At 60.7% G+C, this 115,343-nt stretch carries 103 protein-coding genes (2 of these 103 only partly in view); 53 read left to right on the forward strand and 50 right to left on the reverse strand.

Features of this window, described 5'->3' with window-relative positions; genetic code table 11:
- From tssH to AU074_RS01425, 10 genes are all read left to right on the forward strand, one after another.
- Positions 1-708: the final stretch of a type VI secretion system ATPase TssH gene (tssH, locus tag AU074_RS01385; RefSeq protein ID WP_076013179.1), read on the forward strand. The gene continues 1,971 nt to the left of window position 1, outside the view; the window shows 708 of its 2,679 coding nt (coding positions 1,972-2,679); its start codon lies off the left edge, out of view; it ends in the stop codon at positions 706-708.
- 157 nt (positions 709-865) lie between these two features.
- Entirely contained in the window at positions 866-2,812 is a 1,947-nt protein-coding gene (locus AU074_RS01390; RefSeq protein WP_076013180.1) for a type VI secretion system Vgr family protein, read from the forward strand.
- 15 nt (positions 2,813-2,827) lie between these two features.
- The gene (locus AU074_RS01395; protein WP_076013181.1) at positions 2,828-3,262 is read left to right on the forward strand and encodes a DcrB-related protein; all 435 of its coding nucleotides are present in this window, start codon (positions 2,828-2,830) and stop codon (positions 3,260-3,262) included.
- A gap of 14 nt (positions 3,263-3,276) precedes the next feature.
- Positions 3,277-7,590 carry an RHS repeat-associated core domain-containing protein gene (locus AU074_RS01400; protein ID WP_256576774.1) on the forward strand — a complete coding sequence of 1,438 codons (4,314 nt, stop codon included), beginning with the start codon at positions 3,277-3,279 and terminating at the stop codon, positions 7,588-7,590.
- A complete protein-coding gene (locus tag AU074_RS01405) occupies positions 7,590-8,153 on the forward strand; it encodes a hypothetical protein (RefSeq protein ID WP_076013182.1) in 564 nt (187 codons plus the stop codon). The genes AU074_RS01400 and AU074_RS01405 overlap by 1 nt, the downstream gene beginning before the upstream one ends.
- A gap of 81 nt (positions 8,154-8,234) precedes the next feature.
- Complete coding sequence (locus AU074_RS34245; RefSeq protein ID WP_218191614.1) at positions 8,235-8,642, forward strand: hypothetical protein; 408 nt, start codon at positions 8,235-8,237, stop codon at positions 8,640-8,642.
- 347 nt (positions 8,643-8,989) lie between these two features.
- Entirely contained in the window at positions 8,990-9,421 is a 432-nt protein-coding gene (locus AU074_RS34310; protein WP_256576775.1) for a hypothetical protein, read from the forward strand.
- A gap of 226 nt (positions 9,422-9,647) precedes the next feature.
- Positions 9,648-9,806 carry a hypothetical protein gene (locus tag AU074_RS34000; protein ID WP_159442620.1) on the forward strand — a complete coding sequence of 53 codons (159 nt, stop codon included), beginning with the start codon at positions 9,648-9,650 and terminating at the stop codon, positions 9,804-9,806.
- Positions 9,807-9,817: 11 nt separating this feature from the next.
- Entirely contained in the window at positions 9,818-10,579 is a 762-nt protein-coding gene (locus AU074_RS01420) for a pentapeptide repeat-containing protein (protein WP_173860302.1), read from the forward strand.
- Positions 10,580-10,667: 88 nt separating this feature from the next.
- Positions 10,668-10,988 carry a hypothetical protein gene (locus tag AU074_RS01425; protein ID WP_076013183.1) on the forward strand — a complete coding sequence of 107 codons (321 nt, stop codon included), beginning with the start codon at positions 10,668-10,670 and terminating at the stop codon, positions 10,986-10,988.
- Positions 10,989-11,111: 123 nt separating this feature from the next.
- Here AU074_RS01425 and AU074_RS01430 read toward each other — a convergent pair whose 3' ends face one another.
- The 3 genes from AU074_RS01430 to AU074_RS01440 all read right to left on the reverse strand — a co-directional run bounded on the left by AU074_RS01430 (position 11,112) and on the right by AU074_RS01440 (position 12,936).
- Entirely contained in the window at positions 11,112-11,387 is a 276-nt protein-coding gene (locus tag AU074_RS01430) for an HU family DNA-binding protein (RefSeq protein ID WP_003213368.1), read from the reverse strand.
- 191 nt (positions 11,388-11,578) lie between these two features.
- On the reverse strand, positions 11,579-12,727 hold the full coding sequence (locus tag AU074_RS01435; protein WP_076013184.1) for an NAD(P)/FAD-dependent oxidoreductase: 1,149 nt from the start codon (positions 12,725-12,727) through the stop codon (positions 11,579-11,581).
- A 41-nt stretch (positions 12,728-12,768) separates the two neighbouring features.
- The gene (locus AU074_RS01440) at positions 12,769-12,936 is read right to left on the reverse strand and encodes a rubredoxin (protein ID WP_032856748.1); all 168 of its coding nucleotides are present in this window, start codon (positions 12,934-12,936) and stop codon (positions 12,769-12,771) included.
- Between the two features lie 196 nt (positions 12,937-13,132).
- On the opposite strand from AU074_RS01440, the gene AU074_RS01445 reads away from it, so the two are divergent.
- Complete coding sequence (locus AU074_RS01445) at positions 13,133-13,696, forward strand: chorismate lyase (RefSeq protein ID WP_076013185.1); 564 nt, start codon at positions 13,133-13,135, stop codon at positions 13,694-13,696.
- The gene (gene ubiA / locus AU074_RS01450) at positions 13,696-14,586 is read left to right on the forward strand and encodes a 4-hydroxybenzoate octaprenyltransferase (protein ID WP_076013186.1); all 891 of its coding nucleotides are present in this window, start codon (positions 13,696-13,698) and stop codon (positions 14,584-14,586) included. Before AU074_RS01445 ends, ubiA begins: the two co-directional genes overlap by 1 nt.
- 32 nt (positions 14,587-14,618) lie before the next feature.
- On the opposite strand, the gene AU074_RS01455 is transcribed toward ubiA, so the two are convergent.
- Positions 14,619-14,999 (reverse strand): hypothetical protein, encoded by a 381-nt coding sequence (locus tag AU074_RS01455; protein WP_076013187.1) that lies wholly within the window; start codon positions 14,997-14,999, stop codon positions 14,619-14,621.
- Between the two features lie 152 nt (positions 15,000-15,151).
- Here AU074_RS01455 and phoB point away from each other — a divergent pair, with 152 nt between their 5' ends.
- From phoB to AU074_RS01470, 3 genes are all read left to right on the forward strand, one after another.
- Positions 15,152-15,841 (forward strand): phosphate regulon transcriptional regulator PhoB, encoded by a 690-nt coding sequence (gene phoB / locus AU074_RS01460; protein WP_003195617.1) that lies wholly within the window; start codon positions 15,152-15,154, stop codon positions 15,839-15,841.
- Between the two features lie 43 nt (positions 15,842-15,884).
- Positions 15,885-17,207, forward strand: coding sequence for a phosphate regulon sensor histidine kinase PhoR (gene phoR, locus AU074_RS01465; RefSeq protein ID WP_076013188.1), 1,323 nt, complete (start codon positions 15,885-15,887; stop codon positions 17,205-17,207).
- Between the two features lie 124 nt (positions 17,208-17,331).
- Positions 17,332-18,672: a hemolysin family protein gene (locus tag AU074_RS01470; protein ID WP_076013189.1), complete on the forward strand. Its 1,341-nt coding sequence runs from the start codon at positions 17,332-17,334 to the stop codon at positions 18,670-18,672.
- A 113-nt stretch (positions 18,673-18,785) separates the two neighbouring features.
- Here AU074_RS01470 and AU074_RS01475 read toward each other — a convergent pair whose 3' ends face one another.
- The 10 genes from AU074_RS01475 to AU074_RS01520 form a co-directional block, all read right to left on the reverse strand.
- Entirely contained in the window at positions 18,786-19,436 is a 651-nt protein-coding gene (locus AU074_RS01475) for a M23 family metallopeptidase (RefSeq protein ID WP_076013190.1), read from the reverse strand.
- A gap of 66 nt (positions 19,437-19,502) precedes the next feature.
- Positions 19,503-19,802 (reverse strand): helix-turn-helix domain-containing protein, encoded by a 300-nt coding sequence (locus AU074_RS01480; RefSeq protein ID WP_076013191.1) that lies wholly within the window; start codon positions 19,800-19,802, stop codon positions 19,503-19,505.
- A gap of 4 nt (positions 19,803-19,806) precedes the next feature.
- Positions 19,807-20,130 (reverse strand): type II toxin-antitoxin system RelE/ParE family toxin, encoded by a 324-nt coding sequence (locus AU074_RS01485; protein ID WP_076013192.1) that lies wholly within the window; start codon positions 20,128-20,130, stop codon positions 19,807-19,809.
- A gap of 190 nt (positions 20,131-20,320) precedes the next feature.
- Complete coding sequence (locus AU074_RS01490) at positions 20,321-21,220, reverse strand: response regulator (protein WP_076013193.1); 900 nt, start codon at positions 21,218-21,220, stop codon at positions 20,321-20,323.
- 167 nt (positions 21,221-21,387) lie between these two features.
- Complete coding sequence (phoU, locus tag AU074_RS01495) at positions 21,388-22,149, reverse strand: phosphate signaling complex protein PhoU (protein ID WP_076013194.1); 762 nt, start codon at positions 22,147-22,149, stop codon at positions 21,388-21,390.
- A 72-nt stretch (positions 22,150-22,221) separates the two neighbouring features.
- Entirely contained in the window at positions 22,222-23,055 is an 834-nt protein-coding gene (gene pstB, locus AU074_RS01500) for a phosphate ABC transporter ATP-binding protein PstB (RefSeq protein ID WP_076013195.1), read from the reverse strand.
- A 139-nt stretch (positions 23,056-23,194) separates the two neighbouring features.
- Positions 23,195-24,865 (reverse strand): phosphate ABC transporter permease PstA, encoded by a 1,671-nt coding sequence (gene pstA / locus AU074_RS01505; RefSeq protein ID WP_076013196.1) that lies wholly within the window; start codon positions 24,863-24,865, stop codon positions 23,195-23,197.
- A gap of 15 nt (positions 24,866-24,880) precedes the next feature.
- Complete coding sequence (locus tag AU074_RS01510) at positions 24,881-26,914, reverse strand: ABC transporter permease subunit (protein WP_173860312.1); 2,034 nt, start codon at positions 26,912-26,914, stop codon at positions 24,881-24,883.
- A gap of 430 nt (positions 26,915-27,344) precedes the next feature.
- On the reverse strand, positions 27,345-28,334 hold the full coding sequence (locus tag AU074_RS01515) for a phosphate ABC transporter substrate-binding protein PstS (RefSeq protein ID WP_076013198.1): 990 nt from the start codon (positions 28,332-28,334) through the stop codon (positions 27,345-27,347).
- A 330-nt stretch (positions 28,335-28,664) separates the two neighbouring features.
- Positions 28,665-29,954 (reverse strand): MFS transporter, encoded by a 1,290-nt coding sequence (locus tag AU074_RS01520; RefSeq protein ID WP_076013199.1) that lies wholly within the window; start codon positions 29,952-29,954, stop codon positions 28,665-28,667.
- 456 nt (positions 29,955-30,410) lie between these two features.
- On the opposite strand from AU074_RS01520, the gene AU074_RS01525 reads away from it, so the two are divergent.
- Together AU074_RS01525 and AU074_RS01530 are read left to right on the forward strand one after the other, a co-directional pair.
- Entirely contained in the window at positions 30,411-30,815 is a 405-nt protein-coding gene (locus AU074_RS01525) for an acyl-CoA thioesterase (protein ID WP_003176975.1), read from the forward strand.
- A gap of 58 nt (positions 30,816-30,873) precedes the next feature.
- A complete protein-coding gene (locus AU074_RS01530) occupies positions 30,874-31,773 on the forward strand; it encodes a D-hexose-6-phosphate mutarotase (protein WP_076013200.1) in 900 nt (299 codons plus the stop codon).
- 120 nt (positions 31,774-31,893) lie between these two features.
- Here AU074_RS01530 and AU074_RS01535 read toward each other — a convergent pair whose 3' ends face one another.
- From AU074_RS01535 to AU074_RS01565, 7 genes are all read right to left on the reverse strand, one after another.
- Entirely contained in the window at positions 31,894-32,427 is a 534-nt protein-coding gene (locus tag AU074_RS01535) for a DUF3299 domain-containing protein (RefSeq protein ID WP_023659290.1), read from the reverse strand.
- Positions 32,428-32,505: 78 nt separating this feature from the next.
- Entirely contained in the window at positions 32,506-32,751 is a 246-nt protein-coding gene (locus AU074_RS01540) for a GlsB/YeaQ/YmgE family stress response membrane protein (protein ID WP_003213408.1), read from the reverse strand.
- 104 nt (positions 32,752-32,855) lie between these two features.
- Positions 32,856-33,941, reverse strand: a complete 1,086-nt coding sequence (locus AU074_RS01545) for a 5-(carboxyamino)imidazole ribonucleotide synthase (protein ID WP_017476761.1) — start codon at positions 33,939-33,941, stop codon at positions 32,856-32,858.
- An 11-nt stretch (positions 33,942-33,952) separates the two neighbouring features.
- The gene (purE, locus tag AU074_RS01550) at positions 33,953-34,444 is read right to left on the reverse strand and encodes a 5-(carboxyamino)imidazole ribonucleotide mutase (RefSeq protein WP_003195648.1); all 492 of its coding nucleotides are present in this window, start codon (positions 34,442-34,444) and stop codon (positions 33,953-33,955) included.
- 196 nt (positions 34,445-34,640) lie between these two features.
- The gene (locus tag AU074_RS01555; RefSeq protein ID WP_083676614.1) at positions 34,641-35,945 is read right to left on the reverse strand and encodes a type II toxin-antitoxin system HipA family toxin; all 1,305 of its coding nucleotides are present in this window, start codon (positions 35,943-35,945) and stop codon (positions 34,641-34,643) included.
- Positions 35,942-36,307, reverse strand: coding sequence for a helix-turn-helix domain-containing protein (locus AU074_RS01560; RefSeq protein WP_256576777.1), 366 nt, complete (start codon positions 36,305-36,307; stop codon positions 35,942-35,944). Before AU074_RS01560 ends, AU074_RS01555 begins: the two co-directional genes overlap by 4 nt.
- A 186-nt stretch (positions 36,308-36,493) precedes the next feature.
- The gene (locus tag AU074_RS01565; RefSeq protein WP_076013203.1) at positions 36,494-37,423 is read right to left on the reverse strand and encodes a LysR substrate-binding domain-containing protein; all 930 of its coding nucleotides are present in this window, start codon (positions 37,421-37,423) and stop codon (positions 36,494-36,496) included.
- Between the two features lie 181 nt (positions 37,424-37,604).
- On the opposite strand from AU074_RS01565, the gene aspA reads away from it, so the two are divergent.
- The 6 genes from aspA to AU074_RS01595 all read left to right on the forward strand — a co-directional run bounded on the left by aspA (position 37,605) and on the right by AU074_RS01595 (position 45,273).
- Complete coding sequence (aspA, locus tag AU074_RS01570) at positions 37,605-39,029, forward strand: aspartate ammonia-lyase (RefSeq protein ID WP_003213415.1); 1,425 nt, start codon at positions 37,605-37,607, stop codon at positions 39,027-39,029.
- A 416-nt stretch (positions 39,030-39,445) separates the two neighbouring features.
- The gene (locus tag AU074_RS01575; protein ID WP_076013204.1) at positions 39,446-40,897 is read left to right on the forward strand and encodes a sodium:alanine symporter family protein; all 1,452 of its coding nucleotides are present in this window, start codon (positions 39,446-39,448) and stop codon (positions 40,895-40,897) included.
- Positions 40,898-40,974: 77 nt separating this feature from the next.
- Positions 40,975-41,952 carry an asparaginase gene (locus tag AU074_RS01580; protein WP_076013205.1) on the forward strand — a complete coding sequence of 326 codons (978 nt, stop codon included), beginning with the start codon at positions 40,975-40,977 and terminating at the stop codon, positions 41,950-41,952.
- Positions 41,953-42,002: 50 nt separating this feature from the next.
- Entirely contained in the window at positions 42,003-42,995 is a 993-nt protein-coding gene (locus AU074_RS01585; protein ID WP_076013206.1) for an AraC family transcriptional regulator, read from the forward strand.
- Between the two features lie 155 nt (positions 42,996-43,150).
- Positions 43,151-44,185, forward strand: coding sequence for a histone deacetylase family protein (locus AU074_RS01590; protein ID WP_076013207.1), 1,035 nt, complete (start codon positions 43,151-43,153; stop codon positions 44,183-44,185).
- The gene (locus AU074_RS01595) at positions 44,182-45,273 is read left to right on the forward strand and encodes a polyamine ABC transporter substrate-binding protein (protein WP_076013208.1); all 1,092 of its coding nucleotides are present in this window, start codon (positions 44,182-44,184) and stop codon (positions 45,271-45,273) included. Before AU074_RS01590 ends, AU074_RS01595 begins: the two co-directional genes overlap by 4 nt.
- Positions 45,274-45,294: 21 nt before the next feature.
- Here the strand turns inward: AU074_RS01595 and AU074_RS01600 are convergent, their stop codons facing one another.
- Positions 45,295-46,857 carry a PLP-dependent aminotransferase family protein gene (locus tag AU074_RS01600; protein ID WP_076013209.1) on the reverse strand — a complete coding sequence of 521 codons (1,563 nt, stop codon included), beginning with the start codon at positions 46,855-46,857 and terminating at the stop codon, positions 45,295-45,297.
- 90 nt (positions 46,858-46,947) lie between these two features.
- Between AU074_RS01600 and AU074_RS01605 the strand changes: the two genes are divergently transcribed.
- From AU074_RS01605 to AU074_RS01615, 3 genes are read left to right on the forward strand one after another with little or no spacing between them, the layout of a single operon-like run.
- Entirely contained in the window at positions 46,948-47,583 is a 636-nt protein-coding gene (locus tag AU074_RS01605; protein ID WP_076013210.1) for an FMN-binding negative transcriptional regulator, read from the forward strand.
- Positions 47,580-48,026, forward strand: coding sequence for a GNAT family N-acetyltransferase (locus AU074_RS01610; protein WP_003213433.1), 447 nt, complete (start codon positions 47,580-47,582; stop codon positions 48,024-48,026). Before AU074_RS01605 ends, AU074_RS01610 begins: the two co-directional genes overlap by 4 nt.
- Before the next feature lie 13 nt (positions 48,027-48,039).
- Positions 48,040-48,711 carry a GNAT family N-acetyltransferase gene (locus tag AU074_RS01615; protein ID WP_076013211.1) on the forward strand — a complete coding sequence of 224 codons (672 nt, stop codon included), beginning with the start codon at positions 48,040-48,042 and terminating at the stop codon, positions 48,709-48,711.
- A 144-nt stretch (positions 48,712-48,855) separates the two neighbouring features.
- Here AU074_RS01615 and AU074_RS01620 read toward each other — a convergent pair whose 3' ends face one another.
- The gene (locus AU074_RS01620; protein ID WP_076013212.1) at positions 48,856-49,122 is read right to left on the reverse strand and encodes a hypothetical protein; all 267 of its coding nucleotides are present in this window, start codon (positions 49,120-49,122) and stop codon (positions 48,856-48,858) included.
- A 355-nt stretch (positions 49,123-49,477) separates the two neighbouring features.
- On the opposite strand from AU074_RS01620, the gene AU074_RS01625 reads away from it, so the two are divergent.
- The 3 genes from AU074_RS01625 (at position 49,478) to AU074_RS01635 (ending at position 55,075) form a co-directional block, all read left to right on the forward strand.
- Positions 49,478-52,450: an autotransporter domain-containing protein gene (locus AU074_RS01625; protein ID WP_076013213.1), complete on the forward strand. Its 2,973-nt coding sequence runs from the start codon at positions 49,478-49,480 to the stop codon at positions 52,448-52,450.
- Positions 52,451-52,561: 111 nt separating this feature from the next.
- Positions 52,562-53,890: an autotransporter domain-containing protein gene (locus AU074_RS01630; RefSeq protein WP_076013214.1), complete on the forward strand. Its 1,329-nt coding sequence runs from the start codon at positions 52,562-52,564 to the stop codon at positions 53,888-53,890.
- A 111-nt stretch (positions 53,891-54,001) separates the two neighbouring features.
- Entirely contained in the window at positions 54,002-55,075 is a 1,074-nt protein-coding gene (locus AU074_RS01635) for a hypothetical protein (protein WP_143503519.1), read from the forward strand.
- Between the two features lie 74 nt (positions 55,076-55,149).
- On the opposite strand, the gene oadA is transcribed toward AU074_RS01635, so the two are convergent.
- Together oadA and AU074_RS01645 are read right to left on the reverse strand one after the other, a co-directional pair.
- Positions 55,150-56,958, reverse strand: coding sequence for a sodium-extruding oxaloacetate decarboxylase subunit alpha (oadA, locus tag AU074_RS01640; protein WP_076013216.1), 1,809 nt, complete (start codon positions 56,956-56,958; stop codon positions 55,150-55,152).
- 11 nt (positions 56,959-56,969) lie between these two features.
- Complete coding sequence (locus tag AU074_RS01645) at positions 56,970-58,385, reverse strand: acetyl-CoA carboxylase biotin carboxylase subunit (RefSeq protein WP_003213442.1); 1,416 nt, start codon at positions 58,383-58,385, stop codon at positions 56,970-56,972.
- Between the two features lie 196 nt (positions 58,386-58,581).
- On the opposite strand from AU074_RS01645, the gene AU074_RS01650 reads away from it, so the two are divergent.
- On the forward strand, positions 58,582-59,556 hold the full coding sequence (locus AU074_RS01650) for a LysR family transcriptional regulator (protein WP_076013217.1): 975 nt from the start codon (positions 58,582-58,584) through the stop codon (positions 59,554-59,556).
- On the opposite strand, the gene AU074_RS34320 is transcribed toward AU074_RS01650, so the two are convergent.
- The 3 genes from AU074_RS34320 to AU074_RS01665 form a co-directional block, all read right to left on the reverse strand.
- On the reverse strand, positions 59,486-59,683 hold the full coding sequence (locus AU074_RS34320) for a PA3496 family putative envelope integrity protein (RefSeq protein ID WP_076013218.1): 198 nt from the start codon (positions 59,681-59,683) through the stop codon (positions 59,486-59,488). The two genes, AU074_RS01650 and AU074_RS34320, sit on opposite strands and share 71 nt — an antisense overlap.
- A gap of 222 nt (positions 59,684-59,905) precedes the next feature.
- Positions 59,906-60,772 (reverse strand): transcriptional regulator HexR, encoded by an 867-nt coding sequence (gene hexR / locus AU074_RS01660; protein ID WP_010168370.1) that lies wholly within the window; start codon positions 60,770-60,772, stop codon positions 59,906-59,908.
- A 162-nt stretch (positions 60,773-60,934) separates the two neighbouring features.
- Positions 60,935-63,808 carry an EAL domain-containing protein gene (locus tag AU074_RS01665; protein WP_076013219.1) on the reverse strand — a complete coding sequence of 958 codons (2,874 nt, stop codon included), beginning with the start codon at positions 63,806-63,808 and terminating at the stop codon, positions 60,935-60,937.
- Positions 63,809-64,087: 279 nt separating this feature from the next.
- Here AU074_RS01665 and uvrD point away from each other — a divergent pair, with 279 nt between their 5' ends.
- The 3 genes from uvrD (at position 64,088) to AU074_RS01680 (ending at position 67,870) form a co-directional block, all read left to right on the forward strand.
- Positions 64,088-66,271, forward strand: a complete 2,184-nt coding sequence (uvrD, locus tag AU074_RS01670; protein WP_076013220.1) for a DNA helicase II — start codon at positions 64,088-64,090, stop codon at positions 66,269-66,271.
- Between the two features lie 191 nt (positions 66,272-66,462).
- Entirely contained in the window at positions 66,463-67,326 is an 864-nt protein-coding gene (locus tag AU074_RS01675; protein ID WP_076013221.1) for a Tim44 domain-containing protein, read from the forward strand.
- 136 nt (positions 67,327-67,462) lie between these two features.
- The gene (locus AU074_RS01680; protein ID WP_003213456.1) at positions 67,463-67,870 is read left to right on the forward strand and encodes an SMI1/KNR4 family protein; all 408 of its coding nucleotides are present in this window, start codon (positions 67,463-67,465) and stop codon (positions 67,868-67,870) included.
- A 101-nt stretch (positions 67,871-67,971) separates the two neighbouring features.
- Here AU074_RS01680 and AU074_RS01685 read toward each other — a convergent pair whose 3' ends face one another.
- Positions 67,972-69,729: a cation:proton antiporter gene (locus tag AU074_RS01685; protein WP_076013222.1), complete on the reverse strand. Its 1,758-nt coding sequence runs from the start codon at positions 69,727-69,729 to the stop codon at positions 67,972-67,974.
- 295 nt (positions 69,730-70,024) lie between these two features.
- On the opposite strand from AU074_RS01685, the gene AU074_RS01690 reads away from it, so the two are divergent.
- The gene (locus tag AU074_RS01690; RefSeq protein WP_076013223.1) at positions 70,025-70,510 is read left to right on the forward strand and encodes an acyl-CoA thioesterase; all 486 of its coding nucleotides are present in this window, start codon (positions 70,025-70,027) and stop codon (positions 70,508-70,510) included.
- Here the strand turns inward: AU074_RS01690 and pdxY are convergent.
- Entirely contained in the window at positions 70,507-71,379 is an 873-nt protein-coding gene (gene pdxY / locus AU074_RS01695; RefSeq protein ID WP_076013224.1) for a pyridoxal kinase PdxY, read from the reverse strand. The two genes, AU074_RS01690 and pdxY, sit on opposite strands and share 4 nt — an antisense overlap.
- Positions 71,380-71,496: 117 nt before the next feature.
- On the opposite strand from pdxY, the gene AU074_RS01700 reads away from it, so the two are divergent.
- Positions 71,497-71,895, forward strand: coding sequence for a DUF3301 domain-containing protein (locus AU074_RS01700; protein ID WP_017476780.1), 399 nt, complete (start codon positions 71,497-71,499; stop codon positions 71,893-71,895).
- On the opposite strand, the gene AU074_RS01705 is transcribed toward AU074_RS01700, so the two are convergent.
- Genes AU074_RS01705 through dksA form a run of 4 tightly spaced genes read right to left on the reverse strand, consistent with a single transcriptional unit; the run spans position 71,889 to position 75,178 of the window.
- A complete protein-coding gene (locus AU074_RS01705; RefSeq protein ID WP_076013225.1) occupies positions 71,889-72,851 on the reverse strand; it encodes a GTP-binding protein in 963 nt (320 codons plus the stop codon). The two genes, AU074_RS01700 and AU074_RS01705, sit on opposite strands and share 7 nt — an antisense overlap.
- A 45-nt stretch (positions 72,852-72,896) precedes the next feature.
- Entirely contained in the window at positions 72,897-73,541 is a 645-nt protein-coding gene (locus AU074_RS01710; RefSeq protein ID WP_076013226.1) for a DUF1826 domain-containing protein, read from the reverse strand.
- Positions 73,541-74,746, reverse strand: a complete 1,206-nt coding sequence (gene zigA / locus AU074_RS01715; RefSeq protein WP_076013227.1) for a zinc metallochaperone GTPase ZigA — start codon at positions 74,744-74,746, stop codon at positions 73,541-73,543. The genes AU074_RS01710 and zigA overlap by 1 nt, the downstream gene beginning before the upstream one ends.
- Before the next feature lie 27 nt (positions 74,747-74,773).
- Positions 74,774-75,178: an RNA polymerase-binding protein DksA gene (dksA, locus tag AU074_RS01720; RefSeq protein ID WP_076013228.1), complete on the reverse strand. Its 405-nt coding sequence runs from the start codon at positions 75,176-75,178 to the stop codon at positions 74,774-74,776.
- A 126-nt stretch (positions 75,179-75,304) separates the two neighbouring features.
- On the opposite strand from dksA, the gene AU074_RS01725 reads away from it, so the two are divergent.
- On the forward strand, positions 75,305-75,673 hold the full coding sequence (locus tag AU074_RS01725; RefSeq protein WP_076013229.1) for a glutamine synthetase: 369 nt from the start codon (positions 75,305-75,307) through the stop codon (positions 75,671-75,673).
- Here AU074_RS01725 and AU074_RS01730 read toward each other — a convergent pair.
- Positions 75,670-76,881: an N-acetylmuramoyl-L-alanine amidase gene (locus AU074_RS01730; RefSeq protein ID WP_076013230.1), complete on the reverse strand. Its 1,212-nt coding sequence runs from the start codon at positions 76,879-76,881 to the stop codon at positions 75,670-75,672. The two genes, AU074_RS01725 and AU074_RS01730, sit on opposite strands and share 4 nt — an antisense overlap.
- Before the next feature lie 127 nt (positions 76,882-77,008).
- Here AU074_RS01730 and folE2 point away from each other — a divergent pair, with 127 nt between their 5' ends.
- Genes folE2 through AU074_RS01765 form a run of 7 tightly spaced genes read left to right on the forward strand, consistent with a single transcriptional unit; the run spans position 77,009 to position 82,651 of the window.
- Positions 77,009-77,905 (forward strand): GTP cyclohydrolase FolE2, encoded by an 897-nt coding sequence (folE2, locus tag AU074_RS01735; protein ID WP_076013231.1) that lies wholly within the window; start codon positions 77,009-77,011, stop codon positions 77,903-77,905.
- Positions 77,902-78,570 carry a metal ABC transporter ATP-binding protein gene (locus tag AU074_RS01740; protein WP_076013232.1) on the forward strand — a complete coding sequence of 223 codons (669 nt, stop codon included), beginning with the start codon at positions 77,902-77,904 and terminating at the stop codon, positions 78,568-78,570. Before folE2 ends, AU074_RS01740 begins: the two co-directional genes overlap by 4 nt.
- Entirely contained in the window at positions 78,570-79,436 is an 867-nt protein-coding gene (locus AU074_RS01745; RefSeq protein ID WP_063033778.1) for a metal ABC transporter permease, read from the forward strand. The genes AU074_RS01740 and AU074_RS01745 overlap by 1 nt, the downstream gene beginning before the upstream one ends.
- Before the next feature lie 11 nt (positions 79,437-79,447).
- Positions 79,448-80,332 carry a metal ABC transporter substrate-binding protein gene (locus AU074_RS01750; protein ID WP_076013233.1) on the forward strand — a complete coding sequence of 295 codons (885 nt, stop codon included), beginning with the start codon at positions 79,448-79,450 and terminating at the stop codon, positions 80,330-80,332.
- Complete coding sequence (gene hisI, locus AU074_RS01755) at positions 80,329-80,754, forward strand: phosphoribosyl-AMP cyclohydrolase (RefSeq protein WP_076013234.1); 426 nt, start codon at positions 80,329-80,331, stop codon at positions 80,752-80,754. Before AU074_RS01750 ends, hisI begins: the two co-directional genes overlap by 4 nt.
- Positions 80,751-81,311: a DapH/DapD/GlmU-related protein gene (locus AU074_RS01760; protein WP_076013235.1), complete on the forward strand. Its 561-nt coding sequence runs from the start codon at positions 80,751-80,753 to the stop codon at positions 81,309-81,311. Before hisI ends, AU074_RS01760 begins: the two co-directional genes overlap by 4 nt.
- A gap of 2 nt (positions 81,312-81,313) precedes the next feature.
- Positions 81,314-82,651, forward strand: coding sequence for a dihydroorotase (locus AU074_RS01765; RefSeq protein ID WP_076013236.1), 1,338 nt, complete (start codon positions 81,314-81,316; stop codon positions 82,649-82,651).
- Between the two features lie 143 nt (positions 82,652-82,794).
- Here AU074_RS01765 and AU074_RS01770 read toward each other — a convergent pair whose 3' ends face one another.
- Positions 82,795-83,316, reverse strand: a complete 522-nt coding sequence (locus AU074_RS01770) for a DUF3617 domain-containing protein (protein WP_076013237.1) — start codon at positions 83,314-83,316, stop codon at positions 82,795-82,797.
- A 130-nt stretch (positions 83,317-83,446) separates the two neighbouring features.
- Between AU074_RS01770 and cls the strand changes: the two genes are divergently transcribed.
- Positions 83,447-84,886, forward strand: a complete 1,440-nt coding sequence (gene cls, locus AU074_RS01775; protein ID WP_076013238.1) for a cardiolipin synthase — start codon at positions 83,447-83,449, stop codon at positions 84,884-84,886.
- Positions 84,887-84,992: 106 nt separating this feature from the next.
- Here the strand turns inward: cls and cfaB are convergent, their stop codons facing one another.
- The 8 genes from cfaB to hflK (AU074_RS01815) all read right to left on the reverse strand — a co-directional run bounded on the left by cfaB (position 84,993) and on the right by hflK (AU074_RS01815) (position 94,172).
- On the reverse strand, positions 84,993-86,177 hold the full coding sequence (cfaB, locus tag AU074_RS01780; RefSeq protein WP_076013239.1) for a C17 cyclopropane fatty acid synthase CfaB: 1,185 nt from the start codon (positions 86,175-86,177) through the stop codon (positions 84,993-84,995).
- An 87-nt stretch (positions 86,178-86,264) separates the two neighbouring features.
- Positions 86,265-87,050 carry a DNA-binding domain-containing protein gene (locus AU074_RS01785; protein ID WP_076013240.1) on the reverse strand — a complete coding sequence of 262 codons (786 nt, stop codon included), beginning with the start codon at positions 87,048-87,050 and terminating at the stop codon, positions 86,265-86,267.
- Positions 87,041-87,886 (reverse strand): DUF692 domain-containing protein, encoded by an 846-nt coding sequence (locus AU074_RS01790; protein WP_076013241.1) that lies wholly within the window; start codon positions 87,884-87,886, stop codon positions 87,041-87,043. Before AU074_RS01790 ends, AU074_RS01785 begins: the two co-directional genes overlap by 10 nt.
- 64 nt (positions 87,887-87,950) lie before the next feature.
- Positions 87,951-88,202 (reverse strand): hypothetical protein, encoded by a 252-nt coding sequence (locus AU074_RS01795; RefSeq protein WP_003213503.1) that lies wholly within the window; start codon positions 88,200-88,202, stop codon positions 87,951-87,953.
- 107 nt (positions 88,203-88,309) lie between these two features.
- Positions 88,310-90,205, reverse strand: coding sequence for a cation-translocating P-type ATPase (locus AU074_RS01800; RefSeq protein ID WP_076013242.1), 1,896 nt, complete (start codon positions 90,203-90,205; stop codon positions 88,310-88,312).
- Positions 90,202-91,236 (reverse strand): protease modulator HflK, encoded by a 1,035-nt coding sequence (gene hflK, locus AU074_RS01805; protein WP_063033768.1) that lies wholly within the window; start codon positions 91,234-91,236, stop codon positions 90,202-90,204. The genes AU074_RS01800 and hflK (AU074_RS01805) overlap by 4 nt, the downstream gene beginning before the upstream one ends.
- A complete protein-coding gene (hflC, locus tag AU074_RS01810) occupies positions 91,233-92,231 on the reverse strand; it encodes a protease modulator HflC (RefSeq protein WP_173860313.1) in 999 nt (332 codons plus the stop codon). The genes hflK (AU074_RS01805) and hflC overlap by 4 nt, the downstream gene beginning before the upstream one ends.
- A gap of 9 nt (positions 92,232-92,240) precedes the next feature.
- A complete protein-coding gene (hflK, locus tag AU074_RS01815; RefSeq protein ID WP_076013244.1) occupies positions 92,241-94,172 on the reverse strand; it encodes a protease modulator HflK in 1,932 nt (643 codons plus the stop codon).
- A 184-nt stretch (positions 94,173-94,356) separates the two neighbouring features.
- On the opposite strand from hflK (AU074_RS01815), the gene AU074_RS01820 reads away from it, so the two are divergent.
- Genes AU074_RS01820 through AU074_RS01845 form a run of 6 tightly spaced genes read left to right on the forward strand, consistent with a single transcriptional unit; the run spans position 94,357 to position 100,041 of the window.
- Entirely contained in the window at positions 94,357-94,977 is a 621-nt protein-coding gene (locus AU074_RS01820; RefSeq protein WP_076013245.1) for a CDP-alcohol phosphatidyltransferase family protein, read from the forward strand.
- Between the two features lie 10 nt (positions 94,978-94,987).
- Positions 94,988-96,742 carry a bifunctional alpha/beta hydrolase/class I SAM-dependent methyltransferase gene (locus tag AU074_RS01825; RefSeq protein ID WP_076013246.1) on the forward strand — a complete coding sequence of 585 codons (1,755 nt, stop codon included), beginning with the start codon at positions 94,988-94,990 and terminating at the stop codon, positions 96,740-96,742.
- A gap of 3 nt (positions 96,743-96,745) precedes the next feature.
- Positions 96,746-98,044, forward strand: coding sequence for a phosphatase PAP2/dual specificity phosphatase family protein (locus AU074_RS01830; protein ID WP_076013247.1), 1,299 nt, complete (start codon positions 96,746-96,748; stop codon positions 98,042-98,044).
- Positions 98,034-98,477 carry a hypothetical protein gene (locus tag AU074_RS01835; RefSeq protein WP_076013248.1) on the forward strand — a complete coding sequence of 148 codons (444 nt, stop codon included), beginning with the start codon at positions 98,034-98,036 and terminating at the stop codon, positions 98,475-98,477. Before AU074_RS01830 ends, AU074_RS01835 begins: the two co-directional genes overlap by 11 nt.
- A gap of 9 nt (positions 98,478-98,486) precedes the next feature.
- On the forward strand, positions 98,487-99,107 hold the full coding sequence (locus AU074_RS01840; RefSeq protein WP_076013249.1) for a 1-acyl-sn-glycerol-3-phosphate acyltransferase: 621 nt from the start codon (positions 98,487-98,489) through the stop codon (positions 99,105-99,107).
- 1 nt (position 99,108) lies between these two features.
- Positions 99,109-100,041 (forward strand): phosphatidate cytidylyltransferase, encoded by a 933-nt coding sequence (locus tag AU074_RS01845; protein ID WP_076013250.1) that lies wholly within the window; start codon positions 99,109-99,111, stop codon positions 100,039-100,041.
- A gap of 254 nt (positions 100,042-100,295) precedes the next feature.
- Here AU074_RS01845 and AU074_RS01850 read toward each other — a convergent pair whose 3' ends face one another.
- The gene (locus AU074_RS01850; RefSeq protein ID WP_017477877.1) at positions 100,296-100,778 is read right to left on the reverse strand and encodes an Lrp/AsnC family transcriptional regulator; all 483 of its coding nucleotides are present in this window, start codon (positions 100,776-100,778) and stop codon (positions 100,296-100,298) included.
- 136 nt (positions 100,779-100,914) lie between these two features.
- On the opposite strand from AU074_RS01850, the gene AU074_RS01855 reads away from it, so the two are divergent.
- The 3 genes from AU074_RS01855 (at position 100,915) to pbpC (ending at position 109,746) form a co-directional block, all read left to right on the forward strand.
- Positions 100,915-101,544, forward strand: a complete 630-nt coding sequence (locus AU074_RS01855) for a LysE family translocator (RefSeq protein WP_076013251.1) — start codon at positions 100,915-100,917, stop codon at positions 101,542-101,544.
- Between the two features lie 80 nt (positions 101,545-101,624).
- A complete protein-coding gene (locus tag AU074_RS01860) occupies positions 101,625-107,468 on the forward strand; it encodes an alpha-2-macroglobulin (protein WP_076013358.1) in 5,844 nt (1,947 codons plus the stop codon).
- Positions 107,449-109,746 (forward strand): penicillin-binding protein 1C, encoded by a 2,298-nt coding sequence (pbpC, locus tag AU074_RS01865; protein WP_076013252.1) that lies wholly within the window; start codon positions 107,449-107,451, stop codon positions 109,744-109,746. Before AU074_RS01860 ends, pbpC begins: the two co-directional genes overlap by 20 nt.
- Here the strand turns inward: pbpC and AU074_RS01870 are convergent, their stop codons facing one another.
- The 5 genes from AU074_RS01870 to glmU form a co-directional block, all read right to left on the reverse strand.
- Complete coding sequence (locus AU074_RS01870; protein WP_076013253.1) at positions 109,747-110,913, reverse strand: hypothetical protein; 1,167 nt, start codon at positions 110,911-110,913, stop codon at positions 109,747-109,749.
- Positions 110,910-111,491, reverse strand: a complete 582-nt coding sequence (locus AU074_RS01875; protein WP_076013254.1) for a LemA family protein — start codon at positions 111,489-111,491, stop codon at positions 110,910-110,912. The genes AU074_RS01870 and AU074_RS01875 overlap by 4 nt, the downstream gene beginning before the upstream one ends.
- A 161-nt stretch (positions 111,492-111,652) precedes the next feature.
- Entirely contained in the window at positions 111,653-113,485 is a 1,833-nt protein-coding gene (gene glmS / locus AU074_RS01880) for a glutamine--fructose-6-phosphate transaminase (isomerizing) (RefSeq protein ID WP_076013255.1), read from the reverse strand.
- Between the two features lie 10 nt (positions 113,486-113,495).
- Positions 113,496-114,263: a DeoR/GlpR family DNA-binding transcription regulator gene (locus AU074_RS01885; RefSeq protein WP_076013256.1), complete on the reverse strand. Its 768-nt coding sequence runs from the start codon at positions 114,261-114,263 to the stop codon at positions 113,496-113,498.
- Positions 114,264-114,491: 228 nt separating this feature from the next.
- Positions 114,492-115,343, reverse strand: the 3' portion of a protein-coding gene (glmU, locus tag AU074_RS01890; protein WP_076013257.1) for a bifunctional UDP-N-acetylglucosamine diphosphorylase/glucosamine-1-phosphate N-acetyltransferase GlmU. It continues 516 nt past the right edge of the window; only the last 852 of its 1,368 coding nucleotides appear in the window; its start codon lies off the right edge, out of view — the gene reads right to left on this strand; the stop codon is at positions 114,492-114,494.

The raw sequence follows: 115,343 nt of genomic DNA on the forward strand, positions 1-115,343 counted from the left end.
AACATGAGCGAGTTCCAGGAAGCCCACACCGTGTCGACCCTCAAGGGCGCGCCACCGGGCTACATCGGCTATGGCGAAGGCGGGGTGCTGACCGAAGCCGTGCGGCGCAAACCCTACAGCGTGGTGCTGCTGGACGAGGTGGAAAAAGCCCACCCGGACGTGCACGAGATCTTCTTCCAGGTATTCGACAAGGGCGTGATGGAGGACGGCGAAGGCCGGGTGATCGACTTCAAGAACACCTTGATCCTGCTGACCACCAACGCCGGTACCGAGCTGATTTCCCGGGTCTGCAAAGACCCGGCGAACATCCCAGAGCCCGAGGAAATCGCCAAGGCCCTGCGCCAACCGTTGCTGGAGATTTTCCCGCCGGCGCTGCTCGGCCGCCTGGTGACCATTCCGTACTACCCGCTGAGCGACGAGATGCTGAAAGCGATCACCCGCCTGCAACTCAACCGCATCAAGAAGCGCGTGGAGAACACCCACAAAGTCGCCTTCGATTACGACGACGAAGTCGTCGACCTGATCGTGTCCCGCTGCACCGAAACCGAAAGCGGCGGGCGGATGATCGACACCATCCTGACCAACAGCCTGCTGCCGGACATGAGCCGCGAATTCCTCACCCGCATGCTCGAAGGCAAGGCGCTGGCGGGAGTGCGGATCAGCACGCGGGATAACGAATTGCACTACGACTTCAGCGACGCGGATTGAACTGACGAAATGCAATCCAAATGTGGGAGCGGGCTTGCTCGCGAATGCGGTGGATCAGTTGATGCATCCGGTGACTGATTCACCGCGTTCGCGAGCAAGCCCGCTCCCACAGTTGGAGCCGGTTCCTACAGTTATTACGCAATTTACGGGTTAACCGATGTTATTCAACCAATCGTCACGCCTGGCCAAGATCACCAGTCCCCTGGGGCCGGATGTGCTGCTGCTCAATGAAATGGGCGGCGGTGAAGAGTTGGGTCGGCTGTTCAATTTTGAACTGCAGTTGACCTCGCTGGACGCCAACATCGACCTCAACCAGTTGCTGGGCAAGCCGATGAGCCTGAACCTGCAACTGGCGGACGGTGGCGAGCGGCACTTCCACGGCATCGTCGCCCGCTGCAGCCAGAACATCGACCAGGGCCAGTTCGCCAGCTATCAGGTGACTTTGCGCCCGTGGCTGTGGCTGCTGAGCCGCACCTCCGACTGCCGGATTTTCCAGAACCTGAGCATCCCGCAGATCATCAAGCAGGTGTTCCGCGACCTGGGTTTTTCCGACTTCGAAGACGCCTTGAGCCGGCCGTACCGCGAGTGGGAATACTGCGTGCAGTACCGCGAGACCAGCTTCGATTTCGTCAGCCGCTTGATGGAACAGGAAGGCATCTACTACTTCTTCCGCCACGAGCAGGACCGCCACGTGCTGGTGCTGGCCGATGCCTACGGTGCCCACGCCAACGTGCCCGGCTACGCCTCGGTGCCTTACTACCCCAAGGACGAGCAGCAGCGCGAACGCGACCATATGCACAACTGGCACTTGGCGCAGGAAGTGCAGCCCGGCTCCCTTGAGCTCAACGACTACGACTTCCAGCGCCCCAGCGCCAGCATCGACGTACGCTCGGCCATGCCGCGCCCGCACACCGCCGGCGATTACCCGCTGTACGACTACCCCGGCACCTACGTCAAAAGCGAAGACGGCGAACACTACGCACGCACCCGCATCGAAGCCCTGCAAACCCTGCACGAACAAGTGGAGTTCAGCGGCAACGCACGGGGCCTGGGTTCCGGCCACCTGTTCAGCCTCACCGGCTTCAGCCGCCGCGACCAGAACCGCGAATACCTGATCGTCGGCGCCCGCTACTACATCTCCCAGGAAAGCCTCGAAAGCGGCGGTGGCGCAGCCTCGGCCCAGTTCGAAAGCACCCTGACCTGCATCGACGCGCAACAGAGTTTCCGCCCGCTGGCCAACACCTACCGGCCCATCGTCAAAGGCCCGCAAACGGCGCTGGTGGTGGGCCCCAAAGGCGAAGAAATCTGGACCGACCAATATGGCCGGGTCAAGGTGCATTTCTATTGGGACCGTCACGACCAGTCCAACGAAAACAGCTCGTGCTGGATTCGTGTATCGCAGTCATGGGCCGGGAAAAACTGGGGCTCCATGCAGATTCCACGGATTGGTCAGGAAGTGATTGTGAGCTTTCTCGAGGGTGATCCGGACCGGCCGATCATTACCGGCCGCGTGTACAACGCCGAGCAGACGGTGCCTTACGACTTGCCGGAAAACGCCACCCAAAGCGGGATGAAGAGCCGCTCCAGCAAAGGCGGCACGCCGGCCAACTTCAATGAAATCCGCATGGAGGACAAGAAGGGGTTGGAGCAGTTGTACATCCATGCCGAGCGTAACCAGGACATCGTGGTTGAGGTGGATGAAAGTCATTCGGTGGGGCATGACCGGAACAAGAGTATTGGGCATAACGAGACGGTGACGATTGGCAGTAACCGCCTGCGGGTTGTGCGCAACAACGACACCGTGATTGTGGGCGGTGCCAAGTCTGACAGTGCCGCCACGACCTACACCATCGAGGCGGGCGACAGTATTCGCCTGGTGTGCGGCGCCAGTGTGATTGAGCTCAAGGCCGGTGGAGACATCAACCTGACCTGTGGCTCGTTCAACCTGTTTTCCACCGGCAGCAGCAAAATCCAGACGAAGGGCAAACTGGATATCAACGTGGGCAGTGACAAGGGCACGGTGCCCGGTGCCCAAGGCGTGCAAAGCACGATCAAGTCCGCCGTCGAATCAAAATTCCCTGGCAAGCCCGGCGCTGGTCAATAACGAGATTTCTCCACCATGAATTACCTGATCAACGAAGCCCAATTCACCCTGCCCGATGCAGAGGTGCAGGACACCTCGATCAACATTCTCAAGTTCGCCAAGCTGGGCACCACGCTGGTGGTCAGCCGCAGCCCGTTGGCAGATGGCGAGACCTTACACAGCAACTTCGAGGGCCAGCTTAAAAAACTTGAGCAGCAAGTCAAAGACCTTCGTTATTCGCCGGCGCAAGCCGTCAAGGTGGGGCCAGCGCAGGACATCGACGCCTTTGAGGTGCAGAACCGTTTCAACAAAGGCAGTGACAATATTTACCAATATCAGCTGGCGATGCAGATACCCGGCACACGCCGCTTGATTGCCCTGAGCTACGTTAAGACCCAGCCCCTGGGGCCTGCCGAAGCGGCACATTGGGCAACGCTCAAGAACACGCTTAACTTCGTCGCCACGCCCTGAGTAGAGTCTGAACAATGAGTGAAGACCTCTGGGCTGCCCGCGAAGGCGACGCGCTGCTGCACACCTCGGTGATGGCCGATATTCTCGGCGGCGTGCTGGAAGTGGCGGCCTATGCCGCACTCACTACCGTGGGCTGCCTGGCCGTTGCAGGGGCGGTTTTCCTCGCGACCGGTGCGACCATCGCCACAGGCGGCGTTGCATTGGTTTTGGTAGTGGGGGCAGTCGTTGGGATCACCGCAGGGCTCACAGGGGCCGACCTGAAAATATCCAGTTGGTGCGAGTCCGCCGCCAACTGGGTTTTCCCGCCGGTGATCGATGCCTTCATCACCAGCGGTTCGGACAACGTCTTCATCAATGGCAAAAAAGCTGCCCGCGCCGCTGGCAAGATGACTGCTGTTCCGGTCGCACCCAGCGAACCGCCAGCCCCCAGCTTCCTGGACATGGCCGGGGAGTTTTTCTCACAGATGTGGCGCCCGACCGTCGCCTCCCCCGCCCCTGGCACCGAGCCTTGCCCGCTGGACACTGTGGCGTGCAACAAGCACCCGCCCATGCCCCTGCAATTCATTGCCGAGGGGTCCAGCTCGGTGTTCATCAACGGGCAGCCTGCGGCACGCAGTGGCGATCGCAGTACGTGCGACGCCAAGATTGGTACAGCCCCGGGCCTGATCTCGCCGGATGTGCGCATCGGTGGCGGGACCATCGTGGTGCAAGAGATTCGTAGCGGCAAGACGCCGGGCGTGGGTTTGGCGATTGCGGTGGTGATGGCGTTGCGGGGCAACCTGAAATGTTTCTGGACCAAGCTGCCGTGCCTGGTTGGTGGCTTGGTGGTGGGCGGTGCCATTTCTTATGCAACCAGCAAGGTTACCTCTGCGCTCAAGAGCGCCATGAATGGCTCGCCCAATCCGGTTCACAGCGCGACCGGGGCCAAGGTCCTGGGTGGGGACGAGGAGCTGGATTTCGTGCTGCCGGGTTTGCTCCCGATAGATTGGCAGCGTTTCTACAGCAGCCTCGACACACGCCAGGACGGTCTCTTCGGCGCGGGCTGGAGCGTTGCGTATGAAGTGTCGATCGAGATAGATGCAGACGAAAACCTGCTCTACATCGATGAGCAAGGGCGCCGCCTGGAGATCGGCTACATCCCCTTGTCCGGCGGAGCATTCGACCCGGGCGAAGGCCTTGCGGTCAGGCGCAGTGCCGACGGCGCGGTATTGATCGAGAGCATCGACGGCCTGTATCGCCTGTTCGAGCCCGACCCACTGAACAGCGCGCGGATGCGTCTGCAGCTGCTGGGTGATCGCAATGAAGGGCGGATCGTTCTCGACTACGACACTCAGGGGCGGCTGTATCGCCTGCGCGACACCCATGACTTGATGCACGTCGAGCTGAGCTACTCGACCGAATATCCACGGCGCGTGAGCCACATCGAACGGCGTTACCTGCGCCAGGACCATTTCGATGCGCGCAGCGACGTGCTCGTCAGCTACCGCTATGACAGCAACGGCGACCTGGCTGAAGTGTTGGACGTGCAAGGTACCACCCTTCGACGCTTTGCTTATGACAATGGCCGGCGAATGGTCGAACACCAGTTGCCGAGTGGCCTGCGCTGCTTCTATCAATGGAGTGCAGTGACCGGACCCCACGGTGACGAGTGGCGCGTGAGCCGCCACTGGACAGATGCAGGCGATGAATACACCTTCGACTACGATCTCGACGCAGGCATTACCCGCGTGACCGATGGCCTGATGCGCGTCAGCACACGAGAGTGGAACCCGCAGTACCAGATCACTCGCTACGTCGACAACCTGGGCCATACGTGGCAGTTCGAGTGGAGCGAAGATCGCCAGCTGCTCGGCGCGATTGACCCGCAAAACGGTCAGTGGCGCTTCAATTACGATGAGTCCGGCAACCTGAGCGCGGTGATCGACCCGCTGTCCAGAACCAGCGGCACGCAGTGGCTCGCGCACTGGGCATTGCCCCAAGTAGAGACCGACCTTGCGGGCAACAGTTGGCATTACCGCTACGATCAGCGAGGCAACTGCATCGAGGAAATCGACCCGCTGGGCAATAGCACGCGCTATGTCTACGACGGGTTCGGTCAACCGGTGCGCATCATCGATGCCACGGAAAAAACCAAAACGCTGCATTGGAACGAATGGAGCCAACTGGTCGAAGCGGTGGATTGCTCGGGTTATCCCACCCGTTATCAATACGACGCCTTCGGCAATCTGGTGGTGCAGACCAATGCGGAAGGTGAGTCGGTTCGCTACCGGTACGGTCCTCAGGGGCTATTGCTGGAATGCCAGCTCCCGGATGGCCGCGTGGAACAGTTCCAACGCAGCGCCAGCGGTTACCTGACGGCCCATGTCGACCCGGCCGGCAGCACCACGCGCTATGCCTATGACCTGCGTGGCCTGGTCAAACAACGCTGGGATGCGCACAACCGCACGGTCATGTTCGACCATGACGCCTATGGCCGATTGCGCAGGCTGACCAATGAGAACGGCGAAAGCTATCGCTTTGAGTGGGATGCATGCGACCGCATGGTGCGGCAGCAAGACCTCGACCAGAGTCAGCGCTGCTACACCTATGATCCGCTGGATGATGTTGTCGCCGTGGACTTCCTGCCGGGGACGGAAGGCGAGCCGGTAGCGCCGTTGTCACACCAATTTCAGCGAGATCCGGTTGGACGTCTGGTGAGCAAAGTGACAGCGGACGGTTCCACCGTTTATGAACATGATCTGAACGACCAACTGGTCGGCGTCACGTTCACCGCGCTTGACGGTCAGCAGCAGCGACTGGGTTTCAGCTACGACGCGCTGGGGCAACTGCTGCAGGAGCAAAGCACAGCGGGCTCCTTGCAGCATCACTACGACGAATTGGGGAACCTGATTCAGACCCAGTTGCCCGACGGTCGATGGCTGAACCGCCTCTACTACGGCAGCGGTCACCTGCATCAGTTGAATCTCGATGGGAAGGTCATCAGCGACTTTGAGCGTGATCGTCTGCATCGCGAAGTGCAGCGCACTCAAGGTCAACTCAGAACGAACACCGCGTATGACCGCAGTGGCAGGGTTCGCTCGCGCCAGCGTCGCAGTATTGACCAACCGTGGCAGTTGCCGCCGTTGGTTGAAACTGACTACAGCTACGATCCCAGCGATAACCTGATCGGGCGTCGGCGTGTTGACCGTGTTCATGATCGTCAAGAGCAGTTCGGTTACGACAGTACCGAACGTATTCTCGCAAGCCACCAGGTAGGCCAGACCGAGACCTTTGCTTATGACGCGGCAGCCAACCTGCTCGACGGCCCACGACAGGGTGGCTTGGTAAGGCATAACAGGCTGCTCACCTACCAAGATAAACGCTATAAATACGATGCTTTTGGTCGAATGATTGAAAAGCGTAGTGCTGCTCGAGGGTTGCAGCGGTTTGCCTACGACGCAGAAAACCGACTGGTTGAAGTGCACAACGAAAACGGCAATGTGGTCAGGATGACCTACGACCCATTGGGCCGTCGCACTGAAAAAACAGAGCATGACAACGATGGCTATCCACTGGGCGTAACGCGCTTCACCTGGGACGGATTACGCCTGCTGCAGGAACATAAACACAGTCAAACCAGCCTCTATATTTATGAGGAAGAGGGTTACGAACCCCTTGCGCGGGTCGACGGTATCGGGCCGCTGCAAAAAATCCGCTACTACCACAACGACCTCAGTGGCTTGCCGGAGCAGCTAACCGACGGCGATGGCCATGATGTTTGGCGCGCGACTTATCGGGTGTGGGGTAACACGCTGAGGGAAGAGCGCGAGCCTTCCTATATCGAAGACCAGAATTTGCGGTTTCAGGGGCAATACCTAGATCGGGAGATCGGGCTGCACTACAACACGTTTCGGTTTTATGACCCTGACATAGGTCGCTTTACGACACCCGACCCGATTGATTTGAAAGGTGGGCTCAACCTTTATCAGTACGCCCCCAACCCATTCACCTGGATCGATCCTTTTGGCTGGGCATGTGGTCACCATGGGCATCACTCCGATCCCAAATTCATGGGTGGTAAACATAACCAAAAACTGACTAGGCTCACCGACTCTGATCACAAACAGCTTCACCGTGACATGAATGATTTCTTGGTCGGGAAAACAAAAATTATCAATGGGAGTCCTGTACATATGCGGCCCCAACGAGGTAACAGCGGAGCCAAAATTCAAGCAAACTTCACCAGGACTGAAAGGCTCCAAGCGCTTGCTGACTTCTACAAAGGAAAAGGGGCACAATACAAAGATGCTGTTATCGACTTCTTCACACAACACCCGGGACTAAAGTAGTGACTAAATTCCTAACCATTGCCTACGACTTAAGTGCCATAAATAATCATGCCTATTTTTTTGAGGGGGCACCTGAAAATATATTTTGTAAAACCTGCGGTTGCTGTATCGACCCCGGCTACCTCCCTGCTGAGCTTAAAACATCTAACAAAGCTGATATTGGCGCAACGTATGATCGACGCTTCATCGCGTCACTGCGATTCAAGGAATATATTGAAAGCTTAAAGCTGGATGTTGACTTCTCATTGATCAATGAAAAAAAACAGCTCTTTCTCATCCAGCCAAAACATGTCATCAGCTATAGTGCTCAACAGCAGGAAAACCTCTGCAGTACCTGTCATCAGTACTTTGACTGTGTGGCCCCTCTCCCAATCTTTTATCAGGAAACTGGCAAACCACTTGAGTATGGGATGTTTTTCACAAGTATTGGCTTTGGTAGCGGCAAGGAAAAGAGCCCTTCCATTATTCTCGGTATCGAAACGGCACTTGAGATTAAAAGCGCGATAAAATCATTAAAATTGAGAGGAGCCGACATCAGTAAAATTATTTCGCCTCAAAATTAATGATTATAACGGTATAGGTTTATTTAGATTAACGGCCATAAGATAAATTAGCCTCCTTACTCGCCCGAAGCGAACACTGCAATGAGTCTGAATATACTTATCCTACAAGAAAGTGACGAGGCTACCCTGAATGAGGGCATTCGTATCCGCCATCTGGGCCACCACATCACGCAGATATTCATGACACTGTCGCTCAAGGTAAACATTAACGGCAGTAGTAAAATCGTTGTTTCTTTAGGCCCCCGCGGCGACGAAGACTTGTTTGATAATGTGCTGGGCGTGACAAACATATTCATAGAAGACTTCGACTTTAAACATTTTTTATCCTTAGATCGTCTCAGCCAAGACAAAAAAATGTTAGAGACATTACGAAGTGCGCTCATTGATATTGCCACAAAAAAAGGAAACAACGAGACCACTGTTGAAATCATAAACTCTACTGCTGACGGCGTCCTAGACGCGCATTTTCAGCTGGAAACCCCCTATTAAAAAATTAGCAAAAAAACAGTAAAGACAAAAAGCACAGAATCACTATTTTCAGGCTCTTGAACGCAGAAATCGGAGAAAGCTGGTATTGCGATGTACAGGGGCCAACAAAAAACAAAACTTGGATGCATGAGATTCCAAGTTTCATTGATCGAAGTGATTTTTTCAAAAATGCAGAACTTCATGAAAACAGTTACAAGGTCAAAAATCGTTTAGGCAATGTCGCTTTTGAGCTGACGATTTGATTATGAATTACAAAGCAGAGTTAATAAAGCGGAGCTCGCAGAGCTTAAAAAGGAAGTGCTAGACCCCACATCCGCTCTTAACAAAATTTTGAGGATGGTTGATTAATGAACTATTTCAAGCTCAATCCAAATGTCAGCAGTGAGAAATGGGATGGTTACGTCAATCTTGGAGAGCTCATTTACAAGGGCGAAGAGGTCGATGACATAGCGCTTTCCAATAGCCGAGCACCGTGCAATTTGAAACCGTTGCATTATGAAATTCTTGTCGACGGTATAACCGCCCCGGTCAACACAATCGGAGCCGACTTCTTCGTATTCGATGAGTCTATTAAAGGGCTGGATAACCTGGCGACCGAGCGTGTGCAATATTTGCGCATCACCCACGAAAGCCAAAAAGTACGTTACCGACTCTTGCATGCCTACAATTATGTCGACTGCGTCGATTGGGCCTTATCCAAATACGAAGCTTGGCCCGAAGATCACGTGGCCAAGGAATGGCAAAATCCAAGAGGACGTTTTTTTTCGAACCGGTACTGATCGCCGAAAAAATCCCTGAGAGTGCTGAGGTCTTTCGTTTGGTGGGCTGGGGAGGAGCGTTCAATATCATCATTGGAGAAGCGTACAAAGAGAAATTGCTAGAGTTAGATTTCGATCACTCTTTTTTGGAGTTCCATCCCATCATCCTCATGTAATTGGAGAATTATCATAGGATCTAAGGCGAGGGTTCAAGCGCAATGTCCAAGCACGCTCTAAGAGATCGGACATGAACCAGCTGACTGACTGTCACGTTTTCCGGGGCGCGGAGATGGCTGTTGCTGAAAAGAAATCCGCCTCGATTGAGGCTGACGGCGCGGAGGATTTCGCCCGCCAGCTTTACGAAGACGAAGACCATTTACCCTTAGGATTGGGGCAATGGTTATGAGGAATATTATGGTGAGTGACAAAATTCCATCAAAAGTACTGTCCGGCGTTTCGCAGGAAGGACTCGTTTTGCCTAAAAAAACGCGTTTTGAAAACGAGCTTATCAGTGGTTGCAAATTAAAAAACGCAAAACTCTGCGATCCGATTTTTGACCAATGCATTTTGGAAAATTGCGACTTTGAGAAAGCTGACTTTTCCGGCTCGCGATTCTTCAATAAAACATCCTTGACCGATTGCTCGTTCAAAACTACAAGTTTTCAAGGATCAGGTTTCAGCAATAGCAAATTTGAGAACTGCACGTTTGTGAAGTGCGACTTTCGAGAAGCGTCCTTGAAGGATTGCACTTTTGCCAACTGCACATTCTCTCAGTGCAAAATTATTGATAATTCATTTAATGTAAAAAATATATCCACCATTAAATTCGCTGGAAAACTCCAGGAAGTTAATTTCATATCAGATCAACCCAGCACGCCACTTTCTGCTGACTTTGAACTTTGCAAACTTGATTATGTAACCTTTGAAAACTGCAACCTGGAAAATATAATCCCACCCGCCGAGGCCAAACACATTTTCTTCAAAGATGTGGCAGTTCGTGCGAAAAAAGCACTCACTATCATATCTGCAGAACCTGAAAGCCAGATCAATAAGATATTGAAGCGACGACTATTAAAACTTACAACTCAACGCGGAGCTGTCTTCAATATTGAAAACCTCGAAGATTATGAGGGCGAGGAATTCACCTCACGATTTATTTCACTTCTTCAAGATGCTTAAATTATAAAAGGGAAAGATTTGTTTAGATTAAATGACCATTAGATAAATTGAATAATCCGCCCCCTTAACCCTGATATGAGGAAGCGATATGAAATTGGTCTCAATTCGTGATGTTCTTTCTTCACCAGAGAACAATCCGCAAGGATGGTTCTATTTACCTCCAGATGCCGCGCAGTGGAGCGCTGAGACCTTAGGTGTATTTTCACTCGATAGTTCGGATTTCCCGCCTGACTCCGACGACTATTTGCCGAAACAGGCGAAAGAGGACGGTTGGATTGCAACGCTGGAAACCTCAGCAATCGAGGACGTAGTCGACAATGCAAAAGATCAGCTGCCAACAGTAAGTGTTGCAGACCTATTCAAAGCGTTTGTTTTCTATTTCGAGAATGACGCGTTTATCGAGTACTAAGCCGGTCTCATTAACCGGACGCAACGTTCAAAAAGCCACAAAAAATGGGCACCCGACCCAGTCGGCGTGCCCATTTTTTATCCCGCGCTCACACTCGCATGTGCGTAGCGCAGGCTTCTTTACTTACGGATTGACGCTGTCTTTAAGCGACTTGCCTGGCTTGAACGCAACGGTGTTGCTCGCCTTGATTTTCACCGGCTCGCCGGTTTGCGGGTTTTTGCCGGTGCGGGCGCCGCGGTGGCGCTGCAGGAAGGTGCCGAAGCCGACCAGGGTGACGCTGTCCTTGCGATGCAGCGCGCCGGTGATTTCTTCGAGTACGGCGTTGAGTACGCGGTTGGCCTGTTCTTTGGTCAGGTCTGCTTTTTCAGCAATAGCGGCTGCGAGTTCTGGTTTACGCATAAGTGAAGCCTCTTTGACGGTTTTTTGTTGTTATGTCCGTGCTGCTCTCTTTCGGAGCAGCGCCCAAGGCGCCGCAGGCTCTACTCTGCGGCAGACGGGAGTGAGGATGGCATGCCATCGGGGCCTGCGCCAGTCTCACGGCGACCTTTCTGTGGGCAAAATGATGCTTATTCCGACAGAACGACCAGCATTTACGCCAGCAGCGGCGGAAGTTCTTTGTTAAGGGCCAGTTTTTCCATCACGGCTGTGCCGGTCAGGGCGTAACCCAGCAGGCGGCCACTGGCGTCGCGGCACAGGGCCTTGATGTCGCCGCCCTGCCCTTCGACGCTCCACACACCTTCGGTGCCCCGTGGCGGTGGCGAGACGACCAGCGGGCAGATCGGGGTTTTTACTGTGACGGGCATCGGGCCGTAGCTGACAGCGGTCGCGTTGCCCGCCAGCGTCTGCGCCAGGGCGCGGGCGCAACTCATCAGGGGCATTACGTACAGCAGGTTCAGGCCATCTACCTCGGCGCAGTCGCCCAGGGCGTAGATGTTGGCGTGGGAGGTCTTGAGGTGGCGGTCGACCATGATCCCACGGTTGATCTGCAAGCCGGCGGCGGCGGCCAGATCGACACGGGGGCGCAGGCCGATGGCAGACACCACCAGGTCGCACTGGATCACTTCGCCATCAGACAGGTGGGCTTCCAGGCCGTCAGCGTTGCGCTGCAGGCGATTGAGCACCGGGCCCAGGTGGAAACGCGCCCCCAGGCCTTCGAGGCCGGCCTGCACCGCTGCGGCGGCTGCCGGGTGCAGCAGGGTCGGCATGACTTGCTCGCACGGCGCCACCAGGTCGATCTCGTAGCCGCCAAGGATCAAGTCGTTGGCGAACTCGCAACCGATCAGCCCGGCGCCCAGCAGCAGCACCCGACGTTTACCGGCCGCCGCCGCACGGAAGCGCGCGTAATCTTCGAGGTCGTTGATCGGGAAAATCAGGTCAGCGGCGTCACCCTGTACCGGCACCCGCACGGTTTCTGCGCCCCAGGCCAGGATCAGGTCGCGGTAGATCACCGCTTCCTCGCCGATCCACAAACGCTTGTGACCCGGGTCGATGCCGCTGATGCGGGTGTGGGTGCGCACTTCGGCCTTGAGTTGCTCGGCCATGGCGCCCGGTTCAGCCATGCTCAGGCCGTCGGCTTCCTTGTTCTTGCCAAAGCCGGTGGAGAGCATGGGCTTGGAGTAAGAGCGCCCGTCATCTGCGGTGATCAGCAACAGCGGGGTTTCGCTATCGAGCTTGCGAAACTCCCGAGCCAGGTTGTAACCGGCCAAACCCGTGCCGACGATCACGACAGGTGCGTTCATTCCTTTCTCCTTGTAGTACGTTTCTTGGATTGCTTCTTAAGTCAGCCGATTTCGATCATTTCGAAATCCATTTTGCCCACGCCGCAGTCCGGGCACAGCCAGTCTTCGGGGACGTCCTGCCACAGGGTGCCCGGCGCGATACCGTCATCCGGCCATCCGTCTGCTTCGTTGTAAATCAGGCCACAGACGACACATTGCCACTTCTTCATTACTTGCTTCCTCAGGGTCCAGGCGTGTTGGCCGACAGTCGATAGATGAAACCTTGCCGTGCGGCTCAGGGCGTTTTGTACTGATCAGCAGGCGCAGATGCAAGCATGATCGACGCATGGGCCTGGCGCGTCCCGGCAAAAGTCCAGGGCACCATGGTAAGCTCGCCGTCTCATTAACTGCCAATAATGACCCTCCGTGCCGCATTCAAACGCCCTCCCCGATGCTTGCCGATGGCTGACCCAGAGCCTTCTGAGCCCACTGCCCGCGCCGCTGACACTCAACTGGCTGTTCGATGAAGGTTCCCTGACCCGGCGCCTTACATGTCTGTCCAGCGACGGCTTCAGCGTGACGCCGCTGTTCGAAGGCTGGCAACCACTGCGAGACGACGAATGCGCCGCCCTGGACCTGCCCGCCGCCAGCATCGGCTGGGTGCGCGAGGTGTATTTGCGTGGCCATGGCCAGCCGTGGGTGTTTGCCCGCAGCGTGGCGGCCCGCAGCGCCTTGCAAGGCGACGGTTTGCACATGGATGAGTTGGGCAGCCGGTCGCTGGGGGAGTTGTTGTTTTGTGACCACGCCTTCACGCGCCAGGCCATCGAGGTATGCCGCTACCCACGGAAATGGCTGCCCGTGGCGGACCAGGCCGATCACCTGTGGGCCCGCCGCTCGCGTTTTGATCGCGGGCCGCTGAGCGTGCTGGTGGCCGAGATCTTCCTGCCGACCTTGTGGCAAGCCGTGCACGACCACCCGGAGAACTGCTGATGTATCAGCGCCTGCTCAAATCCCTGAATCACTTGAACCCAAGGGCCTGGGACTTCATCCAGTTGACCCGCATGGACAAGCCCATCGGCATTTATCTGCTGCTGTGGCCCACGCTGTGGGCGCTGTGGATTGCCGGCAAGGGTTCGCCATCGCTGCTCAATATCCTGATCTTTGTGCTTGGCGTGGTACTCACCCGGGCCGGCGGTTGCGTGATTAATGACTGGGCCGACCGCAAGGTCGACGGTCACGTGAAACGCACCGAACAGCGGCCGCTGGTGAGCGGCAAGATCAGCTCGAAAGAGGCGCTGGTGTTCTTCGCGGTGCTGATGTTCATCAGTTTCCTGCTGGTGCTGCTGACCAATTCCATGACGATCTGGCTGTCCCTGGGCGGCCTCGCGCTGGCGGCCAGCTATCCATTCATGAAGCGTTACACCTACTACCCGCAGGTGGTATTGGGCGCGGCGTTCTCGTGGGGCATGCCGATGGCGTTCACCGCGGAAACAGGCAGCCTGCCAGCCGCGGCATGGCTGTTGTACATCGCCAACCTGTTGTGGACGGTGGGTTACGACACCTATTACGCCATGACCGATCGCGACGATGACCTGAAAATCGGGGTCAAATCCACCGCCATTCTGTTTGGCGAAGCCGACCGGGTGATCATCCTGAGCTTGCAGGGTCTGGCGCTGGCTTGCCTGTGGCTGGCGGGGATGCGCTTTGAGTTGGGTGGCTGGTTTCACCTGGGCTTACTGGCGGCGGCCGGGTGTTTTGCCTGGGAGTTCTGGTACACCCGGGACAAGGACCGCCTCAAATGCTTCAAGGCGTTTTTGCACAACCACTGGGCCGGGTTGGCGATTTTTGTCGGGATTGTGGCGGACTACGGGTTTCGGTGAAGGGCCACGCCCCTCACCGCTAGCAGGTTGACTCAGGGCTTGGCGACCTTCCAGGCCCCGTCCATTTTGCCGTCACCGGTCATATCGCCGGCCTTCTTGTCCATAATGAAGGTGTAGAGGGGCTTGCCGCTGTAGGCCCATTGGCTTTTCTGGTCGTCACGGGTGATGACGGTCCACTTGCCCATGGGCTTGTCGGTGGATTCGGCCATCAACGGCGGCCAGTTGGTGGCGCACTTGTCATTGCACATGGATTTGCCATCAGCATCCTTGGCAAAGGTGTAGAGGGTCATGCCTTTGTGGTCCACCAGCATCCCGTCCTTGGTCATCGCCGGGTCTGCCGCAAACGCCAGTGTCGGCAGCGTTAACGCGGCCGTTACCAGCAGGGTTTTCCAGGAAAAAGTACTGTGAGTCATGGGAACCTTCCTTTTGTGGTTGTCAGGATTCGGACCCCAAGCGTAGTCCAGAGAGGCGCCGAATGCCCAAGCGACTAAATTACTGTCACACGACTGCAATAATTCCGTTATCTAATGCGGCGCAAGACAGTTAAATGACAAGAGGATTTAGCATGGTTGGCAGGAGCATTCTGATCGTTGACGACGAAGCGCCCATTCGCGAGATGATCGCCGTTGCGTTGGAAATGGCCGGCTATGACTGCCTGGAGGCGGAGAACTCCCAGCAGGCCCATGCCATTATCGTCGACCGCAAGCCGGACCTGATCCTGCTGGACTGGATGCTGCCCGGCACCTCCGGCATCGAATTGGCACGCCGCCTGAAGCGTGACGAGCTGACCGGGGATATCCCGATCATCATGCTCACCGCCAAGGGCGAAGAGGACAACAAGATCCAGGGCCTGGAAGTCGGCGCCGATGACTACATCACCAAGCCCTTTTCCCCACGAGAACTGGTCGCCCGTCTGAAAGCCGTTCTGCGCCGTGCCGGCCCAACCGATGGCGAAGCGCCTATCGAAGTAGACGGCCTGATTCTGGACCCTATCAGCCACCGCGTGACCATCGACGGCAAACCCGCCGAGATGGGCCCCACCGAATACCGCCTGCTGCAATTCTTCATGACCCATCAGGAGCGCGCCTACACCCGCGGCCAACTGCTGGACCAGGTCTGGGGCGGCAATGTGTATGTGGAAGAGCGCACCGTCGACGTGCATATCCGCCGCCTGCGCAAAGCCTTGGGCGACGCTTACGAGAATCTGGTACAAACCGTGCGCGGCACTGGCTACCGGTTTTCCACCAAAGGCTGAGCCAGCCCGAACTGCCCAGACAGCTGAAAGGACGCGTGTTTAAGTGAACCAAAACTGGCATGGCACCCTGATCCGCCACATGCTCCTGCTGATCACCGGCTGCCTGCTGGTGGGCCTGGTCAGCGGCTTTTACGGCTGGAGCCTGGCCGTCGGCATCGGCCTCTATCTTGGCTGGACCCTCAAGCAATTGCTGCGCCTGCACGAGTGGCTGCGCCAGCACAAACCTGATGAAGCACCGCCCGATGGCTACGGCCTGTGGGGCGAGGTGTTCGACAGCATCTACCACCTGCAACGCCGCGACCAACGTGTACGCGGGCGGCTGCAGGCGGTAATTGACCGGGTCCAGGAGTCCACCGCCGCGCTGAAAGACGCCGTGATCATGCTCGACAGCGACGGCAACCTGGAATGGTGGAACCGCGCCGCAGAAACCCTGCTGGGCCTCAAGACGCCCCAGGACAGCGGCCAGCCGGTGACCAACCTGGTGCGCCACCCGCGTTTCAAGGAGTACTTCGAGCAGGACAACTTCGAAGAAGCCCTGGAAATTCCGTCGCCTACCAACGACCGCGTGCGCATCCAGCTGTACCTGACGCGCTACGGCAATAACGAACATTTGATGCTGGTGCGCGATGTCACGCGCATCCATCAGCTGGAACAGATGCGCAAGGACTTCGTCGCCAACGTCTCCCACGAACTGCGCACGCCGCTGACGGTGATTTGCGGTTATCTGGAGACGCTCCTCGATAACGTTGAGGACGTGAACCCGCGCTGGACCCGTGCCCTGCAACAGATGCAGCAGCAAGGCGGGCGCATGCAAACCCTGCTCAATGACCTGCTGTTGCTGGCCAAGCTGGAAGCCACCGATTACCCCTCTGACAACCATCCGGTGCCGGTGCAAAGCCTGCTGCAGACCATCAAGAGCGACGCCCAGGCATTGTCCGGGCAGCGTGAACAGCAGATTACCCTCGAAGCCGACCCGTCGATCCTGCTCAAGGGCAGCGAGGGCGAGTTGCGCAGCGCGTTTTCCAACCTGGTGTTCAACGCCGTCAAATACACCCAGGACAAGGGCAATATCCGCATCCGCTGGTGGGCCGATGACCAGGGCGCACACCTCAGCGTGCAGGACTCCGGAATGGGCATCGACGCCAAACACTTGCCGCGCCTCACCGAACGCTTCTACCGCGTCGACTCCAGCCGCAACTCCAACACCGGCGGCACCGGGCTCGGCCTGGCCATCGTCAAGCATGTGCTGCTGCGCCATCGCGCGCGGCTGGAAATCAGCAGCGTGCTCGGCCATGGCAGTACCTTTACCTGCCATTTCCCGCCGGCCCAGATGACACGCTCACGGGTCATTCATCAGGACGAGTGACCCTCCACCCGGCAGCCGCCACTAGGCAAGCGCCCCGTCAGCCGCTACATTGGCGGACTTGCGCCTGCCTTTCAGGCCCACCTGCTCACCCTTTTTGATTAGACGGAACCCGCAAAACCCCATCATGGACCCTTCCCCTGGCATCACCCTCGCGACACTCTTCGCCGACTTCGGCATGATTCTTTTTGCACTGATCCTGGTACTGCTCAACGGCTTTTTCGTTGCGGCGGAATTTGCCATGGTCAAACTGCGCTCGACCCGGGTCGAGGCCATTGCCCACAAAAACGGCTGGCGCGGGCAGATCCTGCGCACCGTACACAGTCAGCTCGACGCGTATCTGTCGGCCTGCCAGTTGGGTATCACCCTCGCCTCCCTGGGCCTGGGCTGGGTCGGTGAGCCGGCCTTCGCGCACATCCTCGAGCCGTTGCTGGGCGCGATCGGTGTGCAATCGCCGGAAGTGATCAAGGGCGTGTCGTTCTTTGCCGCCTTCTTCGTGATCTCGTACCTGCACATCGTGGTCGGTGAGCTGGCGCCCAAGTCCTGGGCCATTCGCAAGCCTGAGTTGCTGTCGCTGTGGACCGCCGTGCCGCTGTACCTGTTCTACTGGGCCATGTACCCGGCGATCTACCTGCTCAACGCCAGCGCCAACGCCATCCTGCGCATCGCCGGCCAAGGCGAGCCTGGCCCGCACCACGAGCACCATTACAGCCGTGAAGAACTGAAACTGATCCTGCACTCCAGCCGTGGCCAGGACCCGAGCGACCAAGGCATGCGTGTATTGGCTTCCGCCGTGGAAATGGGCGAGCTGGAAGTGGTCGACTGGGCCAACTCCCGGGAAGACCTGGTGACCCTGGACTTCAACGCCCCGCTCAAGGAAATCCTGGCGCTGTTCCGTCGCCACAAGTTCAGCCGTTATCCGGTGTACGACGCGGTGCGCAACGAGTTTGTCGGCTTGCTGCACATCAAGGACCTGCTGCTGGAACTGGCGGCCCTGGACCACATTCCCGAATCGTTCAACCTCGCCGAGCTGACCCGCCCGCTGGAGCGCGTATCGCGCCATATGCCGCTGTCGCAGTTGCTTGAGCAGTTCCGCAAAGGCGGCGCGCACTTCGCCCTGGTGGAAGAAGCCGACGGCAAGATCATCGGCTACCTGACCATGGAAGACGTGCTGGAAGTACTGGTAGGTGACATCCAGGACGAACACCGCAAGGCCGAGCGCGGCATCCTCGCTTACCAGCCGGGCAAGCTCCTGGTGCGTGGCGACACGCCGCTGTTCAAGGTGGAGCGCCTGCTGGGCGTCGACCTGGACCACATCGAGGCCGAAACCCTGGCCGGGCTGATCTACGACACCCTGAAACGGGTGCCGGAAGAGGAAGAAGTGCTGGAAGTCGAAGGCCTGCGGATCATCATCAAGAAGATGAAAGGGCCGAAGATCGTGTTGGCCAAGGTGCTGTTGCTCGACTAGCCGACCCTGTAGGAGCGAGCTTGCTCGCGAAGGACGTTAACGATAACGCTGGGATCCTGACACCCGGCAGCGCCCTCAGGTTTTTCGCGAGCAAGCTCGCTCCTACAAAAGCCTTATCGCGGGCCCAATGCAAAATTGGGCAACGCCTGCACCGGCTGGTTGAATTCATAGGGAATCGACACCAGCCCCAACGCCGTCGTGCGTTGCACCACAAAATGCAGATGCGGCCCGCTGCTGTTGCCGGTATTACCCGACAGCGCCAGCGGGCTGCCCACCGCCACTCGCTGCCCTTCCCTGACGCTGACCGACCCTTGCTTGAGGTGCAGGTACACGCCCTGCGTGCCGTCATCGTGCTGCACCCGCACGAAATTGCCCGATGGATCACTGCCGCGCCCGGATTGGGTGTTCTCGGTTTTCAGCACCAAACCTGCGCGTGCCGCAATGATCGGTGTGCCTTCGGGCATGGCGATGTCCATCGCGTAGCGGCTTTTGAGCTCGGAGTGGCTGAAGGTACCGTTGGGACCTTGGGTGAGACGGAACGGGCCGCCACGCCAGGGCAAGGGATAACGATATGAAGCGGGTTGCGACGGATATACAGGCTTGGGAATCACCCGTTCCTGATACACAAACGCCTGCGCCCCGGGCGTGTACCGGTCGCTGAAGACCACGGCGCCGTCGGCATCGATGGATTTGTAGAGGGTCATGGACATCACCGGCATGACGACGGCGAACAGTCCACAGAACAGCAGTGAGCGCACGAGCATCGGGTTGGCCTGCCAGAGACGACGGGATGGCAGGCTAACAAGGGATCATGACAGTGCTATGTGACCTCAGGCCAGCAGTGGTGTGAAGCAGATATCCACGTCCATATGAGCCGCAGCGGACAGGTTAACCAAGGCATCCAGCGAGAATTTTTCGATCTTGCCGCCCAGAACATCATTGAGGCGCGGCTGACTGATGTGAAGTCGATGGGCTGCGTCCTTCTGGGAAAGCTCCCAGCTGCGAATGGTTTTGCACAGTTCCTGAAGGAGCTTTGAGCGCAAACGCATGTTGGCTGCTTGCTGGGGAGTATCTTCCAGCGCATCCCAAACGCTGCTGAAACGTTCGGTTTGAAACTTTTGGTCTGTCATGGGCTTAACCTAACTCCTGCAGTCTGGCGCGAGCCAATTCAATATCCCGCATTTCGGTTTTCTGAGTGGTCTTGCGCAGCGCATGCAGCACATAGATTGCCTCCGGCCGATTGACCACATAAAAAACCCGGAACGCTCCTGACTCGTCGAAAATCCTGATGTCATGGACGCCGCGCCCGATAGTCTTCATCGGTTTGCAATCAAAAGGCTGCTCGCCCTGCTGCAAGAGGTCCAATTGAAAACCGACGGCTCGTCGCGCATCAAGTGGAAACGACTTGAGATCCTTGAGCGAGCTTCCCACAAACACCACGTCCTTATGCCTTGGCATCCACTTCTCCTGTTCTGGAAAGGAAAAGCGTAATAGACGATTCGGCTCAAGGAGCGGGCGGTATGTTTCAAGGCGTAGCGAACACTCGATAACGACAGTGCGTTAACGAGAGACTATATCGAAACCGATATAAATCAAGCCGAACACCGAGAATCAGACGGTTGGTCGATTCCCGATATTGGAAGAGAGATCACGCACCCGGCACAAAATGCTTCTGTGCGGTCCCGCGGGCGATCAGCCGCGAGATGTAGTCGAGCTTCTGCGCATCCTGGTCGATAAACCGGAAGGTCAGTTGCAGCCAGTCACTGTCAGGCCTGGGTTCGTACGCCACGACGGCGTGCAGGTAACCGTTGAGACGGGCCACCTCGGCGTTTTCGCCCTGCTCCAGGTCGAGCACGGCGCTTTCCAGTACCTGAGGCAGGATTTCGCCGCGACGCACCACCAGCAGCGCCTCCTTGATGCTCAGGGCTTTGATCACGCATTGCTGGGTGCCACTGGACAGGCGCAGTTGGCCCTGGCCACGACCGCCGGCTGGCGATGCTGCCGGAGCAGCCTGCACCGGCGGGCTGTTGAGCAAGCCTTTGCTCGGTGCGGCCACCGCCGCCGGCTTGACCGCTTCAGGCTTGCCGCCGGTCAGGGCGCTCAGGGAATCGTTGCCGAACGCCGAGTTCATCTTGGTCGGCGCACTGGCGATCAGCGCGTCGAGGCGGCCGATCTTGTTCAGCGCCTGCTTGACCTTGTTCAGCAACTGCTCGTTGGTGAACGGCTTGCTGACATAGCCGGAAACCCCGGCCTGGATCGCCTGCACGACGTTTTCCTTGTCGCCACGGCTGGTCACCATGACGAACGGCATGGCCTTCAAATGAGGCTGTTCTCGGCACCAGGTCAACAGTTCGAGGCCGGACATTTCCGGCATTTCCCAGTCACACAGCACCATGTCGAAGGTTTCGCGCATCAGGATGGCCTGGGCCTTTTTGCCGTTCACCGCATCTTCGATCTTGATCCCAGGGAAGTAGTTGCGCAGGCACTTCTTCACCAGGTCGCGAATAAACGAGGCGTCATCCACCACCAATACACTGACTTTGCTCATCGACCCTTCATCCTATAAAAACCCCGGCAAGCATAACGCTTCGCTGATGGCATTTCGCCAAAACTCTTCAGTCACGCCAGGACTTTACGTTACCCCGCCGCGCAAAATTCGTACGCCACAAACGAAAACGCCCGACCAAAGGCCGGGCGTTTATTTCTCGGGCAATCTTACTTATCGTCAGGAACGCCCGGAACATTAGGGATTTGATCAACCGTGCCTTCAACTTCGGCTTTCATGCGCTTGAGGCCCATGTGCCGCACGTCGGTGCCCCGCACCAGGTAGATCACCAGTTCCGAGATATTGCGTGCGTGGTCGCCGATGCGCTCCAGCGAACGCAGCACCCAGATGATGCTCAGCACCCGTGAGATAGAGCGCGGGTCTTCCATCATGTAGGTCGCCAGCTCGCGCAGGGCGGTCTTGTATTCGCGGTCGATGATCTTGTCGTACTGGGCCACCGACAACGCCAGTTCGGCGTCGAAGCGGGCAAACGCGTCGAGGGCATCGCGGACCATGTTGCGCACCTGGTCACCGATGTGGCGCACTTCGACATAACCGCGCGGCGCTTCGCCTTCTTCGCACAACTGGATGGCGCGGCGGGCGATCTTGGTGGCTTCGTCGCCGATGCGCTCCAGGTCGATCACCGACTTGGAAATGCTGATGATCAAACGCAGGTCGGACGCCGCCGGCTGACGACGGGCCAGGATGCGCAGGCATTCTTCGTCGATGTTGCGTTCCATCTGGTTGATCTGGTCATCGATCTCGCGCACTTGCTGGGCCAGGCCGGAGTCGGCCTCGATCAGCGCGGTGACCGCGTCGTTGACTTGCTTCTCCACCAGCCCGCCCATGGCCAGGAGGTGGCTGCGCACTTCCTCAAGCTCGGCGTTGAACTGCGCGGAGATGTGATGGGTAAGGCCTTCTTTGCTAATCATGTTGGCGTCCTTGGAACGTCCAGTAAGGTGCGGTCGACCGCAGCATCAGTTCAGTGAGCAACCAGCCACCTGCTAGCCGTAGCGACCGGTGATGTAGTCTTCGGTCTGCTTCTTCGCCGGGTTGGTGAACAGGGTATCGGTGTCACCAAATTCCACCAGTTTGCCCATGTACATGAACGCGGTGTAGTCGGAAACCCGCGCTGCCTGTTGCATGTTGTGGGTCACGATGACGATGGTGAACTTGGATTTCAGTTCGTAGATCAGCTCTTCGACTTTCAGCGTGGAAATCGGATCGAGTGCCGAGCAAGGTTCGTCGAGCAGCAGCACTTCCGGCTCCACGGCGATGGTGCGGGCGATCACCAGACGCTGCTGCTGGCCGCCGGACAAACCGAGGGCCGATTCGTGCAGGCGGTCCTTGACCTCGTCCCACAGCGCCGCGCCTTTTAAAGCCCACTCAACGGCTTCGTCGAGGATGCGCTTCTTGTTGATGCCTTGGATGCGCAGGCCGTAGACCACGTTTTCATAGATGGTCTTGGGAAACGGGTTGGGCTTCTGGAACACCATGCCCACCCGGCGACGCAGCTCGGCCACGTCTTCACCCTTGCGGTAGATGTTGGTGCCGTAGAGGTTGATTGCGCCCTCGACGCGGCAGCCGTCCACCAGATCATTCATCCGGTTGAAGGTGCGCAGCAAGGTCGACTTGCCGCAGCCGGACGGGCCGATAAAAGCGGTCACGCGCTGCTTCGGGATGTTCATGCTGACGTCGAACAGCGCCTGCTTGTCGCCGTAGTACAGGCTCAGGCTCGGGACTTCGATCGCCACGGTTTCCTGGGCCAGGCTCAGGCTCTGCTTGTCGCGACCCAGGGCTGACATGTTGATGCCGTGGGAATGGGTTTCATGTTGCATGGGATGCTCCCTGTGCTACCAATTCGTTTTGTGGGAGCGGGCTTGCTCGCGAAGGCGTCAGGTCAGTTGACCCATGTATTACTGATACACCGCATTCGCGAGCAAGCCCGCTCCCACATTTAGTCCGCGTTCACTTCAATTAACTGTCCAACGCTTTGTATTTTTCGCGCAGGTGGTTACGAATCCACACCGCCGAGAGGTTGAGCGTGGCGATCACCAGCACCAGCAGCAAGGCAGTGGCATACACCAGCGGCCGTGCGGCCTCGACGTTGGGGCTCTGGAAGCCGACGTCATAAATATGGAAGCCCAGGTGCATGATTTTCTGGTCCAGGTGCAGGTACGGGTAGTTGCCGTCCACCGGCAGCGACGGCGCCAGTTTCACCACACCTACCAGCATCAGCGGCGCCACTTCACCGGCGGCACGGGCCACGGCGAGGATCATGCCGGTCATCATCGCCGGGCTGGCCATCGGCAGGACGATCTTCCACAGCGTTTCCGCCTTGGTCGCGCCCAGTGCCAAAGAACCTTCACGTACGGTGCGAGGGATCCGCGCCAGGCCTTCTTCGGTGGCCACGATCACTACCGGTACCGCCAACAGCGCCAGGGTCAGGGACGCCCAGAGCAGGCCAGGCGTACCGAAGGTCGGTGCCGGCAAGGCTTCGGCGAAGAACAGCCGGTCGACCGAGCCGCCCAGTACGTAGACAAAGAAGCCGAGGCCGAATACGCCGTAAACGATGGCGGGTACACCGGCCAGGTTGTTCACGGCGATGCGGATGATCCGCGTCAGGGTGTTCTGCTTGGCGTATTCACGCAGGTACACCGCCGCCAGCACACCGAACGGGGTCACGATCATCGCCATGATCAGGGTCATCATCACGGTGCCGAAGATCGCCGGGAAAATCCCGCCTTCGGTGTTGGCTTCCCGTGGATCGTCGCTGAGGAATTCCCAGATCTTGCTGAAGTAGAAGCCGATCTTGGTCATGTAACCCATGGCGTTCGGCTGGTAGGCATGCACCACCTTGCCGATGCCGATTTCGATTTCTTTACCGTTGGCATCGCGGGCGGTGAGGCTGTCGCGGTTGAACTGGGCATGCAGGTCCGCCAGGCGGGCTTCGATGTCCTTGTAGCGGTTGTTCAGTTCGGCGCGACCGCTGTCCATGTCGGCTTGAGCGGTGGCGTCCAGCTTGCCTTCCAGCTCCAGCTTGCGACCGTGCAGGCGGATGCGTTCGAGGCCGGCGTTGATTGCGCCGATGTCGGACTTCTCAAGGGTCTTGAGCTGGGCCGCGAGCTTGTTGACGCGGTCGACGCGGGCTTGCAGTTCCGGCCAGGCCGCCTCGCCTTCAGCGATGACCTTGCCGTCCTGCTTGACGTTGACCAGGGTGCCGTAGAAGTTGCCCCATTCACGCCGCTCGATAGCCATCAGTTCGACCGGCTTGGTCTGGTTGGTCAGCCACTCGCCGACGATCCAGGTGAAGTCGTTGCCGTTCAAGTCACGGTTGCCGACCTTGATCAGCTCGCGGGTCATGAACTCCGGGCCTTGGTCCGGCACCGGCAAGCCAGCGCTTTTCAGACGCTCGCGGGGCACTTCTTCTTTCTGCACCACTTCGCCGACGACGATATGGTTTTCCTGGCCCGGCACGTTGTAGCTGGCCTGGATGAGGTCGGCCGGCCAGAAGTGGCCCAAACCACGCACGGCAATCACGGCCAGCAAACCAATGGTCATGATGACCGCGATGGACACCGCGCCACCGCTGATCCAGACGCCCGGGGCGCCGCTCTTGAACCATCCATTCAGGGAGTTCTGTTTCACAGACTTCTACCTTTCTTAAAGCGACGAGTATTTCTTGCGCAGACGCTGACGAATCAGCTCGGCGAGGGTGTTCATGACGAAGGTGAACAGCAGCAGTACCAGCGCCGAGAGGAACAGCACGCGGTAGTGGCTGCCGCCGACTTCCGATTCGGGCATTTCCACCGCGACGTTGGCCGCCAGGGTGCGCAGGCCTTCAAACAGGTTCATCTCCATCACCGGCGTGTTACCGGTGGCCATCAGCACGATCATGGTTTCACCGACCGCGCGGCCCATGCCGATCATCAGTGCCGAGAAGATGCCCGGACTGGCGGTCAGGATCACCACGCGCGTCATGGTCTGCCATGGCGTGGCACCCAGGGCCAGGGAGCCCAGGGTCAGGCCGCGCGGCACGCTGAACACGGCGTCTTCGGCGATGGAGTAGATGTTCGGGATCACCGCGAAACCCATGGCCAGGCCGACTACCAGGGCGTTGCGCTGGTCGTAGGTAATGCCCAGGTCGTGGGAGATCCACATGCGCATGTCGCCGCCGAAGAACCAGGTTTCCAGGTACGGGCTCATGTACAGCGAGAGCCAGCCCACAAACAGAATTACCGGGATCAGGATCGCGCTTTCCCAGCCATCGGGAACCCGCAGGCGGATCGACTCAGGCAGGCGGCTGAAGATGAAGCCGGCGACCAGGATGCCAACCGGCAGCAGCATCAACAGGCTGAAAATCCCCGGCAAATGCCCTTCGACATACGGCGCCAGGAACAGGCCGGCGAAGAAACCGAGGATCACCGTCGGCATCGCTTCCATCAATTCGATCACCGGCTTGACCTTGCGGCGCAGGCTCGGGGCCATGAAGTAGGCGGTGTAGATCGCAGCGGCGACGGCCAGTGGCGCAGCCAGCAGCATGGCGTAGAACGCGGCCTTCAGGGTACCGAAGGTCAGGGGCGCCAGGCTCATTTTGGGTTCGAAGTCGGTGTTGGCGGCGGTCGATTGCCAGACGTATTTAGGCTCGTCGTAGTTTTCGTACCAGACCTTGCTCCACAACGCGCTCCAGGAGACTTCCGGGTGCGGGTTGTCCAGCAGCAGCGGTTGCAGCTTGCCGCCGGCTTCGACGATCACCCGGTTGGCCCGTGGCGACATGCCGAAGATGCCAGTGCCGTCGACCACCGGGTCCACCAGCAACGTGCGATGGGCGGTGCTGTGGAACACGCCGAACTTGCCGGAGGCGTCGAGGGCGGTGAAGCCTTTGCGACGCTCTTCGGCGGCGATTTCAACGATAGGCGCGGTGCCCATCTGGAAGGTGCGGATCTGCTTCAGGCGTTGTTCGCCGTCCGGGTCGCGGGCCATGAACCACTGGGCCAGGCCGCCGCTGGAGTTACCGATGATCAGCGAGATGCCGCCCACCAACTGGGTGCTGGCCGTGACTTGCGCAACGCCGTCGTCCAACAATTTGTAGCGACCGTTGAGGCTGTTGTCCCTCAGGCTGAAAACGTCGGCCTGGGCGCGACCGTTGATCACGTACAGCCACTGCTGGCGCGGATCAACGAAGATGGCTTTCACCGGCTCGGTCATTTGCGGCAGTTCGATGCGCTTCTGCTCGGTGGTGACTTCCTCGGTCATCATGTTTTCTTCACGGCTGATGGACAGCACGTTCAGATGAGCACCACTGGAACCGGCCACCACCAGCGTCGAGTCGGTCGCGTTCAAAGCGACGTGCTCAAGCGCGCGGCCTTGTTCGTCGAGGACGATCGGCGTTTCGCCGTAAGGGTATTCGACGGCGGGCGAAATGGTCTTCTTGCCTTCCGGGTACGACACTTTATACGTGTGGCGGAACACCAAAGACTGGCCGTTGGACAGGCCGAGAATCACCAGCGGGCTGCCGGGCTGGTCTTCACCGATGGAGGCGACCGTCACACCGGCCGGCAACGGCAGGTCAACGCGCTTGAGTTCGGCACCCGTGTCAACGTTGAAGAACAGCGCCTGGCCCTTGTCGGAAACCCGCATGGCGACCTGGTTCTGTTCTTCCATGGAGATCATCAGCGGCTTGCCGGCGTCCTGCATCCAGGCAGGCGTCAGAGCGTCTTCCTTGGTCAGGTTGGCGCCGTGGAACAGCGGGGCCACCACGTAGGCGAGGAAGAAGAAGATCAAGGTGATAGCGCCCAGGACGGCAAGGCCGCCCACCAGCACGTACCAACGGGTCAGGCGATCCTTGAGCGCGCGGATGCGGCGCTTGCGTTGCAGCTCAGGCGTATTGAAATCAATGCGCTTGGGGGGAGAAGTCGTCGTCATGGTGGAATTGGCCAGATCATTCATGCGCACACCCTAGCGATCCTGTATGACAGAAAGATGACAATGCAGTGACGCAAGAAATCCGCCGCGTAGCAGGGCTGGCAGCGGATTAAAAAATGGGAGGCGAGGTCCAGGTCTTGCAGACCCCGCCCAGGCCTTGAACGGTGGGCGAACCCAGGTTCAAGGCAGGTTTACCGGCGGCTTATTTGCCACCCTCTTTCAGGCCCAGGTCAGCCAGTGCCTTGGCGGCAACTTTGGCTGGCAGCGGGATGTAGCCGTCTTTCACTACAACTTCCTGGCCCTGTTTGGACAGGACCAGCTTCACGAACTCGGCTTCCAGCGGGGCCAGAGGCTTGTTCGGGGCTTTGTTGACGTAGACGTAGAGGAAGCGCGACAGCGGGTATTTGCCGTTCAGGGCGTTTTCTTCGGTGTCTTCGATGAAGTCAGTGCTGCCTTTCTTGGCCAGGGCCACGGTCTTCACGCTGGCGGTTTTGTAACCGATGCCCGAGTAACCGATACCGTTCAGCGAAGAGCTGATGGACTGCACAACCGACGCCGAACCTGGTTGTTCGTTCACGTTAGGTTTGTAGTCGCCTTTGCACAGGGCTTCTTCCTTGAAGTAGCCGTAGGTGCCGGATACCGAGTTGCGACCAAACAGTTGCACTGGCTTGTTGGCCAGGTCGCCGGTCACGCCCAGGTCGCCCCAGGTTTTGACATCAGCCTTGGCGCCGCACAGACGCGTCGAGGAGAAGATCGCGTCGACTTGTTCCATGGTCAGGTGCTGGATCGGGTTGTCCTTGTGCACGAACACGGCCAGGGCATCCACGGCAACCGGGATAGCGGTTGGTTTGTAGCCGTACTTCTGCTCGAAGGCAGCCAGTTCGGTGTCCTTCATCTTGCGGCTCATCGGGCCCAGGTTGGAGGTGCCTTCAGTCAGCGCAGGAGGAGCAGTGGCGGAGCCGGCGGCCTGAATCTGGATGTTGACGTTCGGGTATTCCTTTTTGTAACCCTCAGCCCACAGGGTCATCAGGTTTGCCAAGGTATCGGAACCAACGCTGGACAGGTTGCCCGACACACCAGTGGTCTTCACGTAAGCCGGAATTGCCGGGTCAACACCAGCGGCTACCGCGTTAGCGGTCGCAACGCCAGCAGCGACAAAAGTCATTGCCGCCATCAAACGTTTCAGTTTCATGCCTTGCTCCTAGCAGATAGGGATAGTTGGATCGGGGCCAAGTATCGGTAGGCCGTGTGAACACTCTATGTCTGGAATATGACAATTAGATGAAAGGCCAGCATTTATGAAAAAGCTGACAGGAAGGAGAAACTTCAATAAATCCGGGACTTGCGAGGAGGTGGGAGCGATTTCGTGGAAACAATCTGTAATCGTTGTAAGGCAAAATCTGTGGCGAGGGAGCTTGCTCCCGTTGGGTCGCGTAGCGGCCCCCAAAATGGAACTGCTGCGCAGTTCAACGGGAGCAAGCTCCCTCGCCACAAGGTTATCCGTCAGTTTTCAAAAAACGTGTCAGCGCCCACGCTTCCACAGATACCCGCCCACGGCCATCCCCATCACGCACAGGACAGCCACGTAGTACGCCGGGCCCATGGGACTTTCTTTCATCAGCAGCGACACCGCCAAGGGTGTCAGGCCACCGAACACGGCATAAGCGACGTTGTAGGAGAACGACAAACCACTGAAACGCACCACTGGCGGGAATGCCTTCACCATGACATAGGGCACCACACCGATGGTGCCTACAAACAGGCCGGTCAAGGCGTACAACGGGAACAGCCAATCCGGGTGAGCCACCAGGCTGTGATAGAGCGTCCAGGACGTTGCCAGCAACAGCGCACAGCCGATGATCAACACACGCCCGGCACCGAATCGGTCGGCCAGGGCCCCGGAGGCAATACACCCCAGGCTCAGGGTGACGATGGCCAGGCTATTGGCCTGCAGCGCCATCGTAGGGCTGAAGTGATAGACCGTTTGCAACACAGTCGGCGTCATCAGGATAACGACGACCACACCGGCCGAAAGCAACCAGGTCAGCAACATCGACAACACGATGGCACCACGGTGGTCACGCAGCACCGCGCGCAATGGCAGCTCTGCCGCCAGGGTCTTGCGCTGCTGCATCTCGGCGAAGATCGGGGTCTCGTGCAGCCAGCGACGCAGGTACACCGACAGCAAGCCAAACACACCACCCAGCAGGAACGGAATTCGCCAGGCGTAATCCGACACCTGCTCCGGGGTGTAGAGCGTGTTGATGGCGGTGGCCACCAGCGAACCCAACAGGATGCCGGCCGTCAGGCCGCTGGTCAGGGTTCCACAGGCATAGCCAATATGACGCGGCGGCACATGCTCGGAAACGAACACCCACGCGCCTGGTACTTCACCGCCAATCGCCGCGCCCTGGATCACGCGCATCAGCAGCAACAGGATCGGCGCCCACAGGCCGATCTGCGCATAGGTCGGCAGCAGGCCCATGATTAGGGTCGGCACGGCCATCATGAAGATGCTCAGGGTGAACATCTTCTTGCGCCCCAGCAGGTCGCCGAAGTGCGCCATGATGATCCCGCCCAACGGCCGCGCCAGATAGCCGGCGGCGAAAATGCCGAAGGTCTGCATCATGCGCAGCCATTCGGGCATCTCGGCAGGGAAAAACAGTTTCCCGACCACTGTGGCGAAAAACACGAAAATGATGAAGTCGTAGAACTCCAGCGCCCCGCCCAAGGCAGACAGCGACAGGGTTTTGTAGTCGTTGCGGGTCAGCGGGCGCGAAGGTTGCGCACTGCTTGCGGGCACGGAGGACATGGCAAGGCTTCTCTTATAGTAGTCAGGACGGCAAGCCCGGGACTTGCGGCAGGTTTGGCAAGATAGCAAATCGCTTGAAAAAGCACAGCGTCAGGCCGTTAACAGTTCAGATAAGCGAAATATTCCCGTCGCAGAACTGCAATTAACATGAGCAGGAGCACAGTTGCCGGAAAAAGCCGCGATACAGCTTCTATTTACCGACCAAATGAGCGACGGGAGGTCGTCGTGGCGCCGACGGCTCGATATACTCGCCCATTGCAAGCGCCAGACCCGCATCCTTGAGGGGCTGCTGTGCCAAAACGCCGTTGGTGTCCTCCAGCCGATTTGGCAGAGTTTCCCTTTAGTACGCCTTACGAGAAACGCATCGAGCGGTGTATGTTGGTGCTGAAACGTTTTTCCAGAAGACGGCTATCCACTTGAAATACCCATAAAGCGTCACGGGTCAGAGGCACCGGCATGATCGAACTCGAACAAGAAGATCCTATCCCGCAAGGCGATCTCGCCCTGCAAATCACTGCACTCCCGCGTGAAACCAACGGTTTCGGCGACATCTTCGGCGGCTGGCTGGTCGCGCAGATGGACCTGGCCGGCACGGCCATGGCGAGCAAGGTTGCCGGTGGCCGCGTCGCGACCGTCGCGATTGATCGCATGGCATTCCTGGTGCCAGTGGCCGTCGGCGCGCAGTTGTCCTTCTATACCCAGGCCCTGGAAATCGGCCGCAGCTCGATCCAGATGATGGTCGAAGTGTGGAGCGACGACCCGCTGTCCAGTGAATGGCGCAAAGTCACCGAGGCTGTGTTTGTGTTCGTTGCCATCGATGGCAGCGGTCGCACCCGGTCGGTTCCGTCGCGGGCGCGTTAAACATCGCGACGTTTTGACGGTCCATTGCCCCATTGTCTGCCATTGAGAGCGCGCGCCTATGTCTACGCCCAACGTTGAAACCGTAAAACTGGATGAGCTGAACGCTTGGCGCATCCGCCATAACGGGGCCGAATTGGTGGTGGCCCAGCAAGGCGCGCACATCGTCAGTTACCAGCGCACCGGCGAGAAGCCGCTGATCTGGCCCAATGACGCCGTGGTGTTCAAGAAAGGCAAAGGCATTCGTACCGGCGTGCCGGTGTGCTGGCCGTGGTTTGGCGTGTTCGACCGCAATCCGCAAAGCGTCAAGGCCATGTACCAGGGCGACGAGCCAGCTGGGGCGCATGGGTTCGTACGGACCGCCGACTGGACGTTGGCTGGCGTGGAAGCTGAAGGCGCAGCGTTGCGGGTTGAACTGGAACTGCCGGTGCCTGAAGGTGGCTTCCCGGGTTGGCCGCATCTAGTTGACCTGAAGATGAGCATCCTGCTGGATGATCAACTGCACATCCGCCTGACCAGCCACAACCGTGGCACCGAGACCGTCAGCCTCAGCCAGGCGCTGCACAGTTATTTTGCGGTCAGTGATGTGCGCAACGTGCAGGTCGACGGCCTGGACGGGCGAGCCTATATCGACACCGCCGACGGCTGGAGCCACAAGCAGCAATCCGGGCTCCTGCACTTCACCGCCGAGACCGACCGCATCTACCTCGACACGCCAGCGCAACTGAACATTGTCGATAAAGACTGGCAGCGCCGCGTTCAACTCACCAGCACAGGTTCGCGCTCGACGGTGATCTGGAACCCGTGGACTGAACGTGCCAAGGCTTTCAGCGACATGGCCGACGATGGCTGGCAGGGCATGCTGTGCATCGAGACCGCGAACGTGCTGGACGATGTGGTGACACTGGCGCCGGGTGAAAGCCATACCCTGGGCGTGAGCATCGCCGGTATTGCCCTGTAAACCCAATCAAAAATGTGGGAGCGGGCTTGCTCGCGAATGCGGTTTTCCAGTTAGTGTATGTGCTGACTGACACACCGCTTTCGCGAGCAAGCCCGCTCCCACATTAGGTTCTGCGTCAGATCAGAGATCCGACTCTTTAACCGCCCGCACTTTCCCCGCATCCAGCGCATACGCCGCATCGGCCAGGTCATTGTTGACCTTCTCCACCTTCAGCGTGCCCGTCACCCACAGCGGCGTGTAGATATCATCCAGCTTCAAACCCTTGGGATAACGCACCAGCACCAACTGGTTGGGCGGCGGTGGCGGAACGTGGATGCAGGCGCCCGGGTAAGGCACCAGGAAGAACAGCGTGCTGCGGCCCTTGGCGTCGGTTTCCAGTGGCACGGGGTAGCCGCCGATGCGGATGTTCTTGCCGTTCATGGCAGCCACGGTCTTGGTGGAATACATCACCGCCGGCAAGCCCTTGCTCTGCTTCAGGCCACCCTTTGCGGTGAACGTGCCTTGGGCTTCCGGGGAGTTGTGGTCGATTTCCGGCATTTCTTCGAGGGCTTTCTGGTCCGACTTGGGCATCAGTTCCAGCCAGTCGGTTTCCGGCAGTTCGCCAGCGTGGGCCAACCCGGTGCATAGAAGAAGGGATAACAGGAGACGGCGCATGGAGAAGCTCGGCAAGGATTACAGTGCCGGCATTCTAGCCCTCTGCGCCTGCGCAGCGCAGAGGGCTTGGTCGCTAAATTACTTCTTTTTCAGCAAACCGTAGATCACCAGCAACACCACGGCACCCACCAGCGCACCAATGAAGCCTGCACCTTGGCCAGCCTGATAGATGCCCAGTGCCTGGCCGCCATAGGTAGCAACCAGCGAACCGGCGATACCCAGCAGGATGGTCATGATCCAGCCCATGCTGTCGTCGCCTGGTTTCAGGAAACGCGCCAGCAGGCCGACGATCAAACCGATAAAGATGGTTCCAATGATACCCATGGCATTTCCCTCTGATTGAAGTGAGCTAAGTCAAAGCCTAGTCAGACTTTGGCTTCCTGCAATCAGAGGGTGGCGGGTACCAATGGTTCCCGCCCGGCCTTGGGTTATTGCTCAGCGATCAGCGCTTCGACCTTGAGGATCTGCGCTTGCAGCGTCGCGCGGTCCTTGCAGCGCAGGTTGGCGTGGCCGACCTTGCGCCCGGCCTTGAACGCCTTGCCGTAGTGATGCAGATGGCAGTCATCAATCGCGATCACACGATCAACCGGCGGCACCACGCCGATGAAGTTGAGCATGGCGCTCTCGCCGACCTTGGCCGTGGAGCCCAACGGCAAGCCCGCCACCGCCCGCAGGTGGTTTTCGAACTGGCTGCACTCGGCGCCTTCGGTGGTCCAGTGCCCGGAGTTGTGCACGCGCGGGGCGATTTCGTTGGCCTTGAGGCCTCCGTCGACTTCAAAGAACTCGAACGCCATCACGCCGACGTAATCCAGTTGCTTGAGCACACGGCTCGAATAATCTTCGGCCAGGGCTTGCAGCGGGTGGTCGGTGCTGGCCACGGACAGCTTGAGGATGCCGCTATCGTGGGTGTTGTGTACCAGCGGGTAGAAGCGGGTTTCGCCATCCCGGGCACGCACGGCGATCAGCGAGACTTCGCCGGTGAACGGCACGAAGCCTTCCAGCAGGCAGGCGACGCTGCCCAGTTCGGCGAAGGTACCGACCACGTCGGCGGCGGTGCGCAGGACTTTCTGGCCCTTGCCGTCGTAACCCAGGGTGCGAGTCTTCAGCACGGCCGGCAGGCCGATGGAGGCGACTGCGGCGTCCAGGTCAGCCTGGGACTGGATGTCGGCGAAGGCCGGCGTCGGGATGCCCAGGTCCTTGAACATGCTCTTCTCGAACCAGCGGTCACGAGCGATGCGCAAGGCTTCGGCGCTCGGGTACACCGGCACGAACTGCGACAGGAAGGCTACGGTTTCAGCCGGGACACTTTCGAACTCGAAGGTCACCAGGTCGACTTCATCGGCCAGTTGGCGCAGGTGATCCGGGTCGCTGTAATCAGCCCGCAGATGTTCACCCAACGCAGCCGCACAGGCGTCCGGCGCCGGGTCCAGGAAAGCGAAGTTCATCCCCAGCGGCGTACCCGCCAGGGCCAGCATGCGGCCCAGTTGGCCGCCACCGATTACACCGATTTTCATCGTCAACAACCTCAGGCAATGCGTGGGTCTGGATTGTCCAGGACGCTGTCTGTCTGTTCAGCACGGAATTTTTTCAGCACCGCGTGGAACTGCGGGTGCTTGGCCCCGAGGATGCTGGCGGACAGCAAGGCTGCGTTGATCGCGCCGGCCTTGCCGATCGCCAGGGTGGCCACCGGAATACCGGCGGGCATCTGCACGATGGACAACAGCGAATCCACGCCCGAGAGCATCGACGACTGCACCGGAACGCCAAGTACTGGCAGGTGAGTCTTGGCGGCACACATGCCTGGCAAGTGAGCTGCACCGCCGGCACCGGCGATAATCACCTCGATGCCACGGGACTCTGCTTCATCGGCATACTGGAAGAGCAAATCCGGAGTGCGGTGGGCGGAAACCACCTTCACTTCATAGGGAATGCCGAGTTTTTCCAGCATATCGGCGGTGTGGCTAAGGGTGGACCAATCGGACTTGGAGCCCATGATCACGCCAACCAATGCACTCATCGTCGTGCCTCTTCTCTCTGGGCGCCCGCAGGCGCGTCAAAAAACAACAAGCCACGCGGGAAATCCGGCGTGGCTTGTTGTACGAATTAAGGCCGGTTGGACCGGCCGAAGGCCGCGCAGTATACCGTAATAACGCAGATAAACAGCCCCTTGGGTGACCATCTGTCTTACAGGTCAAACCGGCGGTTTTATTGACTTACAAGTCAGCGACAAGATCGAGGCGATGGGTCTTGGCGATGGCCTCGATCATTACCTTTGAGACGCCTGCCTCTGCAGCGATAGAAGGCCATTGCTGCACAGCTTCATGGACCTCCCGAATGATCTGCTTGGCCTTCAATCCCTTGATCTGCCTCCCCATAGTGAGGAGGTCATCCACCACAAAATTGTCACGCTTGCCGTTGATGCTCATCTGATGGCTATCGACCCAGAAGTTTCCAGGCAGGTAGGACCACGTTACGTCATAGGCTGGAGACAAGTACCAAGTGCCGTCGGTATCCAGCAAGAAACTGATGTTCTTGGTATGGTCATCCTGGTTTCGAGCGATAACGTTGAACACCATCCGCCTGAAAAACTGTTCTGCCTCACTACGGCCCAGTTTCAGCACCCTGAATACGCTCAGCGCCTCAGCGTAGGAATACTCTCCAGGCTTCTTATAGTCGGCATGATCCAACGCACATAGTGTCGCGGTATGGATTTTTTCACCCTCATCAGTGCGATCGAATCGCTTGGTCATGAAATGAGCACGTCCGCCTTCTTGAAGCAGGCGACATTCGGTCATCACCACACCGGCTTGCCTGGCCATCAAGTAATACGCGTATTCGATCCGGCCATAACCTTGACTATCGGCAAGCACATCAGTGTTTTTTCCGACGTCAAACTTAAGGAGCCAGTAGCTATAACCCTTGGGAGCGATCACCTGCCCTGACCTGATGTGACCTTCGGCGTTGATCGCAATGATCGCCTTCGCACGCGCGCCACCGGCACTTGTGCCGACCTGAATCAAACGTTGCAATGCAGCGTCGTCGACAGTGGGGTCATTAGAGGTCAGGCGATCCTCCAGGCTCTCTCTTCCCGAGAGAACTTCCCCAGCCAACTGGACAAGTGCCGCGATCTCTACGACCTCGGCCTCGTTCGCCTCAGTGTTCATGGCCGGCCGATACTCAAGCGCGCCCATGCCCCGATTACCCTGGTAAAGAAGTCGATCCACTGGCGTGAACGAAAGCTTGTCACGGCCTTGCTGTGCTAACCACGCATTGATCAGCGCATTACCAAAGTCATCCGGGAGAGAGTCGGCAAAGATCGCAGGGAGCGCCTTATAGGTTTCCCGATTCAGGTTGGTGAATGCGTAGGTGTACCCCGCGCGGGCGGGCATATGAATGGGCGAGATTTCCAGACCCGTGGCCACGAACTCGGGGGAGAATTCGAACTCGCCAACTTCGGTTGCCTCATCCCAATTAAGCGCGCCGACGTATAAACCCCATAAGTAGATTTGTGCGATCACCAACTAATGTCCTTCTTGGTTGCGTCAGGCACGATGAGCTTTTTCTGGCCTGTTACTGCGGTCGCCGCCAATGGATCCTTGCGAGTGGTATAGGCCCGCTGGCGCTTCTTCCCGGCCATCTTCGCCATCTGGATGGGGCTTGAACGCACCTCCTCGACCAGAGAACTCAACCGATCCAATTCACCGATCACCCGCAGGACCGAAATGAGGTTGAGCAGGGTGCCCTTGCCCGCCATCAACTGACGTAATGTCGTACGCGTAATGCCTGCCTCTTCGGCGACGACTGCCTGACTGATGTTCTTTTTCACTCTCAAGGCTTCAAGGCGCAAACCAATTGCCTGTGCGATGGCTTGCTCACTCATCGTAGTCATTCGCATTTTGTATAGATTCCTGATCAATAGGCAGTATTTCACGGGATATTGATCAGTATTCTAGCCAATAATTGACTGAAAACTGATGCCATATAAAGACATATCTTTTGGCTAGAAACATGATCAAAATATGACCTTATAGCCTATATTGATCAGAAAACTATCCAATTTACATCATCAAGCAAGGCCACGCTCTCCCACCGGTGCCTGCGCCGCACCACCTTCCAGCTTGCGCCACAGCAACCGCACGTTCGCCTTGCGCACCAAGGCACAGCGGTACAGCCGGATCTCCAGCGGCACATGCCATTGCGGGCCGCCGCACACCACCAGTTCGCCCCGGGCCAACTCGGCGCGCACGCTCAACTGCGGCACCCAGGCAATGCCCAGGCCTTCGAGGGCCATGCTTTTCAGGCTGTCGGCCATGGCAGTTTCATAAATCGTGGTGAAGCGCAGCGCCCGCTGGCGCAACAACAGGTTTACCGAGCGCCCCAGGAAAGCCCCGGCGCTGTAGGCCAGCAGCGGCACACTGCCCTCGCCTTCCAGGTCGAACAGCGGCTTTCCATCGGCATCGGCGGCGCACACTGGCAGCATCTCGGTGTTGCCCAGGTGCAGCGACGGGAAGATTTCCGGGTCCATCTGCATGGCCGCATCCGGGTCGTAGAACGCCAGCATCAAATCGCAACCGCCTTCGCGCAAGGCATGCACGGCGTCACCCACGTTGGTAGCAACCAACCGCGTGGCGATGTTCAGTCCTTCGTTGCGCAACTGCGCGATCCAACGTGGGAAGAAGCCCAACGCCAGGGAGTGCGCCGCGGCCACCTGCATGACTTCGCCCTGCCCGCCTTCCAAGTGATGCAAGTGCCGCAGCACTTCACCGAGTTGCTCGACCACGGTACGCGCGGTGACCAGGAACAACTGCCCCGCCGCCGTCAGTTCGACCGGCGTGCGCGAGCGATTAACCAGGGTCAGCCCCAGCGCGGCCTCCAGGCTGCGAATGCGTCGACTGAACGCCGGCTGGGTGACAAAGCGCCGCTCAGCCGCCTGGGAGAAGCTGCGGGTGGCAGCCAAGGCGCTAAAGTCTTCCAGCCATTTGCTTTCAAGGTTCATCACATCCTCCCGGGGCATGCACCATTTTGGCACACACGACCGTTATGGTAACGGGGTCACACCGACATTATGCCGTTTATGCATAGCCCAGTGTTTAACAGCATTGGCCCAAAATCTCCTGCAAGCCTAGCATTCACAGCGTTCCGGCCTAGCCCGGGTCCATATCGAGATGATTTCCGTCATGTCCTCCGCTGCATCTTTCCGCACAGAAAAAGACCTGCTTGGCGTACTCGAAGTACCCGCTCAAGCGTATTACGGCATCCAGACCCTGCGAGCGGTGAATAACTTCCGCCTCTCGGGCGTTCCGATTTCGCATTACCCGAAATTGGTGGTCGGCCTGGCAATGGTCAAGCAGGCAGCTGCTGACGCCAACCGCGAGCTGGGCCAGCTCAGCGAAGCCAAGCATGCTGCCATCAGCGAAGCCTGTGCCCGTCTGATCCGCGGCGATTTCCACGAAGAGTTCGTGGTGGACATGATTCAAGGCGGCGCTGGCACTTCAACCAACATGAATGCCAACGAAGTCATCGCCAACATCGCGCTGGAGGCCATGGGCCACAGCAAGGGCGAATACCAATACCTGCACCCCAACAACGACGTGAACATGGCGCAGTCGACCAACGACGCCTACCCGACCGCGATCCGCCTGGGTTTGCTGCTGGGCCACGACGCCTTGTTGGCCAGCCTCGACAGCCTGATCCAGGCGTTCGCTGCCAAAGGTGAAGAATTCAGCCACGTCCTGAAGATGGGCCGTACCCAGTTGCAAGACGCCGTGCCGATGACCCTCGGCCAGGAATTCCGTGCCTTCGCCACCACCCTCGGTGAAGACCTGGCTCGCCTGAAGACCCTGGCGCCTGAGCTGCTGACTGAAGTGAACCTGGGCGGCACCGCCATCGGTACCGGCATCAACGCCGACCCGCGTTACCAGGCCCTGGCCGTGCAACGCCTGGCCACCATCAGCGGCCAGCCGCTGGTACCGGCTGCCGACCTGATCGAAGCCACCTCCGACATGGGCGCCTTCGTACTGTTCTCCGGCATGCTCAAGCGTACCGCGGTGAAGCTGTCGAAGATCTGCAACGACCTGCGCCTGCTGTCCAGCGGCCCACGCACCGGCATCAACGAAATCAACCTGCCAGCGCGTCAGCCAGGCAGCTCGATCATGCCCGGCAAGGTCAACCCGGTCATCCCGGAAGCCGTGAACCAGGTAGCGTTCCAGATCATCGGTAACGACTTGGCACTGACCATCGCGGCCGAAGGCGGCCAGCTGCAACTGAACGTGATGGAGCCGCTGATCGCCTACAAGATCTTCGACTCGATCCGCTTGCTGCAACGCGCCATGGATATGCTGCGCGAGCACTGCATCGTCGGCATCACCGCCAACGAAGCCCGCTGCCGCGAACTGGTGGAACACTCCATCGGCCTGGTCACCGCGCTGAACCCGTACATCGGCTATGAAAACGCCACCCGCATCGCCCGCATCGCCCTTGAAAGCGGCCGCGGCGTGCTGGAACTGGTGCGCGAAGAAGGCTTGCTCGACGACGCCATGCTCGACGACATCCTGCGCCCCGAAAACATGATCGCTCCACGTTTGGTCCCGTTGAAGGCCTAAGCGTTTGTTGCACCGCTCACCAGGTTGAGGGACTAGACACCTCTCACCTTTTGAGGGCCTGAAGGCTCGTTCTTCAGGCCCTTTTTTTTTGCTTGTAGGAGCGAGCTTGCTCGCGAAAAACGCAAGGAGACCGCAATCATCCAGACAGCCAAGATCACCGTTAACGACCTTCGCGAGCAAGCTCGCTCCTACAAACCTTTAATCGCCTCGTGCAGACGGATCACACACTCCTAGGTATAGTGCCGCCCCTCTTCGCGTCAGCGGTCGTCGGTAACGAGACCCTGGTAAGCGCGAAACCGCATGAATAACAACACCCGCAAAAGGATTGGGGTCGAAGCGTCGTGCACTGCCTGGTGCCGAGCGATGCGTCGGACCGTCCTGCGTTTGCCATTAGAAAAATCAGCGAGGAACACTCCATGCTAGAAGTCATCAACGACTTCCTCTCAGGGAAAGTATTGATCGTGCTCATTGTCGGGCTCGGTGGTTACTTCACGATCCGCTCGCGTTTCGTTCAGTTGCGTCACTTTTTCCACATGTTTTCGGTATTTCGCGACAGCCTGAAAAGCAGCGCCGGCCAGCTCAGCTCGTTCCAGGCGCTGATGCTCAGCCTCGCCGGGCGCGTGGGTGCCGGCAACATCGCAGGCGTCGGCATTGCCGTGACCCTGGGTGGCCCGGGCGCCGTATTCTGGATGTGGGTCACCGCACTGGTGGGCATGTCCTCGAGCTTTATCGAGTGCTCCCTCGGCCAGCTCTACAAACGCACCGACGCTGAAGGCACCTACCGTGGCGGCCCGGCGTATTACATCCAGCACGGCCTGCACAAACGCTGGTTGGGCATGGTGATGGCATTCCTGCTGCTGGTGACCTTCGGTTTCGCCTTCAACGGCCTGCAAGCCCACGCCGTAACCCACTCGCTGAACAACGCGTTTGGCCTCGACACCACCTACACCGGCCTGGCCCTGGCTGTGCTGCTGGGCTTGGTGTTCATTGGCGGGATCAAGCGTATCGCCTCGATCGCCGACCTGCTGGTGCCGGTCAAGACCCTGGTCTACATCGCCGTGACCCTGTACGTGATCGTGCTGCAATTCGACCACGTGCCAGCCATGCTCGCGACCATCGTCAAGAGCGCCTTCGGCCTCGACCAAGCCTTCGGTGGCCTGGTGGGGAGCGCGATCATCATGGGTGTGAAGCGCGGCGTGTTCGCCAACGAAGCCGGTCTGGGCAGTGCGCCTAACGTGGCGGCAGTCGCGTCCGTAGAGCACCCGATCGCCCAAGGCGTGGTGCAAGCGTTCAGCGTGTTCCTCGACACCTTTGTGATCTGCACCTGCACCGCGTTGCTGATCCTGCTCTCGGGTTTCTACACCCCGGGCTTTGAAGGCGACGGCATTGCCCTGACCCAGAACTCCCTGGCGGCAGTGGTCGGTGACTGGGGCCGGATGTTCATCTCGGTGGCCTTGGCGTTGTTCGTGTTCACCTCGATCATGTACAACTACTACCTCGGCGAGAGCAACCTGCGCTTCATCGTGGGCGACAATCGCAAGGTGTTGATGGGCTACCGTGCGCTGGTGCTGGTGCTGATTTTCTGGGGTTCCATCGAGAACCTCGGCACCGTGTTCGCTTTCGCCGACATCACCATGACCATGCTCGCGTTCGTCAACCTGTTTGCCCTGGCGTTCCTGTTCAAGATCGCCATGCGTATCCTGAATGACTACGACGGCCAGCGTGCTGCGGGCATCAAGACTCCGGTGTTTGATTCCAGCAAGTTCCCGGACCTGGACCTGGACCGCAAGGCCTGGCCGGCGAACCCGGTGAAGGCTGAGCCAACCGCTCAAGCATCGGTTGAACTGAGCGCTCAAACGCAACGCTAAACCTAGATAGATGACACGCCGCCCGGCCTTGGGCATGCTCTGGGCCCGGCGGCGTTTTTCGTTCAGGAGATTCTTCAATGCAACCAGCCAACAACGTCATGGTGCTCTACACCGGCGGCACCATCGGCATGCAGGCCAGCGCAAACGGCCTGGCCCCCGCTTCGGGTTTTGAAGCGCGAATGAGCGAAGCCCTCGCCCAACTGAATATGCCAGCCTGGGGCTTCCGGGAAATGTCCCCGCTGATCGACAGCGCCAACATGACCCCCGCCTACTGGCAGCGCCTGCGCGCCGCCGTGATTGAGGCGGTGGACGAGGGCTGCGACGCCGTACTGGTGCTGCACGGCACCGACACCCTGGCCTACAGCGCGGCCGCCATGAGTTTCCAACTGCTGGGCCTGCCCGCACCGGTGCTGTTCACCGGCTCGATGCTGCCTGCCGGCGTGCCCGACAGCGATGCCTGGGAAAACGTCAGCGGTGCGTTGGCAGCCTTGGGCGAAGGCCTGGCGCCGGGCGTGCAACTGTACTTCCACGGTGCACTGATGGCCCCGACCCGTTGCGCGAAAATCCGCAGTTTTGGTCGCCATCCGTTTGCCGCGTTACGGCGTAATGGCGGCGTGGCCAAGGCCGAACTGGTGCCAGCAGCGCTGCATTACCGCCAGGCCAAGGCGCTGGCCAATGTGGGCGTGCTGCCACTGGTGCCGGGCATCGCCGCCGCGCAATTGGACGGGTTGATCGACAGTGGCATCCAGGCGCTGGTGCTGGAATGCTTCGGCAGCGGCACCGGGCCGAGCGACAACCCGCAGTTCCTCGCCAGCCTCCAGCGCGCGCAGGATAACGGCGTGGTGGTGGTGGCAATTACCCAATGCCATGAAGGCGGCGTGGAGCTGGATGTATACGAAGCCGGTAGCCGCTTGCGTGGCGTGGGCGTGTTGTCAGGTGGCGGTATGACCCGGGAAGCCGCGTTCGGCAAGCTCAATGCCTTGATCGGCGCCGGGCTGGACACCGCCGAAGTCCGCCGCCTGGTCGAACTCGACCTGTGCGGCGAACTGAGCTGACCGGCATATAACTTGCTCCTCTTCCAGCCATCCCCTGGCTGGAAGCACCCATGCTGCACTCCCACCTCACCACCCTCAACGCCGTCTCGCTGGTGCTCAACACCTTCAAGGCCGAAGGCCAACCCGCCGAGGCCTTGCTGGCCGGCAGCGGTATCTGCGCGGCGGACTTGAGCCGCGCCGACACCCGTATCACCACCAACCAGGAGATGCGCGTGTGCGCCAACGCCGTGGCACTGCGCCGGGATATCGGCCTGGAGCTGGGCCGGCAAATGCACGTTTCTTCCTATGGCATGCTCGGTTACGCACTGCTCACCAGTGCCACCTTCGGTGACGCTTTGCGCCTGGCGCTGCGGTATCCGGCGCTGCTGGGAACACTTTTCGAGCTGGACCTCGAGGAAGACGGCACGCGCATCTGGTTCAGCGCCGCGGATTACCGAGAAAATCCGGCACTGGAAATGTTCAACGTCGAACTTTGCCTGGCTTCGTTGAAGGTGATCTGCGACGACCTGCTGGGGCATGCCTTGCCGCTGCTGGGTGCGCGCTTTGAACATGACGCCCCGGATTACCGCGCGCGGTACGCCGAAAGCTTTGCCTGCTCGCTGCAATTCGGCGCCACCGCCAACGCGTTTGCCTTCGACCGAAGCTGGCTGGACCAGCCCCTGCCGTTAGCCGACGCCGTCACCCACCAGGCCATGGCCGAGCGCTGCCGCAAGCAAAACACCGAGTTCACCGGGCGCCAGGCCTGGCTGGGCAAGATTCGCCACCTGCTCGCCAGCCAACTCAGCGCCGCGCCGGGACTCGATGGCCTGGCCGAGCAGATGAACTGCTCCCCCCGCACGCTACGCCGGCACCTGCATGACTTGGGCTGCAGCTATCAGGAGTTGCTGGACGAGCTACGCTTCGAGCGGGCCAAACGGTTGCTGGGCGAGGATGAACTGCCTATTTACCGAATTGCCGAGGCGCTGGGCTTCAGCGAAACCGCGAGTTTCCGTCACGCCTTTGTGCGCTGGAGCGGCGTAGCGCCCAGCCAGTTCCGCCCCTGAAGCCACTTGGTGGGGCGTGGCCGCGCCATTTCGGGGCGAATTGCGGTCACACACTTTGGCCATATTGATCCCCTTTTGGCCGCTCCTGCCATTCTCATAAATCCCGCCCGCCGCAAGACTGGACCTCACCGATTCAGCCTGCGGAGAACAACAATATGCTGACGATCTACTCGGACGATCACCACCTGCACCATGGCCGATGCGAGTTGATGGACGGGCAACTGATGCCGTGTTTTGAAATGCCCTCGCGCGCCGACCATGTGTTGCAACGGGTCAAGGAGCGCGAACTGGGACCGGTGCAAGCGCCCAACGATTTTGGCCTGGCGCCGCTGCAACGCATTCACAGCCCCGCCTATCTGGACTTCTTTAAAGGCGCCTGGGAGCGCTGGACCGCGTACGGCCAGGACGGAGATCTGCTGCCCTACACCTGGCCCGCACGCACTTTGCGCCGGGTCATCCCCACCAGCCTGCACGGCCAGCTCGGCTATTACAGCTTCGACGGCGGCGCGCCGATCACCGCCGGTACCTGGCAAGCGGCCTACAGCGCAGCGCAAGTCGCGCTGACTGCGCAACAGGCGATGCAGCAAGGCGCCCACAGTGCCTTCGCCCTGTGCCGCCCGCCCGGGCACCATGCCGCCAGCGACTTGATGGGCGGCTATTGCTACCTGAACAACGCGGCGATCGCAGCCCAGGCGTTTCTCGACCAGGGCCACAAGAAGGTCGCAATCCTCGACGTGGACTACCACCACGGCAACGGTACCCAGTCGATTTTCTACGAGCGCAGCGATGTGCTGTTCACCTCGATCCATGGCCATCCGGAAGCGGAATTTCCGTTCTTCCTGGGCTATGCCGACGAGTCGGGCGAAGGCGCCGGTGAAGGTTTCAACTTCAATTATCCCTTACCCGCCGGCTCTGGCTGGGACCGCTGGAGCGCCGCGCTGGAGCAGGCGTGTGAGGAGATTGAGCGCTATGGCGCCGACATCATCGTGGTCTCGCTGGGCGTGGACACCTTCAAGGACGACCCGATCTCCCAGTTCAAGCTCGACAGCCCCGACTACCTGGCGATGGGCGCGCGAATCGCCCGCCTCGGCAAGCCGACGCTGTTTGTGATGGAAGGCGGCTATGCCGTGGAAGAAATCGGCATCAATGCCGTCAACGTTCTCGAAGGTTTTGAGGGATTCACCCAATGAACATGCTCAAGCATCTCGTCCTCTGCGCCGCCGTGCTGAGCGGGTCCGCGCACGCCGAAGAAAGAACCCTGCGGGTCTACAACTGGTTCGACTACATCACCCCCAAGGCCTTGGAAGATTTCAAGGCGCAGAACCCCAGCGTCAAGCTGGTCTACGACATCTTCGACACCAACGAAGCCCTGGAGGCCAAGCTGCTGACCGGCAACTCCGGCTATGACGTGGTGGTGCCGTCCAACGTATTCCTGGCCAAACAGATCGAAGCCTCGGTGTTCCAGCCGCTGGACCGCAGCAAACTGCCCAACTGGAATCACCTCGATCCCAAGCTGATGAAGCTGATCGAGGCCAACGACCCGGGTAATAAGTTCGCCGTGCCCTACATGTACGGCACCATCCTGATCGGCTTCAACCCGGACAAGGTCAAGGCCGCGCTGGGTGCCAACGCGCCCGTGGACAGCTGGGACTTGATCTTCAACGTCGAAAACATCAGCAAGCTCAAGCAATGCGGCGTGGCGCTGCTGGATTCGCCGTCGGAGATCCTGCCGCTGGCCTTGCAGCACCTGGGCCTGGACCCCAACAGCAGCAACCCGGCGGACTATGTCAAAGCCGAAGCGCTGCTGATGAAGATCCGTCCGTACATCACCTATTTCCACTCGTCCAAGTACATGGCCGACATTGCCAACGGTGACATCTGCGTGGCGGTCGGCTATTCCGGCAGCTTCTCCCAGGCCGCCAACCGCGCCAAGGAAGCCAAGAACGGCGTGACCGTGGACATGCGCTTGCCGAAAGAAGGTGCGCCAATCTGGTTCGATATGCTCGCCATCCCCAAAGGCGCCAAGGACCCGGAAGACGCCTACACCTTTATCAACTACCTGCTGCAACCGGGCGTGATCGCGCCGATCAGTGACTTTGTCGGTTATCCCAACCCCAACAAGGACGCCACCGGTTTGGTGGACCCGGCCATTCGCAACAACCCCAACCTGTACCCGACCGAGGCCGCCATGGCCACGCTGTATACCCTCAAGCCGCTGGGACGTGATGCCGAACGGGCCAGGACCCGCGCCTGGACCAAGATCAAGTCCGGCACCTGATCGGTTGCCGCCGGTTGCGCCTCAGCGCGTAACCGGCGCGCGCCAAACCTGGCTCAAGCGCTTCAACGCCTGGCTGATCTGCGCCTCGGGCACGGCAGCAAACCCCAACACCAATCCTGCACGCTGATCCAGCGGTGTAAGCGAGTCCGGCAACCAATAGCTGCTCAGGCCATTGATCTCCACACCCACCGCCGCGGCCTGTGCGATCAGCGCCTGTTCCCGCGCCAGGCTATCGACCCGCACGGTCAAGTGCAGCCCGGCCGCCACTGACGGGAGGCGGCCAACGCCATCTATACCAGCGGGCCATTCGGCCACCAGCGCATTGAGCCGGCTCTGCGCGGCTCGGCGCATGCGGCGCACATGGCGTTGAAAGTGCCCGGTCGCCATGAACTCCGCCATCACCGCTTGAGTGCTGACTTCCGAGTGGCGCACGTCCACCGCACGGCGACGGGCAAAGGCCTGGACCAGGCCGACCGGCAACACCAGGTAACCCAGGCGCAGCGCCGGAAAGGCCACCTTGCCGAAGGTCCCGACATACAGCACCCGCCCCGTACGATCCAGGGCCGCCAGCGGAGCCAGGGGCGCGCCGCTGTAGCGGTACTCACCGTCGTAGTCATCCTCGACGATCCAGCCGCCCGTACGCTCGGCCCAGGCCAGCAGTTCCAGGCGCCGGGCCAGGCTCATCACCACTCCGGTGGGGTATTGATGCGACGGGGTGACGTAGGCCAGACGGCAACTGCCGAGGCCGTTCAAGGCAGCGCAGTCGATGCCCTCGCTGTCCACCGTCACGCCATGCAATTGGCCCCCCGCCACTGCGAACGCATGGCCCGCCGCCCGATACCCCGGATTTTCAATGGCAACTGCATCGCCGGGCTCCACCAGCAACTGTGCACAAAGGCTGATTGCCTGCTGCGCGCCACTGGTGATCACTATTTGCTCAGCACTGCACTGCATGCCGCGAGAACTGCGCAAATAGGCAGCAATCAATCCACGCAGGCGCTCGTCGCCTGCCGGGTCGCCATAACACAGCTGCTGCAAGTCCGGCTTGCGCCAGAAAGCCGCATTCAGCTTGGCCCACACGTCGAAGGGGAACAGATCAAAAGCCGGTACGCCCACCCTGAAAGCCCTCGGCGGACCGCCGGGTGGAAGTGCCAAATGATTGTTTTCCACCCGCGCCAACGCACCGCTGTGGATAACTTGACTGGACGAAACCCCAGGTAAATCCGGCCGTTTTGTGGATAACCCTGGGGATAAGCCTGTTGATAACCCTGTGGACACTTTTGTGGATAGCTTTTTTGCGGGAGTCGGTGTCTGTGGCAATTGCGCGACATAGGTGCCATCACCCACTCGGCCTTCGATAAATCCTTCGGCATACAGTTGGTCGTAAGCGCGGACCACGCTATTGCGTGAAATCGACAACGCGGCTGCCAGGTCGCGGCTGGCGGGGAGCCGAGTGCCACTGACCAGCCGGCCATCCAATACCCGCTGGCGCAGCGCCTGATAGAGCTGGCGCGTGAGGCCCTGGCGACGGTCCAACTCGATACCCGCCGGGTTGAACGAGAGCGGTGGTTCTAAGGCAGGCATAGAATTGGACCTATGAAATTGACTGTAGATGGCTCTTACAACGAACCAATAGCCTGCCTAGGATGCAAGCATTCGCCAAGGAAAATCTTCATGTACACACCACGCGCCTTTGCCCTCGATGACTTGCCCGAAATCCAGCAACTGATCCAGCACACGCGCTTGGCGCAACTGGTCACTTTCGGTGAGCAAGGCCTGCAAGCCAGCCATTTACCGCTGCTGCTCAACCCCGATGAAGGGCCCAACGGCACCCTTTACGGGCACATGGCCAAGGCCAATCGCCAGTGGCAGGACCTGCAAAATGGCGGCGAGGCCCTGGTGATTTTTGCCGGTGCCGAGGCCTACGTCAGCCCGTCGTTTTACCCGGCCAAAGCCGAACACGGCAAAGTGGTGCCGACCTGGAACTACATCGCGGTACACGCCTACGGCACCGGCGAAGTGTTCACCGATGCCGAGCGCCTGCTGGAGTTGGTCAGTGCCCTCACCGACCGCCATGAAGGCAATCGCGCCCAACCCTGGAACGTCAGCGACGCCCCGGCCGATTACATCGACGGCATGCTCAAGGCCATCGTCGGCTTTGCCCTGCCCATCCAGCGCCTGGAAGGCAAACGCAAACTAAGCCAGAACCGCAGCCCGGCAGACATCGCTGGGGTTCGCGACGGCCTTGCGGCCAGCACCGATGTGCGCGACCAGACCCTCGCCCGCTTTATCCCCAAGGAGCCATCATGAGCCAGATCGAAATCCGCCAGGTCAGCGCCGCCGACCACGCCGCATGGCTGCCCCTGTGGCAGGCCTACCTGCGTTTTTACAACACCGAGTTGCCCGACGCCGTCAGCCAGAACACTTGGCAACGCCTGATCGACGCCAATGAGCCGACCCATTCGGCCCTGGCCTGGCAGGACGGCAAGGCCGTAGGCATGGTCAACTTCATCTACCACCGCTCCAACTGGAGCATCGAAAACTCCTGCTACCTGCAGGACTTGCTGGTAGACCCGGCCCAGCGTGGCACCGGCGTCGGCCGCAAACTGATCGAATTCGTCTACGCCACCGCCAAGGCCGACGGCTGCTGCAAGGTCCACTGGCTGACCCACGAGACCAACGCCACCGCCATCCAGCTGTACGAACGCATCGCCGAACGCCCCGGCTTTATCCAGTTTCGCAAAGGTCTTTAAGGAGAAGCACAGCATGACGACATCATTGGCCGACTGGAAAGGCGTCCCGGCGCCCACCGTCACCGTTATCGAAGGGCGCTTCATCCGCCTGGAAAAACTCGACCCGGCCCGCCACGGCGATGACCTGTTCAACGCCCTGCAAGGCCCCGGTGCTGATCCGAAGCTGTGGGACTATTTGCCTTACGGCCCGTTCCCCGAGCGCGCCGCCTTCGACGCCTGGCTGAACAACCACGCGTCCCACAGCGACCCGTACTTCTTCAGCGTGATCGACAAGGCCAGCGGCGACGTACAAGGCATCCTCAGCCTGATGTCCATCGTGCCCGAGCAAGGCCGCATCGAAATCGGCCACGTGACCTTCGGCGCGCCGATGCAACGCTCTCCGAAAAGCACCGAGGCGGTGTACCTGCTGGCCAAGCACTCGTTTGAGCTGGGCAATCGTCGCCTGGAGTGGAAATGCAACAACGCCAACACCCGCTCCAAAAATGCGGCCGAGCGGTTGGGATTCAGTTTTGAAGGGGTGTTTCGCCAGCACACCGTGGTCAAGGGCCGAAACCGGGATACGGCGTGGTATTCGATCCTGGATGGGGAATGGCCGGCGATTGGGGCGGGGTTTGAGCGGTGGCTGTCAGATGCCAACCAGACCGGTTCGGGACAGTTGAAAACGCTGGTGGAATGCCGTACCTAATCCACCCTGCCACCCCCTTACAAATGTGGGAGCGGGCTTGCTCGCGAAAGCGGTGTATCCGTCACAAATGTATTAACTGACCCACCGTCATCGCGGGCAAGCCCGGCTCCCACATTGTATCTTCAGCGTATCCGGGCCTTGTGCTCAGCCAACCCTGCCCTCTTTCCACCCCAACGCCTGCAAGGCGTCACAACCATCCTGCAACAACAGATGCGCCGCCGAGGCGAAGTGTTGCAGGTCCGTGCCCTCCACGCGCTCGGTACTCAGACAGATCACGCTATTGAGCAAATTGCGGGCAGCCTCGATGCGCTGGGTGGCGGTTTCGAGTAGCCCGCGGGCGTCGGCATCGGGGTTGAGGAACAGGACGGGGTCACAGCTGATATTACTTTCAAGAGCGGTGTAGTTGGGCATGAAGAAAGACTCGTAATTGAAGTTCAGAGGTCTCACTTTGCTTTCGACCGGCTAAGATCGGTCACCTACGAATCAGCAACCGGCGGACTATATGCCAGCGGCTATACCTTAAAATACTTGCCCACGATCAAAAATCTCATGATCGCCTTTTCCTACAAGCTTCTACGAAGCTTCAACGCTCCCACCTTCAATTCAAACGGACTGAACACGGCAAGCTGCAATATATTGCGTTTATTGCATGATAAAGCTGCAAAAACTGCAATAAATTGCACTCTTCTGTCACCTCCCCGCCATCATTCTGTAAAAAACCTTCGCTATACAGGTCGACTATTTTCCAAAAACAAGGTCGCCCGCCATGCCCCCTTCGCCCCAGCGCCTTGCGCTCACTCTCGGCCTGCTGGTCAGCAGCGGTTTTGTCGATGCGGCGCCCACGCCAACCAAGACGCTGCAGATCGACACGCCCACCACCACCGGGCAAACCCTGGGTGGCAGTGACTCGTTGACGATCTCGGCCCCGGGCAGCATCACCACCTCCAAAGTCGCGGTGACCTTGAAAGATGGCACCAGCGGCAACGGCGTGCGGATCGATAACTCCGGCACTATCGCCTCCACCGGCGGCCGCGGGATCGACAGCAGCGGCGACCTCACCGGCGCTCGCAACTACAGCATCTACAACCGCGCCGGCGGCGTGATCCAGGGTGCCAACGACGCGCTGCGCATCGACAGTAATTTCGCCAGCGGCAGCCTGTTGATCGACAACAGCGGCACCATTCGCTCCGCCACCGGCCAAGGGCTGGACCTGGATGCGATCCGCAGCCCCAACGTCAGCACCACCATCATCAACCGCCTGGGCGGGTTGATTCGCGGCGACGCCAGCGACGGCATGAAGACCGGCGGCAACGCTACGATCACCAACTACGGCGAGATTTCCACCGGTGACACACACTCGCGCGATGACAAATTCGACGGCGTCGACATCGACTCCGCCACCGGCGTGACCGTCACCAACTACGGCCTCATCTCCGGCGGCCGCCACGGCATCACCACCGACCTGGGCGCTACGCTGACCAACTACGGCACGGTGATCGGCCGCAACGGCTCGGGCTTTGGCTCCGACGGCGACGGCACGGTGATCAACCACGGCACCATCACTGGCGCATTCTCCGGACTGCAGCCAGATGGCGACGGCGACGGCGTGGACATCGACAAGATCGCCCACATTGAAAACTACGGAGTCATCCAGGGCGTGGGCGCCGGTGGCGTCGACAAAAACGGCTTTGCCAACGGCAGCGAAGGCATCGCCCTCGGCGGTGGCTATGTGTTCAACGGTGTCGGCGCGCTGGTGAGCGGCGCCAATAACGCGGTGCTGGTGGACGACGGCAGCGACGGCCCGGGACTGGCAGCCACGACCCTGATCAACCACGGCACCATCCAGGGCTTGAACGGCTTTGGTGTGAAGTTCGTCGGCGAGTTTGCCGACACGGTGGTCAACGCTGGCTTGATCAGCGGCAGCAACGGCCTGGCCCTGGATTTGGGCGGCGGCGATGACAAGCTGACTCTGCTCGGTGGCAGCCGTTTTGTCGGCGTGGTGGATGGCGGCACCGGATATGACCGCGTGATCATGGACGACGCCGCCGGCGGCAGTTTCGGCGACAGCCGCAACTTTGAATGGCTGGACGTGAAGCAAGGCACCTGGACCCTCACCGGCAGCGGTGACTTCAGCGATGGCGGCGAGATTTTCAGCGGCGCCAAGCTGATCAACCAAGGCGGGATCGCCGGCAACGTGACCGTCGATGAAGGCGGTATTTATGCCGGTGGCGGCAGCGTCGGCAGCCTGTTGGTCAAAGGCACGTTGCAGACCAACACTGCACTCGGCACCGCCAGCATCACCCGCGACCTGACCATGACCAGCGGCTCGACCCTGGCCTATGGCGTGAATGCCGACGGCAGCAGTGCACCGGTTCAGATCGGTGGCACTGCCTATCTGAACGGCGCGACCCTGGCGGTCAATCCCGGCACCGGCACCTACCCGTGGCAGAGCCACTACACGGTGCTGCAGGCCGGCAGTATCAATGGCACATTCGGCAAGGTCACCAGCGACTATGCCTTCCTCACCCCCACCCTGGATTACAGCCCTACCCAGGTTGGCCTGACCTACACCCGTAATGACATTGCCTTCAATCAGTTCGCCAACACCGGCAACGGCACCCGCGCCGCCAATGCCCTGGCGAGCCTGGGCAACAACAACCCGCTGTATAACGCCCTGCTCAACACCACCAATAGCAGCGCCGGTGCCGCCATCGAGCAACTGGCAGGCAGCAGCACCGCCAACCTGACCAGCGCGACCCTCGGCGCCAGCGCTCAGGTCGGCAACAGCATGCTGAGCGCCATGCATCAACTGGGCGGCGGCGCAGGATTGCTGGTGGGCCTTGATCAAAAAGACACCCCCGTACTGGCCGCCACTGGCGTACCCGCCGAAGCCCGTAACCTCAACGATCCGAATGCCCGGGGCCGCCTGTGGCTGCAAGGCATCGGCAGCTACGGCAAGCTCGACGGCGACCACGGCAGCAATGGCCTGACCCAGCGCACCAAAGGCAGTGTGCTGGGGGCCGATTGGGCACTCGATTCGGACTGGCGCGTGGGCGTACTGGGCGGTTACTCGAAGACCGACCTGGACACCACTGGCGTCGATGGCAGCGTCGACAGCTGGCACGCAGGTGTCTACGCCATGCGCCAGAGTGGACCGCTGGCCATGCGCCTTGGTGCTGCCTACAGTGGGCATCAGGGCGAGAGCAAACGCACCGTGGCCTTCGACGGTTTCAACGATCGCCCCAAAGGTGACTACGACGCCAACAGCCAACAAGCCTTCGCCGAACTGGGTTATGCCCTGGGCAGCGGGCGCCTCAGCGCCGAGCCGTTCGCCAACCTCGGTTACCAGCGCTACCACCGCGACAGCTATAACGAAAAAGGCGGCGCCGCCGCGCTGCGTGTCGATGGGCAAACCCAGGACAATTTCAGCAGCACGTTCGGCCTGCGCCTGGCGCACCTGAGCCAGCTCGACAATGGCATCAGCCTCACGCCACGGGTCAGCGCCGGCTGGAAACACACCTACGGCGATGTCGACAGCAGCACTCGCCAGGCCTTCCTGATGGGCGGTACCGCGTTCAACGTCGAAGGCAGCGCACTGGACCGTGACAGCTTGATGCTGGAGGCCGGGCTGGATGTTGGCCTGTCGGCTCGCCACACGCTGGGCATGGGCTACAGCGGCGACATCGGCAATAACAGCCGCACTCATGGATTGATCGGGCATTGGCAGATGAGTTTTTAATCGCAGCCCACTAGAGACATCTCCGGCAAGCCAAGGGTGGATAGCCTGACATTTATTCGCCCTTTACCTCGCTAGATTTCCCGACCTCATACATCAAGAGGTTCGGTTTACATGCCACTCCTACAGAAACAACTCGCTGTTGCCATCACCTTCGCACTGGGAGCCACCAGCGCTCAATTCGTCCAGGCGCAAGGGGAGATTGATCCAGACAGCGAGTGGTTCACCTCACAGCCGGTGGTCGGCCAACAGGGCCACCTGTATCCCACGCCATCCGAGCCCACTCCCGACTTCTACTTCGCCAACCAAGCGACCACCCGCAACGGTCAGCAGGTCGCTCGCGTGCTGGACTCCGCCGTGGACACCCTTCTCGAGTCGGGAGAACTCGACGAATGGGATGAGTACGAACTGGAAAGTGTCGCCCGGGAACTCGGCGATCTGGCACCCGGCCGTGTGGGTGCAGTCCTTGAGCAACTGGCAGGCAGCCAGAACGCCAACCTCGGCACTGCCACTCAAGACAGCATGAAACAGCTCAATAGCAGCCTGCTTTCAGCCATGCGCCAACTGAGCGATGGCCGCAACGTCAGCGATGGCGCAGGCAATGGCCACGTCTGGCTCCAGGCTCTGGGCGACACTGGCAAGCTCGACGGGCAGCACGGCAGCGCGGGGCTGGATCGCCGAACAAAAGGCCTGATGCTGGGTGGCGACTGGTCAGTAAATGACGCATGGCGAGTGGGCGTGATGGGTGCCAAATCTGCCAGCGACCTGAGCGCCAGACGCTTCAAGGGTGATCTGGACAGCTGGCACCTTGGTGGTTACGCGGTGCGGCAGGACGGCCCCCTGGCCCTGCGCCTGGGTGCGATCTACAGCAGCCATGCCGGCCAAACCAAACGTTCCGTGGACTTTGACTTCGTCGATTATCGCGAGCAGGCCAAAGGCAAATACAACGCCCAAAGCCAGAACGCTTTCGCCGAACTGGGCTATCAACTGGACAAGGGCAGCTTCAGCGTCGAACCTTTTGCCGGTGTCGGCTACCAGCGCTATCACCGTGACAGCTACAAGGAAAAAGGCAGCTTTACAGCGCTGAACGTCGGCACCCAGACCCAGGAAAACGTCAGCAGTAACTTCGGCCTGCGCATGGCCAGCGCGTTTGAGCTGGATAACCGCATGACCTTGAAACCGCATCTGAGCACTAGCTGGAAGCATCTCTACGGCGACGTGGGCAGCAGCGTGCGCCAATCCTCCGCCTGGGTAAAACGGACAACCTTCAACAGTGACTTCAACATCGAAGGCACCTCCCTTGACCGTGACAGCCTGGCCCTGCACACCGGGCTCGACCTGGCACTCTCGGCGCAACAGACCGTGGGCCTGGCCTATACCGCCGAGGTCGGCAGCAACAGCCATCAACAAGGACTGATGGGCAACTGGCGGATGGCGTTCTAACCTCAGTGAATTGAGGAACAATCCCGCAAGCATCGGCCCGATGTCCTGACAGTCATCAACCCGGGTTGCTCGCTACATTCCGGTCTCTTTTACCCAAGAGGCCGGAACATTATGTCGTCGACAATCCCGTACTTTCCTTCCATGGGCTCCCTGCTGGCCTACGGCACTCGGTCATTGGCCGAGGCCGTGGCGCCTCGGCCACCTTCAGCCGCCCCGGTCGGCGCAAACTTCACCTCCATCTCCGTAACCCTCAACAATGGGGCAGGACTGGACATCGATAGTGTCAGCCAGCTGATTTCCCCCTACGCCAAAACCGGCCCCCGCACTTCACTGCGAGGCATCGAAATCACCAACTCGCCTACCGCCACGACCCAAGGCCTTTCAAGCGCCGGCCAGAACCCTGTCTGGCTGGAAAACCAGGGCCTTATCGAAAACAAAAAGGGTACCGGGGTAAAACTTGCGGGCAACCAGGCAGACGAGGTGGTGAACGCAGGCATGATCAAAGGCAGCAACGGCATTGCCCTGGACATGGGCGGCGGCGACGACCTGTTGATTGTGCGCAGCAGCGGCGGTTTTGACGGCGCAGTCGACGGAGGCAGCGGCACCAATCAGGTGCTCCTGGACAGCGCCAAGGGTGGCACCTTTGACGGCGCCAGCCAGATGCAACACCTGTGGGTGGGCAGCGGCGCCTGGACCTTGACCGGCCCCGTGCCCGCCAACCAGAACGGCGAGGTCTACGCCAACGCGACCCTGATCAACAAAAGCCGAATCGGCGGGGAGATGCACGTACGCCCGGGAGGTACTTACACGGGAGGCACCGTCGGTAGCCTGAATGTTGCGGGCACCCTGCAGCTCGACCCGGCGACGAAGTCGCAGACAAGGGTCAAGGACACCTTGCGCCTTGAACCGGGTTCGACACTGGCCTTCAAGGTCGGCACGGATGAAACCCACAGCACGTTGAAAGTCGACAACCGCGCCGTCCTGAACAACGCCACGTTGAACATCGAAGTCACCGCCGAGACCGACCAGCTCCTGGCGCGGCAACTACGGGTGGTTGATGCCCAGCAGGTTGACGGCGAGTTCGGCACGGTTACCAGCAACCTGAAGGCCTACACCCCGGAGCTGATCTACACCCCAACCGGCGTTTTTGTGGCGTTCAAACCCAAGGAAGCCGTGGCGGCCTGAGGGCAAATCCCAGGCGAAAAAAAAGGGGGCACATGCCCCCCCGAGGATTAAGCGGTAGTGTCGAAGGCTGTCAGTCAGCCTTCGATTTCAATCAGGATTTCACCCGGGTTGACCCGGTCGCCCTTGGCCACGTGAACGGCGGTGACCTTGCCGGCGATAGACGCCTGTACTTCGGTCTCCATCTTCATCGCTTCAGTGATCAACACGGCCTGGCCGGCCTTGACCACATCGCCTTCCTTGACCAGCACGTCGACGATGTTGCCCGGCATCGCCGTGCTGACATGACCCGGCTCGGTGGCGTGCTTGCGCTTGCTGCCGCCGCTGCTGACGAATTCGTTGAGCGGTTCGAACACCACTTCTTCGGGCATGCCGTCGATGGACAGGTAGAAGTGGCGCTTGCCTTCAGCCTTGACGCCCACCCCGGTGATATCCACGCGGTAGCTTTCGCCGTGCACGTCGATCACGAACTCGGTCGGCACACCTTCACCACCGGCGCGGGCCACGCCGCCGGCTTCAGGAATCGGCAACAACACTTCAGGGCTCAAGGTGCCGGCATCACGCTCTTCGAGGAACTTGCGGCCGATGTCCGGGAACATGGCGTAGGTCAGCACGTCTTCTTCGGACTTGGCCAGCGCGCCGATTTCGCCGCGCAGCTTGGTCATTTCCGGCTTGAGCAGATCGGCCGGACGGACGTCGATAACTTCTTCGCTGCCGATGGCCTGGCGCCGCAGTTTTTCATTCACAGTGCCCGGCGCCTTGCCGTAGCCGCCTTGCAGGTACAGCTTCACTTCGTTGGTGATGGTCTTGTAGCGCTCGCCGGCCAGCACGTTGAAGAACGCCTGTGTGCCGACAATCTGCGAGGTCGGGGTAACCAGCGGCGGGAAGCCGAGGTCTTCACGCACCCGCGGGATTTCAGCCAGCACTTCGCTCATGCGGTTCAGCGCGCCCTGCTCTTTCAACTGGTTGGCCAGGTTGGAAATCATCCCGCCCGGTACCTGGTTGACTTGCACACGGGTATCGACCGCCGTGAATTCGCTTTCGAACTGGTGGTACTTCTTGCGCACGGCGTAGAAGTACAGGCCGATTTCCTGCAGCAGTTCCAGGCTCAGGCCGGTGTCGAACTCGCTGCCTTTAAGGGCGGCGACCATCGACTCGGTGCCCGGGTGGCTGGTGCCCCAGGCGAAGCTGGAGATGGCGGTGTCGATATGGTCGGCGCCGTTTTCGATAGCCTTGAGTTGGCACATCGCAGCCAGGCCGGCGGTGTCGTGGGAGTGGATGAAGATCGGCAGGCTTTGCTCGGCTTTCAGCGCCTTGACCAGTTCGCCGGTGGCGTACGGCGTCAGCAGGCCGGCCATGTCCTTGATCGCGATCGAGTCGCAACCCATGGATTCCAACTGCTTGGCCTGGGCCACGAACGCTTCGACGGTGTGCACCGGGCTGGTGGTGTAGGCGATGGTGCCCTGGGCATGTTTGCCCGCTGCTTTTACCGCTTCGATGGCCACACGCAGGTTACGCACGTCGTTCATCGCATCGAAGATACGGAACACGTCGATACCGTTGACGGCAGCTTTAGCGACGAAGGCTTTGACTACGTCGTCGCTGTAGTGGCGGTAGCCCAGCAGGTTCTGGCCGCGCAGCAGCATTTGCAGGCGCGTGTTGGGCAATGCCGCACGCAGCTTGCGCAGGCGCTCCCACGGGTCTTCTTTCAGGAAGCGTACGCAGGCGTCGAAGGTCGCGCCGCCCCATACTTCCAGGGACCAGTAGCCGACTTTGTCGAGCTTGTCGCAGATCGGCAGCATGTCGTCGGTGCGCATGCGGGTCGCCAGCAACGATTGGTGGGCGTCGCGCAGGATGGTGTCGGTTACGAAGATCTTCTTGCTCATTCTTATATTCCTCACAGGCCTGCGTGGGCGGCGATGGCGGCGGCGATGGCCAGGGCCAGCTCTTCGGGTTTGCGCTTGATCGAGTAGTTGGTCAGCTCAGGGTGGCTTTCCACGAAACTGGTGTTGAACTGGCCGCTGCGGAATTCCGGGTTGCGCAGGATTTCCTGGTAATAGGCGGCGGTGGTCTTCACGCCTTGCAGCCGCATGTCGTCCAGGGCGCGCAGGCCGCGGTCCATGGCTTCTTCCCAGGTCAACGCCCACACCACCAGCTTCAGGCACATGGAGTCGTAGAACGGCGGGATGGTGTAGCCGGTATAGATCGCCGTGTCGGTGCGCACGCCGGGGCCGCCGGGTGCGTAGTAACGGGTGATCTTGCCGAAACTTGGGAGGAAGTTGTTCTTCGGGTCTTCGGCGTTGATCCGGAACTGCAATGCGAAACCCCGGTGCTGAATGTCTTCCTGCTTGACCGACAGCGGCAGGCCCGACGCGATGCGGATCTGCTCACGCACAATGTCGATGCCGGTGATTTCTTCGGTGATGGTGTGCTCCACCTGCACCCGGGTGTTCATCTCCATGAAGTACACCTCGCCCTCCGCGAGCAGGAACTCCACGGTGCCGGCGTTCTCGTAGCCCACGGCCTTGGCTGCGCGCACCGACAGGTCGCCGATGTAGGCGCGCTGTTCAGGGGTCAGCTGGGGGCTCGGGGCGATTTCGATGAGCTTCTGGTTGCGGCGCTGGATCGAGCAATCACGCTCGAACAAATGCACCACGTTGCCAAAGCTGTCACCGAGGATCTGCGCCTCGATGTGCTTGGGATTGACGATGCATTTTTCCAGGAACACTTCCGCCGACCCGAACGCCTTGGTGGCTTCGGAAATTACGCGAGGGAAGGCTTGTTCGAGTTCTTCACGGCTGTTGCAGCGACGAATGCCGCGACCGCCACCACCGGAGGTGGCCTTGAGCATCACCGGGTAACCGATGCGGTCGCCTTCGGTGAGAGCTTCAGCGATGTCGGCAACGTTGCCTTCGGTGCCAGGGGTGACCGGCACGCCGGCCTTGATCATGCTGCGGCGGGCTTCGGTCTTGTCGCCCATGCGGCGAATCACTTCGGCCGACGGGCCGATGAATTTGATCCCGCGTTCGGCGCAAATGTCTGCCAGCTCGGCGTTTTCCGAGAGGAAGCCGTAGCCAGGGTGCAGCGCGTCGCAACCGGTTTCCACCGCGAGGTTCACCAGCTTGCGCGGGTTCAAGTAACCGGCCAGCGGCTCGGCACCGATACTGTGGGCTTCATCTGCGCGCTTTACATGCAGGGCATGGCGATCAGCATCGGAATAGACCGCGACCGAACGAATACCCATCTCGGCGCAAGCACGCACGATACGTACGGCAATCTCACCACGGTTGGCGATCAGGATCTTTTTTATCACTTGGAAATTCCCTTGAGCCGATTGCTAGCTACTTCGACCCGCTGGAGCCGGGTCGGCGCGTGACCAAATGTTTCAAGCCAGTCGCGAGACACACACTATGCCCCTGCAGGGATTAACAAAAATCAATAATAATTGGGTTGTGTATAAGTAAAGACTTATAGTCAGCGCTTCAGAGATCGGCAGGAGGGTTTGAACAATGCGTAAGTCATTGATGCGTATGACATTGCGTCAGTTGCAAATTTTCAATGAGGTCTGTGATTTGCGCTCCTACAGCCGTGCGGCTGAGGAAATGTCTCTCACGCAGCCGGCCGTTAGCCTACAAATCAAGCAGCTGGAAGAGCTGCTGGGCCAGCCGTTATTCGATTACGTCGGCAAAAAGCTCTATATGACTGAAGCAGCCGAAGCGTTGCAACGGGCGAGCCGAGACATCTTCGGGCGCCTGGAAAACCTCGATATGCAGCTCTCCGACATGCAGGGCTCATTGCAAGGCCAGCTGAAACTGGCGGTGGAATCCAGCGCCAAGTACTTCGTGCCGCACCTGTTTGCCGCCTTCAAGCGCCAGCACCCGGAGGTCAACCTGCACCTGACGGTGGTCAACCGCGCCCAGGTGATTCGCAGGCTGTCGGACAACCGTGATGACCTGGTGATCATGTCCATGGTGCCCCAGGACATGGGCCTGGAATTCCTGCCGTTCCTGAACAACCCGATTGTTGCCGTGGCGCCCCACGACCATCCGCTGAGCCATCAAGGGCCGCTGCGTTTGCAGGACCTGGAGCCTTACACGCTGCTGTTACGCGAGCCAGGGTCCGGGACGCGGATGGCGTGCGAGGAGTACTTCAAGGAGAAGCGCGTGCACTTCACCCAGACGGTGGAAGTGTCCTCGGCCGAGGCGCAGCGAGAGTGCGTGACCGCCGGGTTGGGCGTGGCACTGCTGACGCGCCACGCGGTCAACCTGGAACTGGCCACCGGCGGGCTCAAGGAGCTGCCGGTGGAAGAACTGCCGCTGTACCGCAGTTGGTGCCTGGTGCAGGCCAAGGCCAAGCGTCTGTCACCGGTGGCCCATGCATTCCTGGGCTTTATCCGCAGCGAGCGGCTACAGATCAGCGCGCTGGCTGAGCGCTTCGCTGGGCAGCCGCGGGTGCCTGCCAATGAAGTTCCGGATAGTCACTGATGCTCTGTTGCAATTGACGCTGATCGCAGCGGTCTTCAATTGCGCGTCGGAAAGCCATGCGGCGCTGGTCTTCCTGTTGGCGACGAGTCTTGACGGTGCTATTGCTTTCTTCGTATTGCCGAGCCATTTCGAGTCTCCCAATGCGAGTACGGGGAGTTCAGGATGGGCTTGGGCAATGACGGTTTAGCGGCACGGGGATGACAGGACGATGAATCTTCCGGGGCAGAACCCAATCAAAATGTGGGAGCGGGCTTGCTCGCGAATGCGGTGGGCCAGCCAGCATATTCGGTGACTGACACTGCGCATTCGCGAGCAAGCCCGCTCCCACAGTTGGTCCGCGTACAAACTATTAGTCGTCGAGGGCTTTTACGGATTTGGGCGACAACCGAAGGCTGCGCAAGCTGCGCTTCACGCTCTTGAGGTGGTTGACCAGGCTCGGGCCGCGCGCCATGGCCACGCCCATCGCCAGCACGTCGATCACCACCAGGTGGGCGATACGCGAGGTCAATGGCGTGTAGATTTCAGTGTCTTCGTGCACATCGATCGCCAGGTTGACGGTCGACAGCTCCGCCAAAGGCGTCTGGCTGGGGCACAGGGTAATCAGGGTCGCGCCGCTTTCACGCACCAGGTTGGCGGTGATCAGCAGATCCTTGGAGCGGCCGGACTGGGAAATGCAGATCGCCACGTCGGTAGGCTTCAGCGTCACCGCCGACATCGCCTGCATGTGCGGGTCACTGTAGGCCGCCGCAGTCAGCAGCAAACGGAAGAACTTGTGCTGGGCATCCGCCGCCACCGCACCGGACGCGCCGAAACCATAGAACTCCACGCGCTGGGCCTGGGACATGGCGGTCACGGCTTTTTGCAGTTCCACCGGGTCGAGCTTTTCCCGCACTTCCATCAGGGTATGCAGGGTGGTGTCGAAGATTTTCAGGCTGTAGTCGGCGACGGAGTCGTCTTCGTGAATCGCGAACTGCCCGAAGCTCGCACCGGCGGCAAGGCTCTGGGCCAGCTTGAGCTTCAAGTCCTGGAACCCGGAGCAACCGATGGCGCGGCAGAAGCGCACGATGGTCGGCTCGCTGATGCCCACGCTGTGGGCCAGGTCGGCCATGGAACTGTGCATCACAGCCGCAGGGTCAAGCAGCACGTGATCGGCAACCTTGAGTTCCGATTTGCGTAACAGGTGGCGCGACTGGGCGATATGTTGCAACAGGTTCAAAGGGCTGGACTCTTGTTATTGGCAGACGCCAGGGATGTAGCAAGCTTGTAGTTATACTACAAGAATTACCGATTTGCCCGCTCGATGCATCACTTAATCACGCTGCTGCCCGCTGAAACAGCGGGCAGGCTCGATGTAGCCCCGCGTGCGGCTTGGGCTCAACTACGGAAAATCGGCATTTTTTCGTAACAAATCCGCCAGACCGTCCGCTTCCACTGGCCGACTGATCAAATAGCCCTGCACTTCATCGCATCGCTCGGCCCGCAGGAAATCCAGCTGTTGCTGATCTTCCACGCCCTCGGCCACCACCTTGAGCGACAGCCCGTGGGCCATGGCGATGATTGCACGGGTGATCGAGGCATCTTCGCGGCCCTGCCCTAGGCCGCGGATGAAGGTCTGGTCGATCTTCACGTAATCCACAGGGATGCGCTTGAGGTAACTGAGGGACGAGTAGCCGGTGCCGAAATCATCAATCGCCAGTTTCACACCCAAGTCGCGCAGTTGCTGGAAGGTGGAAATGATGTGCTCGACACTGTCGAGCAGTTGGCTTTCGGTCAGCTCCAGCTCCAGGTACTGCGGATCAAGCCCGGTTTCTTCCAGCACCTGACGCACCAGACTGACCAGCTTCCCTTGGCGCAACTGATGCACCGACAGATTGACCGACACCCGAATCGGTTCCAGCCCCTGGCGCTGCCACTCACAGGCTTGCCAGCAGGCCTGGCGCAACACGAACTCCCCGAGCGGTACGATCAATCCGGTTTCTTCGGCCAGCCCGATAAAATCCCCCGGCGGCACCATGCCCCACTGCGGATGCTCCCAGCGGATCAAGGCCTCAGCGGCATTCAGCTTGCCGCTGGCCAGGCACAGCTTGGGTTGGTAGAACACGGTGAGTTGGCGCTCATCAATCGCCTTGCGCAGCTGGTTTTCCAGCTGCAAACGCTCCAGGGTGCTGGCTTGCAGGCTGTCGGTGTAGAACTGGAAATTATTCCCGCCCAAATGCTTGGCGTGCTGCATCGCCATGTTCGACTGGCTGACCAGCGCGGATATTTCCCGCGCATTGTCGGGCAACAGGCTGACGCCCATTGAGGCGCTGACCACCAGTTCATGCCCGTCCACCGTCACCGGCACCCGTAACTTGGCCAGCAGCCGCGTGGCCACCCGGGCCAGGCTCGACAGGTTGCCGTACGCATCGAACAGCACGGCGAATTCATCGCCAGAGAGCCGCGCAATGGTGTCGGCTTCGGGCAAGGCGTTGATCAAGCGGCGGGCCATTTTCTGCAATAACTGGTCGGCCACTTCATGCCCGAGGCTGTCGTTGAGCAGCTTGAAACGATCCAGGTTGATATGCAGCAAGGCCAGGCTGCGGCCGCCTTGGCGCACCCGTTGATGGGCTTCGCGCAGCCGTTCGCGGAACAGTGAACGGTTCGCCAACCCGGTCAATTCGTCGTAATGCGTGAGGTAGCGCATGCGCTCCTCGGATTCGCGCCGCGCGGACAGATCAGCGAAGAAGCCGACGATGTGGCTGACATTTCCCCGAATATCCCGCACCACATTGAGTTGCAGCCATTGTGGGTAGAGTTCGCCATTCTTGCGGGTTTCCACCAGCTCGCCCTGCCAGGTACCGTGGCTGAGCAGCGCCTGGCGGATCACCGGGAAATGGCGACGTGCGTCGCGGCTGCTGGGCAGTTCGACGACATTGCGGCCGATCATGTCATCAATATCGAAGCCGGTGACGCGGCTGAACGCCTGGTTGACCGCAACCAGCACATAGTCTGGGTTCAGGATCACGATGCCTTCGCTGGCCGCCTCGAACACCGTCGATGCCAGGCGCTGCTGTTCCTCCAGGACCTTGCCGGCGCTGATGTCGCGGCGGGTGCCGAGCATCCGTGTGACGCGTCCACTGGGCGAGCGCTCCACGGCGCGGCCACGGTCCTGAATCCACACCCAATGGCCATCGCCATGGCGCACCCGGTATTCCACCAGATAATCCTCGCTGCGGCCTTTCAGGTGTTCCACCAGCGCACGCTTGAGCAGCGGCAAATCGTCCGGGTGCAGCCGCGGCTTGAGATGGCTGAGCATCGCCGTGACGTATTCCGGCTCCAGGCCGAACAGTTCCTTGAGCTGGGTATGGTGGACCTCGTCGGTTTGCAGGTTCCAGTCCCACAGGCCCAGTTCGCTGGCCTGCAATGCCATCGCCAGGCGCGCCTCGCTTTTGCTCAGGGCCAGGCTGGCGACATCCAGTTCCTGGCTACGCTGATCGACACGCTGCTGCAGGCCGATCTGCGCCTCACGCAGCTCTTGCTCGACCTGGCGTCGTTGCTCCACTTCACGCACCAGTTCCTGATTCAGCTGCTCGCTGCGCTGCTGCGCTTGCTGCAGATGCTCGATCAACGCCTGGTTCTGGAAGCGCCTGAGCAGCCCACGTTGAATCAAGCGATTGACCTGCCACGCCACCAGGCTTAAAGACGCCAGCAAAATCAGGCCCAGGCAACCCCAGCCTTGCTGCTGCGGGTCACCGCTCCAGAACAGATAGATAATCGCCGGCACCAGGCAGGGCAAGGCAAACGACAGGAATGCTGGCAGGCTGACGGCGTAGGCCACACTGGCGGACAAGGTCGCCGCGCCGAGCAAGCCGAACACCCAGGCCTGCTGCGCGAAGCTGTCCACCGGCACCAGGGCGATGGCAGCACTGGCCAGCGTCAGGCCGCTGACGGCCGAGCCCAGCATGAACATGCGGCGCCAGATCGGCTGTGCCTGGCGGCTCGGCATAGCGGACTCGAACGCCGCCACCTGAATCACCCGCAGGGCCACCAGCGCCAGCAGCCACACCAGCCAAATGCTGTCCAGCAGATAGCGCTGCGGGCTCCAGAGCAACCAGGCGCAGACCAGTCCGTTCACCAGCATTAATAAGGTAGGCAGCAGGGAGCCTTGGTACAGCAGGCGCGTGCGCTCGACCGCCATCTCCATGGCGTAATGTTTGCGGATAACCTGCGCCGGCGCCACCGAGGGGCCAGCCAGGTCAGTGCTAAGGGTCATAGGCAATGTTCTTATAATGGTGAGCCCGAAACGTCGACGGAGCATACACAAGCAAACGCTCGGGCCAAACTGCTCCGCGTCATAAAAACAGCGCGACAATCAGGCGCAAACCTTGGAGCCAGACAGCTTGAGTGAGACAGGGCGCGGGCTGTGGGCGATGACCGACCGGTCATCACCGTGAATAGATTGTTGCCTTATCCAGTGTAGTCCCTGAAATTTTCCCGCGACCATCCGGCATTGGGATTTGCCCGACTCCCCCGGGCACCCTAGAATGCGCCGATGCGCGATGATCTCTCCCTTTTGCTGAACTCCCTCAACGATGCCCAACGCCAGGCCGTAGCAGCCCCCGTTGGCCGTCAGTTGGTCCTGGCCGGTGCTGGCTCCGGTAAAACCCGAGTGCTGGTGCACCGTATCGCCTGGTTGATCCAGGTCGAGAACGCCTCACCTCACTCCATCCTGTCGGTGACCTTCACCAACAAGGCCGCTGCCGAGATGCGCCATCGCATCGAGCAGTTGATGGGCATCAGCCCGGCCGGCATGTGGGTGGGCACCTTCCACGGCCTGGCGCACCGCTTGTTGCGGGCCCATTGGCAGGAGGCCGGCCTCGCCCAGACCTTCCAGATTCTCGACAGCGACGACCAGCAACGCCTGGTCAAGCGGGTGATCCGCGAGTTGGGCTTGGATGAGCAACGCTGGCCGGTCCGTCAGGCCCAGTGGTTTATCAACGGCCAGAAAGATGAAGGCCTGCGCCCGCAACATATCCAGGCCAGCGGCGACCTGTTCCTGGCGACCATGCGCAGCATTTATGAAGCCTACGAAGTGGCCTGCCAGCGCGCCGGCGTCATCGACTTCTCCGAACTGCTGCTGCGCGCCCTCGACCTGTGGCGCGACAACCCGGGCTTGCTGGCGCACTACCAGAAACGCTTCCGGCACATCCTGGTGGACGAGTTCCAGGACACCAACGCCGTGCAGTACGCCTGGTTGCGCTTGCTGGCCAAGGGCGGCGACAGCCTGATGGTGGTGGGCGACGACGATCAGTCGATCTACGGCTGGCGCGGCGCGAAAATCGAGAACATCTACCAGTACAGCGACGACTTCCCGGACGCCGAAACCATCCGCCTGGAGCAGAACTACCGCTCCACGGCCGGGATTCTCAAGGCCGCCAACGCCTTGATCGCCAACAACACCGGGCGCCTGGGCAAAGAGTTGTGGACCGACGGCGGCGAAGGCGAGGCGATCAACCTGTACGCCGCCTTCAACGAGCACGATGAAGCGCGCTACGTGGTGGAAACCATCGAAAGCGCCCTGAAAACCGGCCTGGCCCGCAGCGATATCGCGATTCTTTATCGTTCCAACGCCCAATCACGGGTGCTGGAAGAGGCCTTGCTGCGCGAGCGCATTCCGTACCGTATCTATGGCGGCCAGCGCTTCTTCGAACGTGCTGAAATCAAGAACGCCATGGCCTACCTGCGCTTGCTCGAAGGTCGCGGCAACGATGCGGCGCTGGAGCGGGTGATCAATATCCCGGCCCGCGGCATTGGCGAGAAGACTGTCGAAGCGATTCGTGACCATGCACGCCACAGCGATGTGTCGATGTGGGAAGCCATGCGCCTGCTGATCGCCAACAAGGGCCTGACCGGCCGTGCTGCCGGTGCCTTGAGCGTGTTTGTCGAGCTGATCGAGAACCTGGCCGCCAAGTGCATGGAAATGCCCCTGCACCTGATGACCCAGACCGTGATCGAGCAGTCCGGCTTGATCGCCTACCACGAAGCGGAAAAAGGCGAGAAAGGCCAGGCCCGGGTAGAAAACCTTGAGGAACTGGTCAGCGCCGCCCGCGCGTTCGAAAACAACGAAGAAGACGAAGACCTGACGCCACTGGCGGCATTCCTCGGCCACGCTTCGCTGGAAGCCGGCGACACCCAGGCTGACGAGCATGAAGACAGCATCCAGCTGATGACCTTGCACAGCGCCAAGGGCCTGGAGTTCCCGTACGTGTTCCTGGTGGGCATGGAAGAAGGCCTGTTCCCCCACAAGATGAGCCTGGAAGAGCCCGGCCGCCTGGAAGAGGAACGCCGCCTGGCCTATGTGGGCATCACCCGGGCCATGCAGAACCTGGTGATGACCTACGCCGAAACCCGGCGCCTGTACGGCAGTGAGACCTACAACAAGGTGTCGCGCTTCGTACGTGAAGTGCCGAAAGGACTGATTCAGGAAGTGCGCCTCTCCAACAGCGTCAGCCGACCGTTCGGCGGCGGCCAGCAGCAGAACTCCAGCAGCATGTTTGCCGGTTCTGAAATTCCCGAAACGCCGTTCAGCCTTGGCCAGCAGGTCAAGCATGCGGTCTTCGGCGAAGGCGTTATCCTCAACTTCGAAGGCGCCGGTGCCCAGGCCCGGGTGCAGGTGAACTTCGCCGAAGGCAGCAAGTGGCTGATGATGGGCTACGCCAAGCTCGAAGCAATCTGAAACAACTGCAGAACATGAAGGATGTTGGCCCGCCCTTGTATTTGGCAACGGTGGGGCCAATATCTGTACTAAGTCCTACAGACGATTCGGTATTGGCCCTACGCAAAAGCCCGAAACATTATGCCGCTGGCCACTGCCAACACACCTGTGCAACATGGCGCGCGTGCAATCCACAAATGGGAATTCCCTTTATGAAACGTTTTCTTAGCATCGCCATGGCGTTGTGCATCGGCCTGACAATGAGCCTCGACGCCAACGCCAAGCGCTTCGGTGGCGGCAAATCCATGGGTTCGGCGCCGAGCCACCAGACCAGCCAAATGGCCCCAGCCGGCGGCGGCATGGGCGGCGCAGCTGCGACTGCCGGTGCAGCAGGCGCCGCTGCCAAGGCTGGCGGTGCTTCGCGCTGGTTGGGCCCTCTGGCCGGTATCGCGGCCGGTGGCCTGCTCGCCTCCATGTTCATGGGCGGCGGCTTCCAGGGCATGCAGATCTTCGACATCCTGATCATGGCGGTCATCGCCTTCCTGATCTTCCGCTTTATCGCCGCCCGTCGCCGCAAGCAGCAGGAGCACATGTCTCCAGCCGGCGCGCCGATGCAGCGTGAAGTGTTCGAACAGAAGCCTGCTGCAATGGGTTCGATCTTTGGGGGTTCGGCCGCACCTGCCGCTCGTCCGGTGATCAATGCGCCAGCCTGGTTCAACGAAGAGCGTTTCGTCGAAGCCGCTCGTGGCCACTTCCAGGCGCTGCAGCAACACTGGGACGCCAACGAAATGGACAAGATCGCCGAGTTCGTGACCCCGCAATTGCTGGAGTTCCTCAAGCGCGAACGTGCTGACTTGGGCGACGGCTTCCAGTCGACCTACATCGAAGACCTGAAAGTGCAGCTCGAAGGTGTGGATGACCGCGCCGACAAGACCATCGCCACCCTGACCTTCAGCGGCGTGTCGAAGACCTCGCGTTTCGACCAGGGCGAAGTGTTCAGCGAAAGCTGGAACATGGAACGTCCACAGGGCGAAAACCAGCCTTGGCTGGTCGCCGGTATCCGCCAGAACGGCTGATCCCTGCACGCTTTGAGTGCGCTGTAACAAAAACCCCGGACTTGTCCGGGGTTTTCTATTTCACGGTTGCACTTATAGCGAGCTACTGTATAAAACGCCCCTATTAACCGCGCCATCTAGCAAGAGGATCCCGGCCGTGGAAGAAGTTATCGAACAATTGCGTGAAGCCAACGAACCGGTACCGGTTCCTCTGGAGCTGCCTGACGAAGACCAACTGGTGGAAATCGAGGAACAACTGTTCATCGATATCCCGTTCGTCTTCCGTGAATTCCTGCTGACCGTCAGCGACGTGGTCTACGGCAGCCTGGAGCCGGTGACCGTCACCGACCCACAGTCCCACACCTACCTGCCGGACGTTGCCGCCAACGCCTGGGATGCCGGCGTTGACCGCAGCATGATCCCGATCTGCCAGGACGGCGACGACTACTACTGCGTCGAAGAAGACGGCACCGTGGTGCTGTGGTCCGGCGAAGAAGAACTCGTCACTGAAGAAACCTGGGAATCGGTATGGCACTGGGCGCGGGACGTCTGGCTGGAAAGCTAAGACCCCTGTAGGAGCGAGCTTGCTCGCGAGAAACCTGAGATCACCACTGGGTGTCAGGTTTCCCGCGTTATCGTTAACGACCTTCGCGAGCAAGCTCGCTCCTACAACGTGTCCTTGTGGTTATCCAGAGTCTCCAGCAAGGCGACCTGCATCCGCGTATGCACGCGGATGAACCAGCGCCACAGCACGGCGGCCACGGCGGCCGCTACCACGGCGATCAGTACCAGCAACTTGTTGGTCGGCAGGATACTGGCCGACAAGGCTGCCAATAGAAGGAAAATCACCAGCAGCGAAAGAATCGGGATCACCTCGGCGATCACCCGGCGCACACGCTGAGTGTGGCGCCCAGCCATTTCCGGCTTCACGCTCATCTCCGCCAGCAGCATCGACAGCGCCTTGAGCTTGCGGTACGCCGCAATCAAAAACGGCAGCGACAGCAGCAACGCCCCGCCCCAGATCAATGCTTTCTGCCAGCTCGGATCGCTGATCCAGCCTTCCACATAACTGCCAATGCGCGCCGCAAAAAAGCTGCCGGCAAAGAAGATCGCCACCACCAATGCCAGATTCACACCCACCTGCAAAATGATCTTGCGGATCATCGACGCCAGCATCGCACCCTCGCCCTGGGGCTGAATGCTGCGTAGCCACTCGCCATACATCCCGAACACCCGGCTCATGCGCTTGGGCATCACAGCCGCTATCTTCAGCGACAGCGGGTCAGCGCCACGAATCAGATACGGGGTAAGCAGCGTGGTGATCGCAGAAACCGCCACCGCCACCGGATACAGGAAGTCACTGGTGACCTGCAACGTCATCCCCAGCGCGGCGATGATGAATGAAAATTCGCCAATCTGTGACAGGCCCATCCCCACCCGCAGCGAGGTGCGGCCGTCGTTGCCGGCGATAAATGCCCCCAAGCCACAGGACAACATCTTGCCCAGCACCACGGCCACGGTAATCACCGCGATCGGCCAGGCGTATTGCAGCAGAATCTGCGGATCAATCATCAAGCCAATGGCGACAAAGAAGATCGCGCTGAACATGTCGCGAACCGGTTCGATCAGGCGCTCAATCTTCAACAGTTGCCGGGATTCGGCCATGATTGCGCCGATCAGGAACGCCCCCAGCACCATGCTGTATTCCAGCTTGACCACCAGCAGGCAGAAGCCGAAGCACAGGCCAAGCACGGTGATCAACAGCATCTCGTTGCTTTCGAATTTGGCCACGTACTCAAGCAGGCGCGGCACCAGCAAAATCCCGATCACCAGCGCAACGATCATGAACAATGAGAGTTTGCCGACCGTGGAGAACACCTCGCCGGAGCTGACCGTACCGCTGACGGCGATGCTCGACAGCAAAGCGATGATGCCGATGCCGAGGATGTCTTCAACGATCAGCACACCGAAAATCAGCTGGGCAAAACGCTGGTTTTTCATCTTCAGGTCATTGAGGGCCTTGACGATGATGGTCGTGGAGGAAATCGCCAGGATAGCGCCCAGGAACAGTGAGTCCATGGTGTTCCAGTCGAACCAGCGGCCGATTTCGTAGCCGATCCAGATCATCAGGATGATCTCAAGGAACGCCGCGATAAACGCAGTGGCGCCGACCTTGAACAGCTTGCGCAGGCTGAATTCGAGTCCCAGGCAGAACATCAGGAAAATTACCCCAAGCTCGGCCAGGGTCTTGATGGTGTCTTCATCGTGGATCAGGCCGAACGGTGGGGTGTGCGGGCCGATGATGAAGCCGGCGACGATATACCCCAACACCACTGGCTGCTTGAGCCGATGGAACAGGATCGTCACCACCCCGGCCACGAGCATGATCACGGCCAGGTCCTGGATAAAGCTGATGGCGTGCATGGCGAGGGGCTCCTTGAGGGGTACTGGCGCTTTTCCCATTTCCACGCATTCACCCCGAAAGGTCGCAATGAACGGAAAGAAAAGTCAGCCTTGATCGTAAGAATTGCCCTTGAGGCGGGCTTTTGAAGGGTAACACCGCGACTTGCGACAGAAAGCCGGTGCAATATATGGAAACAGATCGCCCCGGGCGTGACGGCAAGCCGGGGCCCAGCGTCCCGTTATGAATGGCTCTGCAAAGATTCCAGCACCCGCAGAGGTGCCTCCCCACCCAATGCCTACAACCCGTGAGTGTGCTATGGAACCCGGAAACGCCCAGCTGTCGATGACAGTATTGATGACCCCTGACATGGCCAACTTCTCAGGCAATGTGCACGGCGGCACGCTGCTCAAGTACCTCGACGAAGTGGCCTACGCCTGCGCCAGCCGTTATGCCGGCCGCTATGTGGTGACGTTGTCGGTGGACCAGGTGATTTTTCGCGAGCCGATCCATGTCGGCGAGCTGGTGACCTTCCTGGCTTCGGTCAACTACACCGGCAACACGTCGATGGAAGTGGGGATCAAGGTGGTCACCGAGAACATCCGCGAGCGTTCGGTGCGCCATACCAATAGCTGCTTCTTCACCATGGTCGCGGTGGATGACCAGCGCAAACCGGCCGCCGTGCCACCGCTGCAACCACACAACAGCGAAGACAAGCGCCGGTTTGTACAGGCCCAGCAACGTCGGCAGATTCGCCAGGAGCTGGAAAAGCGCTATCAGGAAATCAAGGCCGACGGGCCTTAAAGCCCTATGGGGGTTGCCTCGAAGCGAACCCGCGGATGGGCAATTCGGTCCTGGGCGCGCACCAGTTCCAGCTCATAGCTGGCGCACGCCTGGGTTTCCAGCAGCACTTCGTGCACCGCTGCAGCGGTGAACTCAAAGGCCGCCACCAGGCTGTCGCCCAGCAACACCCGTGCCAGAAACAGGCCCGACGTCAGGTCACCCACGCCCACCGGCTGGCGCGGGAACACCAGCAACGGCCGGCGCAGGTGCCAGCTGCCTTCGGCCGTTACCAGCAGCATCTCGAAACCATCCGGCAGCTTGCCGGGATAATCCAGGTGCTTGACCAACACCGCTTTCGGCCCCCGAGCCAGCAACGCACGGGCCATGCCCAGGCAATCGAACAGCGACTGCGGCTTGCGCCCGGCAAAGCTGTCCAGCTCCAACTGGTTGGGGCACAGGAAGTCGGCCATCGCCGCCGCTTCGTCCAGGAGAAAGTCGCTGACCTCCTGGGGCACGATGCAGCCTTTCTCCGGATGGCCCATCACCGGGTCGCACAGGTACAGGGCCTTGGGGTTGATCGCCTTGATTCGCGCCACGCCGGTAAGGATCGCCCGACCCTGGGCCGCGCTGCCCAGGTAGCCCGACAGCACCGCATCACAGTTGCCCAGCTCACCAATCGCCGCGATGCCTTCCACCAGCGCAGGAATTTGCTGCGGCGCCAACACTTCTCCCGCCCACTGACCATACTGAGTGTGGTTGGAGAACTGCACGGTATTGAGCGGCCACACGTTCACCCCGACCCGTTGCATGGGGAACACGGCGGCGCTGTTTCCGGCGTGGCCAAAGACCACATGAGACTGGATCGCAAGCAGATGGGGCGTACGTTTCATGCAGGGAATTTCCGTAAAGCGGTTGAATTTCTGGCTGCGCAGTATGCGACTAAACGCGGCCTGTACGACAGACCGGAGACGCAGTTAAGCTGGCCACACTTTGTTGGAGTTCATCGAATGCTGACCCTCGGAAATATCTTCGTGCTGATGCTGCTGGCGACCGGTGCCGCCTGGCTGTGGCACAACCACGGCCTGCGCGAGCGGGCGCTGGAACGGGTCAAGCAGCATTGCGCCAAGCTCGACATCGAGCTGCTCGATGGCGCCGTGGCGTTGAAGCGCATCGGTTTTGTGAAGGATGCCAGCGGTCGGCGGCGTCTGGCACGGATCTACAACTTTGAATTCACCGTGACCGGCGAAACGCGGCACCCGGGAACCATCACCCAGTTCGGTGCCCACAGCGCGCAAATCGAGCTGGCGCCCTACCCGTTTGAGATCAAGACGCCGCTGCCCAGCGCCGAGATCATTGAGCTAAGCCAATGGCGCCAGGAGCATGGCAGCAGCAAGACCCGTCACTGACGGCAATCGGCTAACCCGTCCTGTAATTGCGCAACGTCCTGCGCTTCACCAAAGATCAATTCGATACGCGAATCCCGGCGCCATTCACTGGGCAGCCAGGCCAACACGGCGTTATCCACAGCGTTGGCCGACATCCAACCGTCGAGGCTGTGGATAACCAGTTTTGCCCGCCGCCAATCCAGCGACTCCAGCCATTGCTGCAAGCGCTGCCGGTCGAATTGCTGGCTCGGATGCCAGCGCCAACCAATACTCCAGCCACCCTCCTGGCCCTGACTCAGGCAAATCGGCGCCGACGGGTCAGTCCAGATGGCCGGCATTTGCCCCACGCCTTTGGGCACCTCGAAGTTATCCACAGCCGCTGCGGCTTGAGCGTTCAAACCCGGCAATTGCGCCAGGGGTAGTTGCGCCTGCTGAGTCCAATAGATCGGCCGGTCAGGCAATTGCCCTTGAATCACCAGGCGATGCGCATCACTTAGGGCTTCATTCTTATTCAATACCAACAGCCCGGCGCTGGCCAACGCTTCACGTTGGGCATTGGGTAAAGGCTTGCCAGCCGCCAACGCCTGGGCATCGAGTACCAGCACGCACGGCTGCACCGCCAGCACCTGCTGCCAGGGCGCTTCCCGCAATTGCTTGAGCAGTTGAGCCGGATGCCCCAGCCCGGACGGCTCTATAAACAGCCGGTCGGGCTTGGCCTTACGCAACAAACGGCCCAGTCCTACCTGGAACGGCGCACCGTTGACGCAACACAGGCAGCCACCCGCCACTTCACCGAGGGCGATACCGTCGTCATCACGGGTCAGCAACGCGGCATCCAGGCCAATCTGCCCGAACTCGTTGATCAACACCGCCCAGCGCTCGTTGGCCGGGCGCTGCGCCAGCAGGTGCTTGATCAGGCTGGTCTTACCGGCGCCCAAGGGCCCGGCAATCACGTGGGTGGGAATGTTCTGCAGCATGGTGGACATCATTCAGGCCGTGTAGAGAGGTTCGATCCTACCCGGTTACGCCAACCAATCCAGCGTCAGGATCAACCGTCGCTCATCCGCTTGCAACGGCGGAGAACGGTGGATAAGGCCAAAGCCTTCGTTGCCGTGCCATTTTTCGCCTTTGAGCAACGCCACTTCACCGCAGTGGATTTGCTCAATGCGCGCTTCCGGCTCCGCGCTCGCCTGGCTCAGGTGCCGCCGCTCCATCACGCCTTCACGCAACCACTGGCTACCGATGCCGGCGAAGGTGGTGATCAGCCGCACCGGCACATGGTCCACGTGAAAGCGCGGGCACATCGCCTTGTCCAATAGCCGCAAACGTACGCCGATGCGCTTGGCGCCCAGCAAACAGGCAAAGGCGCTGACCAGCCACGACACATCGGCGATAAAGCCTTCGTAGCCTTCAAGGTCGCGGCTACCTGACGCGAAGTCCTGCAAGTTCGGCTCGGCGTCTTCGCTGTTCAGCTCAACCACCAGCGACTCGGCCAACGGCTCATTGAGCGCCACCAGCAACGCGCCGAACTCGGCGATGTGCAGCGGCAACTGACGCTGCCACACCGCGAGATTCACGCCATCTTCAAGGATATCGGTGAGCACGGCCGGGGTTTCACCATGAGTCTGGCGAATCACCGGGCGCAGTTTCAGGGTCGGTGCCAGCATCAGGCAGCCTCTTCGAACCAAGGGCCAAAGGGATCAGCCAACAAGCGCCAGCCTTCGACGCCTGTGGCCATTTCATCATCGGTCAGCAGGCAGGCATCCAGTTCGGCGGTCATCTGCGCGAAGTCGATGTTCTGGCCGATAAACACCAGTTCCTGGCGGCAATCGCCGGTACTCGGCTGCCAGTTGTTCATGATCGCGGCGACACCTTCCTCGTCCTGCGGCCACTGGGTTTTCGGCACGAAACGCCACCAGCGCCCGGCGAAACCATGGCGCATCAGGCCGCCGGCCTGGGACCAACTGCCGGCGTCCTGGTGTTTGCTGGCCAGCCAGAAAAAGCCCTTGGAGCGCAGTAGTTTTCCATTCACCCAAGGCCGGTCGATAAAGTCGAAAAAACGCTGTGGATGGAATGGGCGGCGGGCGCGATACGCGGTGGAGGCGATGCCGTATTCCTCGGTTTCCGGCACATGCTCGCCACGCAATTCCTGCAACCATCCGGGTGCCTGGGACGCGCGTTCGAAGTCGAACCGACCGGTGTTGAGGATCTTCGCCAGCGGCACTTCGCCCATGACCATCGGGATGATTTCCGCTTGGGCATTCAGGCGCTCCAGGATCGCCATCAGCTCCTGACGCTCACTGCTGCTGATCAGGTCGATCTTGCTGATGAGGATCACGTCGGCAAATTCAATCTGCTCGATCAGCAGGTCGGTGATCGAGCGTTCGTCCTCTTCACCTAGGGTTTCGCCCCGGGACGCCAGGCTTTCGGCAGCCTGGTAGTCGAGCAGGAAGTTCATGCCGTCGACCACGGTGACCATGGTGTCGAGCCGGGCGATGTCCGCCAGGCTCTGGCCTTCTTCGTCGCGGAAGGTAAAGGTTTCGGCCACCGGCAGTGGCTCGGAGATGCCGGTGGATTCAATCAACAGGTAATCGAACCGACCTTCCTTGGCGAGCTTTCCGACTTCTTCCAGCAAGTCTTCGCGCAAGGTGCAGCAGATGCAGCCATTGCTCATTTCCACCAGTTTTTCTTCGGAGCGATTGAGGGTGACGTCGCGCTGGACCTCACTGCCATCGATGTTGATTTCGCTCATGTCGTTGACGATCACCGCCACCCGCAGGTTTTCGCGGTTGCGCAGGACGTAGTTGAGCAGCGTGCTTTTACCGGCGCCGAGGAATCCGGACAGCACAGTAACGGGGAGACGATTGGGCATCAGGTATTCCTCATCAGGGTTGGCCGGTCACATCGCCCGTTGATGGCGTTCGCGCAGCTCTTCACGTTCTTTGGCTTCGATACACAGGGTGGCCGTGGGGCGCAGCAACAGGCGCTTGAGGCCGATGGGCTCGCCAGTTTCACGGCACCAGCCGTATTCGCCGCGGGCCAGGTGTTCCAGGGCTTCATCGATCTTGTCCAACAGCTTCTTTTCGCGCTCCAGCAGGCGCAGTTGCCATTGGCGCTGTTCTTCAGCGCTGCCCACATCGGCGGGATCGCTGTTGGGTTCCTGTTCGCGCAGCACCATGAATTCGGCATCGATGCGCACTTGAAGCTCGTTGCGCTGAGCCAGCAACAGCTCGCGGAAGAAACCTTGCTGGGCTTCATTCATGTAATCGGCGAACGGTTGGGCGAGAAGGTCTTGTTCGGTCATTGGAGGCGGTTCACGGATCAGGCTGTTTTTTAATGTTATAGTATAACAATGCAAATTAGCTAATCCCCCTTGCTCGCAACGACGAAGGGCGCAATGCTTGCCACCGAATAACGCCCGAGAGCCTCTATGAAATACCTGTTGTGCGGTGTGTTGTTGATGGTGGCGAGTCAGGCCAATGCCCAGGCGCCCAGTTTGCTGGCCAACTGCACCCGCAGCGCCAACCTGCTGGCGTGCGTCGACGCGCAGGGCAATGCCTACAGCGTCGCGACGGCGGGCAGCACCACGTATTTGCGGGGTTTCGAGGTGATCGGCAAACGCTACTGGGCACAGACCAACAGCCGCTACGGGCAGCTGACGTTCTTTACCGGATTGGCATCCGATGGTGAGGCGTGGGTGGGCTACACGCGGCGAGTGGGCTGGACCACCATCAACCGGTTTTCCAGTTCTGGTGGTGCCAGCGCCAAATTCACCTGCAGCCGGATTACCGGCTGTTAGACCTGGCCATTCTTCTGTTCCTGAACCCAGGCCATGTAGCTGTTCATCGGCGGGTTCTTCTGGAAGTAGTTTTTCAACCCTTCAAATAAACCGTCTGCCACCGCCTGTTGATGGCGCGCGGTGACCAGCCGCTGGGCGTCCTGGGTGTTGGAGATAAACCCGGTTTCCACCAGGATCGACGGCACGTCCGGCGACTTAAGTACCGCAAAGCCGGCCTGTTCCACGCGTTTTTGATGCAGCGTGGTGATGCTTTGCAGGCTGCCCAGCACCGAACTGCCCAGTTGCAGGCTGGAGGCGATGGTGGCGTTCATCGACATGTCGAGAATGACGCCGGCGAGCATTGGGTCTTTGTCCTTGAGGTTGAGCAAGGTGGTGGCGCCCAGCAGGTCGGCGCCGTTCTCCCGTTGTGCCATGAACCGCGCGGTGGCGGACGTCGCGCCGCCTTCAGACAACGCATAGACAGAAGCGCCTGACGCCGTGAGCCGTGGCGCCGCATCGGCGTGCACCGAGATAAACATGTCGGCCTTGTGCTGACGGGCGATGTCCACGCGTTTACGCAGCGGCACGAAGAAATCGTCGTTGCGCACCAGCTTCACATCGAAGCCCTTCTCACGCTTCAAGCGCTTGGCCAGCAATTGGGCGATGGACAGCACCACGTCTTTTTCACGCTGGCCTTTGGAGCCGATTGCGCCGGGATCCTTACCGCCATGGCCGGGGTCGACCACCACGATGATGTCGCGTTTCGGATGCGCCTTGTCCACCGGCGGTGCCAAGGGCGCCGGTGCCGCGGCGATTTGCTGAGGCGCATGGGTGGCGCTGGTCAGGTCCAGCACCAGGCGATGACCTTGGCCATCCTGGGGCGGCAGCAGGAAGCTGTTGAGCTGCATCGGCGCCTTCAAATCCAGCACGATCCGTGTATCACCCTGGCCAAAGTGCCCCGAGCGAATCGAGGTAATGCCGCTGTTGGTCAGGGCCAGTTGGCTGAAATCCCCGGTCAGCTTCGCGCCGCTCAAATCAATGATCAACCGCTCCGGCGCGGTCAGGGTGAAGGTTTTGTATTGCACCGGGCCGCTGAGATCCAGCACCAACCGCAGCTTGTTATCCGAGCGCCACAGCCGTGCATTGCGGATCTGCGCGGCAGATACACCAAAGGGCAGGGTGAACACCGCACTGGCCAGCAGCAGGTTGAGGAGTTGACGTCTGTGCATGACTTACACCGCAAATAAAGGAGCGTCCGTACTCGACATGACTGAATAAAAGACAGAGCAGAAAAACTTTCGTCGATTCAATTGTAATAATATAACATGTCTTTTTATTTCCAACGATGGACTGCTCATGAACGCGCTGACTCTGCCCGATATCGCCGCGCAGGCTTCACGCCAAGCCTTGCCGCTGGATTGGGTGGGCATGTGCGGCATTGCCCTGCCCATTCAGATCGACGGCCAGCGCCTCAGCGCCAAGGCCGATGCAGGCGTCAGCCTGGACGACGGCGAAGCGCGTGGCATTCATATGTCGCGGCTTTATCTTGCGCTGGAGATGCTTGAACAGCAGCCGCTTACGCCAGCACTGCTGCGCAGTGTATTGCAACGTTTTCTCGACAGTCATGAAGGTTTATCCACAAATGCCTACCTGCGAATTCATGCGGATCTGCTGCTGAAACGCCCCGCTTTGGTCAGCCCACTGGCCGGCTGGAAAAGCTACCCGGTGAGCATCGAAGCCCGTCTGGAAAACCAGATGTTCCACGTGGAACTAAAAATTGACGTTACTTACTCTTCAACCTGCCCTTGCTCGGCTGCCCTCGCCAGGCAATTGATTCAGCAGCAATTTATCGAAGACTTCGGCAACACCCCGTTGCAACACGAAGACGTGCTGACCTGGCTGGGCAGTGCCAATGGCATCGTCGCCACGCCCCACAGCCAGCGCAGCAGCGCGCTGTTGCAGGTCCGTCTTCGAGGCGACCAGCCAACCCTGCCGCTGACGCAACTGATCGACGATACCGAAGCAGCCCTTGGCACCGCCGTACAAACCGCCGTAAAGCGCGCGGACGAACAAGCCTTCGCCCTGGCCAACGGGCAGAACTTGATGTTCTGCGAAGACGCCGCACGCCGCCTGAACCTCGCCTTGAAACGCTCGGATGCGGTCATTGCCTTCCACTTGAAAGTGATCCACGCCGAAAGCCTGCACGCGCACGATGCCGTGGCTGAAAGCCGCTGGACGAGACCTTCCGAATGATCACCTGCACCGCCCTGCGCTGGGGCGCTCCCGGCCAACCACTGACGCCCGCCGTGGATTTCACCCTGGAAAAAGGCAGCCTCACCGGCATCATCGGCGCCAACGGCACCGGCAAAAGCAGCCTGCTGAAAGTCATCGCCGGCTTGCAGAAGCCCTTGGCCGGGAAAGTGACGATTGATGTTCCACGCCGTGGTGGCCTGTCGTTCCTGCCCCAGCAACAGAATCTCGATCGGCAATTCCCCATCAGCCTGCAAGAATTGGTGGCCGCCGGTTTTTGGGGCAGCAAGCAAACCCCGCAACAACGCACCGAATGCCTGAACGCCGTACTCGAAGACTGGTGCCTCAGTGGCCTGGAGCATCGGCCGTTGATGGCCTTGTCGGGCGGCGAACTGCAACGCGCCCTGCTCGCCCGCATGAGTTTGGCCGAGTCACCGATATTGCTGCTGGACGAACCCCACGCCGCCCTCGACGAAGACGGCCAAGCGCTGTGCTGGAAACACATCCACGCCTGGCACGACGCAGGCCGCACGGTGGTCGTGGTGTGCCATGACCTCGGCTCCGTCCGCCAACACACCCAACAAGTGGTGCAGATCAAAAGCAGCGGTTGCGTGTTCGGCTCAAGCAAAGAGCTGATCCGCCCCCAGCCACACATGCAGGTGGCCTGATGCACTTCGCCGCTCACCTGTGGATGCCGTTTCTCGACTTCGTTTTCATGCGCCGCGCGCTTGTCGGCGGGCTGGTATTGGCGTGCAGCACGGCACCGCTGGGGGTGTTCCTGATCCTGCGCCGCATGAGCCTGATTGGTGACGCGGTGTCCCACGGCATCCTGCCGGGCGCCGCCCTGGGCTTCTGGTTCGCCGGCCTGAGTTTGCCCGCGCTGACCATCGGTGGCCTGGGCGCGGGCCTGAGCATGGCCGGCCTCGCCGCGTGGATCACCCGTCGCACCGGGCTGAAGGAAGACGCGAGCCTCGCCGCCATCTACCCAATCTCCCTGGCCAGCGGCGTGCTGATTCTTGGCCTCGCCGGCAAGCGCCTGGACCTGCTGCACCTGCTGTTCGGCTCGGCCCTGGCGGTCGACGGTCCGACCCTCACCGGCATGCTCTGGGTTTCCGGCTTCAGCCTGATCGCCATGGTGGTGATCTACAAACCGCTGCTGCTGGACACACTCGACCCGCTGTTCCTGCAAACCGTCAGCCGCCTCGGCCCACTGGCCCACGGGCTGTTCCTGACGCTGGTGGTGTTGAACCTGGTGATCGGCTTCCAGGCCATCGGCGCGTTGATGGTGGTCGGCTTGATGATGTTGCCGGCGATTGCTTCACGTTTCTGGAGCCGGCGCCTGCCGGTGTTGATCGCCATATCGGCAGTGCTGGGATGCCTGTCGGTGTGGCTTGGCTTGTTGCTGTCGTTCTACTACTCGTTGCCCAGCGGCCCGGCGATTGTGCTGGTGGCTGGCGGCTTGTACCTGCTGTCCGTGGTCTTCGGTCCGGTGCACGGCTTGCTGCGCCGCCCGCCTTTGCTTACATCCCAATGAGGTGTTTCCCGATGCGCGCTCTACTCGTGCTGTTCAGTGTGTTGCTGCCGCTGTCGTTCGCGACGGCCCAGGCTGCCGACAAGCTTCAGCTGGTTACCAGCTTCAGTATTCTTGACGACATGACCCATCAGGTTGGTGGCGATCATATCCAGATCAGCAACATGGTCGGCCCCGACGCCGACGCCCACACCTACGAACCGACGCCAGACGATGCCAAGGCCCTGCTCAACGCCAAGGTCATCATCAAGAACGGCCTGGGCTTCGAGCCTTGGCTGGATCGCCTGGTCACCAGCACCGAGACCAAAGCGACGGTGGTCACCGCCAGTAAAGGCGTGCTGTCCCACACCATGGAAGAAGACGGCGAAACCATTCCCGACCCACACGCTTGGCACAACCTGGCCAACACAGTGATCTACGTGAACAACATCACTAAGGCATTGATCGCCGCCGACCCGGCCAACAAGGCGGACTACGAGCACAACAGCCAGGTGTACCTGAAAGAAATCTACCGCCTGCTGGCTGAAGCCAAAGCCAAGTTCGGCGCCTTGCCACCGGGCAACCGTCGCATCGTGACCTCCCATGACGCCTTCGGTTACCTGGGCCAGGCCTACGGTATCGAGTTCCTATCGCCTCAAGGCTTGTCCACCGAACGTGAACCGTCCGCCGCTGAAGTCGCCACGCTGATCACCCAGATCCGCAAAGACAAGGTCAAGGCCGTGTTCATGGAAAACATCAAGGACTCGCGCCTGCTCAAGCAGATCGCGGACGAAAGTGGCGCGCAAATCGGTGGCACGCTGTACTCGGACGCCTTGGCATCAGAAGGCCCGGCCAGCACCTTTACCGGCCTGTTCGAATACAACCTCAACACCCTGTGCGCGGCCCTGAGCAAGCCATGAAACCGAGCATGCTCGACCTGGAAAAGGCCGCCATCGGCAGCCGCTTTCCACTCGACCGCGTGCTCGACGCCCTGCCGTGGAACAGCGATGGCCTGATCGCCGCCATCGCCCAGCAACACGGCAGCGGCGAGGTGTTGATGCTGGCCTGGATGAACCGCCAGGCCCTCGACGAAACGTTGGCCACCGGGCAGGTCTGCTACTGGTCCCGCTCGCGCCAGCAGTTGTGGCGCAAGGGCGAAACCTCCGGCCACTGGCAACTGCTGGTAGAGGCGCGCCTGGATTGCGACGGCGACGCCGTATTGCTGATCGTCGACCAGCAAGGTCCGGCCTGCCACACCGGGCGACCCACCTGCTTCTACAACGCCATCGACGGCCGCCACGTACACATCCTTACCGCGCCCCTCCAGGAGCCTGCCCCATGATCCGCAAGAACCCTTCCGGCGATCTGCCCGTGATTGCCGAATCGGCCTACGTCGACAAAACCGCAATCATCTGCGGCAAGGTGATCATCGGCGAAAACGTCTTTGTCGGCCCTTACGCGGTGATCCGCGCCGACGAAGTCGACGCCAATGGCGACATGGACCCGATCACCATCGGCGCCAATTCAAATATCCAGGACGGCGTGGTGATCCACTCCAAATCCGGCGCCGCCGTGACCATCGGCGAGTTCACCTCCATCGCCCACCGCTCCATCGTTCATGGCCCGTGCACTGTCGGCGACCGGGTGTTTATCGGCTTCAACAGTGTGCTGTTCAACTGCATCGTGGGTGACGGTTGCGTGGTGCGCCACAACTCGGTGGTCGACGGCCGCGATTTGCCCGCCGCGTTCTACGTGCCTTCCACCACCCGCATCGGCCCCAACACCGACCTGTCCCAGTTTCCGCCGGTGAGTGTCAGCGCTTCGGAGTTTTCCGAAGACGTGGCGCGCACCAACGTCGACCTGGTGCTGGGTTACAAAGCCCTGCAAAACGAGTTCTGACCATGAGCCGCCTGCTGATCCGCAACGCCCGCCTGGTGAATGAAGGCCAGGAATTCGAGGCTGACCTGCTGGTCGCCAATGGCCGCATCGAGAAGATCGCCAGCAGCATCGACAACGCCAATGCCACCGTGGAAATCGACGCCCACGGCCAATGGCTGCTGCCGGGCATGATCGACGACCAAGTGCACTTCCGTGAACCCGGCGCGCCGGACAAAGGCAGTTTCTACAGCGAGTCCCGTGCAGCGGTGGCCGGTGGCATCACCAGTTTCATGGACATGCCCAATACCAACCCGGCGACGTTGAACCTGGAAGCCCTGGCCGACAAGAAGCGCCGCGCGGCGCTGCATTCGGTGGCCAACTATGGCTTTCATTTCGGGGTGAGCAACGACAACCTCGACACCGTGGCCGCGCTGGATCCGCGCGAGGTGGCCGGCGTCAAAGTCTTCATGGGCGCCTCCACCGGCAATATGCTGGTGGATAATCCGAAGATTCTCGAGCGCCTGTTCGCCGACGTGCCGACCATTCTCCTGGCCCACTGCGAGCACACGCCCAGCATCCACGCCAGCGAGCAACGGATGCGCGAGCGTTTCGGCGAGCACATTCCTGCCGTGGCTCACCCGCTGATTCGCGATGCCGAAGCCTGCTATCGCTCGTCGTCTTTAGCCGTGGAACTGGCCAAGCGGCATGGCACGCGCCTGCATGTGTTGCACATCACCAGCGCGCGGGAATTGGTGCTGTTCGAAGACAAACCCCTGGCGGAAAAACGCATCACGGCGGAAGTCTGCCTGCATCACCTCTTGTTCGATGACCGCGACTACGCGCGCCTCGGCCACCAGATCAAATGCAACCCGGCGATCAAGACACGCGCCGACCGCGACGCCCTGCGCCTGGCATTGTTGAGTGATCGTCTGGATGTGATTGGCAGTGATCATGCGCCGCACACTTGGGCGCAAAAACAGCTGCCGTATCGCGAAGCGCCGTCAGGCTTGCCGCTGGTGCAACACGCCCTGCCGGCGCTGCTGGAACTGGTCGCCGACGGCTTGCTGCCGCTGACCACCCTGGTGGCAAAGACCAGCCATCGCGTCGCGGACCTGTTTGCGATCCCCGACCGCGGCTACCTGCGGGAAGGCTATTGGGCCGACCTGGTACTGATCAAACCCGAGCCCCATGGCAAGCCCGTCAGCAGCCAGCCGATTATGGCCCGTTGCGGCTGGACGCCCTTCGCCGAGCGCAGCTTCCGGCACAGCGTCAGCACCACGCTGGTCTCCGGCCACCTGGCCTGGCACGACGGGCGCGTGCACGACAGTTGCCAGGGGTTGCCGCTGCATTTCCAGCGTTGAAGAGAATCAGGAACTGGCAATCCAATCGAATGTGGGAGCGGGCTTGCTCGCGAATGCAGTAGGTCAGTCGCCACATGTATTAACTGATCCACCGCATTCGCGAGCAAGCCCGCTCCCACATTTTGATCGGGGTTTATCTTAGGTTAAGCGCGCGGCTTGACGGTGCCGCAGTTGCTGCCCAACCACTGCGCGTGGGTGTCCAGGCTGCCCTTCTGCTGAATGCCGGTGGCATTGAAGGTACCGTTGACGGTGGTGGTGAATTCCTGCTGGCTCTGGAACGTCGCCACGCCGGTGCCCTGGGCTTTCGGGCAACTGAAACGGAATTTCCACTGGTTACCGGTCTTGTCCGTCACTTCCTGCTTGCACCCGGATTGCGGGTCGGTCAGTGGGATGGAATCGGACGCCACCTGGGCCGGGGTCAGGCACACCTGCACGCCTTTGCCGGCCATGGTGATGCCTTGCTTCTCGAGCATGGCGCGTTGTTCCGGGGTCATCTGTTGCTTGAGCTGACCGAGGATCAGCGACAAGTCCGGCAGGTCCTGGTTATCGACCTTCATATTGCTGGTGGTCAATTCCCACAAGCCCGGCGCCAACATCTGCGCTTGCGCCGCCACGGGCAGCGTTAAACCAACAACCATGGCCAAACCAAGCAGACGAGCATTCATCGGGTAACTCCTGGGCAATTGTCGGCGTTAGACGCCGCAAAAGCGCCAGTGTTGCACAGCAAATAAAATAGCGACATTCGTGGCCGAACATGGTCTGTTAGGCACTTGTTTGTCAGGAGTACCGTTGTCCATGGATTTCTTTGGCCCACACCTGCTCGCCTATTTCATTGCCACCCTGCATTTTCTGGGCACTCTCGCCGCCATCCATGCGGTGCTGACCGTCAGGACCGCCCAAGGCTCGATTGCCTGGGCCTTGTCGCTGATGTTCATCCCTTACCTGACGCTGATTCCCTACCTGATCTTTGGCCGCAGTACCTTCGACGCCTACATTCAGGCGCGTCGCCAGGCCAACCAGGAAATGCACAAGGCGATTACCGAGCTGAACTGGCGCCCTTGGGTCGAAGAGGCACTGGCCGCGCGCAATTCCCACGCTTACGCCTCGCTGCGGGCCATGCCGAAGCTGGGCCGCATGCCCTGCCTGGCGAACAATCAGGTGCGCTTGTTGATCAATGGCGAGGCTACCTTCAGCGCAATTTTCGAGGCGATCCGCTCGGCGAAGACCGCCGTGCTGTTCCAGTTCTTCATCATTCATGACGATGAACTCGGCCGCCAACTGCACACCTTGCTCAAGGAAAAGGCCGCCGAAGGCGTCTCCATTTTCGTCCTGTATGACCGTATCGGCAGCCACGCCCTGCCCCACCGTTATGTGCAGTCGCTGCGGGACGCCGGGGTGCAGGTCAAGGCATTCGCCACCCGCAGTGGCTGGCTCAACCGCTTCCAGGTCAACTTCCGCAACCATCGCAAGATTGTGGTGGTCGACGGCATTACCGGGTTTGTCGGCGGGCATAACGTCGGCGATGAATACCTGGGCAAAAAGCCGCCCCTGGCACCGTGGCGTGACACCCATGTGCAAGTCAGCGGACCAGTGGTGGCGTGCCTGCAGGAATCCTTTGCCGAGGACTGGTTCTGGGCCGCGCGGGAGTTGCCGCCGCTGCTGCTGCCGGATACCTACCCGGACGACGGCGTGCTCTGCCAATTACTCGCCAGCGGCCCGGCGGATCCCTACGAGACCTGCTCGCTGTTTTTCGTCGAGGCGATTCATGCGGCGACCGAGCGGGTGTGGATCACCAGCCCGTATTTCATACCCGATGAGGCGGTGTTTGCGGCATTGAGGTTGGCGGTACTGCGCGGGGTGGATGTGCGCCTGTTACTGCCGTCACGGCCGGATCACCGCATCGTCTACGCCGCTTCCAGCCTGTACGCGATCGAAGCCGTGCGCGCCGGGGTGCGGGTATTCCGCTATACACCGGGGTTCCTGCATCAGAAGGTGGTGTTGGTAGACAGTGAGATCAGCGCCATCGGCAGTGCGAACCTGGATAACCGTTCATTCCGGCTGAATTTCGAAGTGATGTTGCTGACCGTGGATGAGACCTTCGCCAGCCAGGTAGAGCACATGCTGCTGGATGACTTCGCCCAGGCCCACGAAATCAGCCAGGAAGAAAACCGCCAGACCCACCGCTTGCAACAACTGGGCATGCGGGTCGCGCGCCTGATTTCTCCGATCCTGTAGGAGCGAGCTTGCTCGCGAAGAACGTTAACGATGACGCGTTCATTCTGGATAAACGCGGCGTCCTCAAGTTTTTCGCGAGCAAGCTCGCTCCTACAGGTACCGGGGTTTACTGGTACAGATCATCCCGCGTCCACGGCAGCTCATGGCTACCATCGGCATGGGGTTTCACCGCCAGAATCTGATGCAGGTTGATCCAGCCCCGGGCAAACGCATAGGCACAACCGGCAAGGTACAGGCGCCAGATGCGCAAGGCCTGCTCCGGCACCATCTTGCCCGCCGCCTCCAGGTTATCTTCCAGGCGCTCGCTCCAGTGATCCAGGGTGCGCGCGTAATGCAGGCGCAGGCTTTCGACGTCGACCACTTCCAGGCCCACGTCGCTGATCTCGGCTGTCATCATCGACAGGTGCGGCAACTCGCCATTGGGAAAAACATAACGCTCAATAAAATCCCCGGCACCACGGCCTACGGGCCGGCCATCAATATGCTTGGCGGTAATCCCGTGGTTCATCACCAGGCCGCCCTCTCGCACCGCGCCGTAGAGAATCTTGCAGTACTCCGCCAGGTTGGCGTGGCCGACGTGTTCAAACATGCCCACGCTCACCACCTTGTCAAACCGGCCATCCTGGGGCAAGTCGCGGTAGTCGAGCAGCGTCAACTCAACCTGGTCTTCCAGGCCTTCGGCTCTCACCCGTTCCTGGGCCAGTTCCAGTTGTTCCTTGCTCAGTGTGATGCCAAACACCTTGACCCCGAATTCCCGCGCGGCATACCGCGCCAGCCCGCCCCAACCGCAACCCACGTCGAGCAAATATTCCCCCGGCTGCAGCCGCAATTTGCGGCACAGGTGGCGGAATTTGTCTTGTTGGGCTTGATCGAGGGATTCGCTGCCGGTCTCGAAATACCCGCAGGAATAGGCCATGTCACGGTCCAGCCACAGCTGGTAGAACTCGTTGGACAAGTCGTAATGGTAGGAAATAGCGGCTGCGTCGGTGGCCTTGTCGTGGATCGAGCGCACCGGACGAGTGTCCTCGTCGTCATTCACCAGGGCATGACTCAACTCGTCCACGACCCTGATCACTTCGGAAATGGAGCCTTCCAGCTCCAGTTTGCCCTCGACGAAGGCTTCGCCCAGTGAATCGAGCGTCGGATGGCTGAGGGTTGAAACCATCATGGGGTCCTTGACCACAATGGTGACACTGGGATCCGGGCCCAGATTGAATTCATGGCCGTCCCAGAGTCGAAGACGCAGCGGTAGCTGAAGATTCTGTAAGGCCGGTGGAAGTTGCGCGAGCATGAGTAGTCCCCCCTTGTTTCAGACGTCTGAAATGAGGGTAGACCATCCACGGAAAAATTAGCAGGCTATCGAATCAATAGCGCTTTTCTATGGTGCCCGCCGCTGGAGCAAACCGTCCTGGATCCACTGTTTCAGCCAGGTAACCGCTTGCAATGGCGCGCCCTCCTGGTAAGTGACTGCCAACTCGGCACACAGTTCGGAAAAACTCCAGCCACTGCTGACCATGCCTGTCAGCGCGCTGGTTTCAGCCGCTTCCAGGCTGCGGTACTGGCAAACATTCTGATGCCGCCAAACGAGGCAGACCTGCGCCAACGGCAGGGCCTCACTGCCGGGAAAGTCCCACTCACCCTTGCTGGCGCGCCAGATGCCCAGGCTGTTGAAGGCACACATCACCTGCTGCACCGAAGGTGCGAGCTGCACCCGCAGCCCTGGCCAGTCTTCGGGCGGCAGCGATGCCATGTCCTGCACTGTCAGAGGCTCGCCCTGCGGCGCATCAAAGGCCAGGGTGAAAGCCCATTCCAGCCGCGCCAATTCGGCCAACGGCAAACCTTGCCCGGCGTAATGCTCGACGATAAACCCGGGTAAACGCTCGCCAAACCAGCGCAGGCTGTAATGGGCCGAGGGGTAACGCCGGATATAGGCCGAACCCAGCTGCGCAAACTCCTCATCCCCCAGCCAATACCAGACGGCGCTGAAGTCATCGCGCAGCACTTCCTGCAACCGGGCGTGATAGGCGTTGTGGTAAATCGCCAGGCCCGTGTCGACATCCAGGGTCGGGCCGCCAATCAAGGTGGCGCTGAAGCTGTTGCTGGCAGTGGACGTCTCGGCCAGCAAATGCTGCTCAAACGCCAATTGCCAATCGATCAGGCGCATAACGCTCTCCTGTCCAATGCGCTCGCGCCCAGTTCGCGGGCTTTGCTCAGTTCGTCGAGCAGTTCCTGGAACGGCGGGAAATGGTCATCGCGCTCCAGCAAGGTCGAGACCGGCCCAAGATGCTCCAGAGTCTGCTGATACAGCGCCCACACCGGATCGCATACCGGATGGTCGTGCGTGTCGATCACATAGTCGCCGTAATCCATGTGCCCGGCCAAATGCAGTTGGCGGATGCTTTCGGGCGGCAGGTTGCGGATAAACGTCCAGGCATCGAAGCCGTGGTTGCGTGAGCTGACGTACACATTGTTCACGTCCAGCAACAGCTGGCAGCCGGTGAGATGGGTCAGGGCGTTGAGAAACTCCCACTCGGTAAACTCATCTGCCTTGGAGCGTACATAGCTGGAGACGTTTTCCAGCACCAAGGGACGCTGCAACACATCCTGCACTTGCCGTACGCGACCGGCCACGTGGTACAGGCTTTCTTCGGTGTAAGGCAGCGGCAGCAGGTCATGCAACTGGTGCGCATTGCCGCGGCTCCAGCACAAGTGATCGGAAATCCACGCCGGCTGGATGCGCTCGGAGAGCTGCTTGAGTTGCTTCAGGTAATCGATATCGAGGGCATGGGGCCCGCCGATGGACAGGGACACGCCATGCATCACCAGGGGATAACGCTCGGCTATCGCGTCCAGGTAATACAAAGCCTTGCCGCCCTGCACCAGATAATTCTCGGAGATCACTTCGAACCAATCCACGGCCGGCGATTGTTCGAGGATCTGCTGGTAGTACTCGCTGCGTAAACCCAGGCCGTAACCCAGACTCGGAAGGGAAGCGGACATAAAACACTCCTGGGGAAAGTGTCCGCAGCGGCGGGGGCCCGCTGCGGTTGCACTCGGTTGTCGGTTACTCGCCGACTTTGCCGCCTTTCTGGTCGCACATCGCTTTGCTCATCGACAAGAAGCCCTGGCCTTTGCAAGAGCCCATGCCTTTGCACGCGTGGTCTTTGGTCTTGCAATCGTTCTGGCCTTTGCAAGCGTTGACGCCATAGCAATGGACCTGGGCGTCTGCTGCCTGCACCTGAGTGGCAACACCGGCAAACATGCCAGCAGCGGCGATAGCGAGGGCGGCACCAGCAGCAGCGGATTTGATGTTCATTGTGTATTCCTCATGATCGGTAGTGGAGTCGGTCTGAACGGATTGTTCAGTCTCGACATAGCACTAGAGTGAGGTCCCCCAATAGCGTTACAGCGAGACTGAAAAATTTATTCCTCTAGTTTCAATAACGGCTCCTGGAACCGCAACAGACGCCCCGCATTGCCCAGCACCAGCAGCGTACTGAGGTTGTGCAACACCGCCGCAATCATCGCTCCCGCCGCGCCCAACCAGCCGAATGCGGCGAACACCACGATCGCCAGCGTCCAGCCCAGGCCGATGATCACATTGACCTGCAGCGTGTGCCGGCACTGGCGACTCAAGCGCACACAGGTACCCAAGCGCCGCAGGTCGCTGCCGATCAGCACCACGTCCGCCGACGCCAGGGCGATATCCGCCCCGCCCGCGCCCATCGCCACACCGACCACGCCGGCCTTGAGCGCCAGGGAATCGTTGATCCCGTCGCCCACCACCATCGGCCGGAAACCGCTGCCGATTTCCCCCAGCACTCGGTTGAGCTTGTCTTCCGGCAAGGCCTGGGCTTCGACGTCGCTGATGCCCACTTCCAACGCCAGGCTGTCGGCCACGCTTTGGCGGTCGCCGGTCAGCAGCAGTTGGCGACCGAGGCCCAGTTCACGCAGCTCCTTCATGGCCTGGCGGGCTTCAGGTTTCACGCTGTCCGCCAGCAGCAGCCAAGCGAGGAATTGCCCGTTCAACGCGAGCCCGGCAATCGGGCCGTCGTGATTGGGGACCGCCGTGGTCGCGATGCCCAATTGCTCAAACAATTCCGGCCGACCGAGGGCGGCTTCGCCCTGCCCGGTCTGCGCGACCACACCGAGGCCCTGGCGCTCGCGAATATCCGACAGCACCAGCATTTGTTCCTGAGTCGCCAGCCCCGCCAATGCCCGGCTGACCGGGTGGCTGCTGGCCGAGCCGAGGCTGGCCGCAAGGTTGAGCAGCACTTGCCGATCCGGCTCGCGGGTGTCGATGGACTGCAAACGCAGGGTGCCAAACGTCAGGGTGCCGGTCTTGTCGACCACCAGTGACGTCAGGTCCGCCAACTCCTCGAGAAACGCCGAGCTGCGAATCAGAATGCCGTGACGCGCCGCCACTGCAATGCCTGCAATCGCCGTGGCCGGTGCCGACAACACCAATGCACACGGGCACGCCGCCACCAGCACCGCGAGCATCGCCTGGGCGTCGTTGGTGACAAACCAGGTGACCGCCGCCAGCAACAACACCAGCACCATGTAGCTGCCGGCGTAGCGCTCCAGCAATCGAGTGATCGGCGGCTTGGAACGTTCGGCGCTCTGCATCAGCGCGATGACTTTGCCCAGGGTCGACTCATTGCCGGTGCGGGTCACTTCCAGGCGCAGCAGGCCGTCGAGGTTGATCGCGCCACCAAACACCTGCACGCCAACACTGGCCTCAAGCGGCACTGATTCGCCGGTGATCGGCGCAGTGTCCAGGCTGGCCTGGCCCGACAGCACCACGCCATCGGCGGGCACCCGGTCACCGGCCCGCACTTCGACGATATCGCCGGTCTTCAGGATGCCGTTGTCGACTTCCAGAACGGTCCCGTCAGCCTGCACCAGGCGCGCATGGCTGCGGGTCAATTTGCCCAGGGCATGAATCGCTTCCTGGGAACCGATGACGCTGCGCTCTTCCAGCACATGGCCGAAGATCATGATGATCGGCAGCAGTGCCGCGGTCAGCAGGTCACCGGTAGCCCAGGCGCCGAGCATGGCCAGTGCGATCAGTTGGTCGGTGATGCCATGCAGGCTCGGATAACGCAGGCTGTACCAGGCCGAGCGCATCACGGGCACGGCCACCAGCAACGAGGCGACGCCCAGCAGCAGTTGGCTGACGCCGGTCTGGTCCGGCGCCAGCCAGCGCCATACCAGGCCCAGGCTGAGCAAGCCCAAGGCGAGCATCGCCAGGGTCAGTTGCCGGGCGGCGCTGCGTTGTTCGGCCGATGAAAGCATCGGGGCGGCGTGGGCGGTCATTGTTCGGCTCCCTGAATGATCAGGCGGGAATCGTCTTTAGGGTCGACCGTAGTCACGGAACCGGCCTGGCCGAGAATCTTCGGCAGGCGCTCACGGTACAGGCGCAGCAACAGGCCGGGGTCTTTGACCTGAGCCAGGCTGGCGACGGTAGCGGTTTGCGCTTGGGCATTGGCCAGACGCTCGCTGGCCTGGGCGTGGGCCACCTGCACGGCGCGGTCGGCGTCCTGGTTGGCGGTCTGGGTAAGCTTCTCGGCGTCGGTGCGCGCATTGGCCACCGCCTTGTCGGCTTGCTGGCTGGCGGTCAGCACCGCGTTGAAAGCGTTGACCGCCGGGCCCGGCAGGCTTGATTGCACGTCGACACGGGTGACTTCGATGCCCAGGCCAAGGCCGGTGGACGTCAGGTCAGCCAGGCGTTGATTGATGCCTCGCACCAGATCACCACGCAGCCGTTCGCGGCGTTCGGCAGCCTGGTTGTCGGCGCCGATCAGCTCGGGGCGCGCCACCAGAATGGTGTCCAAGTCTCGCGCTGCGGTCAGCACCACGGCGCTGCGGGTGACCAGTCGATCCAAGGCCGGCAGCACGTGATCGCCCTGCAACACAAACGCGTAGGGCTCGGTGACCTTATAGAAGACCCGCACATCCAGCTGCACCACCCCGGCATCACCGGTCAGCAGGTAGCCGGAGCCGGCCAGGGCATCGCTCAGCGGCGTGGCAAAACTGGCGACGCGGTCGGCTTGGGTGGCCGCGTCGGAACGCAGCAGGTTCTCCACCCGGCGCTCGATCACGCGGTCCGCTGCGGGCAACAGCACCACTTGTTCGAACGGACGCGGCCAGGCCAGCAGCAGCCCGGCATTCTGAATCCGGTCCAGCGCGCCGAAGTGCAACACCACGGCGCGGTTCTGCGGGTCGATCTGCCGCACGTTGGAAAATGCCCACGCCAGCGCGGCCAATACCGTCACCGCATACAGCGCCAGGAACGTCAGCCGTCCAGCCTGGATCCACGGGCTGTCGAGGCTTTCCCGCTCACTCATGGCTGGACATCCTTCGGCCCGTCCACCAATGCGCGGAACGGCGCGGCGTCGGTGCGCAGGATGATTTTGGTACCCGGCGTGACCACTGTGCCGAGGGTGTCGAGGGAGCGCAGCAGGTTGTACAACTGCGGATTGCCGGCGTAGGCACGGCCATAAATCTGCGCGGCTTCGACCCGGGATTGCGCTTCGATATCGGCGGCTTTCACCGTGGCGTCGGCCTGGACGATCCGCGCATCACGCTCGGCAGCCGAACGAATCTGTGCCGCCTCACGCTTGCCCACGGCGGTGCGTTCAGTGGCGATGGTCTCGCGCTCGGCACGCATGCGGTCGACAGTGGCGGCCAGGGTCACCGACGGCAAGGTCAGCCGTTCAACACCGACCTGCACCACGCGCACGCCATAGGTGGTGAGCAATTGTTGATCAATCTGCTGGCGCAGTTGCGCTTCAAAATCGGCGATACGCACCTGGCTGGCATCGGTGTTCACCAGGTTAGCCAGGTCGAAACTGGCGGCGGTGGTTTCCAGCGCCGAGCCGACAAAGGTGCGAATCTGCCGCGCCGCTTCATCCGGCTGGTTCTGCACCGCACGCATAAAGCGCTGCACGTTGTCGGGGTCGCCCTGCACCTGCCAGGCCACATAGGCCTGCACGATGATCCGCAGGCCATCGCGGGTGCCCACATCCTGCAAACCGCTGGAGGTGGTGCGCAGGCGCAGGTCCACCGGGATCGCCGCTTCGAACGGCGCCGGCCAGCGCCAGCCCAGGCCCGGTTCCAGCAATACCCGCGACGGGTTGCCGAAGCGGGTAATCACCGTGGCTTCACCGGAACGCACCTGCACCAGGCTCGCCGCGGCGACGGCGAACAGTACCAGCAACACCGCCCAGCCCATACGCCGCCAAGGGAACGGGCCGGCTTCCTGTTCATCACCGTGATGGTGATGATGGTGGCCGTGGTGGTGACCATGGCCTGCGTGATCATGAGAATGAGCGCTCAACAGATGAACTCCTTATTGAACGGCTTTACGCGGTACCGTGGGGTCGGCCGGTAAGGTAAAGGAACGCAGATCGATGGTCGGTGCGCCACTGGCGCCCAGGCGATGATCAAGAATGAGTAATTTGGCGTGGGCCAGGCCCTGGCTCAGTTGGCTCAGGTACTGCTCCAGCACGAAGGCCTGGCCCGCTTGCTGATAGGCCTTTTGTTCGGCGCTGAAACGCAGGTCCGCCGCCTGGGCGCCAGCACTGACTTCATGGGCCGTGGCCTGGGCCTGGTCGCGGGCGGTACTGGCTTGCAGCAATGCCTGGTTGGTCTGCTCGCTGGCAGCGCCGCGCTCCCGTGAAATCAGCGCCTGGGCGCCAATCTGCGCAGCTTGCACTGCGTGATAGGCGTTGGCCGCACCGGACGGCGGGTGAATGGCTTCCACCACGGTGGCGAGAATTTCCACGCCGCTGTCGAGTGTCTTCAGGTCCGCTTGCACTGCCTTGCCAATTTCATCAGCGAGGCTGTTGCGTTCTTCACCCAGCAATTCGTCGAGGGTTCGCGAGGCAAATTCGTGCACCAGGATGCGGCTGGCGGTGCTGCGGATGAGCGTGGGCACATCGGCACTGTTATAGGTGGCGGCGAGTGCGGCCTGGTCGGTCAGGCCGATGCGGTACACGAAGCGCACATCCATATTGACGATCTGGAAGCTCTGCTTGTCGCCGCTGCTGCTGGCGATGACCTGGGATTTGTCATTCACATGGCTCGCATCCCACAGGCGGTTGGCGATCAACGGTGCCGGGCCTTCGGCGGGGGCTACGTCGGGCGTAGCCGCTTCGCCAACGCTGGTGGCCAGCTCATGGACCACGCCGTTTTCCACGTTCCGCACGCGGCCCAGCGGCCACGGCAAACCCGCATGCAGGCCAGGCCCGAAGACTTCCACCGGCTTGCCAAAGCGTTCATAAATCCCACGACTTTGCAGGGCGACCTCATGCACACCGGTCAGCAACCAACCTACAGCCAGCACCACCACCAGCACCGGCAGGAACGCCCGGCGCATGTAGGTAAAGGCCCAGATCTGCCGCAGGTCGATGCCAAAACGGTTGTGCAATTCGTGCTGCAAGGCGAGCAACGGTTGCGGCGGCCAGCGCAGCATCCCGGCGATAAAACTTTGCGCCATCAGGCGCGGTTCAAGGCGCTCCTGGCGCGGACTGAACAGCGACAGCAAGCCTCTTAGTAGAAACTCCAGCGCCACCAGGATCGGCAACAGGCCGATCAACACGGCCAGGCGCAATGGCCACACGGATTCTTCACCGGCAAACAGCAGACAAATCGCACTGATCACCAGACAGATAATCGCCACTCGGCTCAATTGCGCGAGTTGCGCGGCTTCCGGCCATTGGGCGGTGCTTTCCTGGGCCATGCGCCGTTCAAACACCAGCAAGCCGAACGCCAGTGCCAAGGCAATGGCCGCGCCGACACTGGCAGCCTGGCCCACCGCCGCAGCGGGCAAGGTCAGGCTCCAGAATTCCAGCACGCTGAACAGCGCCAGCAACGACCAGCCGCACAGCCAGAACACCGGTGCGCCAATCTGCACCAGCAAGCCATTACCGACGCGACCGAACTGGCGGTTAAGCCAGCCAGGTTCTTCTTGTGGCAGTGGCTGTTCCATCAGCCGCGCAGCCGGCTCCTCCAGCGCCATAGCCCGCCAATCCGCGACCCACCACGCCGACTGAATACCGGCCACCAGCACCAGCAACGCCGAGGCGCAGTTGATCAGCACCACCGGCCAGATCGACAGCGGGGCGAACAGCGCCACAAACAGAGCCAGCATCCAGCCGCCGACCGCCAGCACCGTCAGGCCAATGCCGGCCTGCCTTAGACGGCGGGCATGAAACAACCCTTGCTGAAACCGCGGTAACCCTTCGATGGCCACGTCATCAGCGTCTAAATCCACTCGCATCCCCAAACGCCCACCCAGAAACAATTAGTTACTCTATAACCCAAAGCGTGAAATTTTTGTTTGGTTTCACACAGATAGTGACGAAAGCCCCAGAAACAGGAGCCATCACTGGTTTCAGCCGTGATAAATCGGCACACTCCCCAGAGTTTTTCGCGGGCTTACGGACAAGGAAGCGTCACTCCCCATGATTTCGATCTATCAGCTTAAACCGCGTTTTCAGAACCTGCTGCGCCCGCTGGTGCAGCGCCTCTACGACAACGGCACCACCGCCAACCAGATCACCGTGCTGGCCGGGGTAGTTTCCCTGCTGGTGGGATTGCTGATTGCCGGCTTCGCCCAGCATGTGTGGCTGTTTGCGCTGATCCCGCTGTGGATGATCCTGCGCATGGCCCTCAATGCCATCGACGGCATGCTCGCCCGGGAATTCGGCCAGCAGTCGCGACTCGGCGCCTACCTCAATGAACTGTGTGACGTGATCGCCGACAGCGCGCTGATCCTGCCGTTTGCGCTGATCCCCGAGGTCAGCCTGGCGCCGGTGTTGCTGGTGACACTGCTGGCGGTGTTCAGCGAATACGCCGGCGTGCTCGGGCCGATGGTCGGGGCCTCGCGGCGCTACGACGGGCCCATGGGCAAGAGCGATCGGGCATTTGTGCTCGGGGTGCTGGCCACCGGCGTGGCGCTGGGCTGGCTCGGTGCCGGTTGGGTCGATGCGGTGATGTGGCTGGTCGCGGCCTTGTTGGCCTACACCTTGGTCAACCGCGTGCGCCAAGGCCTCAAAGAACAACAAACCTCCCCTTCTGCATAAGGATTTTGCGATGCGTGAACAGCAAGAGCACACCTTCAGCACCCATGACGGGGTGGAGCTTTTCTACCGTCATTGGCCCGCCTCCGCGCCCGCGGGCTTTGCACCCCGCAAGGCGATTTTGCTGTTCCATCGCGGCCACGAACACTCCGGGCGCATCGCCTACCTGGTGGACGAACTGAACCTGCCGGAGTTCGACTTCTTCGCCTGGGACGCCCGTGGCCACGGCCAATCCCCCGGCGCGCGCGGCGACAGCCCGAGCTTCGCCACCAGTGCGCGGGACGTGCAGACCTTCGTTGACCATATCGGCGGCGCCTACAGCATTGAGGAAGAAAACCTCGCGGTGATCGCCCAGAGCGTCGGCGCAGTGATCGCGGCCACTTGGGTGCACGACTACGCGCCGAAGATCCGCTCGTTGGTGCTCGCCTCGCCCGCGTTCAAGGTCAAGCTCTACGTGCCCTTCGCCCGGCCGGGCCTGGCGCTGATGCGCAAGTTTCGCGGCAATTTTTTCGTCAACAGTTACGTCAAGGCCAAGTTCCTGAGCCATGACCCGGAGCGCGTGGCGTCCTACGACAGCGATCCGCTGATCACCAAAGCCATTTCCGTAAATGTGCTGCAGGGCCTGTACGAAGCCGCCGACCGGGTTGTAGCCGATGCCCAGGCAATCCAGGTGCCGACCCAACTGCTGATCTCCGGCTCGGACTTTGTGGTGCACCGCAAACCCCAGCAGCAGTTTTTCGACCGCCTGGGCAGCCTGAAAAAAGAACTGCACATCCTCCCCGGCTTCTTCCACGACACCCTCGGTGAACGTGACCGCGCCGTGGCCTTGAGCAGCGCCCGGCGCTTTATCCTGCAGAACTTCGAACACCCGCTGGACCGCGCCTCCTTGCTGGATGCCGACAAGATCGGCCTGACCTGCGCCGAATCCGAATCCCTGGCCGCGCCGCTGCCACGCAACTCCCTGCGCGACCTCTACTGGCGCATGACCCGCGCCAGTATGGGCCTGGGCAGCAAACTGTCGGATGGCGTGAAGCTCGGTTTCGACACCGGCTTCGACTCCGGCAGCACCCTGGACTACGTGTACCGCAACACACCCACCGGCAAAGGCGGGCTGGGGCGGATGATCGACACCAATTACCTCAACTCCATCGGCTGGCGCGGTATTCGTCAGCGCAAGTTGAACGTGGAAGAGCTGCTGCGCCTGGCGATGGCCAAACTGCGGGACGAGCAGCGCGAAGTGCGCATCGTCGACATCGCTGCCGGGCATGGTCGGTACATTCTGGAAGCCTTGCAGGGCGTTTCGCCGTTGCCGGAATCGATCCTGCTTCGGGACTACAGCGATATCAACGTGCGCGACGGTGGCGCGCTGATTCGTGAAAAAGGCCTGGGAGACATCGCCCAGTTCGTCAAAGGCGATGCGTTTGACCGGGCGGACCTGGCAGCGCTGGAGCCCAAGCCGACGCTGGCGGTGGTGTCCGGGCTGTATGAACTGTTCGCGGATAACGCGATGGTCGGTGGTTCGCTCGCCGGTTTGGCCGAGGCCGTCGAGCCCGGTGGCTATTTGGTGTACACCGGCCAACCGTGGCACCCGCAACTGGAACTGATCGCCCGCGCCCTCACCAGCCACCGTCAGGGCCAGGCATGGGTAATGCGCCGGCGCAGCCAGGCAGAGATGGACCAACTGGTGGAAGCCGCCGGTTTTCGCAAGATCACCCAGCGTGTGGATGAGTGGGGGATTTTCAGCGTGTCCCTGGCACAGCGAGTCTGACCCATGCGTGAACCGGGCCTGTTAAAACCAGCGGTGCTGTGGCTGCTGCTGTTGGCGCCGCTGTTTTTCAGCACCTACGGCTTTGCTACATGGGTCACCAGCCAGCGCAGCGACGTGGGCACGATGGTGTTCGGCTGGGAAACCCATATTCCGTTCTGGGCCTGGACCATCGTGCCCTACTGGTCGATCGACCTGCTCTACGGTTTTTCCCTGTTGCTGCCCAGCACCCGCCATGAGTTGAAGCAACACGCCTTGCGCCTGCTGACGGCCCAAGTGATTGCCGTCACCTGCTTCCTGATCTGGCCACTGCGCTTCACCTTCGAAAGGCCGGAACTGGACGGCGTGTTCGGCTGGCTGTTTGCGGTACTCGCCGGGTTCGACAAGCCGTTCAACCAGGCACCCTCGCTGCACATCGCCCTGCTGGTGGTGCTGTGGATAATGTACCAGCGGCATAGCCAGGGCCTTTGGCGTTGGCTGGTGCATGGCTGGTTTGCGTTGATCGGCCTTTCGGTACTGACCACTTATCAACATCACTTTATCGACTTACCCACAGGTGCCCTCGCTGGCTGGCTGTGCGTGTGGCTGTGGCCACTGGAACATCCGAGCCCGCTGCTGAATGCCCACCTGACCAAGGACCGGCAGCGTTGGCGACTGGGGTTGCGCTATGGCTTCGGGGCTTTGGTGTGTTTGATCCTCGCGTTTACCCTCGGTGGCGGTTGGTTGTGGCTGCTTTGGCCAGCGGTTTCCCTCGGGTTGCTTAAGGCGAATTACCTGGTGTTGGGTGTTTCGGGCTTTCAGAAGCGCACTGATGGACGACTCAGCCCGGCGGTGCGCTGGTTGTTGGCGCCTTATCTCATAGCCGCCTGGATCAATTCCCGCCTGTGGACACGTAAACATCCACAGCCCGATCAGGTTGTGGATAACGTTTGGCTCGGGCGTATTCCCACCGGCGGCGAACTGGGGTCATTTAAGGCCGTGGTCGATCTTTGCGCCGAGTTACCGATTAATCCACAGGGCCGCGCCTATTACAGCCTGCCGGTGCTCGACCTGACAGCGCCCACTCCTGCGCAATGCCTGGAAGCCGCTCAAGCTATTGAACGGTTGCGCCCAGCCGGCCCATTGCTAGTGTGCTGCGCCCTGGGTTACTCGCGCAGTGCCACCGCCGTGGCCGCATGGCTGCTCCACAGCGGGCGCGCACGTAACGTCGATGAGGCAGTGGCTATTATTCGTACAGCACGCCCACGTGTGGTCCTGCATCCCGCTCACCGTGAAGCCCTGGAGGGTTTAGCCCATGCCCGTTGATATGGAATTACAGGTCGTCGCCAGCCTGCTGCGCCGTGGCCGTTCCCTGGATCAGTTATCCACAGGCCTGACCTTGCTCGGCGTACTGTTCGGCCTGGCGCAACTGCTGATGGCCAGCATCACGCCGATCTGCCTGGTCCTCAGCCTGTGGATGATTGTGCTCGGGCTGCTGCAAAAATACTGGGCGCTGCGGGTGGCCTTCGACGCCGACCTGTTCGCCCTGCTGGCCCGCGATACCGAGCGCACGCCCGATTTCGACCAGGCGATGCAAACCCTCGGCCTGCAATCCGCCAAACGCGCGGGTCGGCCGTGGACCGAACGCCGTCGCGGCGCCCTGAAACTGTTGCGCAAGCAAGCCTACCTGCTGGCGGCGCAAGTGCTGCTGACCGTGGCCGTCATCCTGGCCAGCCCTTGGCTGCCCTTCGCCGGATAAGGAATCCTCATGTTCGAACCTGTGGTCGCCACCCTGATTACCTCCATGGCCCGCACTGTCACCGGCGCCCGCAGCCTGTGGCTTGGCTGCGCGCCCGTGCCGGTGCAACGCATCTACTACGCCAACCACAGCAGCCACGGCGATTTCGTGCTGCTGTGGGCATCGTTGCCGCAGAACCTGCGTAAATTCACGCGCCCGGTGGCCGGCAGCGACTACTGGAATCAAAGCGCCCTGCGCCGTTACATCATCAACCGGGTGTTCAACGGCGTACTGATCGACCGCGAGCGCAAGGACCCTGTGGATAACCCCCTGCAACCGATGCTCCAGGCCCTGGAAAACGGCGACTCGCTGATCATCTTCCCCGAGGGCACGCGCAACCTGGAAGACGGACTTTTGCCGTTCAAAAGCGGGCTGTATCACCTGGCCAAGAGTTATCCACAAGCCGAGTTGATTCCGGTGTGGATCGCCAACCTCAACCGGGTCATGCCCAAGGGCCGCGTACTGCCGCTGCCCTTGCTGTGCACCACCAGCTTCGGCGCACCGCTGCAACTGGAGGACGGCGAAGACAAGGCGCTGTTCCTCGCCCGCACCCGCGACGCCTTGCTCGCCCTCGCCCCGGAGCATTCCTGACATGGATAGCCAAACCCTGATGTTGTTCGGCGGGATCGGCGCGATCCTGGTGCACGCCTCGCTGATCGGCCTGATCCTCAAACTGCGCACCCGTGGCGCACCTAACGCGGTGATCGACAACCTCAACGCCCGCATCAATGCCTGGTGGGTGATGGTGGTGGTGATCGGCGTGGCCTTCTGGCTCGGCACCGGCGCGGTGATCCTGCTGTTCTACGCCGTGTCGTTCTATGCGCTGCGGGAATTCCTCACGCTGACGCCGACCCGTCGCAGTGATTACCCGGCGCTGGTGGCGGCTTTCTACCTGGCGCTGCCGCTGCAATACCTGCTGATCTACTTCGACTGGTACGGGCTGTTCTCGATCTTCATCCCGGTGTACGTGTTCCTGCTGCTGCCGATCCTTGCTTCATTGGGCGGTGACAGCACGCACTTCCTGGAACGGGCGTCGAAAGTGCAATGGGGGCTGATGATCGCGGTGTTCTGCGTGTCGTTCGTGCCGGCGCTGCTGACCCTGGACATCGTCGGCTACGAAGGCCGCAACCTGCTGCTGATCGCCTACCTGGTGATCGTGGTGCAGCTGTCGGACGTCTTGCAGTACGTGTGCGGCAAGCTGTTCGGCAAACACAAGATCGCGCCCAATTTGTCGCCGTCGAAAACGGTGGAAGGGTTTGTTGGCGGGATTTTGCTGTCGTCGCTGATCGGCGCAGCGCTGTGGTGGACCACACCGTTCAATCCCTGGCAGTCGTTCCTGATTGCGCTGCTGATCAACCTGCTGGGGTTTGCGGGCGGGATCGTAATGTCGGCAATCAAGCGCGATCGCGGCGTGAAAGATTGGGGGCACATGATCGAAGGCCACGGCGGGATGCTGGACCGGCTGGACTCGGTGTGTTTTGCCGCGCCGATTTTATTTCATCTCGTACGCTACTGGTGGACTTGAAACCTCACTCCATGACCTTCTCCCCCGTAGCAGCTGTCGAGCTCCAGCGAGGCTGCGTCGGCCGCACCACCGACCTCAGACCCAGTCGCGCCCTACGCAGCCTCGCTAAAGCTCGACAGCTGCTACGAAGGGAGGGGAGTCTGATCGTTCCCACGCTCTGCGTGGGAATGCATCCGGTGACGCTCCGCGTCACGACGTTAAGAGCGGACGCGGAGCGTCCAGGGCGGCATTCCCACGCGGAGCGTGGGAACGATCTAGCCGGGAAGATGCCCCAACGGTAACGCCCCCGGGGTCTTCACCGTTTGAATCGCAAAGTTGCTGCGGATATCACTCACCCCCGGCAACTTCAACAAACTCCCGGTCAGGAACCGCTCATACCCGCGCAAATCCGGCACCACTACTTGCAGCAGGAAATCCGATTCCCCCGACACCAGAAACGCCGAAATCACCTGGGGCAACGCGGTCACTGCCAATCGAAACGCCTCTGCCTGTTCGTCGTTATGCCGCTCCACTTTGACCCCGACAAACACCGTCAGCCCCAACCCGACTTCATCCCGATCGAGACTTGCCTGGTAACCCCGAATCACCCCGGCCTCCTCCAACAACCGCACCCGGCGCAAACAGGGCGAGGCCGACAAGCCAATCTCATCCGCCAGTTGCACGTTGCTCAAGCGGCCGTCTCGTTGCAGGGCCTCAAGAATCTTGCGGTCAAACGCATCCAGTTTAAGATTTGGCATAAGTGAGGTGTTTCGCCCGGTAAAAGTGGCAGATTGTGCCAAAACTAGACGCCTTTCCGGTTAACTACGCAAGCACCTGCCCCGGCCTTCACCTCTAAAATTGCCCTACGAATCACGTACCGCAAGGGGCAGGCACATGGCAGAACTCTGGTTGTTTTTAGTCGCGCTGGCAGTGGTGTACCTGTTGCCCGGCCCGGACATGATCCTGCTGCTGCAAACCGGCGCCCGCCAGGGCAAGGCGATGGCGCTGGCAACCGCAGCAGGTTTGGGGCTGGCGCGGGCCTGCCACGTGGCACTGGCCGGGATGGGCCTGGCGACGTTGTTCAAGGTCGCACCCTGGACTTTCGATGTGGTGCGCCTGGGCGGTGCGGCGTATCTGCTGTGGATCGGTGTGCAGTGCTTGCGCTCCAACCTGCTGCCCAACCTGAATACCCAAAACGGCCCGGCACCGGCCCATGCCTGGCGCGAAGCCTTTCAACGCGGCCTGCTGACCAACCTGCTCAACCCCAAGGCGTTGCTGTTCTGCTCCGTATTGCTGCCGCAGTTCATTGATCCACACGGCGCTTCGGTGACGGCGCAGTTCGCAATGTTGGGCATAATTCTGGTGGCCGTCGGCCTGGCATTCGACAGTTGCTACGGCCTGGCCGGCGCCAGAATCGGCCGCTGGCTGCAGCGCAGCCCGTCCGCCCAACGCCTGCAACAATGGCTGTTTGGCAGTCTTTTGATCGGTTTTGCTATACGCCTCACCTTCGTACAGCAAGCCTGAGCAAAACGACGTGTTTTGCCGTCATCTTTTGTATTAAAGAGATGTGTAAGATACGCGACACATTGCCAGGGATGCTCACCATGTTTGATTCGTTAAAAGCGACCAGCCGCCGTTTTTTCGTGGCCTTGATCTCAGTGGTGAGTGTTGTGTTCCGCGCCGTGCGATGGCTGGCGCGCAGCCTGTTCGGCCAGTGGCAACCGCCGCGTTGGCTGCAAGCCACCGGCAACGGCTTGGTCAACGTCGGCCATAAGGCCCGGGCGTATCCGCGCCAGGCCGCAGGTGGCGTGCTGGCCCTGGTGTTGCTGGTGGCCGCAGGCGTCTATGGCTGGCACTGGTATTCCCACCTGCCGCAACCCCATACCGTGGGCTATTCGCTGCACAAACCCAACCTGACGGATTACACCCAGCCGCAGCCGGTTGTGGATAACTTGCAGGTACGCTTCGCCGAATCCGTGGCACCCCTTGCAGCGATTGGCAAACCGGTCACCGAAGGCATCACGCTCAAGCCGACCATTGCGGGTACCTGGCGCTGGTCGGACGACCGCAGCCTGGTGTTCACCCCGGAAAAAGATTGGCCCGTCGATGCTCATTACTCCATCGACCTGGCTAAGAAGAACCTGTTGGCCGACGGCGTACTGCTCAGCCAGTACACCAGCCAATTCTCCACCCAGCCGTTCCGCGCGACGTTGACGCAAAACGAGTTGTACCAAGACCCGAGCAACCCGACGCAGAAACAGCTGGTAGCGACCTTCCACTTTTCCCACCCGGTAGATGAAGACAGCGTACGCAAGCGCGCCTCGGTAACCCTCGGCAAAGGCCTGGCCTACCGCGACGCGCAACTGCCCAACCGTCCGGAAGTCACCTTCGACGAGCACAAGCTCAACGCTTTTGTACGCTCCGCCGCCCTGGCCACTCCGCTGGAAAGCACCCCGGTCAGCGCCAAGCTCGATGAAGGCCTCAAAGCCCGTGACGGCGGCAACGCCAGCACTGCACCGTTGGTGGCCGAAGTCACCGTGCCCGGCCGCTATCGCCTGACCTTTACCGGCGCCGAAGTCAGCTTTGTCGACAACGAGCGCGGCGAGCCCGAGCCGGTGTTGATGTTCAGCAGCTCCAGCGCGGTGGCCGACGAGACCATCGCCAACAAGGTGCAGGCCTGGATGCTGCCGGAAAAAGCCGAGGACGATACCCGCCCCTGGAACCTGCAAGACATCGACGACAAGCTGCTGGCCAGCAGCACCAAGGTCAAGCTGACCCACGTGCCGAGCGTCGAACCGCTGAATACCCTGCACGCCTTCAAGTTCAAGGCCCCGCCGGACCGCGCCCTGTATGTGCGGGTACCGGCCAACCTGGAAGCCATCGGCGGCTACCTGGCGAAAAATCCGACAGCCTCCCTCGTGAGCATGCCGGCTTATCCGCGCACGCTGCAGTTCCTGTCCGACGGCGCCCTGCTTAGCCTTACCGGCGAAAAACGCCTGGGCTTCATGGCCCGTGGCATTCCCGGCGCCCATGTGGAAATCGCCCGCCTGCTGCCCAACCAGTTGCAACACCTGGTGGACCAGAGCAGCGGCAGCTTTGCCCGACCGAATTTTGCCAATGATTACTTCGACCGGATGGTGGAACGTCAGAGCCTGGACATTCCGCTGTCGGCTGGCGACCCGTCAAAAACCGTCTACGACAACGTCGACCTGAGCAGCTACCTGACGGCCAACGGCGGCCGCCGGGGCATTTTCGTGCTCAAGCTGAGCCCACAGGACGACCCGGCCGATCGCACCTTCGACTACTCGCGCAACACCACCAGCGACCTGCGTTTCATCGTGGTCACCGACTTGGGCATCATCGCCAAGCGCTCCAGCGATGGCAGCCATGATGTGTATGTGCAGTCCATCGGCAACGGCTCGCCGGTATCCGACGCCCAGGTCGATATCATCGGCCGCAACGGCTTGCCGGTCGCCAGCGGCCATACCGACGGCGAAGGCCACGCGCACTTTGCCAAGCTGGATGAACTGCGCCGTGAGAAAACGCCATTGATGTATGTGGTCAGTCGCGGCAATGACCAATCGTTCCTGCCGATTGCCCGTCAGTCCCAGCAGCTGGATTTGTCGCGCTTTGATGTAGGTGGCCTGGAAGAAGACGGTGCGATCAATCGTCTCAGCGCCTACCTGTTTACCGACCGCGGCCTGTACCGGCCCGGCGAGACCGCGCACCTGGGCATGATCGTGCGCAGCGGCGACTGGAAAGGCGCCCTGCAAGGCCTGCCGGTTGAGCTGCAGATCACCGACCCACGTGGTCTTGAGGTGATTCGCCAGCCATTGAAACTGTCGGCCAGCGGTTTTGAAACCTTCGACTTCCCAAGCAGCGAAGTGGCGCCATCTGGCGATTACACGGCGACCCTGCAACTGATCGGTGAGAAGCAGCGACGCACTGACCTGGGCAGCGTCAGCTTCAAGGTTCGCGATTTTGAACCGGACCGGATGAAAGTCAGCCTGAGCTTGCACGACACCCCGGTGCTGGGCTGGATCCCGCCGGACCAGGTGGTGGCCAAGGTCACCGCGATGCACTTGTTCGGCGCTCCGGCGGCGGGCCGTCGCGTCACGGCAAAAATGTCCCTGAGCCCAACGCTCGCGGCCTTTGATCGCTACCCGGATTACCGCTTCCGCCTGAATGACTCGCTGGAAGAAGCCAGTTCCGAAGACTTGGCCGAAACCACCGTCGACGATAACGGCCAAGCGGTGCTGGACCTGAACCTGCAACGCTTCGCCAACAGCACCTACCGCCTGCAAGTGATGACCCAGGTCTACGAAGCCGAAGGCGGTCGCAACGTCGCCGCACAAAGCGCGTTGCTGGTGTCGGCAGCGCCGTACCTGGTGGGTGTGAAGAGCCAGGATTCGCTGTCCTTCGTCGCCAAGGACGCGCCGCGCCAGGTGCAATGGCTGGCCGTGGCGCCAGACCTCACGCCAGTCGCCGTGGACGGCCTGACCAGTGAAGTGGTCGAACACCGCTACGTCTCGGTGCTGGTGAAGCAATCCAACGGCACCTACAAATACGAGTCGCGCATCAAGAACATCAGCCAGCCGGCCTCGCCGGTGGTGATGACCAAAGACGGCGCCAAGCAAACCCTGAACACCGGTACCCCGGGCGATTTCACCCTGCAACTCAAGGACGCCAACGGCAACCTGCTGAACCAGATCGACTACAGCGTCGCCGGCCGGGGCAACACCTCGCGCTCCCTGGAGCGTAACGCCGAGCTGCAACTGCGCCTGGATAAACGCAGCTACGCCACCGGTGATGAGATCGCCATCAGCATTCGTGCGCCGTACACCGGTGCCGGGTTGATCACCATCGAGCGGGACAAGGTCTATACCCAGCAGTGGTTCAAGGCCGACAGCACCAACAGCGTGCAACATATCCGCGTTCCTGCGGGGCTTGAGGGCAATGCCTACGTCAATGTGCAGTTCGTGCGGGACATCGGCTCGTCCGAGGTTTACATGAGCCCGCTGTCCTACGGCGTGGTGCCGTTCAGCATCAACCTGGATGCGCGGCGCATGGCGCTGAAAGTCGAAGGCCCGGCGAAAATCGAGCCGGGGCAGACCCTGGATATCAAGGTCAACGCCGACCGCCCTGGCCGCGCAGTGGTCTACGCGGTGGACGAAGGCATTCTGCAAGTGGCGCGCTACCAGCCGCCGGACCCGCTGGGCTTCTTCTTCCAGAAGCGTGCGCTGGAGGTTGGTACCAGTCAGATTCTTGACCTGATCCTGCCGGAATTCAGCCGCCTGCTCAGTGGGGCAGCGCCGGGTGGTGATACCGAAGGCGCCCTGGCCAACCACCTCAACCCCTTCAAGCGTAAACATCAGCCGCCTGTGGCCTGGTGGTCTGGCTTGGTGGACTTGCCAGCCGGTGAAACCGTGCTGCACTACCAGGTTCCGGACAGCTTCAACGGCAAGCTGCACCTGTTTGCAGTCGCGGTGGACAGCGACAGCGTGGGCGTCAGCGAGGCCAACACCGAAGTGCGCGGGCCGCTGGTGATCACGCCGAACGTGCCGGCTTTTGTCGCGCCGGGTGATGTGTTCAGCGTCAGCGCCGGGGTGTTCAGCAACCTGGACGCAGCGGCGGACGTGAAGTTTGAAGTGCAGACCAGCAATGGCCTGCAGGTGCAAGGCGACAAGGGCAGCACTCTGGCGCTGCAACCGCGCAAGGAAGGCGTCGCCGAATTCAAGATCAAGGTGGGTGAAAACCTCGGCTCGGCAGACTTGCGCTTCGTCGCGGTGCTGCCGGATGGCAAGCGTATCCAGGTGGCGGAAACCACGTCGATCCGGCCATTGAGCGAACATCGGGTGGCCCTGAGCCTGGGCCGTTTCGACAGCGCCAGCAAAGAGCTGAAACCGACCCGCGATCTGTTCGGGCAGTTGCGCGATGTGCAATTGGGCGTCGCCGCTTCGCCGCTGGTCTGGGCCAACGGCCTCAAGCATTACCTGGATGACTACGGCTACGCCTGCACCGAGCAATTGGTGTCCAAGGCCATGCCGGCGTTGATCTGGGGCGGTAACGCGCCGGAGGCCGAGCAGGCCTTCAGCGGCGCGGTGCGCATGCTGCGTCAGCGGCAGAACCAGGCCGGTGGTTTCGGCTTGTGGGCGGCCAACCCGGACGTGGCGCCATACGCCAGCCTGTATGCCACCGACTTCCTGATCGAAGCCAGGGAGCGCGGGCTGCCGGTACCGGAAGACCTGTTGCAACGTTCCAACGCGTACCTCACCGATCTGGCCAACGGCCCGAGCGAAGGTCTGTCGGAACTGCGCAACCGCGCCTATGCCAGTTACCTCCTGAGCCGTCAGGGGATTCTGGTGAGTGGTGCCTTGAGCGATATCCGCGAACGCTACGAGAGCTACTTCAAGGACACCTGGCAGAACGACATTGGCGCCGCGTACCTCGCCGCCAGTTACAAGTTGCTCAAGCAGGATCGTCAGGCCGAGACACTGTTCCGCAAGGTGCCGTGGCTTTCCCTGTCGGATAAATGGAACAGCGACGGCCTGTATTACGACCCGCTGGTGCACGACGCCGAGCACCTGCATTTGCTCGCGCGGCACTTCCCGGAAATGCTCGACGATGTGCCAGCAAGCCTGCTGGATAAACTCGGCAAGCGCCTCAACGAGCAACGCTACAACTCGCTGTCGGCGGCACTGTTGCTGCGGGCCCTGGACAACTATGGCCAGCGCGCCCAAAGCGACATGACCCTCAAGGCCACCGCATGGCTCAGCGACAAGCAGCAACAGCTGTTGCAGATGGCCGGCCAGCCGCCACGTGCGGCGGTGCCTGCCGGTACGCAAAAACTGCAGATGGAAAAATCCGACGGCCCGGCGGCGTTCTACATGCTGAGCGAAGCCGGCTATGACAAGGGCGCCAACCTCAAGCCGATCAACAGCGGCCTGGAAATCATCCACGAATACCTCGACCTCAAAGGCAACCCAGTCAGCAAGGTCGCGGTAGGTGACGAGTTCCTGGTGCGCCTGCGCTTGCGGGCCACCGACCGTGATCAGGTGCAACAAGTGGCCGTGGTCGACTTGCTGCCGGGTGGTGTCGAGCCTGTGTATAACTTGCCGCCGGAGCCGGAAGCGGCCAGCAGCGAGGAAAGCGAAGGCGACGATTCGGAGTACGTTGAAACCAGCGAAGACACCGAGGAAGCCGATGCCTGGCAGGCTCCGATCGGCGAGACCGACTTGAGCAACTGGCAACCGGACTACGTCGATGTGCGTGATGACCGAGTGGTGTTGTACGGCACCGCGCTGCGGGATGTAGGCACCTTCGTGTACCGCGTGCGCGCCACCAACGCCGGTACCTTCAATACGCCACCGGCCTACGCCGAGGGCATGTACGAAACCACCCTGCAAGGACGCGGCAAAGTAGGCCAGCTTGAAATTACCAAGCCTTAAAAGCCTGACGCCGCTGCTGGCAGCGGCGTTGATTCTGGCGGGGCTACGGTTGTGGCCCCACGCGCCGCTGGAACAGGCAGCCACCTCCTCACGGGTGGTGCTGGCCGATGACGGTTCGCTGCTGCGCATGACCCTGGCGGCTGACGGGCAATATCGCCTGTGGCTACCCCTGGAACGGATTTCTCCGTCACTGGTGGAGGCGTTGCTGCTCAAGGAAGACCGCAATTTCTACTGGCACCCGGGGATCAATCCCCCGGCGTTGCTGCGGGCGGCCATGGCCACCTATAGCGGCGGCCAGCGCCAGGGCGGCTCGACCCTGAGCATGCAGTTGGCCAGGCGCCTGTGGGATCTCAATACCCGCCAGGTACCCGGCAAGCTGCAGCAAGTGGCCTTGGCGTTGTGGCTGGAGGCGCGTTACAGCAAGCACGACATTCTCGAGGCCTACCTCAACCTGGCCCCCATGGGCGGCAATATCGAAGGTGCCGAGGCGGCCAGCCGGATTTATTTCGGCAAGTCGGCGGCGCAATTGTCCTTGTCTGAAGCGCTGGCGCTGGCAGTGATTCCGCAGCAGCCTGGCCGCCGCGCGCGCTTCGGGCCATCGCTGCAAACCGCTCGGCAACGGCTGATGGCGGACTGGCGGGAAACTTATCCACAAGACCCGCGTAACGACAGCTTGCTGGACCTGCCGCTGGAAGCCCGCAACCGCCAGCAGATCCCGTTTCTGGCACCGCACTTGAGCGAACAATTGCTGGCATCGCAAACCGGCACTGAGCTGAACAGCACCCTCAATCTGCCGCTGCAACAATTGCTGGAACGCCTGATCACCGGCTTCATCGCCGAGCGCCGCAGCAGCGGTGTGGAAAACGCCACGGCGATTCTGATCGACAGCCGCGACCAGAGCGTAAAAGCCCTGGTGGGCTCGGCGGATTACTTATCCACAGGCATCCACGGCCAGGTCAACGGCGTGTTGTCGCGGCGCTCGCCCGGCTCTACGCTCAAGCCATTCCTGTATGGGCTGGCGTTGGACCAAGGGGTGATCCACCCCATGAGCATCCTCAAGGATATGCCGAGTAACTTCGGCTACTTCCAGCCGGAAAATTTCGACGGCAGTTTTGTCGGACCGGTGACAGCCCGCGATGCGCTTATCCGCAGCCGCAACATCCCGGCGGTGTGGCTCGCCAGCCAAACCCGCTCGCCGTCACTCTACGGATTACTGCAAAGGGCCGGGATCAAGGGCCTGCGGGGCGAAAGCCACTACGGCTTGGCGCTGGCTCTGGGCGGCGGCGAGATGACGCCCGAGGAGCTGGCGCGGCTGTACGTGATGCTCGCAGGTGATGGGCATTTGCGACCCTTGCGCTATTTGCAGGAGCAACCGCAAACCACCGGCGCCCAGCTACTCACACCACAGGCTGCGTTTATGGTGCGCGACATGTTGCGTCGCAACCCGCGCCCGGACGGGCTGCCGGGACGCCATTGGCGCACGGCCTGGAAGACCGGCACCTCATGGGGCTTTCACGATGCGTGGAGCGCCGGCCTCGTAGGCCCGTATGTGCTGGTGGTGTGGGTCGGTAACTTCGACGGTCGTCCGAATCCGGAATTTATCGGCGCGAAAACCGCGGCACCGCTGTTCTTCCGCATCGCCGACGCCCTGCCCCTGGCCTTGCCGAACGTGGTGATCAAACCCGACAAGCCCCCCGCCGGGCTGATCCGCATCGACGTTTGCGCGGCCTCCGGCGAGTTGCCCAACCGATGGTGCCCACGTACCCGCAAGACCTGGTACATCCCCGGCGTGTCACCGATTCGCGTGTCCAACCTGCACCGCCCGGTGCTGATCGACACCCGCACCGGCAAGGCCGCGTGCCCGCCGTTCGACCCGCAATACACCCGTGAAGAAGTCTTCGAATTCTGGCCCAGCGATGTGCAGCGGCTGTTCCGCGCCGCCGGCCTGCCCCGGCGCACGCCGCCCAATGTGCAGAAAAGTTGCCAACCCAATCGCATCGGCGACCAGAGCGAGGCGCCGCAGATTCGCTCGCCGCTGACTCAGGTCAGTTATCACCTGCGCCTGTCACAGCCCCAGGAAAGCATTCCGCTGAACGCCAACGCCGCCAGTGATGCACTGACGCTGTATTGGTTTGCCGACCAGACCCTGATCGGCCAGGGCCCGCCGCAAACCACGCTGAACTGGCGGCCGGGTAAATCGGGGGAGTATCGGTTGCGGGTCACTGATGATCAGGGCCGCAGTGCCAGCCGGGGACTGAAGGTGGAGTTTGTGCCCTGATCAGGGATCTTCGTCGCCTAAACCGGCGGTGTCGGCATCTTTTGCGAAATGCTTGTACGCCATCCCTAGCTTGCGTTGCTCAAAGATCGAAAACACCAGGGTGCCCAGCAGAATCATCATCCACACCAGGAACACCTTCATGGTGTCCACCTGAGCCACCACCAGCAGCAACGTCACTACGCCGCCAATCACCATGCCCAGGCCCATCCAGGCGCCCAGCACACGGCCCACCGCCAGGCGCATGCCCTTGGGCAGCAACAGCCGCAGCGCGAGCAACACCACAAACATTGTCAGCAAGAAGCCAAAAGCCGCCATGAAGGGAATCACGAAACCATTGTCACGGTACAACCAGGCCAGAAAACGATAGGCCGGATTCAGCTCCGCCATTTGCTGGTAGGTGGCGGGGCCGGGCAAATGCAGTTGGGCAAAATGTTCCGGGGTCATGGCCATGATGCCAACACCGATCAAGCCCACCACCACCGCGTAGAAACCACCGGCGCGCCACAGCGGCGCCAGCACACGGCGGTTCTCCACATCCTTGGTTTCAGCCAGGCCGAACACCGCATCACGTTGCCGGCCCTGGGCAATCACCGTCTTGCCCTCACTTTCGCAGGCGTCGCCAATCAGCATCACCTGCATATCCTGGGTGAGTAGCAGTTCGCCCTGGCGGCGGAAGTTGCTGATCCACTCATGGTCGCCAGGACGCTTCTTGCCGAACAGGTCGATGCCTTCGGCAATCACCGTCACTTCTCCGGTGGCGTCCTGCAGGCGGAAGTCATTGCAGCGAGCCTCGGCTGAGACCTGGCTCCAGCTCCAGTCGCCGTCCTTGTCTTTGGTGCCTTCTTCGATGATCCACACATAACCCGCACAAGGCTTGCCGTTGACCGGGGAGATCAGCGGTGCGTCGACGATCACCTTGCCGTTCACTTCAACCAGGCCCATGGCCAATGAGCGTATCTGGCTGGTGGCCAGGCGTTGTTCGGTGCGATAGAAGTTGGGGCCGAAGCTGGCCAGCAAGCCAATCAAAATGCAGACGGGGAAAAACAGCGCAACCAGGATCGTCGGGGCGTAAACCATCAGGCCGATGAAGCCGGCGAGAAAGATCAGCGCCACTAGGGTTTTCCACGCCGGCTTTTTCGCGACAACACCCGCCTGAGTGGTTTTCATGCTCCCGGCACCTCAAGCTTCACGCCTTCGTAGCGGGTTTCTTCGGCACTGATGGCCAGCAGCGGGATGCGCTGGTAGCCGAGCATTTTTGCGAAGAACAGATCAGGGAAAATCGCGATGGCGATGTTGTAGAGGTTGACCGACTCATTGAAGAACTCGCGGCGGTCGGCGATACGTTCTTCCACCGCCGAAATCGCCTGCTGCAACTCCACCATGTTGGGGCCGGAGATCAGCGTCGGATAATTCTCGGCCACCGCAATCACCGACTTGAGTGCCGTATTGAGCTGGTTGGAGGCATCGACCTTATCGGTGAGGCTGCTGGCGTTGAGGTACGCGGTGCGGGCGTCGCTGAGGCGGGTGAACAGCGCATTCTCATGGTTCATGGCGGCTTGCACCACGCGCATCAGGTCGGGAATCTGGTCCGCCCGTTGCTTGAGCAACACGTCGATGTTGGCAAAGGCTTTATCCACATCGTTGCGGCGCATCACCAGGCCGTTGTAGACCCCCACCAGCCAGCCGACCAGGCCGACGACAATAATCAGCACGACGATACCGGCGATCAGCAGTTCGATGTTCATGGTGACGGCATTCCCTGGCTAGTTATCCACAGGGCGCATTCTAGGGGTAAAGCGGGGGAATACTCCCGGAATTAGTCCACAGAAACGGCAAGAGCCGATGTTCGGTAGCCTGAAAAAGCAAAACCCCCGAAGAACGGGGGTTTTGCTGGTTCTGGTGAGGCTTATTCCACCGTCACCGACTTCGCCAGGTTGCGCGGCTGGTCAACGTCAGTGCCCTTGAGCACGGCGACGTAGTACGACAGCAACTGCAGCGGGATGGTGTAGAGGATCGGCGACAGGGTGTCGTGGATGTGCGGCATGTTGATGACGTGGGTGCCTTCGCCATTGGTCATGCCGGCCTTTTCATCGGCGAACACGATCAATTGGCCGCCACGGGCGCGCACTTCCTGCAGGTTGGATTTGAGCTTCTCCAGCAGTTCGTTGTTCGGCGCGACGGTAACGACTGGCATGTCGTCATCCACCAGGGCCAACGGGCCGTGCTTCAGCTCACCGGCCGGGTAGGCTTCGGCGTGGATGTAGGAGATTTCCTTGAGCTTGAGCGAACCTTCCATCGCCACCGGGTATTGCGCGCCACGGCCGAGGAACAGGGTGTGGTGCTTATCGGCGAACAGCTCGGCGACTTTTTCCACCGTGCTGTCCATAGCCAACGCTTCGCCCAGGCGGGCCGGCAGGCGGCGCAGTTCTTCAACCAGGTGCGCCTCGACGCCTTCGCCCAGGGTGCCGCGAACCTGGCCCAGGGACAGGGTCAGCAGCAATAGGCCGACCAACTGGGTGGTAAAGGCTTTGGTGGAGGCCACGCCGATTTCGCGACCGGCCTGGGTCAGCAAGGTCAGGTCGGATTCGCGCACCAGGGAGCTGATGCCGACGTTGCAGATCGCCAGGCTGCCGAGGAAGCCCAGTTCCTTGGCATTGCGCAGGGCGGCCAGGGTGTCGGCGGTTTCGCCGGACTGGGAGATGGTCACGAACAGGGTGTCGGCCTGCACCACCACCTTGCGGTAGCGGAATTCGCTGGCAACTTCGACCTGGCACGGGATGCCGGCCAGTTCTTCGAGCCAGTAACGGGCAACCATGCCGGCGTGGTAGCTGGTGCCGCAGGCGACGATTTGCACGTTACGCACTTTGGCGAACAGCTCGGCGGCTTGCGGGCCGAAGGCTTGCACCAATACCTGGTTCTGGCTCAGGCGGCCTTCCAGGGTGCGTTGCACCACGGCCGGTTGCTCGTGGATTTCCTTGAGCATGAAGTGGCGGTACTCGCCCTTGTCGGCGGCTTCGGCACCGTCGCGGTACTGCACGGCTTCACGTTCCACGGACTGGCCGTTGACGTCCCAGATGGACACGCTTTCACGGCGGATCTCGGCGATATCGCCTTCTTCCAGGTACATGAAGCGGTCGGTCACCTGGCGCAGGGCCAGTTGGTCGGAGGCGAGGAAGTTCTCGCCCAGGCCCAGGCCGATCACCAACGGGCTGCCACTGCGGGCGGCGACCAGGCGGTCGGGCTGGCTGGCGCTGATCACGGCCAGGCCATAGGCGCCGTGCAGTTCCTTGACGGTGGCCTTGAGGGCGATGGTCAGATCGCCGAGGTCCTTGAGCTTGTGGTTCAGCAGGTGGGCGATGACTTCGGTGTCGGTGTCCGAGGTGAAGACATAACCCAGGCCCTTCAGCTGTTCACGCAGCACTTCGTGGTTTTCGATGATGCCGTTGTGCACAACCGCCAGGTCACCGGAGAAGTGCGGGTGGGCGTTGCGTTCGCACGGTGCGCCATGGGTGGCCCAGCGGGTGTGGGCGATCCCCAGGCGGCCTACCAGCGGCTCACCGGCCAATGCCTGCTCCAGTTCGCTGACCTTACCTGGGCGACGCATGCGCTCAAGTTTGCCGACGTTGGTGAAAAGCGCCACGCCGGCGCTGTCGTAGCCACGGTATTCCAGGCGTTTGAGGCCTTCGAGCAAAATGGCGGTGACGTTTCGTTCAGCGACTGCGCCAACAATTCCACACATGGTTTCTCTCCTAGATGACTGCCGCGCAAATCAGCGTGATGCCGCGGGCTTGAATCTGGTCGCGGGCCTCAAGCGGCAGGCGATCATCGGTAATAAGGGTATGGACGCTGCCCCAGGGCAGTTCCAGGTTGGGGATTTTGCGGCCAATCTTGTCGGACTCGACCATCACCACCACTTCGCGGGCGACCTCGGCCATGACGCGGCTCAGTCCCAGCAATTCGTTGAAGGTGGTGGTGCCGCGCTCCAGGTCGATGCCATCGGCACCGATAAAGAGCTGGTCGAAATCGTAGGAACGCAGCACTTGCTCGGCAACCTGGCCCTGGAACGAGTCCGAATGCGGGTCCCAGGTGCCGCCGGTCATCAACAGCACCGGCTCATGCTCCAGGTCGCTCAAGGCGCTGGCCACGTGCAGGGAGTTGGTCATCACCACCAGGCCGGGCTGGTGGCCCAGTTCGGGGATCATGGCGGCGGTGGTACTGCCGCTGTCGATGATGATGCGTGCGTGTTCCCGCAAACGCCTGACGGCCGCACGGGCGATGGCGCGCTTGTAGGCCGAAATGGGCTGGGCCGGGTCGCCGACCAGTTCCTGGGGCATGGTGATGGCGCCGCCGTAGCGACGCAGCAACAGGCCGTTACTTTCGAGGGCGGCCAGGTCCTTGCGGATGGTCACTTCCGAGGTTTCGAAACGCTTGGCCAATTCGTCCACACTGACTTCGCCTTGCTCGGTGAGCAGGGCAAGGATGTTATGGCGACGTTGGGGTGTATTTCGTTTCGACATGGTAATGATAAGTTTCGTTTCGAAAGATAACGAAGGCAATCAAAACCTATTCACTCAAAATGGTCAAGCATGCGACTGAGTTTTTTGAATCAACACAGATAAAAATGTGGGAGCGGGCTTGCTCGCGAAGACGGTTTGTCAGTCAGCACATGTATCAACTGAAAGACAGCCTTCGCGAGCAAGCCCGCTCCCACATGGGCACTACAGTGTTTCGCGGTTGTGGATAACTCAGGTCTTCTTGATTTTGACCGGGCGCTTCCAACCGTCGATGTTGCGCTGACGGGCGCGGGCTACAGCCAGTTGGGACTTATCCACATCCTGGTTGATAGTTGAGCCTGCGGCTGTGTTCGAGCCATCACCAATGGTGACGGGTGCAATCAACGAGTTGTTGGAGCCGATAAATACGTCTTCTCCAATAGTCGTCTGGTACTTGTTGGCGCCGTCGTAATTACAAGTGATGGCGCCAGCGCCGATATTGCTGCGGGCACCAATCACTGCATCACCGAGGTAGGCCAGGTGCCCTGCCTTGGCGTCATCGCCCATCTGTGCGTTTTTCAGTTCTACAAAGTTACCCACATGAGCCCTGGCACCCAGCACGCTGCCCGGACGCAACCGCGCGAACGGACCGGCATCGCTGCCCTCGCCCATCACCGCACCGTCGATATGGCTGTTGGCCTTGATCACCACGCCTTTGCGCAGGGTGCTGTCCTTGATCACACAATTCGGGCCGATCACCACGTCGTCTTCAATGACCACGCGGCCTTCGAGGATCACGTTGATATCGATCAGCACGTCGCGGCCTACGGTGACATCGCCCCGCACATCGAAACGTGCCGGATCACGCAGCGTCACGCCCAGCGCCATCAGGCGACGACCTTCACGCAGTTGATAGTGACGCTCCAGCTCCGCCAGTTGCTTGCGGTCGTTGGCGCCCTGCACTTCCATTGGGTCGTGGGGCTGCTCAGTGGCGACCACCAGGCCATCACTGACGGCCATCTCGATGACGTCGGTCAGGTAGTACTCGCCCTGCGCGTTGTTGTTGGACAGACGGCTCATCCAGTCAGCCAAGCGATCGGCCGG

This window comes from Pseudomonas sp. ATCC PTA-122608, from assembly GCF_001952855.1.
Lineage (GTDB): Bacteria > Pseudomonadota > Gammaproteobacteria > Pseudomonadales > Pseudomonadaceae > Aquipseudomonas.

Coding starts and splice junctions, on each gene's coding strand:
- AU074_RS01490 (WP_076013193.1), bottom strand. CDS start 21,220: ATGAGCAAAGTCAGTGTATTGGTGGTGGATGACGCCTCGTTTATTCGC.
- AU074_RS01425 (WP_076013183.1), top strand. CDS start 10,668: ATGAAATTGGTCTCAATTCGTGATGTTCTTTCTTCACCAGAGAACAAT.
- AU074_RS01770 (WP_076013237.1), bottom strand. CDS start 83,316: ATGAATGCTCGTCTGCTTGGTTTGGCCATGGTTGTTGGTTTAACGCTG.
- AU074_RS01745 (WP_063033778.1), top strand. CDS start 78,570: ATGCACTTCGCCGCTCACCTGTGGATGCCGTTTCTCGACTTCGTTTTC.
- pstB (WP_076013195.1), bottom strand. CDS start 23,055: ATGCAACATGAAACCCATTCCCACGGCATCAACATGTCAGCCCTGGGT.
- AU074_RS01565 (WP_076013203.1), bottom strand. CDS start 37,423: ATGAACCTTGAAAGCAAATGGCTGGAAGACTTTAGCGCCTTGGCTGCC.
- hflK (WP_063033768.1), bottom strand. CDS start 91,236: ATGAGTGAGCGGGAAAGCCTCGACAGCCCGTGGATCCAGGCTGGACGG.
- dksA (WP_076013228.1), bottom strand. CDS start 75,178: ATGACCGAACAAGACCTTCTCGCCCAACCGTTCGCCGATTACATGAAT.
- AU074_RS01580 (WP_076013205.1), top strand. CDS start 40,975: ATGCAACCAGCCAACAACGTCATGGTGCTCTACACCGGCGGCACCATC.
- folE2 (WP_076013231.1), top strand. CDS start 77,009: ATGAACGCGCTGACTCTGCCCGATATCGCCGCGCAGGCTTCACGCCAA.
- AU074_RS01795 (WP_003213503.1), bottom strand. CDS start 88,202: ATGAACATCAAATCCGCTGCTGCTGGTGCCGCCCTCGCTATCGCCGCT.
- hisI (WP_076013234.1), top strand. CDS start 80,329: ATGAAACCGAGCATGCTCGACCTGGAAAAGGCCGCCATCGGCAGCCGC.
- phoU (WP_076013194.1), bottom strand. CDS start 22,149: ATGATTAGCAAAGAAGGCCTTACCCATCACATCTCCGCGCAGTTCAAC.
- AU074_RS01510 (WP_173860312.1), bottom strand. CDS start 26,914: ATGCAGGACGCCGGCAAGCCGCTGATGATCTCCATGGAAGAACAGAAC.
- AU074_RS34320 (WP_076013218.1), bottom strand. CDS start 59,683: ATGGCTCGGCAATACGAAGAAAGCAATAGCACCGTCAAGACTCGTCGC.
- AU074_RS01875 (WP_076013254.1), bottom strand. CDS start 111,491: ATGAACATCGAACTGCTGATCGCCGGTATCGTCGTGCTGATTATTGTC.
- AU074_RS01600 (WP_076013209.1), bottom strand. CDS start 46,857: ATGCCTGCCTTAGAACCACCGCTCTCGTTCAACCCGGCGGGTATCGAG.
- purE (WP_003195648.1), bottom strand. CDS start 34,444: ATGAGTGCATTGGTTGGCGTGATCATGGGCTCCAAGTCCGATTGGTCC.
- AU074_RS01515 (WP_076013198.1), bottom strand. CDS start 28,334: ATGAAACTGAAACGTTTGATGGCGGCAATGACTTTTGTCGCTGCTGGC.
- AU074_RS01520 (WP_076013199.1), bottom strand. CDS start 29,954: ATGTCCTCCGTGCCCGCAAGCAGTGCGCAACCTTCGCGCCCGCTGACC.
- AU074_RS01790 (WP_076013241.1), bottom strand. CDS start 87,886: ATGTCCGCTTCCCTTCCGAGTCTGGGTTACGGCCTGGGTTTACGCAGC.
- AU074_RS01575 (WP_076013204.1), top strand. CDS start 39,446: ATGCTAGAAGTCATCAACGACTTCCTCTCAGGGAAAGTATTGATCGTG.
- AU074_RS01560 (WP_256576777.1), bottom strand. CDS start 36,307: ATGAGTGAGCAAGCCATCGCACAGGCAATTGGTTTGCGCCTTGAAGCC.
- AU074_RS01535 (WP_023659290.1), bottom strand. CDS start 32,427: ATGCGCCGTCTCCTGTTATCCCTTCTTCTATGCACCGGGTTGGCCCAC.
- AU074_RS34245 (WP_218191614.1), top strand. CDS start 8,235: ATGAGTCTGAATATACTTATCCTACAAGAAAGTGACGAGGCTACCCTG.
- AU074_RS01820 (WP_076013245.1), top strand. CDS start 94,357: ATGATTTCGATCTATCAGCTTAAACCGCGTTTTCAGAACCTGCTGCGC.
- AU074_RS01485 (WP_076013192.1), bottom strand. CDS start 20,130: ATGCCAAGGCATAAGGACGTGGTGTTTGTGGGAAGCTCGCTCAAGGAT.
- AU074_RS34000 (WP_159442620.1), top strand. CDS start 9,648: ATGAACCAGCTGACTGACTGTCACGTTTTCCGGGGCGCGGAGATGGCT.
- AU074_RS01850 (WP_017477877.1), bottom strand. CDS start 100,778: ATGCCAAATCTTAAACTGGATGCGTTTGACCGCAAGATTCTTGAGGCC.
- AU074_RS01725 (WP_076013229.1), top strand. CDS start 75,305: ATGAAATACCTGTTGTGCGGTGTGTTGTTGATGGTGGCGAGTCAGGCC.
- AU074_RS01475 (WP_076013190.1), bottom strand. CDS start 19,436: ATGCTCGTGCGCTCACTGCTGTTCTGTGGACTGTTCGCCGTCGTCATG.
- AU074_RS01595 (WP_076013208.1), top strand. CDS start 44,182: ATGAACATGCTCAAGCATCTCGTCCTCTGCGCCGCCGTGCTGAGCGGG.
- AU074_RS01665 (WP_076013219.1), bottom strand. CDS start 63,808: ATGACCCTTAGCACTGACCTGGCTGGCCCCTCGGTGGCGCCGGCGCAG.
- glmS (WP_076013255.1), bottom strand. CDS start 113,485: ATGTGTGGAATTGTTGGCGCAGTCGCTGAACGAAACGTCACCGCCATT.
- AU074_RS01540 (WP_003213408.1), bottom strand. CDS start 32,751: ATGGGTATCATTGGAACCATCTTTATCGGTTTGATCGTCGGCCTGCTG.
- zigA (WP_076013227.1), bottom strand. CDS start 74,746: ATGCCCAATCGTCTCCCCGTTACTGTGCTGTCCGGATTCCTCGGCGCC.
- AU074_RS01750 (WP_076013233.1), top strand. CDS start 79,448: ATGCGCGCTCTACTCGTGCTGTTCAGTGTGTTGCTGCCGCTGTCGTTC.
- AU074_RS01845 (WP_076013250.1), top strand. CDS start 99,109: ATGGATAGCCAAACCCTGATGTTGTTCGGCGGGATCGGCGCGATCCTG.
- AU074_RS01610 (WP_003213433.1), top strand. CDS start 47,580: ATGAGCCAGATCGAAATCCGCCAGGTCAGCGCCGCCGACCACGCCGCA.
- AU074_RS01470 (WP_076013189.1), top strand. CDS start 17,332: ATGGACCCTTCCCCTGGCATCACCCTCGCGACACTCTTCGCCGACTTC.
- AU074_RS01710 (WP_076013226.1), bottom strand. CDS start 73,541: ATGCTGGCACCGACCCTGAAACTGCGCCCGGTGATTCGCCAGACTCAT.
- cfaB (WP_076013239.1), bottom strand. CDS start 86,177: ATGCTCGCGCAACTTCCACCGGCCTTACAGAATCTTCAGCTACCGCTG.
- AU074_RS01635 (WP_143503519.1), top strand. CDS start 54,002: ATGTCGTCGACAATCCCGTACTTTCCTTCCATGGGCTCCCTGCTGGCC.
- AU074_RS01615 (WP_076013211.1), top strand. CDS start 48,040: ATGACGACATCATTGGCCGACTGGAAAGGCGTCCCGGCGCCCACCGTC.
- AU074_RS01800 (WP_076013242.1), bottom strand. CDS start 90,205: ATGACCGCCCACGCCGCCCCGATGCTTTCATCGGCCGAACAACGCAGC.
- AU074_RS01480 (WP_076013191.1), bottom strand. CDS start 19,802: ATGACAGACCAAAAGTTTCAAACCGAACGTTTCAGCAGCGTTTGGGAT.
- AU074_RS01835 (WP_076013248.1), top strand. CDS start 98,034: ATGCCCGTTGATATGGAATTACAGGTCGTCGCCAGCCTGCTGCGCCGT.
- aspA (WP_003213415.1), top strand. CDS start 37,605: ATGTCCTCCGCTGCATCTTTCCGCACAGAAAAAGACCTGCTTGGCGTA.
- AU074_RS01390 (WP_076013180.1), top strand. CDS start 866: ATGTTATTCAACCAATCGTCACGCCTGGCCAAGATCACCAGTCCCCTG.
- AU074_RS01525 (WP_003176975.1), top strand. CDS start 30,411: ATGATCGAACTCGAACAAGAAGATCCTATCCCGCAAGGCGATCTCGCC.
- AU074_RS01440 (WP_032856748.1), bottom strand. CDS start 12,936: ATGAAGAAGTGGCAATGTGTCGTCTGTGGCCTGATTTACAACGAAGCA.
- AU074_RS01700 (WP_017476780.1), top strand. CDS start 71,497: ATGCTGACCCTCGGAAATATCTTCGTGCTGATGCTGCTGGCGACCGGT.
- AU074_RS01675 (WP_076013221.1), top strand. CDS start 66,463: ATGAAACGTTTTCTTAGCATCGCCATGGCGTTGTGCATCGGCCTGACA.
- cls (WP_076013238.1), top strand. CDS start 83,447: ATGGATTTCTTTGGCCCACACCTGCTCGCCTATTTCATTGCCACCCTG.
- pdxY (WP_076013224.1), bottom strand. CDS start 71,379: ATGAAACGTACGCCCCATCTGCTTGCGATCCAGTCTCATGTGGTCTTT.
- AU074_RS01840 (WP_076013249.1), top strand. CDS start 98,487: ATGTTCGAACCTGTGGTCGCCACCCTGATTACCTCCATGGCCCGCACT.
- AU074_RS01435 (WP_076013184.1), bottom strand. CDS start 12,727: ATGAACGCACCTGTCGTGATCGTCGGCACGGGTTTGGCCGGTTACAAC.
- phoB (WP_003195617.1), top strand. CDS start 15,152: ATGGTTGGCAGGAGCATTCTGATCGTTGACGACGAAGCGCCCATTCGC.
- AU074_RS01855 (WP_076013251.1), top strand. CDS start 100,915: ATGGCAGAACTCTGGTTGTTTTTAGTCGCGCTGGCAGTGGTGTACCTG.
- AU074_RS01545 (WP_017476761.1), bottom strand. CDS start 33,941: ATGAAAATCGGTGTAATCGGTGGCGGCCAACTGGGCCGCATGCTGGCC.
- uvrD (WP_076013220.1), top strand. CDS start 64,088: ATGCGCGATGATCTCTCCCTTTTGCTGAACTCCCTCAACGATGCCCAA.
- AU074_RS01765 (WP_076013236.1), top strand. CDS start 81,314: ATGAGCCGCCTGCTGATCCGCAACGCCCGCCTGGTGAATGAAGGCCAG.
- AU074_RS01625 (WP_076013213.1), top strand. CDS start 49,478: ATGCCCCCTTCGCCCCAGCGCCTTGCGCTCACTCTCGGCCTGCTGGTC.
- AU074_RS01760 (WP_076013235.1), top strand. CDS start 80,751: ATGATCCGCAAGAACCCTTCCGGCGATCTGCCCGTGATTGCCGAATCG.
- hflK (WP_076013244.1), bottom strand. CDS start 94,172: ATGCGAGTGGATTTAGACGCTGATGACGTGGCCATCGAAGGGTTACCG.
- AU074_RS01685 (WP_076013222.1), bottom strand. CDS start 69,729: ATGCACGCCATCAGCTTTATCCAGGACCTGGCCGTGATCATGCTCGTG.
- AU074_RS01690 (WP_076013223.1), top strand. CDS start 70,025: ATGGAACCCGGAAACGCCCAGCTGTCGATGACAGTATTGATGACCCCT.
- AU074_RS01605 (WP_076013210.1), top strand. CDS start 46,948: ATGTACACACCACGCGCCTTTGCCCTCGATGACTTGCCCGAAATCCAG.
- AU074_RS01585 (WP_076013206.1), top strand. CDS start 42,003: ATGCTGCACTCCCACCTCACCACCCTCAACGCCGTCTCGCTGGTGCTC.
- AU074_RS01395 (WP_076013181.1), top strand. CDS start 2,828: ATGAATTACCTGATCAACGAAGCCCAATTCACCCTGCCCGATGCAGAG.
- AU074_RS01455 (WP_076013187.1), bottom strand. CDS start 14,999: ATGACTCACAGTACTTTTTCCTGGAAAACCCTGCTGGTAACGGCCGCG.
- AU074_RS34310 (WP_256576775.1), top strand. CDS start 8,990: ATGAACTATTTCAAGCTCAATCCAAATGTCAGCAGTGAGAAATGGGAT.
- AU074_RS01400 (WP_256576774.1), top strand. CDS start 3,277: ATGAGTGAAGACCTCTGGGCTGCCCGCGAAGGCGACGCGCTGCTGCAC.
- AU074_RS01830 (WP_076013247.1), top strand. CDS start 96,746: ATGCGTGAACCGGGCCTGTTAAAACCAGCGGTGCTGTGGCTGCTGCTG.
- AU074_RS01705 (WP_076013225.1), bottom strand. CDS start 72,851: ATGCTGCAGAACATTCCCACCCACGTGATTGCCGGGCCCTTGGGCGCC.
- AU074_RS01740 (WP_076013232.1), top strand. CDS start 77,902: ATGATCACCTGCACCGCCCTGCGCTGGGGCGCTCCCGGCCAACCACTG.
- AU074_RS01620 (WP_076013212.1), bottom strand. CDS start 49,122: ATGCCCAACTACACCGCTCTTGAAAGTAATATCAGCTGTGACCCCGTC.
- AU074_RS01590 (WP_076013207.1), top strand. CDS start 43,151: ATGCTGACGATCTACTCGGACGATCACCACCTGCACCATGGCCGATGC.
- AU074_RS01430 (WP_003213368.1), bottom strand. CDS start 11,387: ATGCGTAAACCAGAACTCGCAGCCGCTATTGCTGAAAAAGCAGACCTG.
- AU074_RS01885 (WP_076013256.1), bottom strand. CDS start 114,263: ATGTCGAAACGAAATACACCCCAACGTCGCCATAACATCCTTGCCCTG.
- AU074_RS01730 (WP_076013230.1), bottom strand. CDS start 76,881: ATGCACAGACGTCAACTCCTCAACCTGCTGCTGGCCAGTGCGGTGTTC.
- oadA (WP_076013216.1), bottom strand. CDS start 56,958: ATGAGCAAGAAGATCTTCGTAACCGACACCATCCTGCGCGACGCCCAC.
- ubiA (WP_076013186.1), top strand. CDS start 13,696: ATGTATCAGCGCCTGCTCAAATCCCTGAATCACTTGAACCCAAGGGCC.
- AU074_RS01630 (WP_076013214.1), top strand. CDS start 52,562: ATGCCACTCCTACAGAAACAACTCGCTGTTGCCATCACCTTCGCACTG.
- AU074_RS01870 (WP_076013253.1), bottom strand. CDS start 110,913: ATGAAAACCACTCAGGCGGGTGTTGTCGCGAAAAAGCCGGCGTGGAAA.
- AU074_RS01825 (WP_076013246.1), top strand. CDS start 94,988: ATGCGTGAACAGCAAGAGCACACCTTCAGCACCCATGACGGGGTGGAG.
- AU074_RS01530 (WP_076013200.1), top strand. CDS start 30,874: ATGTCTACGCCCAACGTTGAAACCGTAAAACTGGATGAGCTGAACGCT.
- AU074_RS01860 (WP_076013358.1), top strand. CDS start 101,625: ATGTTTGATTCGTTAAAAGCGACCAGCCGCCGTTTTTTCGTGGCCTTG.
- AU074_RS01650 (WP_076013217.1), top strand. CDS start 58,582: ATGCGTAAGTCATTGATGCGTATGACATTGCGTCAGTTGCAAATTTTC.
- AU074_RS01785 (WP_076013240.1), bottom strand. CDS start 87,050: ATGCGCCTGATCGATTGGCAATTGGCGTTTGAGCAGCATTTGCTGGCC.